Genomic DNA, 81,138 nt, shown 5'->3' on the forward strand with positions numbered 1-81,138 from the left:
TCGAGCAGGATCAGCCCGCCCGCGCCGACCGCGTCGCCGGTGCGCAGGATCGTGCCGAGATTGCCGGGATCGCGCAGCCGCTCGGCAACTAGCCAGATCGGCGAGGAGCTGCGGTCGAGCGCGGCGAGATCGACTGCGAATTCGGGATAGACGCCGACGACCGCGCCCGGATTGTCCTTGCCGGACAGTTTGGAGAGGATGTCGACATTGGTCTCGATCGCTTCGCCGCCCCGCGCCTCGGTGGCCTCGACCAGCGCCTCGACGAGCGGGTGGCGCCCGCCTTCGGCGGTGTAGAACAGATAGTCGGGGATGCGGCCCGCTTCGCGGGCTTCGGTGAGGATGCGAAGCCCCTCGGCGAGGAAAAGCCCTTCCTCGCGGCGATGGCGCTTGTCGCGTAGGTTGCGAATCCGTTTGACGAGCGGATTTGAGAAGGCGGTTATCTCGCGTGGCATCGGATGCCCATAGGGCCGAACGATCGCCGCGTCACTCTTCCCCGAACCGCGCCTCGACCAGCGCGACGAGCGCCTCGACGGCGGCCTCGGCACCGTCGCCTTCGGCGCTGATCGTGATCGAATCGCCCTTGGCCGCGCCGAGCATCATCAGATCGAGGATCGACGTGCCCGCGGCGGTGTTGCCGTCCTTCTCAACGGTGAGTTCGACCGGCTGGCTGCTCGCCAGCGTGACGAAAGCCATGCTGGCGCGGGCGTGCAGGCCACGGCGATTGATGATGGTGACGTTCCGGCTCGTACGGCTCACGCGGCGGCCTCTCCCAAAACCTCCGAGGCGATGGTGATATATTTGCGGCCGGCATCGCGCGCCGCGGCCACCGCCTCCGTCACCTTCATCGCCTTGCGTGCGCTGCCGAGGCGGATCAGCATCGGCAGGTTGATGCCCGCAATCACCTCGACCCGGCCCGCTTCCATCAGCGAAATCGCGAGATTGGACGGCGTGCCGCCGAACAGATCGCTCAGCACGATCACGCCTTCGCCCGAATCGACGTTGCCGATCGCGGCGGCGATATCGGCGCGCCGGCTTTCCATGTCATCTTCCGGGCCGATGCAGATCGCCGCGACCTGCGGCTGCTCCCCGACCACATGCTCCATCGCGACGACGAACTCTTCGGCGAGCCGTCCGTGCGTCACGAGTACCAACCCGATCATGTTATACTCCGCCCCCTTTTGTGGTCACCGGCGACCCCTCCAGCGAGTCCTGTGGCGCGGTCTGTAAATCGCGATGGCTTACCGTGGGCGAAAAACCCGCCTCGCGCAACCGGACCGCCATCCGCTCGGCGACGTGGACCGAACGGTGCCGCCCGCCTGTACAGCCGAAGGCAACCGTAACATAGGCCTTTCCTTCCGCGCGATAGCGCGGAAGCAACAGCAGCAGCAGCGATTCGATCTGCGCCATCGCCTGATCATAGGCCGGATCGGCGGCGATATAGGCCGACACATCGGCGTCCAGTCCCGTTCCGGGACGAAGCTGCGAATCCCAATGCGGGTTCCTGAGAAAGCGCATGTCGAGCACGAGATCGGCGTCGCGGGGCAGGCCGCGCGAGAAGCCGAACGAGACGATCGTGTAGGTCGTCTTGCCTTCGCCATCGGTGGAGAAGGTGGACCGGATCGCCTGGGCAAGCTGATTCGAGGTCAGATCGGTAGTGTCGATCAACCGGTTCGACCAGCGGCGCAGCGGGCCCAGCAGCTCGCGTTCGCGGGCGATGCCGTCCGCAGCCGGTCGATCCTGCGCAAGCGGATGGCGCCGGCGCGTTTCGGAATAGCGCCGCTCCAGCTCGGCGCCCGAGCATTCGAGGAACAACGTCCCGATATCGTGGCCGTTTTCCTGGCGCAGCTTCTTGATGCGCTGGACGATGCTTTCGGCATCGAAGCCGCGCGTTTGCGTGCCGATGCCGAGCGCGAGCGGCCGCTGATCCTCGCCGCCGCCTTCGCCGGGCGCAGTATCGAGCAGGCGATTGAGCAGCAGCAGCGGCAAATTATCGACCACTTCCCAGCCGAGATCCTCCAACGTGCGCAGCACGGTGGACTTGCCCGCGCCAGACATGCCGGTGACGAGAAGGATCTGCTTGGGGCGTGCCCGGGTCATGCGTCGGCCCGGCGCAGCGCCCGCTCGACCCGGATCGGCGCGGCCGGGCCGATCGCGGTCAGCGCGACCAAGGGCACGTCGATGCCGGCGATTCGGCGGCTGCGCAGGATTTCCGGGAAGCGCGGATCGGGCTCGGCAATCGTAACGATCAGCGCGACCGGCACGCGCTGACGCCGTTCGACCGCCACCTGGCCCAGACCGGCGACGTGCCATTCGCCCTGGCCCGTATCGGGCGCACTTGCGAGAAGGGCGGGCCCCTGGCGCTGGCAGATGGTATGGCCGCCCGACACGAGCGCGGCGCCGCGATCGACTAGGCAAAGCGCGAGGTCGTCGCGCGGCTCGGCGGCGCGGCATTCGATCAGCACGGCCTGACCACCGATCGCGACGCAGGCGACGGCCAGCGTCTCCGCCGACACTTCGGGTGTGCGATTGTCCGCCATCAGTCGCGCACCGCCAATGGCAGCCGCACCACGAACCGTGCTCCGCTCATTCGATCCTCCCGCGATTCCACGACGATGCTCCCCTGATGGCCTTCAACGATGGTGCGGGCGATGGCAAGCCCGAGCCCCGAATGCTGGCCGAATGCCTCGCTGGACGGGCGAACCGAGTGGAAGCGACGGAAGATCGCCTCGCGCGCTTCCTCGGGCACGCCGGGGCCTTCGTCCTCGATGCGGACGACGAGCATGCCGCCCTGCGTACCGGCGCCGATTGTGACGAGGCCGCCGCGCGGCGAGAAGGAGATCGCGTTTTCGATCAGATTGTCGAACACCCGCTCCAGCCGGGCCGGTTCGCCGATCAGCCGGAGCGACAGCCCGGCCGGGCGATCGAAGCGGATTCGCACCTCGCGCGGGTCGGGCCGGGCGTCGCGCTGGGCGATCAGCGCCTCGATCAAGGCACCCAGGTCAAACGGCTCGAACGTCGCGCGGCTGAGCTGGGCGTCGAGCCGCGAGGCATCGGAAATGTCGGTGATCAACCGGTCCAGCCGGTGGATGTCGTCACGCACGATCGCGAGCAACTGGTCACGCAGCGCGGGATCCTTGACGGTCGAAAGCCCCTCGACTGCGGAGCGAAGGGAGGCGAGGGGGTTTTTCAGCTCATGCGTCACATCGGCGGCGAAGCTTTCGGTCGCGTCGATGCGGGCACGCAGCGCCTGGCTCATGTCCGACAGCGCGCGGGCGAGCATGCCGATCTCGTCGCGCCGATCGGGCAGGCGAGGCACCACCACCTCGCGCGCGCGGCCGAGCCGCACCCGGATCGCGGCCCGCGCAAGGCGCCGGAGCGGCCGGACGATGGTGCGCGCGAGGAAGAGCGATAACAGCACCGAAACTAGCGAGACGACGCCGAGCACGACGCCGAGCCGGTAGCGTTCGATGCGCACCGTCTGGGTGATGTCGCGGGCGTTGAACGCGGCCATGACGACGCCGAGGCCGGTGATCGGTGCGGCGGCGGTGATCACGGGCGTTCGGTCCGGCGCGCGCCAGACGGTGGCGGCGGCGGCATGCGTTTCGCTCGCGGTGCGCACGTCGGGCCAGTCGAGGCCGCTGTCGCGTGCGCGTTCGCGATAGAGCGGCACGCGATCGGCGCCTGCCACCCGGTCGATCACCGCATCGAGGAAGCGGGCCGCCGTCTGGCCCCACGGATCCTTGTCGGGATCGCGCAGCACCATGTTGCGCAAGCCGAGCGCGCGGCTGTCGGCGATCATCGCGCCGTCGGGGCCATAGAGGCGGATGCGCGTGCCCATGTCGCGCGCGAGGCTGAGGACGAGCAGGTCGCGGCGCTCGTCGGTTGCGGAGGCCAGTGCCTGCGCGATCAGCCTTACCTCGCGGGTCGCCTGCTCGACGCGGCTGTCGACGATGCGGCTGCGATAGGAATCTAGATAGAAGAAGCCGCCGCAGAGCAGCGCCAGCGCGAAGATGTTGACCGCGAGAATCCGGGGCGTGAGGCTGACCCGGCCGGACCAGCGCAGCGCCAGATCGCGCTCGTCATTCGTCCGAGAACCGGTATCCCGCGCCATAAAGCGTCTCAATCGCATCGAACTCGGGATCCACCTGCCTGAACTTGCGGCGGACACGCTTGATGTGGCTGTCGATGGTCCGGTCATCGACATAGATGTCGTCCTGGTAAGCGGCATCCATCAGCTGGTTGCGCGTCTTGACGATGCCCGGCCGCTGCGCGAGCGTTTCGAGGATCAGGAATTCGGTGACGGTGAGCGTGACGCTGAGCCCGTTCCACGTCACCTTGTGACGCGCCGGGTCCATCGTCAGGCGGCCGCGCTCCAGCGCTTCGGCAACCACCGGCGCGGCGCCCTCGGCGCTGGGCTGCGCGGCTTCGGTGCGGCGCAGGATCGCGCGGATCCGGGCGATCAGCAGGCGCTGCGAGAATGGCTTGGCGATATAATCGTCGGCGCCCATCGCCAGCCCGAGCGCCTCGTCCAACTCGTCGTCCTTGCTGGTGAGGAAGATCACGGGAATGCCGCTCTTCTCGCGCAGGCGGCGCAGCAGTTCCAGCCCGTCCATCTTCGGCATCTTGATGTCGAGCACCGCCAGATCGGGCGGATTGTCGATCAGGGCCTTGAGCGCGCTTTCGCCGTCCGAATAGACGCGCGTGTGGAACCCCTCGGTCTGGAGGGCGATCGACACCGAGGTGAGGATATTGCGGTCGTCGTCGACCAACGCGATCGTGGGCGTCATCCGGCGACCCGAAGCTGGCTCAGAAGCATCATGGCGTTCGTTAGACCAACTTTGGGCCCGCCTCAACCGACTGACAACGTTAACCCGGATTGACCGCGACAATCGGGGCATGCGACGGATCGCGACATAATATTTCAAAGCATGCAACGACATGCACGGCCCGCATCACGGCGGGCCAGGCTTGGGAGAGCAGGGTGACTGATCGTATTTCGCGCCACGGCCTTGCCGTGCAGGGCATCCATAGCGATGCGACGCTTCACTGGAACCTGATCGCGGCGCCGCTGGTCGAGCATGCACTGCGCCGCGGCGAGGGGCAGCTGGCGGCGGACGGCCCGCTGGTCGTCGCGACCGGCAAGCACACCGGGCGATCGGCCAGGGACAAGTTCATCGTCCGCGACGCCGAAACCGAAGACAGCGTGTGGTGGGGCAAGACCAACCAGCCGATGAGCCCCGCGCATTTCTCCGCGCTCCAAGCCGATTTCCTCGCCGAGCTGGGCCGGCGCGACGAGCTGTTCGTGCAGGATCTTTATGGCGGTTCGCAGCCCGAGCACCGCGTGCAGGTGCGCGTCATCAACGAACTGGCGTGGCACAGCCTGTTCATCCGCACGATGCTGGTGCGGCCCGACGCGGCAGCGCTCGCCGATTTCGTGCCCGACTATACGATCATCGATCTGCCGAGCTTTCGCGCCGATCCCGCGCGCCACGGCACGCATGGCGAGACGGTGATCGCGGTGAGCTTTACCGACCGGATGATCCTGATCGGCGGCACCGCCTATGCCGGCGAGATGAAGAAGGGCGTGTTCGGCCTGCTCAACTATCTGTTGCCCGAGCAGGGGATCATGCCGATGCACTGTTCGGCCAATATCGGCCCGGATGGCGACACCGCGATCTTCTTCGGCCTGTCGGGCACCGGCAAGACGACGCTTTCCGCCGATGCCAGCCGCACGCTGATCGGCGATGACGAACATGGCTGGTCCGACACCGCCGTCTTCAATTTCGAGGGCGGCTGCTACGCCAAGATGATCCGCCTTTCGCCCGAAGCCGAGCCCGAGATTTTCGCCACCACCAAACGTTTCGGCACGGTGCTGGAAAATGTGGTGATGGACCGGGTGACGCGGCGGCTCGACCTCGACGACGCCAGCCTGGCGGAGAACAGCCGCGGTTCCTATCCGATCGACTTCATTCCCAATGCCTCGGTCGACAATCTGGGGCCGGTGCCGAAGAACATGATCTTCCTCACCGCCGATGCCTATGGCGTGCTGCCGCCGATTGCTCGGCTGACGCCCGAACAGGCGATGTACCATTTTCTGTCCGGCTATACCGCGCGGGTCGCGGGAACGGAGATCGGCGTCACCGAGCCCGAGGCGACCTTTTCCACCTGTTTCGGCGCGCCGTTCATGCCGCGCCACCCCTCGGTCTATGGCAACCTGCTGAAGAGGCGGATCGCCGAGGGCAACGTGGCGTGCTGGCTGGTCAATACCGGCTGGACCGGCGGCAAATATGGCGTGGGCCACCGCATGCCGATCAAGGCGACGCGCGCGCTGCTGGGTGCCGCGCTCGACGGCAGCCTGAACGATGCCGATTTCCGCACCGACCCCAATTTCGGTTTCGAGGTGCCGGTGGCGGTGCCCGGTGTCGACAGCTTCATTCTCGATCCGCGCGAAACCTGGCCGGACAAGGCGGCCTATGACGCGACCGCCGAGCGGCTGGTCGACCAGTTCGTCGAGAATTTCGCGCAGTTCGAGGCGCATGTCGAACCCGCGGTTCGCGCCGCTGCGCCGAAAACCAACGCGCTCGCCTGAGCGGGGCCGCCGCCTGACCCTGCGGCAGGGCGCGTTTAACCGCGCCCGGGCGAACGCCAGGGTCGGGGAAGGGCCGCTTGCCCGCGGCACTCCCCGACCCGATCGCGCCGTTGCAAGGCCGCGCCGGGGCGTTCAGGCGGTTGTGTTCGTACCCTTTCGCGCCGCGACGTGCCGGTTGATGACATGGCCGAGCACGGTCATCGGCACGTTGCCGCCGAGCACCAGCGCATCGTTGAATGCCCGGAACTCGAAGTGATCGCCGAGATTGGCCTTGGCGCGGGTGCGCAGGCGATTGATCTCGCTATGCCCCACCTTGTAGCCGCAGGCCTGGCCTGGCCAGGCACAATAGCGGTCGACCTCCCCCTGCACCTCGTCCTCCGACGAGCCATTGTTTTCGACGAACCAGCGGATCGCCTGTTCGCGGGGCCAGCGCTTCGCATGCAGCCCTGTGTCGACGACGAGGCGGCAGGCGCGGAACCCGAGCGACTGGAGATAGCCGAGCTTTGCCGCCGGATTGGCGGCATAGACGCCGAGTTCGTCTGCCAGTTGCTCGGCATAGAGCGCCCAGCCTTCGGAATAGGCGTTGAACTGGAGCAGCGAGCGGATCAGCGGCATGCGAAAGGTATATTCGCCCTGCCAGGCATGGCCGGGAATTGCCTCGTGATAGGCGAGATCGGGCAGGCTGTAGCGCGTCCAGATCCCGGTCGAGCGCAGGTTGATCCAGAGGCGGCCCGGCACCTTGCCGTCGATCGTCCCCGGCCCGCCATAGGCGCCGGCAGCGCCGGGTTCCTCGGCCGGCGGCAGGCGCTTCACCTCAACATTTCCGCGCACGAGCGTGTTGAACGCTTGTGGCATGCGGGCGCGCATGTCGTCGATGCTGCGCTGGAGGATCTGGATGATCTCGGCGCGGCCGGCGTCGTCGTCCGGGAAGGCGAAGCGGGGATCGCTGGCGAGCGCGGTCATGCGAGCGCCGACGGTCCCTTGCGAATAGCCCTCGGCCTTCAGGATGACGTCCATCTCGGCCTGGATCTCGCGCAGCTGATCGATGCCCATGCGGTGAACCTCGTCCGGGCTCATCGTCGTGGTGGTGCCGGCGCGCAGTGCCCAGGCGTAATAGGCGTCGCCGTCCGGGAATTTCCACACGCCGGCGTCGGAGGTGGCGAGCGCGCGGTGACGCTCCAGCTCGGTGATCTGCCGTTCGAGCGCCGGTGTGACGCGCGTGGTCGCCAGTTCCCAGGCGCGCTGGCCGTAATCGCCCTTCATGCGTGCGGTGCGGTTGGCGACCGAGGTGACAATGCCCCAGCCGGCCGGATCGCCGCTGCGCGCGAGGCGGATCTGCTTCAGGCATTTGTCGAGCAGGAAATCGGGGGCGACGACACCCAGCGAGGCGGCGGTGCGCAGCCGTTCGGTCTCGCCTTCGAGCTGGTCGGCATAGGAATCGAGACGGTCGATATAGGCTTCGGCATCGTCCTGCGTCGCGATCTGATGCTCGCTGTCGAGCAGGCGCGGCACGTCCAGAAAGGCGCCGACATTCTGCGCCACCACATAGGGTGCGTTGCGCCAGCCGCCGACCGCGACGTCGCCATAGGGAAATGACAGCCCGTCCAGCGCATTGGCATAGGCGGTTCGCACGACATCGATGTGGACACCCATGTCCGGCGACAGCGTGGCGGGATCGATCCGGCCGGTCTCGGCGAGTGTTTCCCGAAGATGGGCGGCCATCTTGGCGCGCCCGAGCGGCGAGCGATCGGTCAGCCGGTGCTTGAGCGGCGCGCGCGCATCCTTGTCGATGCCAAGCCCCGTTGCCGCTTCGGGGTTGAGTGCGAGCAGCGCGTCCGCGGTCCGGTCGATCAGCGCCTGCGCGCGCGTGTCCGCGGCTCCGGCGGGGTTGCCGGCCATCGCGAGGCCGGGGAAGGCGAAAAGCGAGCTCGAACCGAGCAGCAGCTCGCGGCGGGTGGGACGCATGGGTACCTCTGATGTCGATTATTGCGGGGGAAGGGCGGGGGCGGCTTCGACGATCAGCGTAGCACCGCGCGCGCCGGTGATGCGAACGCGCGCGCCGGCTGGCGCCTCGACGCCCTCGGCAGGCCATTCGCCGTCGCCGACGCGCACGCGGCCGGGCCCGTCACCGATCGGCTCGACGACGAGCACGGTTTCGCCGACCAGGCGGGCGATGCGATCGTTGAGCATCGGATCAGCGCTTTCGACGGGGAAGTCGCGGTACCAGCGCCGCCCGATCAGCACCGCCGCGACCGACCATCCGGCAAAGCCGAGCAACTGGCCGCCGAGCGACAGTTCGGGGAACAACAATGCCACCGCGCCGGTGAGCGCCGCGGCGGCGGCGAAGAAGATCATGTAGACGCCGGGCAGCACGATCTCGGCGATCGCGAGCGTGATCGCGCCGATCAGCCAGAGCACGGCGGCGTGCTGGAGCGAGTCCACCCGGCGTCAGTCCAGTCGTTCGAACGGGCCGCTGCGGCGCGGCGGGGGCGGCGCCGCCGTCGGCTTGGCTGCGCTGTCGCCCAGCACGTCCTTGGCCAGCTCGCCGATGCCGCCCAGCGTGCCGATCAGCTGGGTCGCCTCGACCGGGAACAGGATCGTCTTGGCGTTGGGCGAAGTCGCGAACTTGCCGACCGCCTCGACATATTTCTGGGCGATGAAGTAGTTGAGCGACTGGCTCGACCCCGCCTCGATCGCATCGGAGACGAGACGGGTCGCCTCCGCCTCCGCCTGAGCGGCGCGCTCGCGTGCCTCGGCGTCGCGAAAGGCGGATTCGCGGCGCCCTTCGGCCTCGAGGATGCGGGCCTGCTTCTGCCCCTCGGCGCGCAGGATTTCGGACTGGCGGGCGCCCTCCGCCTCGAGAATGTTCGCGCGCTTTTCACGCTCGGCCTTCATCTGACGACCCATCGCGTTGACGATATCGGCCGGTGGGCGGATGTCCTTGATTTCGACTCGGGTGATCTTGACGCCCCACGGCGTGGTCGCATGATCGACGACGGAAAGCAGCCGGGCGTTGATCTCGTCGCGCTTCGACAGCGTTTCGTCGAGGTCCATCGAACCCATCACGGTGCGCAGATTGGTGGTCGTGAGGTTCAGCAGCGCGACGTACAGATCGGACACCTCATAAGCCGCCTTGGCCGCATCGAGCACCTGGAAGAAGACGACGCCGTCGGTGGAGATGATGGCATTGTCCTTGGTGATGATCTCCTGCCCTGGAATATCGATCACCTGCTCCATCATGTTCACCTTGCGGCCGACGCGATAGAAGAACGCCGGATAGAAGTTGAAGCCCGGTGTCGCCACCGCGGTGAAGCGGCCGAAATGCTCGACGGTGAAATGATAGCCCTGGGTGACGATCTTGATGCTCGATAGGACGTAGACGAAGATCAGCACCGCCAGCGCCACCAGAAAAACGGAAATCACATCCATCTGCCCCGAGTCCTCTCGCAATTCCCACCCTTGCTAGCATAGAGAGGCGGCATGACCACAGCCAGACTGGCGCCGCGAACCGCGCTTTTCCTGCCCGCATCGAACCCCCGTGCGATCGCCAAGGCTCGTACGCTCGACGTCGACATGGTGATCCTGGATCTTGAGGATGCCGTTCGGCCCGACGCGAAGGACGCGGCGCGCGATGCGGCCGTCGAGGCGGTGGCGGCCGGCTTCGGCGATCGCATCGTCGCGATCCGCGTCAACGCAGCCGATACGGCCGAGCATCAGATTGACTTTGCGGCGGTGGCCGGCTCGGCATGCGACATGATCGTGGTACCGAAGGTGGAGAGCGCCGGGACCGCAGCAGCCGTTGCAGCGGCGGGCAAGCCCATTCTCGCGATGATCGAAACCCCGGCGGGCGTATTGGCGGCGGCGGCGATCGCGGCGGTGCCGGGTGTCGCCGGCCTGATCGCAGGCACCAACGACCTGAAGGCGACGCTGGGCATTCCGGCGGCCGCGGGCCGCGGCGGCCTTTCGCTGGCGCTTCAGGCGGTCGTGCTGGCCGCCCGGGCCGGTAGTGGCTGGGCGCTCGACGGCGTGTACAACGCACTCGACGATGCGGATGGGCTGGCGGCGGAGTGCCGCGAGGGGCGGGCCATCGGCTTTGACGGCAAGACGCTGATCCATCCCGCGCAGGTCGAGATTGCCCGAGCTGCCTTCTCGCCGACCGACGGGGAGATTGCCGAGGCAGAGGCGCTGGTGGCGGCGGCACGAGGTGGTGCCGAGCGATTTGCGGATCGCATGATCGAGGCGATGCATGTCGATCAGGCCCGCGCGCTGCTTGCCCGCACTGACCGGCATCATGGATGAGCAAATAATTCGTCGTTCCGTTTCCGTCGGGGCACGCGACGCCTCTATGTCTATTGCATGGGGGATTTGGAGTCACTCGACAGTCAGCTGCTCCAGGCGATCGGCGCGATCGAAACGCTGATGGCGCGCGATACCTGCGACGTCGCGACGCTGTCGCAGCTTCGGTACAAGACCGCGCAGGTGATCGCTGCGCGCCGGCCGGCAATCGATGCCCTTTTCAACGCGGCGATGGCGGCGGGCGGCGAACGGCGCGAGGCGGCGCTCGCGCTTCGATCGGGCAATCTCGACGTGCGGATGCAGTATAGCGATCATGTCGGCGCCTGGCCGATCGGGCGGGCGGCGCGCGATCTGCCCGGCTATCTTGCCGCGGCCAACCAGTTGAGCGCGGCGATCCGCGCGCAGATGGATGCCGAGCGTTCAGCGCTCTATCCGAACCTGGCACGGGCGCTTTCGTCCACCCCCTAGCGCTTTGCCACCCTCACGGTTACATGGGCCGCCAACCTTCGACTCAAAGGATCTGGCGCCTCCCATGGACATCCCTCTCGGCCTGACTTTCGACGACGTCCTTCTCTATCCGGGCGAATCGGAGATCGTTCCGAGCATGGCCGACACGCGAACCCGCGTGACGCGCGAACTCTCGCTAAACATCCCGGTGCTGTCATCGGCGATGGACACTGTGACCGAGGGCGACATGGCAATCGTGATGGCACAGCTGGGCGGCATCGGCGTGCTTCACCGCAATCTGGAGGTGCATGAGCAGGTCGAAGCGGTGCGCGCCGTCAAGCGGTTCGAAAGCGGGATGGTGGTCAATCCGATCACCATGGCGCCCACCGGCACGCTGGCCGATGCCCAGGCGCTGATGGCGCGTCACCGGATCAGCGGCATTCCGATCGTGGAGGCTGGTGGCCGGCTGGTCGGCATCCTCACGCACCGCGACGTCCGCTTCGCCGAAAATCCCGGCCAGCCGGTTTCGGAGTTGATGACGCACCAGAATCTTGCCACGGTGAAGCTGGGGGTGGGCCAGGACGAGGCCCGCCGGTTGCTGCACCAGCGCCGGATCGAAAAGCTGCTGGTGGTCGACGACGACTATCGCTGCGTCGGTCTGATCACGGTCAAGGACATCGAAAAGGCGGTGACCTATCCGCACGCCACCAAGGATGTCAGCGGGCGGCTATGCGTCGCCGCCGCGACGACGGTGGGTGACAAGGGCTTTGCCCGCACCGAGGCGCTGGTCGACGCCGAAGTCGATCTGATCGTGATCGACACCGCGCATGGCCACAACAAGGATGTCGGCCGCGCCGTCGAGCGCGTCAAGAAACTGTCCAACCGCGTGCAGGTGATCGCCGGCAACATCGCCACCGCCGAGGCGGCGCGCGCGTTGATCGATGCGGGTGCCGACGGCATCAAGGTGGGCATCGGACCGGGTTCGATCTGCACCACGCGCGTCGTGGCCGGCGTCGGCGTTCCCCAGCTCACCGCCGTCATGGATGCGGCGGCCGAAGCGGCGAAGTCGAACGTGCCGGTGATCGCCGATGGCGGCATCCGCACCTCCGGCGATGTTGCCAAGGCGATCGCGGCGGGCGCGGGCGCCGTGATGATCGGGTCGCTCCTCGCGGGTACCGAAGAGGCACCGGGTGAAACGTTCCTCTATCAGGGGCGGGCCTATAAGTCCTATCGCGGCATGGGCTCGGTGGGCGCGATGGCGAAGGGCTCTGCCGACCGCTATTTCCAGCAGGACATCAAGGATCAGCTGAAGCTGGTGCCCGAAGGCATCGAGGGCCAGGTGCCGTACAAGGGCCCGGCGCGCGACGTGATCCACCAGCTTGTCGGCGGCGTGAAGGCGTCGATGGGCTATGTCGGCGCCGCGACGATCCCCGAATTCCAGCAAAAGGCGCGGTTCGTCCGCATCACCAATGCGGGGCTTCGCGAAAGCCACGTCCATGACGTGACGATCACGCGCGAGGCCCCCAATTATCCGACGCGCTGATCGCGCTCAGCGACGCATCTGGGCATTGGACGGCAGCGCGAGCACGCTGCCGTCCTCGGCCTGCCAGTGGACACGGTCGCGGCCCGCATGCTTGGCGGCGTACAGACCGCGATCGGCGATGCGGTAGAGCGACTGGAAATCGGCCGCGCCGCGTGTTTCGGCGACGCCGATGCTGACCGTCACCTTCTGCCCCGCGATGCTCTCGTCATGATCCAGCGCAGCGATTTCCTGGCGAACCTGATCGGCGAAGCGAATCAGCGGCAGGCCCGTCAGCCCGACGATCATCATCGCGAACTCTTCGCCGCCCATGCGCGCGGCCGCGCATGCTGGGCCCTCCCAGCGCCGGAGACGCTCGGAAATTCTGGCGAGCACATGATCGCCGGCCTCGTGCCCATAGGCGTCATTGATCGACTTGAAGCGATCGACGTCCATCAACAGCAGCGACACCGGCGCGTCTTCGCGATGCGCCCGTTGCAGCAGCGGATCGATCGCAGCGAGCAGCCCGCGGCGATTGTAGAGGCCGGTCAGCGGATCACGCCCGGCGAGATCGCTGGCGCGGGCTTCGGCGGCTCTCGCGCTATCCCGTTCCGATCGCATCGCCGCCAGCCGCCGGCTTGCCGCGACCGACAGCCAGATCGTTTGCCAAGCAGCCGCGAACAGGACGGCGATCTGCGCGCCACCGCCCCAGAGGGCGCTGCCGAAATCGACGAGTTGGGTAAGCGCGAGCGCGAACATCGGCACGGCCCAGGCGCCGGAAAGATCGCGCGCCTCGGTGCTGCCGCGTCGCCAGCCGATCGTCAGGCACGCTGCGACCGCGACAAGCACCGCCAGCACCGCAACGCCCAGCGCCATGCCGATCGGGCCGATCGCCGCACTCCGAACGAGGGTGGCCGGGATGCCGATCACGCTGACCGCGATGCCCAGCGCCAACGTTGAACGGCGCAGCCAGACCGGCACGGCGCCGTCGAGCGACGTCACGGCGCCGATCGCTGCGAGCGTAACCGCGAGCGAGGCCAACAGGGTGCTGAGCTGTGCCGCGACCAGCCCGGCGATCGACGGCACCACCAGCAGCGCGAACTGCGACCAGACCGCACCCCATAGCAGCATGCAGGCGGACCATGCGCCCTGCCATGCAAGATATTGACGGCGGATGGCGAGCGCCAGCGACAGATTGTAGATCGCGCCCACCAGCAGCAACGTCAGCGCCGCGCCGACTAGCGCGGCCAGAACGCCCGACTGAACCTCTGCGGCGCCCGCCGGCACCATGCGGATTCGCAAGAGATCGTGACTGGCCAGCCGATCGATCCGCAGCACGATGCCGGTCAGCGCCGCACGATCGTCGCTGGCGGTAAAGCCGATCTGGCCGCCGGGGCGCCAGTGCGTGCCGAAGGCGCCGCTTCGCACCGACTCCCATTCGGTGGAACCATCGGCAAAGCGAAAGCCGACGGCCAGCCTGTCGAATCTCGTCTGGTGGATCAGTATCGCGGGCGCAGGCGAGCCGGATGCTACGTTCAGCCTAAGCCACAGGCTGCGATCCTGGTAGCCGGTTGGCGGCTGACCGCAATCGAAGGCGAGTTCGGGCAGGGCACGATCCGGCGTGTCGAGCGGCGTTATGGCGTGGCAATCGGTAATGCCCGCTGCGGCCGCGTTCCCATGCGCGGCGGGTGCCGCCAGCAACAGCAGGGGCAACAGCAAGGCGAGCCATGCACGCAATCTCTGTGCAGCACATACGTGTAGCATGTTCAATGCATCGCATTTTTTTGATGTATATGATATTACCAGTCGTACGGGGCCGGCGATTTCCTGTCCAAGGCCAACTACGTCTTTTCACGCGGCGCGCGATCTGCTTAGCGCTGACGCGATGAAACCCGCCGCCCGCGTTCAGATGGCGATCGACATCCTCGATCAGGTCGTAACCGCCGCTCGTCATCAGGGGCCCGCCGCCGACACCATCCTCGCACGCTGGTTTGCCGAGCGGCGCTTTGCCGGCTCCAAGGATCGGCGGGCCGTACGCGACCTGGTCTATGACGCCATCCGCCTGTGCGGCGAGGTGCCGGCGAACGGGCGCGCGGCGATCCTCGCACTTGCCGAGGTGAGCCCGGACCTGCTGCCGATGTTCGACGGCTCCGACTATGGGCCGGCCCCGATTGCACCGGGTGAGGTGGCGGCGGCGATCGGTGTTGCGCCCCGCTGGCTGGAAGAAGCCTTGGCGGAGTCCGGCCTGGACGAGTCCGAACGCCGTGCGCTGCTCGATCGGGCGCCGCTCGACATCCGGGTCAACCGCCTGAAAGCGTCGCCGGCGGATGTGGCGGGCATCCTGCCGGAGGCTGCCCCGCTCGCGTTTCTGCCCGATGCGCTGCGCCTTTCGGAGGCGAGCGGAGTCGACAAGCTGCAGGCTTATGCCGATGGCTGGTTCGAAGTGCAGGATGCCGGCAGTCAGCTGGTCGGCCTGCTTGCCGATGCCCGCGCGGGCGATCGCGTGATCGATCTGTGTGCGGGCGGCGGCGGCAAGACGCTGGCGCTTGCCGCGACGATGGCGAATCGCGGCACGATTCTCGCGTGCGACGTCGATCGGCCGCGCCTGTCGCGACTGGCGCCTCGCGCGGCCCGCGCCGGTGTCACCATCGCGGAGACGCGGCTGCTCGATCCTGGTCGCGAGGTCGAGCAGATGGATGACCAGCGCGAACGGGCGGATCTGGTTCTGGTCGATGCGCCTTGCTCGGGCACGGGAACCTGGCGCCGCAACCCGGAAGCGCGGTGGCGGCTGACGCCGGCGATGCTCGAGCGCTATGTCGCCACCCAGGCGCATCTGCTCGACGTTGCCGCAGCGCTTGTGCGTCCGGGGGGCAGCTTGGTCCATATCGTCTGTTCGCTGCTCGACGCCGAGGGGGCGGGGCAGGCTCAGGCGTTTCTCGATCGCCATCCAGGCTGGTCGGCTGTCCCGCTCTCAGCGCCGATCGGGCGACCGCGCGGCCCGGGCATGCGGCTGACGCCGCTGGGGGACTCGACCGATGGCTTTTTTGTCGCGAAGATGGTGCGGCAATGATAGCCAGACGCGCTTCACTTTCGGAGATTTCGATGCGGATCACGACGATCTCGGCGGCGGCGGCGCTGCTTGCCCTGACGGTTTCGACCAGCCTCAATGCGCAGCGGCCGGACAACCAGATCGATCCGCGATCGGTGGCGTTGGTGGCGCAGGCGCGCTCGGCGCAGGCGAGCGGCAATCTGTCGCGCGCCAACGACTTGCTGGAAAGCGCGCTGGCAGTCGATCCGCGCAATCGCGAGGCGTTCGTCGTGCTGGCCGATATCGCGCGCGCGCAGAGCCTGCCCGGCAAGGCGATCCGGTTTTATGGCGAGGCGCTGAAACTGGAGCCGAACGATCTTGCCGCACTGCGCGGCCAGGGCGAGGCGATGGTCGCCAAGGGCGCAATCCAGCGCGCGAAGGACAATCTCGTCAAGATCAAGACGATCTGCAAATCGGCGTGCGCCGACGCGACGGCGCTTGCTGCTGCGATCACCAAGGGCCCGCCGCCGACGCCGGTCGCCGCCAATGACGAGCCGAAGAAGGTGGAAGCGCAGCCCTGACGTCGTAGCGAGTCAGGTCGAAGCGGTCATCTGGCGGGCGATTGAGCCGAATTCGGCGACCGTGACCGTCTCGGCGCGCCGGCTGGTGTCGATGCCAAGCGCATCCAGCGCGGCCAGCGCGCCCGGCACACCCTTCAGGCTCTGGCGCAGCATCTTTCGACGCTGCCCGAACGCCGCGGCCGTCAGCTGCTCCAGCGTTTTGAGCTGGATGCCCTCCGGCTGGTCGTCGGGCGTGATGTGCACGACGGCGGACATCACCTTTGGCGGCGGCGTGAATGCCGAACGATGGACGTTCATCGCGATCCGCGGCGTCGAACGCCATTGGGCAAGGACGGCGAGCCGGCCATAATGATCGCTTGCCGCGGGCGCGACGACGCGTTCGGCCACTTCCTTCTGGAACATCAGCGTCAGGCTTGCCCACCAGGGCTGCCATTCCGCCGACAGCCAGCCGACCAGCAGCGCGGTGCCGACATTATAGGGAAGATTGGCGACGATGTGCGGGCGGCCGTCGAACAGCGAGGGCGCATCGATCTCCAGCGCATCGGCTTCGATCACGCGAAGCTGGCCGGGAAAGAAGCTGCCGAGTTCCTCGAGCGCGGGGATGCAGCGCCGATCGCGCTCGACCGCCGTTACCCTGGCGCCCGCCTGAAGCAGCGCGCGGGTGAGACCGCCGGGGCCGGGGCCAACCTCGAACACCTCGTCGCCGGCGAGCGCGCCGGGCACCTTGGCGATGCGCGCGAGCAGTTGGCCGTCGAACAGGAAGTTCTGACCCAGTGCCTTGCTGGCGCTCAACCCATAGCGGGCGATGACGTCGCGGAGCGGCGGAAGATCGGGGGTCACGCGGCGAGTTCGGCCCTGCGTCGGGCCGCGTCAGCGGCCATGCGGATCGCGGCGATCATCGCGCCGGGATGCGCCTGATCGGCACCAGCGATGCCGAAGGCGGTGCCGTGATCGGGCGAGGTTCGCACGATCGGCAGGCCAAGGGTGATGTTCACGCCCTCGTCGAAATGCAGCGTCTTGATCGGAATCAGCGCCTGATCGTGGAACGGGCAGAGCGCAGCGTCGAACAGCGCACGGGCGCGCGGGTGGAACATGGTGTCGCCCGCGAACGGGCCGGTCGCATCGATGCCCTCGCTGCGCAGCCGTTCGATCGCGGGGGCGATGATCTCGATCTCCTCCCGGCCGAGCGCGCCGTTTTCGCCGCCATGCGGGTTCAGGCCCGCAAAGGCCAGGCGCGGACGCTCGATCCCGAAATTGCGCTGGAGACCACGCGCCGTAACGCGCCCCTTGGCGACGATCAGCTCGGACGTCAGCAGTCCGGGAACCTGGGCAAGCGGGACGTGGACCGTGATCGGCACCACCCGGAGCGTGGGTCCGGCGAGCATCATCACCGCGTTTTCCGGCGAGACGCCACAACGTTCAGCGACGAATTCGGTCTGGCCGGGATAGCTGAACCCGACCGAATAGAGCTGCGACTTGGCGACCGGCCCGGTGACGAGCGCGCCTGCCGCGCCGGCACTCGCCAAGCCCACGGCGACTTCGAGCGACTGGAGCGCGATACGGGCGGTGCCAAGCGTCGGCGCGCCCGGCGTCACGCCGCTGCCGTCGCTGACCGCCAGCACAGGCAGGGCGTCTTCGAAATGAGCCGACGCGGCGGCGGGTTCGCCGATCTCGTGGATCGGGCCATCCCAGACCGCGCGAATGGCGTTCACGTCGCCGATCGCGAAGAACGGTGCCAGCGAATGCAGCTGACGCGCGGTCCATGCCTTGGCGACGATTTCCGGGCCGATGCCGGCCGAATCGCCCATCGCGATGGCGATGGGGCGGATCGTCTCGCCAGCCGCCGTCACGTCAGCGATATTCGACGAGCGCGTCGCGACGCAGATCGCGCAGCATGCGTTCGGCGCGGAGATTGACGCGTTGGTCCTCAAGCTGCTCCTGCACCTGTTCGACCGAAGGCAGGTTGGCCGCCACCGGATCGTCGCGGCCACAGATCACCAGCACGCGCACGCCATCCTCGATCGATCCGAACGGCTGGGTGGACTGGCCGATCTGAAGCGGCAGGATCAGGTTCTGCAGCGCCGGCGGCAGATCGCGGATGACGATGTTGTCACGATCGACGACATCGGCCTTTTCCGCCGCCGCCACCTTGTTCACATCGCCGCAGCCGCGGATCGCCTGGGTCGCGGTGGCGAATTGCGCCGCCCGGGCGCTGGCCTGTTCGGCCGTGGTGCCCTTGGGGAAGTTGATCGACAATTGCCGCAGGCTCAGCTTGGCATCGCGCGGATCGGGCATGCCGACCTGATGCTTCTCGGCGAGATAGATGATCGAGAAACCGGCGGAAAGCTGGATCGGCCCGGCGACCTGCCCCGGCGACATTTCCTGCACCGCCTTTGCCATCGCGTCGGGCAGCATCGCCGGCTGGACCCAGCCGAGATCGCCGCCACGGGCGCGCGTCGAGCTCTGCGAATAGGTGCGCGCAAGGTAATCGAAGGGGGTGCCCTGGCGCATCTGTTCGATCATGCGCTGCATGTTCGCGACTTCTTCAGGCGCGGTATCGGGCGTGGTGTTCCGATAGATTTCGTAAACGTGATATTCGTCGGCGCCCTTCTGCGCGGTCAGGCGATCGATCATCGCCTTCACCTCGGCCTCGCCGACATTGACGTTGACCCGGCGCCGCAGCAGCCGGCTCCAGGCGAGTTCGGCCTCGATCTGGCGCTTGATCGAACGTTCCGACGAGCCGATCTCGCGCAGCCAGCTGCGCATCTGATCGGGTGTGCGCTGGAACCGCGTCGCCACCCGCGCGAAGCTCTGTTCGACTTCCTTGGGATCGACGGTGATCTCGTTGGCCTTGGCCTCCTGGATCTCCAGCGTCTCGTCGATCAGCTGGCGGAGCATCGCGAGGCGAAGCTGCTCCTTCTCCTCGGGCTTCAGCGTCAGCTTCTGCATGCCGACCACCAGCGCGACGCGGTGATCCACCTCGGTGCCGGTGATCACATAATCGTTGACGATCGCGGTGGGCTTGCGAATGTTGGGATCGGCCTTGCCGAAGATCTCCATCGTGCTCGGCAGATCCAGACCGGTCTGCGGGAGCGACTGCGCATCCTGATCGGGCACCGTCTGTGCGATCGCCGCCGTTGCCATTGCCGCAACCGCTGCGCCTGCAAACCATTTGGCGCCCGCACCGACCACCTTGCCGAAACCGATATTCACGTGAGAACGACCCTCATCCCAATATAGTGCGGAACGTTTAATGGCGAAATGTGCCTGAACCAAGGCTTAGCGGGCCCCGCATCCCGCTCCGCAGCGTCAGCGGCCCAGATTCTTGAACGCGAACGTCAGCAGGAAGGAATTGCCCGCCTGCGCATCGCCCGTCGTCGAATAATAGCGCTGCCACGTCAAGCCGAGACGCAGGCAATCATCTTCATAGAGAATGCCTAGACGATGGCGAAGCGGCTCGAACCCGTCGGATTCGGAAAGCGGGTCTTCGTGCCGGTCGGTCAGGTCGATCAGCGTCGATCCCGAAATCGCCCAGAAACGCGCAAACTTCATCCGTGCGCCGAGCCGCAGTTCCTCGCGATCCTGCAGATCCTCGAGCGCGGTGTCGATGTTCCGGTTGAGCCGCAGATAGCCAACCTGGACGTACGTAGCACGCGAGCCAAGCGCCATGTCGATTTCGTTGCGGCGAACCGCGAGCCCGTCCTTGTCCAGCCGGTAGCGGTGCGTGAAGCTCACGAAGTCGTGAAAACGCACCACCGTCCGCCCGACAATGTCCGACAGCCGGTCGTTCAGCCCGGTGCCGTCCGGTAGCAGCGTCGGTCGCGACGTCAGCCGATAGCTCTGGCCCACATTGGCATCGATGCTGATGCCCGGCAGGTTCAGCGCGTAATCGAGACCATAGGTGAAGCGGGTCGAATCCTCGAACCGGTCATAGCCCGGGAAGCGATTGAGCGCGAACAGGTTGGAATCTTCCAGATCGACCGCGCGCGCGTCTTCGTTGGGCACTTCCATGTTGGCGATCTTGGGAGCGGCGACGACCTGCACGCGCGGCGTCAGCTGTTGCGTGCCGCCAAGGAACCCGCCGATGAACGGCCATTTGACGTCGACCGCCGCCGCCGCGATGCCGCGCGTGTGGAAGCCCTCTTCGCCGCGATAGCTTACGATCGAGGTCGCGAGCGTGTCGTTCGTGTTGTAGATGTCGCCTCGGGTATAGGCGGTAAAGGTCACCTCCTGGCCCCAATCGGTCAGGCGGCGCAGGCTCCATTGCGCGCTCGCAAACGCACGCTGCGTGTCCTGCCCGCCGGTTCGGGTGAGGGCGAGCGTGTTCAGCTGAAACTCCAGCTGGCCGCCCAGCAGCCCGTCGTCCATCCGCCGGCGATAGTCGATTTCGGGCAGTGCGATCGGCTGAAGCCCCTGGCGATCGCCGACGCGCAGCGTCTGGACCGCCCAGGCATTGACCGCGAAATAGCTGTCCGCGTCGATCCGCTCGACGCGCCCATTGCTGCGCAGCCGGTCATCGCGCGAGATGTCGTAGCGGCGCAGGAACGTGCGATCGGACGCGACCCGCACCGACGTGCTCACGCCCCAATTCTCGTCGAGCTGATAATTGCCCAGCACATCGATATAGCCGCGAAAGTCGTTCTTCGACGTGCTCGGCGTCACCGGCACGGTCAGATCGTCGGCGCGTCGACTGTAGGTCGCATAGCCGGTGACGCTGAACGCGCCGAGGCTGTTGAGCTCGCGATAGTCGGCCTGAACCATCGGCTGCGTGTCGGTGTAGACGCGTGGCGTGACGGTCAGGTCGCGATTGGGGGCGAGGCTGAAGAAATAGGGCAGGGCCAACTGAAAGCCGTTCGCGCGATCATAGCGCGCATCGGGGGTCAGCAGGCCATTGGCGCTTTCGCCACCCGCCGGGTGCGAAAAGGCCGGCAGTGGCAGCGTGATGACATCGAACAGCGAAATCCGTGCGCCGCGATAGCGCAGCCGCTGGCGATCGGGGTCATAGGTTACGCGCGCGGCGGTGATCTTCCACGACGGGTCCTTCGGGCACCCCGCGCTGCTGGTGACGTCGCAGGGGGTATAGGCTGCGTTCTCGACGGTGATGACGCCGCCGTCGTTGCGCGATCCGCGCCGCGCGGCGATCCTGCCGCCGGCATCGAGCACGACCAGCATGTTATCGACAACGCCGTCCTTCAGCGTGTCGGTGAGTTCGATGCGGTCGCCATAGGCGGCGTCGCCCTGCGGGTTGACCACGGCAATATTGCCTTCGGCGATCACCTGGCCGGTGCGGCGATCCCAGATGACCTTGTCCGCGCGTAACCGGTTGCTCTGGCGATACATCCGAACGTCGCCGCTTGCGGTCACCACGTCGGCGTTCATGTCGTAATCGATCGCGTCGGCGGTGAACTGCACCTGATCGGGATCGTCGGGGAGGGGCGTTTCCGGTGGCGGCGCCGGCTCGACCGGCCGGTCCTGAAGGTCCGGTTCGCGCGCTTCGACGGCCGGCGCATCCTGCGCGGCAGGCGAGGCGACGGAGCCGGGTTGCTGCTGGGCGTGCGCCTGCGCGGCCAGGCAGAGGCCGAGCGCGGCTGATACCAGCATCGCCTTGCGCGTCACGTAAACTGCCACCGCTTCAACCACTCCCCAGAACGCAGAACTGCCGCCCTATCGTAGCGACTGCGGCACCGCAACGGCGCGTGCATTGGCGTCGGCGCATTGCCACGCTAACGCGGGCGCGATGCAGGTTGATTTCTATCATCTAACGCGAGCGCCGCTCGATCGCGTGCTCCCGCAACTCGCCGAAAAGGTGTTGGGCAATGGCGGGCGGCTGCTCGTGGTCGCGGCCGATCCGGTGCTGCGCGCCAGGATCGATCAACTGCTGTGGACCTATGCGCCCGGCAGCTTCCTGCCGCATGCCGAGGCGGGCGGCGAGCACGACTCCGATCAGCCGGTGCTGATTGCCGATGCCGCAACGCCCGTGAACAGCGCCGGCACAATCGCGATCGTCGACGGAACGTGGCGGGACGAAGCGCTGGCATTCGGCCGGGCGCTCCATCTTTTCGACGATTCCGCAATCGACGCAGCGCGCGCTGCCTGGCGCGGCCTGGGTGCGCAGGAGGGCATCGAGCGGCGATTTTGGAAGCAGGACGAGGACGGCCGCTGGGTCAAGATCACCTGAGCTTGCATTGATGCGGGCAGCCGACTAGGGAGCCGGCCATTCTCCACCCTTTCTATGACAGGAGCCGCACGGCCATGGCCGCGACCCGGACCTTTTCGATCATCAAGCCCGATGCCACCCGCCGCAACCTGACCGGCGCCGTCACCAAGATGCTGGAAGAAGCGGGCCTTCGCGTCGTCGCTTCCAAGCGCATCCAGATGACCCGCGAGCAGGCCGAGGGCTTCTACGCGGTTCACAAGGAACGCCCGTTCTTCAACGATCTAGTCGAGTTCATGATCTCCGGCCCGGTGGTCGTGCAGGTGCTGGAAGGCGAGAATGCCGTGCAGCGCAACCGCGACATCATGGGCGCCACCAATCCTGCCAACGCCGAGCCGGGCACGATCCGCAAGGAACTGGCCGAATCGATCGAAGCGAATTCGGTCCATGGTTCGGACTCGGAAGAAAATGCGGCGATCGAGATCGCCTATTTCTTCAAGCCGGAAGAAATCGTCGGCTGATCCTTTCGCCGGCAAGCCAATCAAAGGCCCCTCTCCGCCAGCGCGGGGTGGGGCTTTTTCGTTGGGAGCAATACCGCGTCAGCGCGGCAGGACGATACGGGCGGCAAGACCGCCCTCGCTGCGATTCTCCAGCGAGATCTGGCCACCGGCATCGAGCACGATCGCCCGCGCCAGCGCCAGGCCCAGGCCGATCCCCCCCGTGTCGCGATTGCGCGACTGTTCGAGCCGGGTGAACGGATTGAATACGGTCTCCAGCTTGTCGGCTGGAATGCCTGGGCCGCGATCGGCGACCTCGATGACGACATGGTCGGGATCGGGCAGCAGTTGCACCTCGGCGCCACCACCATATTTGACGGCATTTTCGATCAGGTTGCGCACCGCGCGGCGCATCAGCGTCGGCCGGAGGCGCATGGCGAGACGCGGCGCCTCCGCAAACGCGACATCGTGGCCGAGATCGCGGAAATCTTCGACCACGGCATCGACCAGTGCCGCAAGATCGACATCGGTGATCGGCTCGCTCGGGCGGCCCAGCCGGGCGAGGGAGAGAATGTCGTCGAGCGTGCGGCTCATCTCGTCGATCGTGTCCGCCATGCGTGCGCGGTCGTCCTCGTCCTCGACCGATTCGATGCGAACGCGCAGCGCCTGCAACGGCGTGCGCAGATCATGGCCGATCGCGCCGAGCATCCGGTCCTTTTCGTCGAGCATCGCGGTCACGCGGCGGCCGAGCGCGTTATAGGCGCCGATCAGTGCACGAACGTCGCTGGGGCCGCGTTCCTCCTGCGGCGCGGCGCCGTCGCCGGGGCGAAAGGCGCGGGCGGCGGCGGTGAGCGTGCGGAGCGGCTGGGCGATGCGCCGGCCGGCAAGCAGGACCGGCACGAGCACGACGATATACAGGATCAGCGTCTGGGCGATCAGTTGCCATATCAGCGCAAGGTCGCTGCGCGGCCATGCCGTCTGGAGCGTGAGCCAACCCTTGCCCGGCAGCTCGACCGCGACGAGGAGTTCGGCGCCGTACCGTCGTAGCCGCTCCGCCCGAATCGCGCCGATCTGGCGCGGATGAATCCTGCTGGGGTCGACCGGGCGGACCGCTGCGATGATGTCGCCCATTTCGAGCCCGCCCTCGGCCAGGCCGCGACGCAGATCGGCCTCGATGTCCGGGCGTCGGCCAAGCGCCCCCGGTATCGGGTTGGTCGGATGGAGTTGAACGCGGGTGCGCGGATCCGAAATGAAGCGCCCCGTCGGGACTGCCGGGGCGCCAGGCGCCTGGCCCTGGCGCACGATGACGAGCCGGTCGGCGGCGTCGGCGAGCCGTGTCACCGCGGGCACGATGACCTGTGCAAAGCGGGCGAGCTGGCGTTCGCGGAGCAGCATCGTGAAATTGATCGCCTGGGCGGCGAACAGCGCGACCGCCACCAGCAGCACGATCTGTCCGATCAGGCTGGTCGGATAAAGGCGCCTCAAAGCCGGGTGACCTCGGCGGCGAGCGTGTAGCCGCCGCCCCACACCGTCTTGATGATCGATGGGTTGCGCACGTCCGGCTCGATTTTCTTGCGAAGGCGACTGACCTGATTGTCGATCGCGCGATCGAATGCCGCGGCCTCGCGCCCTTGGGTAAGATCGAGCAACTGGTCGCGCGTCAGCACCTGGCGCGGGCGAGTCACGAGTGCATGAAGCAGATTATATTCGCCGGTCGAAAGCGGCACCGAGACCCCGTCGCGATCGATCAGTGTACGCTCGCCGGTGCGCAGCACCCAGCCGGCAAAGGCATAGGATCCGGTCTCCGGCGCGTACTGCTTTGCGCCGCCACCCGACCAGCGACGCAGCACAACCTTGATGCGCGCGGAAAGTTCGCGCGGGCTGAACGGCTTCACGACATAGTCGTCGGCGCCCATTTCGAGGCCGACGATGCGATCGGTTTCCTCGCTGCGCGCGGTGAGCAGGATCACCGGAACCTCGCTCGTTTCGCGGATATGCCGGCACAGGCTGAGCCCATCCTCGCCGGGCATCATGATGTCGAGGATGACGAGATCGATCGCATAGGCGTTGAGCCGCGCGCGCGCGCTTTCGGCTTCGGCCGCCTGGGTGACGCGGAAGCCCTGCCTGGTCAGATATTGGGCGAGCGGCTCGCGGATCGAGCGCTCGTCATCGACGAGCAGCAGATGGGGGACTTCGGACATGGGCGACGACTAGCAACTCGAGCAGCAGGATGGAACGTGCCGGGAAGCCCCGGGGGGTCCGATCGTATCGAGGCGGGCGCACAGGGGGAGAAGCGCCTGCTGATCCCGACGGGGGCACGGGATCGTCCGATGCAATCGCCGGGGCGGCCCCGGCACGTTCCGGCTCAGGTCACTCGCCGTCGGGCGGCGGAGGACCATCGGCAGGCGGCGGCGGACCTTGCCGGCCGCCGGGGCCGCGCATCGCCATCTTCTGCCGCGCCGCAGCGCGTTCGGCGGTATCGATCTTGCCGTCGTGATTGGTGTCGATCATGTCGAACAGCCGGTTGGCACGGGCATGTTCCTGATCGAGGGTCAGTTCGCGGTCGCGCGGCATGCGCTTTGCCATCCGGGCGCGCATCGCGTCGTGAAATGCGGCGCGCTCCTCCGGCGTGACCTTGCCGTCGTGATTGGCATCCATTTCCTTGAAGCGGGCATCGACGTCCGCAAGCATTTCGGCACGAGTGACCACGCCGTCCTTATTGGCGTCGGCCTTTGTCATGGGATCGGGGCCGGGGCCTTGCGGTCCGCGGTCCTGCACGGCTGCGTGCCCCGCCCCCGCCAGCAACGTCGCGCCGAGTGCCGCGATCGTGAATTGTCTCAACATCGTCAATCTCCTGAACTGCGTGCCGGGGGAGGGGGCGGCCCCCGGCACAGCGCCTTTCTGGGGGCCAACTGTCTCAGCCTTTTGTCAGCGCGCCAGTAAAGTGTCGCAATTTGTCGCGGCATATCGGTGCGGGAGCAGGGCGTTGTGAAGGGCCGTCGGGGGCTGCGATCCATTGTCTCTTTTGCGCAACAGCGCCGATCCAGTCGTATTTTGCAACTTTAGTTCTGCTTGACGTCTCTGTGTTCAGGCGCTGTATTCGAGGATAGGGTATGGAGCCGCCAAGTGCTCCAGCCACGTGGAGAGGACTAATCATATGCGGCTACGCCTTTTGTCGGCTTGTGCAGCGTCGGCTCTCGTCATGGGGCTGGCGACGCCTGCCCATGCCCAGCAGAGTGAGACGGACGAAACCGCAGCAACGACCGCCGGCGAGGACCAGGTCGATGCCGGTGCTGCGAACGAGATCATCGTGACGGCGCAGGGACGCGCGCAGGTGCTGGCGGACGTGCCGCTGGCGGTGTCGGCGATCAGTTCGGAGGCGCTTTTGCAGACCGGCGCCAACGATATCCGCGCGCTGAACCAGATCGCGCCATCGCTGCTCGTCTCGTCGACGGGATCGGAAGCCAATGGCTCGGCGCGTATCCGCGGCATCGGCACGGTCGGCGACAATCCCGGCCTTGAAAGTTCGGTCGCGGTGTTCATCGACGGCGTCTATCGCTCGCGCTCCGGCATCGGCCTCAACGAACTGGGCGATCTCGAACGGATCGAGGTGCTGCGCGGTCCGCAGGGCACGCTGTTCGGCCGCAACGCCTCTGCCGGTATCATCAACATCGTGTCGAAGTCGCCCGAGCCGACCTTCTCGGCGGGCGGCGAGGCGACCTATGGCAATTACAACCAGATTCGCCTGCAGGGGTTCGTCAACGCGCCGCTGACGCAGAGCCTGTCCGGGCGGATCGATGGCGTCTATTCGAAGCGTGACGGCTTTTACCAGGATGTCACCAACGATCGCGACGTGAACAACCGCGATCGCTTCTTCCTGCGTGGCCAGTTGTTGTTCGAACCGTCGAGCGACCTGCGCGTCCGGCTGATCGGTGACTATACCAAGCGGACCGAGGATTGCTGCGGCGCCGTCTATGTCGACCAGTCGATCAACCCGTCGGTCGGCCAGCTCAATTCGCCCACCAGCAACAACATCGTCCGCGTACTCCGCGATCTTGGCCAGCCGATGGCGGCGTTCCAGAACCCCTATAGCCGCGATCTCTATATCTCCCCGGGCCGCAGCTATGGCGGCAGGACCGAGGACTGGGGCGCATCGGTGCAGGTCGACTGGACGCTGGGCAATGCGACGCTGACCTCGATCACCGCCTATCGCAGCTATTTCGCCAGCCAGGGTGCCGATACCGACTATAGCTATGTCGACATCCTCTATCGCGCGCCCAACGACGACTCGTCGCGCGGCTTCAAGACGTGGAGCCAGGAACTGCGGTTGCAGGGGACGGCGTTCAACGAACGGCTCGACTGGCTGGTCGGCGGCTATTTCGCCGACGAAGACCTGACCGTCGTCGACAATCTTCGTTTCGGCAGCCAATATGGACGCTTCGCCACCTGTCGCATCGTTTCGGGCAGCGCGCTGGCGGCGCTCTATTCGCCGACCTCGGCCGGCTGTCTCGCCGCGCGCCCGGCTGCGTTCGGCGCAGCCTCGCCGTTGATTTACGCGGCGTTCGACCGGCTCGACGGCATCAACGATCGCGGCACGACGCGTGACCATTATCTACAGAACAGCCGCAACTGGGCGCTGTTCACGCACAACATCGTCCACCTGACCAACCGGCTCGATTTCACCCTGGGCCTTCGTTACACCAATGAGCGCAAGCGGCTGACCGCGACCTTCGGCAACGACAACACCGCGTGTACCGCGAACCAGGCTTCACTGCTGCCGCTTCGTTCGGTCGCGTCGCTGACAGGCGTCGTCGATGCGCTGATCGGGCTTTCGTGCCAGGGAAACTCCACCGCCGAGCTCGACGGCGTGTCGATCCATGACGAGCGCAACGAGGATGAATTCACCGGCACCGCGATCCTCTCGTACAAGCCCACTGACGACCTGCTGCTCTATGGCAGCTATTCGCGCGGCTATAAGGCAGGTGGCTTCAACCTTGATCGCTCCGCGCTCAAGGCGCCGATCGCCACCTTTGCGTCGGTTGGTGGGGCGCAGGCGCTGGTCGGCAATCTCCAGTTCGCGCCGGAAATCAACAACGCCTATGAAATCGGCCTGAAATATTCGACGCGGGCGTTCAGCCTGAACATCTCGGCATTCCGCCAGGAGTTCAAGAACTTCCAGCTCAACACGTTCAACGGCACGGTCTTCCTCGTCCAGAACATCAATGGTTGTACGAGCGACCTGAATGGCGGCGATCGTGACCAGAGCAAGTTCAGCGCGGCGAACAATTACAACGCATCGGCAAGCACGACGGGCGTGTGCCCCTCGGGCGACGTCAGCTACGGCGTGCTGTCGCAGGGCGTCGAGCTTGAAGCGTCGCTGGTGCCGGCACGCGACTTCCGGGTCGGGCTGGGCCTGACCTATGCCAAGACCGAATATCGCGATCAGCTCGTTGGCAGCGACAGCGGTGCGCCGCTCGACCAGGCGCTGCGCGAGTTGCCGGGCAAAAATCTGTCGAACGCGCCGGAAGTGGTTGCGACCGCATCGGTGGCGTGGACGCCGCCGATCGGCAATTCGGGGCTGAGTGGCCTCGTCTATTTCGACACGCGCCTGACCAGCGACTACAACACCGGATCGGACCTGTTCCCGCAGAAGATGCAGGATGGCTATCCGCTGGTGAACGGCCGCATCGGCATTCGCGGCAAAGACGAACGCTGGGCGATCGAGCTCTGGGCGCAGAACCTGTTCGATCAGAACTTCACCCAGGTCATCTTCAACTCGCCGTTCCAGGAGGGTGCGTCCTCCGCTCCCTTCATCGATCCGCAGTTCCCGGGCGGGCGGCAGATTTTCTCCGCCTATCTGGCCGAGCCGCGGACTTATGGTCTGACGGTGCGCACGCGCTTCTGAGTCGTCACGGCAGGGGTGCGGGCCGGGAGGAGACTCCCGGCCCGTTTTTTATGCCGGCGAGGCCCCGAGCACGCGATCGTCGAACAAGCCGAACGCAAGCGTCGAGGCATAGAAGGCGACGGCCTGCTCGCGCGGCATGGTGCTCGCCCATTTGCGCATGTCGAACGCCGCATTCTGGATCGCCATCAATGCCTGGCTGGCGACGAGCGGGTCGATCGGTCGGATCGTGCCTTCTGCGATCCCATCGGACAGCATGCCGGCGAAGCGGCGGGCGATCCGGTTCGACCGATCGAGCATCGTGTCGCGCACGGAAAGCGGCAGTCCCGACAGCGCCGTGGTGCGCAGCAATGGCCCGCGTTCGGAAAATTGATAATCGAGCAGCGCGGCGATCGTGCTTTCCAGCCGCTCCCAATGGGTGCTGCCGTGGCGCTCCCCCAGGCGTTGCGCATCGGCAAGAATGTCGAAACTGCGCTGGTAGCAGGCGATCACCAGATCGTCCTTCGCGTCGAGATGGTGGTAGAAGCTGCCCTTGGTGACGTTGAGTTCGGACGCGATGCGCTGCACCGAGGCACCGCGATAGCCGAGTTCGTTGATCAGGCGGGTGGCGGCCAGCAGGAACGCCTCGCGCCCTGGTTCGGGTTCTTCATGGATCAGTTCGAACGGGTGAGGCTGCCAACGCTGACCAGGTGCCGCGATGCCGTGGCGAAACACGTCCATCAGTCGCTGCTCGACACGCGGATATTCATCGACCTCGTAGCGCGTCATCCAGGCGTTGAGCCAGAAGCTGTTTTCCAGCAGCACATGCGCGCGCGCGCCGCGCAGCACGGTTTGGGCGCGCGTGCCGTCGCTGCCCCACAGGCTGCGCGTCTTGCGGAAAACGTTGCGCCATCCGGTGAGCAGCTGCCCTTTCAGAGGCTCTTCCATTGCGCGAAGGTCGGAAAGAATTGCGACCGCCCGTTCCTCATCGCGCGCGATGCGGGCCAGCCTCTCCATGTTGATGTTGAGGAAGCGGGCGACCCGTGCCTCGGGCGTGGATTCGAGCAGCGCCTGATCGAGTATGGCGTCGAGCCAAGCCAGCGTCTGTTCGAACGCCGCAGCGGCGAGATCCTCCTTGCGCTTGAAATAATAGGTGACGGACGTGGTGTTGAGGCCCACCCTGCGCGCGACATCGGCAAAGGTCATGCCCTTGGCGCTTTGTTCGTTGATTGCATCGGCGGCGGCGGCCAGGATGGCGTCGCGCTTCGCCTGGAATCGCTTGGTGCTGGTGGCGCTTGCAGCTTCGGTCTTGACGGGATCAGGCATCAGTCCAGCTTAGCCGCTTCGTGTGGCCGCCGGAATTGTTTTTTGAAGATCGCGCTTGTCGTTTTTCGAGGCGCATGCCCCTTTACCGAATATCGGGTACGTTATAAGCCGATCAAATAGATCGGGAGAGCGATGCGATGGACTTCACGCCGAGTGAGCGCGAGACGCGTTACCGCGATCGGGTGAAGGCCTTTATCGACGCCGAAGTGCGGCCGCGCGATGCGGAGTATCGCGCGGCCGCCGCGGCGGGCGATCGCTGGGCCGTCAACCCGGTGCTCGAACAGGTGAAGGCGCGGGCAAAGGCGGCCGGGCTCTGGAACCTTTTCATGCCGCCGCATTCCGGGCAGCAGCATGTCGACGAGCAATTCGCGTTCGAGGGTGAGCAACTCACCAACCTCGAATATGCCCTTTGCGCCGAGGAGATGGGTCGGGTCGACTGGGCCTCGGAGGTGTTCAATTGCTCTGCGCCCGACACCGGCAACATGGAAGTCCTGCACCGCTATGGCACGCTGGCGCAGAAGGAGGCGTGGCTGCGCCCGCTGATGCACGGCGAAATCCGCTCCGCCTTTCTGATGACCGAGCCGGCCGTGGCATCATCGGACGCGACCAATATCGAGACGCGGATCGAGCGCGATGGTGATCATTATGTGATCAACGGCCGGAAATGGTGGTCGTCGGGCACGGGCGACCCGCGCTGCAAGATCGCGATCGTGATGGGCAAGACCGATTTCAGCGCTGCCCGGCACGCCCAGCAGAGCATGATCCTGGTGCCGATGGACACCCACGGCGTGACGATCGAGCGGATGCTTTCGGTTTTCGGGTATGATCACGCGCCGCACGGTCACGGCGAAGTCCTGCTTCGGGACGTGCGCGTGCCGGTGGACAATCTGCTGCTCGGCGAGGGGCGCGGGTTCGAGATTGCGCAGGGCCGGCTCGGGCCGGGGCGGATCCACCATTGCATGCGGACCATCGGCGTCGCCGAAGCAGCGATCGACGCGATGGCGAAGCGGCTGGTGAGCCGCATCGCCTTTGGCAAGCGCATCGCCGATCATTCGATCTGGGAACAGCGCGTCGCGCGCGCGCGCATCGATATCGAGATGACCCGGCTGCTCTGCCTGAAGGCCGCCGACATGATGGACAAGGCGGGCAACAAGGCCGCGCAGCTCGAGATCGCGATGATCAAGGTGCAGGCGCCGATGATGGCGCTCCAGATCCTGGACGATGCGATCCAGGCGCATGGCGGGGCGGGCGTTTCGGGCGACTTCGATCTCGCGCATCATTGGGGCAGCGTGCGCACGCTGCGGCTGGCGGACGGACCGGACGAGGTTCATGCGCGGGCGATCGCGCGCGCCGAGTTTGGCAAGCACGCGCCCGCCGCTCGCGATCGGGTTTCGTCAGGTGAGCTGGGGGTCAGCCGATGAGCACGCCATGCGAATGAAGGCCGCCGTACTGTTCGAGGCGGGACAGCCGCTCTCGATCGAGGAGGTCGCGGTGTCCGCGCCCGGCCCTCGCGAAGTATTGATCCGCACGGCTGCCGTCGGCGTCTGTCGATCCGATCTGCATTTCGTCGACGGCGCCTTTCCCCATCCGGTACCGACCATTCCCGGCCATGAGGCGGCCGGGGTGGTGGAGGCGGTGGGCAGCGACGTCACGCGGCTGCGACCGGGTGACCATGTCGTCACCTTCCTCACCGCCTTTTGCGGATCGTGCGAGCTTTGCATCAGCGGCAGGCCGTCGCTTTGCGTCGATCCGTCGACGCGGCGGCCGTCCGACGCCGAGCCGCGACTGCGGCTGTCGGGCGGGGAGGCGCTGGCGCCGTTCCTCAACCTTTCCGCCTTCGCCGAGGCGATGCTGGTCCACGAAAATGCCTGTGTGGCGATCGACCCGGCCATGCCGCTTGATCGCGCCGCGCTGCTCGGTTGTGCGGTGATTACCGGCGCCGGTGCGGTCTTCAACGAAAGCCGGGTGCGGCCGGGCGAGGCGGTCGCGGTGATCGGCGCGGGCGGCATCGGGCTGGCGGCGGTCAATGCCGCAAAGATTGCGTCGGCGGGCCAGATCATCGTGATCGATCCGGTGGAGGACAAGCGCGGGCTTGCGATGCGGATGGGGGCGACGCACGCTTTCGATCCCGGCGCGCCCGATCTCGTCAAACAGGTGATGGCGCTGACCGGCGGCGGCGTTCACTATGCGATCGAAGCCGTGGGGCGACCCGCTACGGCCGAACTCGCCTGGCAATTGCTCCGGCGCGGTGGCACCGCCACGATCCTCGGCATGATCGCCCCGGGCCAGAGCGTAAGCCTGCCCGGGCCGAGCTTCCTGAGCGGCAAGAAAATTCAGGGCTCGTTGCTCGGCGGCACGCGATTCCCGATCGACCTGCCACGGCTGGTGCGGCTTTATCTCGACGGCGTGCTCGACCTCGAGACGATTGTCGCCGAGCGCATCCGGCTGCCGCAGGTCAACGACGCGCTCGAGAAGCTGCGTCAGGGCAACAGCGCGCGATCGGTGATCGAATTTCCATGAGCGATCTGGATGAAGCCCGACTGAGCGCGTGGCTGGCGGCAAATGTCGCCGGTTTCGAGGCGCCGTTCGCGGTGACGAAATTCCCCGGCGGACAGAGCAACCCGACCTATCGGATCGATGCCGCTAGCGGCGCCTATGTGCTGCGGCGGAAGCCGTTCGGGCCGATCCTGCCATCGGCGCACGCGGTGGACCGTGAGCACCGGCTGATCGCCGCGCTCCATCCCACGGGCTTTCCCGTGCCGGCGCCGCTCGGCCTTTGCGACGATGAAGCCGTGATCGGCGCGCCCTTCTACGTGATGGCGATGGTGCAGGGGCGGACATTCTGGGACGGCGCGCTGCCGGGCATGTCCCGCGGCGATCGCGCGGCAATCTATGCAGCGATGACCGACACGTTGGCGGCGCTCCACAATGTCGACGTCGCGACAGTGGGTCTTGGCTATTACGGGCGGCCCGGCAATTATTTCGCGCGGCAGGTGGAGCGCTGGACGCGGCAATATCGCGCTAGTCAGACCGACGAGATTCCCGAAATCGAGCGGCTGATCGCGTTCCTGCCGGCGACGGTGCCGCCGCAGAGCCGCACCGGCATCGTTCATGGCGACTATCGCATCGACAACATGATCTTCGCAGCCGATGCCCCGCGCGTCCTCGCCGTGCTCGACTGGGAGCTGTCCACGCTTGGCGATCCGCTTGCCGATTTTTCCTATTATCTGATGAGCTGGGTGATGCCGCCCGAGGCGCGCGCGGGCGTGATGGGCCTGGCAGGCGCGGAGACCGGCATCCCGACGATCGAAGCGGTCGTCGCGCGATATTGTGCGGCGACGGGCAGGGACGGGCTGCCCGATCTCGACTGGTATTTCGCCTATAACTTCTTTCGCCTCGCCGGCATCGTCCAGGGGATCAAGAAGCGCATGATCGACGGAAATGCATCGAGCAGCGAGGCGGCAGCCACCGTCACACGATTGCCTGGCCTTGCCAGCGCGGCTTGGCAGTTCGCCGAGAAAGCAGGGGCATGACCCGGCCATCGTTCGATCTGGGCGGCAAAGTGGCGGTGGTCACGGGTGCGGCGTCCGGTATTGGCCGCGCGACCGTGTGGGCATTTGCAGCGGCGGGCGCCGCGGTCGTCGCGGCCGATCGCGCGGCCTCGGTTCATGACACGATTGCCGGCCTGACCGACGCTGTGGCAGTGGAGATGGACGCCGGCGACGAGGCCGATGTCGAACGGCTGGTGGCAACGGCGTGCGAACATTTCGGCGGGATCGACATATTCTACGCGAATGCTGGCATCTCGGGCGGCGTCGCGGGGATATTCGACGCCGATGTCGCACTTTGGGCGGAGGTATTGCGCGTCAACCTGATCGGCCCGGCGCTGGCGATCAAGCATGCGGCGCCGCGCATCGTCGATCGCGGTGGTGGTGCGATCCTGTGTACCGCAAGCGTCGCCGGATTGCGCTCTGGCGCGGGGGGCACGCCCTATTCTGCGTCGAAAGCCGGCGTCATCAACCTCGTCCAGACCGCCGCGCAGCAACTGGTCGGCACCGGCGTGCGCGTCAACGCCATCTGCCCGGGGCTGATCGAAACGGGGATGACGCAGCGCGCGTTCGATTATGCGCGCGAGCACGGCAAGGCCGATCGGCTCGGCCAGTTGAATCCGCTCCGCCGCGCTGGCGCACCGGAGGAGATTGCGCAGGTCGCGCTGTTCCTCGCGTCCGATGCCGCCAGCTATGTGAACGGGCAGGCGATCGCCGTGGACGGCGGCTTGAGCAGCAGCCATCCGGTCACGCGCCAGACGTTCGGGCGGCCGGCCGTCTGATCGCCGTGACGGCCGGGCCCGCCGTGGCGCGCCCGGCCGTTGCCGCGTGGCTTTTTCAGCGGACGCCGGTTTCCGCAAGTGCGGCCAGCAGGGCAGATGCGGCGGCTTCGGACGATGCCGGGTTCTGGCCGGTGATGAGGTTACCGTCGGTGAGCACGAACGAAGCCCAGTCATCGCCGTGCTGATAGTCGCCGCCCGCCGCCTTCAGCATGTCTTCGACGAGGAACGGGACGACATCGGTGAGTTCGACCGCCGCCTCTTCGCTACTGGTAAAGCCGGTGACGCGGCGGCCCTTGACCAGCGGCTCACCGTCCGCGCCCTTGACGTGGCGCAGGACTCCGGGGGCGTGGCAGACGAACGCGCTGGGCGTGCCGGCCGCAAGCGCCTTTTCGATGAGCGCGATCGAACGCGGGTCTTCAGCCAGATCCCACAACGGGCCATGTCCGCCCGGATAGAAGACCGCATCGAAGTCGGCGGGGTCGACCTCGCCGAGCGTCACGGTGTTGGCGAGCGCGTGCTGCGCTTCCTTGTCTGCCTTGAACCGATCGGTTGCGGCGGTCTGCGCATCGGGCGCGTCGCTTTTCGGGTCGAGCGGCGGCTGGCCGCCCTTCGGGCTGGCGAGCGTGATCGTCGCCCCCGCGTCGCGGAACACATAATAGGGCGCGGCAAATTCCTCTAGCCAGAAGCCGGTCTTCTTGCCGGTGTCGCCGAGCTGGTCGTGCGAGGTGAGGACCATCAGGATCTTCATGGTGGGATTTCTCTTTTGAGCTGGGTTTCAGATGGGGTGCCGCAAGTGAAGTTGCACGGGCGCGAAGGTCTAACGTCCGCGGACGCGCCTGGTTCGATCGCTACTCGCACTCGATATGCTTTTTGGCTTTCAACGCTCAGGTGACTTTGTTAGCGCTACCTGAAATCGGGCCGCGGCATCGCCGCAACGGACAAGAAAAAGGGGGAGAGAGCGATGCATCCACGAATCCTGATCGGTGTAGCCGCCGCTGCGCTCGCGCTGACGAACCCGATGGTTGCGGCCGCCCAGGCGATCCCCGCGCGGACGGTGCGCATCGATGTCTCCAGTCCCAAGGGACCGGTCGACCGCTTCTTCGATCTCTCGATCGGCTCCGACTATCCCGGCACGCTGATCCGGCCGGACAGCCAGGCCCAGCTGGCGCTTGCGGTACCCGAGCTCGGCTTCCGCTACATCCGCTTTCACGCGATCTTCCATGATGTGCTGAAAACCGTGCAGCAGCGCGAGGGCAAGATCGTCTATGACTGGTCGGGGATCGACAAGCTCTACGACGATCTGCTCGCCAAGAAGATCAAGCCTTTCGTCGAACTCGGCTTCACGCCCGAGGCGCTCAAGACGTCGGACAACAGCATCTTCTATTGGAAGGGCAACACGTCGCACCCCCGGCTCGACGGCTGGCGTGATCTGATCGATGCGTTCACGCGCCATCTGATCGATCGCTATGGCGCGGAAGAGGTGCGTAGCTGGTTTTTCGAGGTCTGGAACGAGCCCAATCTCGACGGCTTTTGGGAAAAGGCCGATCAGAAGGCCTATTTCGATCTGTACGACGTGACCGCGCGCGCGATCAAGGCGGTCGATCCGGCGCTGCGGGTCGGTGGTCCCTCCACGGCGGGCGCCGCCTGGGTGCCCGAATTCCTGTCCCACGTCGCCGCTGCTGGCGTGCCGGTCGATTTCGTGACTACCCATACGTACGGCGTCGATGGCGGCTTCCTGGACGAGGAGGGGAAGGGGGATACGAAGTTGTCGCCTTCGCAGGATGCGATCATCGGTGACGTTCGCAAGGTTCGCCAGGAGATCGCCGCATCGGCTTTCCCCGATCTGCCGATGTATTTCACCGAATGGAGCACCAGCTACACGCCGCGCGACCCGGTCCACGACAGCTATGTCAGCGCACCCTATATCCTCACCAAGCTCAAGGGCGTGCAGGGCATGGTACAGGGCATGAGCTACTGGACTTATACCGACCTGTTCGAGGAGCCCGGCCCGCCGACCGCGCCGTTCCAGGGCGGTTTCGGCCTGATGAACCCCGAAGGAATCCGCAAGCCGGCCTGGTTCGCGTATAAATATCTGAACGCGCTGCGCGGCGATGCGATCGAGACCGGCGACCGTTATAGCTGGGCGGCGAACGATCAGGGCCATGTCAGCGCGGTCGTGTGGGACTGGCACCAGCCCGAGCAGAAGCTGAGCAACCGGCCCTTCTACACGCGCCTCGTGCCCGCGAAGCCCGAAGCGCCGGCCTTGGTCGATTTTGCCGGTCTGAAGCGCGGTGCGTATCGGCTGCGCGTCTATCGCACCGGCTTTCGCCATAACGATGCCTATTCGGCCTATATCGACATGGGGCTGCCGAAATCGCTGACATCGGCGCAGGTCGATGCGCTTCAGGCGCTGACCCGTGACACGCCGGAGGTCGACAAGACTGTCACGATCGGCGCATCGGGCGCATTGCAGTATCGCCTGCCGCTCGCCACCAACGATATCGCGCTGGTGACGCTCGATCCGGCCAAGTAGGGGCTGCGGCTCGCCAAAGGTCGACGAAAAGACTTGCCTCGTCGGCCGCAGGTCGACACGACGAGCGGTGGGGGAGTAGCAGGTGAGCGAGGGTATCTGGTCGAGCGTTACACGGGCGTTCGGCGACATGCTGGGCGCGCATGGGCCAGCAACGTCCGCAACTGCGACCAGCTTCGCGCCCGGCGACTACAGCATCCATTTCTTCCTTCAGCTCGCGGTGATCCTGATCGCGTGCCGGGTTGTGGGGTGGCTGGCGCAGCGCTTTCTCGCGCAGCCGCAGGTGGTGGGCGAGATGATCGCCGGCGTGGTGCTGGGGCCGTCGCTGCTCGGCCTGTTCCTGCCCGATGTGCAGGCGGCGATCTTCCCCCCAGAGACGCGCAACGTGCTCTATGTCGGTGCGCAATTCGGCGTCGGGCTCTACATGTTCCTGGTCGGCACGACGCTGGAGATCGATCATTTTCGCGCCAAGGTGCGCAGTGCGATGGCGGTCTCCGCCGCCGGCATCGTCGTACCGTTCCTGCTCGCGATCGTCGTCGCGCCGCTGCTGATGCGCGTGCCGGGGCTGTTCGCGGCGGACATCAGCCGCTTTAATGCCATGTTGTTCCTCGGCGCGTGCATCGCCCTCACGGCATTTCCGATGCTCGCCCGCATCATCAACGAGCGCGGGCTCGCCAAATCGCCGCTGGGCACGCTGTCGCTCACCGCCGGCGCGTTCGACGATGCGTGTTCGTGGTGCGTGCTGGCGATCGTGCTGGCGACCTTCGGCGCCGGGCCGGGCATCGCGATCCTGGCGATCGGCGGTGGGCTTGCCTATGCCGTGCTGCTGATGCTCGCGGGTCGAAGGCTGCTCGCGCCACTGGGGGCGGTCGTCGAACGGGCCGGCGAGATGAGCATGGGTGTGCTGGCTATCACGATGGCGCTGTTCTGCGCATCCGCGTTCTTCATGGACGCGATCGGCATCCACGCGATCTTCGGCGGCTTCATCCTCGGCGCCGTGATGCCGCGCGGCCGCTTTGCCGCCGAGCTGAAGCGCAAGATCGAGCCGCTGACCGTGGTCGTGCTGCTGCCGATGTTCTTCACCTATTCGGGCCTCAACACGCGGATGGACATGGTCAATTCGTTGCCGTTGCTGGCGATCGCGCTTGGCATCCTGCTGGTTTCGATCCTCGCCAAGTTCGGCGCCTGCTGGGCGGCGGCGCGGCTGTCGGGCGAGGACAATCGCACCGCGCTGGGCATCGGCGCGCTGATGAATTCGCGCGGGCTGATGGAGCTGATCATCATCAATATCGGCCTGCAAAAGGGGATCATCGGGCCGACATTGTTCGCGATGCTCGTTTTGATGGCGATCGTGACGACGGTGATGGCAACGCCGCTGTTCGAGCTGGTCTATGGCCGCGCGGCGCGGCGGCGGGGCGAGATCGGCGCGGTCGTCCGCAGCGACGACGCCGAACTCGCCTGAGGCTCAGCCGCCGAGCAGCGCCGCAAGGTCGATCAGCGCGCGCGGCGCCGATACGCCGGGCGAGGTGCCGATATAGCGCGGCACCCAATCGGGGGCGAACTTCGCCTTGAACGCGCGCAGCCCCGAAAAGCCGTAGAGCCGTTCGCCATGCCCATAGACCGCAGCCCCCAGCCGCGACCATATGGGCGCCAGCGGGCCGGGCTTCAGCCCCGATAGCGGCGCCATGCCCAGATTGAACCGCTCAAAGCCCTGCGCCGCGCCATATTGCATCAGTCGCACGAACAGCAGGTCCATCGCGCCATAGGGCGTGTCGGGCAGGTGGCGCATCAGATCGACTGACAGTTCCTCGCGGTTCGGCGTCGCCCAGAGGTTGGCGAAGGCGACGATCGCGCCGTCGAGCCGCAGCACCGCGCAGTCGAAGCGGGTGATGTAGTCGGTCTCGAAACGCCCGAGGCTGAACGACTTCTCCGCGCCGACCTTGCCGCGGAGCCACGCATCCGAGACGCGGCGCAGATCGGGCAGCATCGCCAGCACTTCGGCCGCGGGAATCACGTCGAAGGCCAGCCCGGCGGCACTTGCCTTGTTGGTCGAATGGCGCAGCGACTTGTACGTCGCGCCTTTCAGATCATAGCCTTGGCGCAGATCGATCAGCGCTTCCTCGCCATATTTCATCGGCTGGAGCCCCAGTTCGACCACCAGCGGCAGCATCGCCACGCTCACTTGGTAGAGGCACAGCCGGCCATGGGCAGCGTCGCATCGGCGGCGAAGCTCCCACAGCAGCTCGGACCATGCCGCCTCCGGCCCGACCGGATCGCCCATCACCACCCAGGTGCGCCCCTGAATCCGATACATCAGGAACGCATCGGCAGAGGCGGAGATCAGGAAATCCTTGTCGCCGGTGAAGGCTAGCATTGAATCGGCGCGGTTGGTTGCACCGATCGCGCGCTTTGCGACCGCGTCGGGCAATTGCTGGCGCTCCTGCGGACGCGGTGGCACCGACATCAGTCGCCAGAATGCCCAGCCGACCAGCAGCATTGTCGCGCCGAGCGTCGCGCGCAGGAAGCGCGGGGCATTGCCGCGCCACGCAAAGTCCCACCACAGATCATCGCTATAGGCGACATGCTTGTACGCGAAGAACCCCGCCCAGGCGCTGAGTGCCAGCGCGATCAGCGCCGCCGCCCACCACCAGCGTGCGACCGGCGCGGACCCGATCCCGGCGCTGCGATAAAAGCCGGGCCGGGCATATTGCATCAGCGCGGCGACGATGAGGAGGATGATCGCTTCCTCATAGTCCACGCCCTTGGTCAGCGAGAAGATCGCGCCCGCGATCAGCAGCGCGCGGGCGGCATGGAAACCGCTCTTCAGCCGCGCCTGCACCGCCGGCGCGATCAGCAGCAGCGCGGTACCAACGAGGCTGGCGGCGAAGTGCGACCCCTCGACGAACGGCAGCGGCAGCAGTTCGTGCAGCGGGTGCATGCGCCCATGCGCCGGCGGCAGCGCGCCCGAGACGAGCAGCACCAGCCCGCCGCCGAACACCAGCAGCGCCAGCAATGGCGGCGCGAGCGCCTGGCCGATCCGGTCCGCCACGCTGAGGCCGGCCGCGATCGGCCGACGCAGCCGCTTGCCCTCCAGTGCGACCATGATGATCCCGGCGACGAGCAACGGCAGCAGATAATAGACGAGGCGATAGATCAGCAGCGCCGCAAACAGGTCGCTGCGGCCGATCGGCACCAGCGCGAGCATCGTCGCTTCGAACACGCCGATGCCACCGGGCACATGGGTGACGAGCGCAAGAATGATCGCCACTGCATAGGCGAGGAAGAAGCTGCCGATCAGCGTCGGATCGGCATGGGGAACCAGCACGAACAGCGCGCCGGACGCGCAGGCGAGATCGAACGCCGCGACCGCGATCTGCGCCGCCATCAGCCGGGGCGCGGGCACCGGCAGCGTCGCCGAACCGATACGCAGCATGTCGCGGCCGCGCCAGCGCAGCACGAACAGCGCGGCGATCGCGGCGACGATCAGCCCGCCGGCGAAATGCTGCCACATGGGCGCGAACGAATAGCCGCCCAGCGCCAGCGGCCGTTCGCCGGCGAGCAGCGCCACCGCCGTCACCGCCAGCACGCCGCCCCAAAAGGTCGCCGAGGCGATCAGCGTCACCCGCGCGACATCGGCAACGTCCAGGCCGGCGGCCGCATAGGCGCGCAGCCGTGCGCTGCCGCCGGTCAGCAGCGACAGGCCGAGATTATGACTGACCGTATAGCTGGTGAACGACGCGAGCGCGGCCGTGCGCCAAGGCAGCGAGCGGCCGATCGTCCGCACCGCGAACCAGTCATACAGCGTGAGCGACAGATAGGAGGCGATGGTGAACGCCAGCGCGAGTGCGATCCGGCCGCCATCGATCGCCTGAAACGCCGCGCGAACGTCGGCAAGCCGAACCTCGGCCAGGATCGCGCGGATCGCCTCGAACCCCAGCCCGGCGATCGCAAGCGCGATCACCGCCAGCAGCGGGCGACGATATCGCAGCAACCATTCGCGCCAGCGCGGCGCTGCCGCCGGCGCCGCCTCTACAGGCGCGTCCATTCCTGGGACTTGCATATCCACCCCCCGAGGATGCAACCGGAAATCCGCAGCCGTGTCTGTGAGACGACGACGATGTGCGAATAGAAGCTCTTGCCCATGTCCGGCACATAGACCGTTCCGGTCCAGCGCGTATCGTTGTCCTTTCGATAGGCGCGCAGCAATTCGGTGCCGATCAGGTTGGGCACGCCCGAATCGCGAGCATCCTGAAGCGCTTCCGCCGTCGCCGCGACGATCCTGCCGCAAAGCTGCTCGCCGCACATCTCGGTACGAACCGCGATCGAGCGATGCGGGTTCTGCCAGGTGCCGAGCACCGCCTCGGCAGCCGGCGGCGGCAGGGGTTCCTGAAATGCGGGGACCGTCGCGGTGATCAGCGACAGCGACAGGGCGAGGATGTTCATCGCGTGGTGGCTTTCGAATGGCCCGTAAGCACCGGGCCGAGTTCGGAAAGGACGGTGCGAACCAGCAGGTCATGGTCCGCGCGTAGATAATGGCCACCGGGCAGCGTGATCCGGCGGACATTTGGCATGGTGAGATGCGGGCACAGGCTGTCCGGTTCCTTCGCGCCGCGGATGCACGTCACCGGCAGCCAGTCGAGCGCTTTGGCTTCGGCCGCGTCGGCATCGGGTTTGCCGGTATAGGCGAAGCCGAGCGGATCGGCGCGGAAATAGGCGGTGGCGCCGGGCACCACCAGCACCAGCGCCGGGACGTGCGGGCGAAGCGCGGCGGGAAGCGAGGTCATGCCCACGCGGACCATGTCGGCGCCGAACGACTGGCCGATCACGATCACCTTGTCGGCGCCGGTGCGCGCCATCGCCTGCCGGATCGCGTCTGCGAGCATCGCATCGACGTCGGCACGGCTGCGATGGTGGACGAACGCCGTCGAGCTGGCGATCGCATAGACGGGCACGCCCGAGCCGGCGAGCGCCTTGGCGACATAGGCGCCCATGCCGTATCGCATCCCCATGTCGCCCGACATGAACACGGCGGCGACGCGCGCGCGGACACCAGGCGGCATGCCATAGAGGTGCACCGGATCGCGATCGAAGAAACCGGCGGTCCAATAGACGCCGCCGGCCGCAGCGACGAGCAGCGCGGCGAGGGTGGCCAGTGCGCGGCGCCAGTGCTGGGCAATGTTTCGCAAGCGATTCGGCATTTGCGGCCCCTGCGCCTGGATAGCTGAAGCTAACATGAAGCAATCGACGTCGTGCAACTCCGGTTGTCCAGACCGGGACAGATTTTGTCACCGGAAACCTGAACGGCCCGGTTCGTTGATCGGGCGGACACAAGGTTCGGGAGGTAATGATCGTCTGGAAACTGGTAGCATCGACATTGTGCATGGCGTGTCTCGGCACGCCGGCGGCACAGGCGCAGATGGTCGCCGATACGCGCGACTCCGCCGAAGCGGCCGGCATCGATTTCAACATCCTTCATGCGCAGGTGATCCTCGATCATCTCGGCTTCTCGCCCGGCATTCTCGACGGCCGTGCCGGCGCGTCGCTCACGGCCGCGCTCAAGGGGTTTCAGACGGCGCGCAACCTGGCGGTTACCGGCGTGATCGATCGCGCGACGCTGGCCGCGCTGCATCGCCATCGCGCGTGGCGACCCGTCGTTAAGCTGGCGGTGTCGAAGGAAGCGATGACGGGGCCGTTCGTCCGCGACATGCCCGATTCGATGGAAGCGAAGTCCAAGCTCGAAACGCTCGGCTATCGCCGGCCGCTCGAGAAGCTGGCGGAGATGTTTCACACCACGCCCGACGTGCTGGTCGCGCTCAATCCCGGTGGCGGGACGATCCGGCAGGGGGCGGTGTTCCGCTTCCCCAACGCGCTGCCCGAATCGCGCGACTATCCGGCCGATGCCAGTCCGGCGTGGCGCCGCACGCTCGCGGCGCTGAACGTCGACGCCAACCAGCCCAAGGCCGACCATATCGTCGTCGACAAGTCGGACGGCGTGCTGCGCGTCTATGGAACCGGCGACCGGCTGGTTGCCCAGTTCGGTGCGACGATGGGAAGCGAGCATGATCCGCTGCCGATCGGGCGGTGGAAGATCAACGGCGTCGATACCAATCCGAAGTTTCACTATAATCCAGACCTGTTCTGGGATGCGAAGGACAGTGACGACGCAGCGATGCTGCCGCCGGGGCCGAACGGGCCGGTGGGCGTCGTGTGGATCGACCTTTCCAAGGAGCATTACGGCATCCACGGCACGCCCGAGCCGCAGACCATCGGCCGTACCGAAAGCCACGGCTGCATCCGGCTGACCAACTGGGATGCGGTACGGCTGGCGCTGATGGTGTCGCCGGGGACGCCCGCCTTGTTTCAGGAATAGCGGGCGATGCAGCGTGGCCGACTGATCATGGTGCTGGTGGCAGCGGCGCTGATCGCGCTGATCGTCTCGCGCATCCGCATCGTCGATGGTAGCGCGCCGCCTTCGAGGCAGCCGTCCGCGGTTGCATCGCCGGCGAGGCCTGCCGCGCTGCTGGTCCCGGTGCGCGGCGTGCCTCGAACGGCGCTGCGCAGCAATTGGGGCGAGCCGCGCGATGCGGGGGCGCGGCCGCATCACGGGATCGACATCCTTGCGCCGCGCGGCACGCCGGTGCTGGCGGCGGCTGCCGGCACGATCGAGAAGCGCTTCGAGAGCGAGGATGGCGGCCACACGCTGTATATCCGCCGGCGCGATCCGAGCCGGATCGACTATTATGCCCATCTCGACCGCATCGACGTGGCCGAGGGCCAGCAGGTCAATGCCGGCGATCCGATCGCGACGGTCGGCACCAGCGGCAATGCCGAGGGCGGCCCGCCGCACCTTCATTTCGAAGTCAAGGCAATGGCGCCGGGCGAGGGCTGGTGGCAGGGGCGCAACATCGATCCCTATCGCCTGCTTGCAGCAAACCGCGCCGGAAGCTAAAGGGCCGCGCTCAGCTCTTTCTCAGACAGGCACGACCCATGAAGATCAGCGGCGTGGACATTCGTCCCGGCAACATCATTGAATATGAGGGCGGCATCTGGCGCGCCGTGAAGATCCAGCATACCCAGCCCGGCAAGGGTGGCGCCTATATGCAGGTCGAACTCAAGAACCTGCGCGACGGCCGCAAGAACAATGTCCGCTTCCGCTCGGCCGAGACGGTGGAGCGCGTGCGCCTCGACACGAAGGATTTCCAGTTCCTCTATCCGGAAGGCGACATGCTCGTTTTCATGGACAAGGAAACCTATGAGCAGACCACGCTGCCGCGCGACCTGCTCGGCGACGCAGCCGCCTTCCTTCAGGACGGGATGGACGTGCTGATGGAGCTTTACGACGAGGAAGCAATCAGCGTGCAGCTGCCCGACACGATCGAAGCGACGATCGTCGAGGCCGACGCGGTGGTGAAGGGCCAGACGGCCTCGTCCTCGTACAAGCCGGCGGTGCTGGACAATGGCGTGCGCATCATGGTGCCGCCGCATATCGCATCGGGCACGCGCATCGTCGTCGACGTGTACGAGCAGACTTACGTCCGCCGCGCCGACTGATCGACGCGGCGCCCCGATGCGGGCGCGTTCAGGCGAGGGGGCGGCAGGCCTGCGTCCCCTTTGCCATCTGGTTCAGGCCCAGCAACCCCGTTCGCCGTTCGCGCGGGGGAGAGATTGATATGGCATCGCTTTCCGGCCTCCTCACCGTCATGGACCGCGCCGCGCGCAAGGCCGCGCCGCGCCTGCGCCGCGACTTCAACGAGGTCCAGCACCTCCAGGTGAGCCGCAAGGGGCCGGCCGATTTCGTCAGCATGGCCGACAAGCGCGCCGAGGAAACGGTGATCGAGGAACTGCGCAAGGCACGGCCCGACTGGCGCATCCTCGCCGAAGAAGGCGGCGAACTGCCCGGCGATCCCGACAAGCCCCGCTGGATCATCGATCCGCTCGACGGCACCAGCAACTTCCTGCACGGCATTCCGCATTTCGCGATCTCGATCGCGGTCGAGGATCCGCGGGGTGCGCAGGGCAAGCCCGAGGTGACGCACGGCCTGGTCTATCAGCCGCTCACCGACGAAAGCTTCTGGGCGGAAAAGGGCCGTGGCGCCTGGCTGCAGGACCAGCGGCTGCGCGTTTCGGCACGCCGCGACCTGACCGAGGCGCTGATCGCCACCGGCATTCCGTTCATGGGGCATGGCAATTTCGCCGAGTGGAGCCGCATCTTCGGCGCCGTCGCGCCTGAAGTCGCCGGCATTCGCCGGCTCGGCTCGGCCGCACTCGACCTCGCCTGGGTCGCCGCGGGCCGCTTCGACGGCTATTGGGAATCGGACCTGAAGCCGTGGGACGTGGCAGCCGGCGTGCTGATGGTGAAGGAGGCCGGCGGCTTCGTCACCGATTATCGCGGGCAGGATCTCTATCAGCAGCGCAACCAGTATCTTGCCGCGACCGATGGCCTTCATTCGAAGCTACACAAGCTCGTCGCGAGCTCGCTGCGCTGATGCGGGCTCCGTACTCTTACGGATCAATTAGTTAAGGGGCTTTCTCCGCCGTCGGGCGCACCGCCGTCCTATAAAGCCGTCAAGGCCACCTCGGCTCCCGGGGCGGTACGGCACGGGACGACAGACGCATGAACATGGAAGCGACGGGCCTTGGCAATGGCTCGCGGCGTGACGACGGGGAGGATGATTTCTGCTGCGCGGCGGGGGCGGTTTTGGACCGCCTCTACGCCGTGGCCGAATTCAGCCCCGATGGCATTCTCACGCGCGCCAACCAGCTCTTCCTCGATGCGATGGGCTGCGTTCTTGCGACCGTCATCGGTGAGCATCACCGCTTCTTCTGTGACAGCGACTATGCCGAGAGCGAGGCCTATGCCCGCTTCTGGCAACGCTTGCGTGCGGGCGAGACGATCGAGGAAACCGCGCGGCGCAAGGGCTGCGAGGAAAAGGATGCCTGGCTTGCCGGCCACTATGCGCCCGTTTCCGATTCCAAGGGCCAAGTGCAGAGCATCGTCTTCATCGCCCGAGACGTGCGCGGGGCACAGATCGAATCCGCGCTGAACCGTAGCGTGCTCAACGCCTTCAGCCGCGCGACGGCGATGATCGAGTTCGATCTCTCCGGCCGGGTGCTCAGCGCGAACGAGAATTTCTGCAACCTGCTCGGCTACAAGGTCGAGGAGATCGTCGGCCAGCATCATCGCATCTTCTGCACGCCGGACTATGCGCGGTCGGCCGCCTATCGCCAGTTCTGGGAGCGGCTAGGCCACGGCGAATTCGACGGCGGGCTGTACAAACGACAGGCCAAGGACGGGACCGAGCGCTGGATTCAGGCGACCTACAACCCGATCCTCGATCATCAGGGCCTGCCCGTGAAGATCGTCAAGTTCGCGATGGACGTGACGAAGCAGCAGACCGAAAGCGCCGAAGCCGCCGGCAAGCTCGCCGCGCTGGACCGTTCGACGGCGGTCGTCGAATTCGATACCAACGGCTATGTCATCGCCGCGAACGACATGTTCCTGAAGACGATGGGCTATGAGCGGAGCGACCTGATCGGCAAGCATCATCGCACCTGCTGCGATCCCGATTATGTGAAGACCGAGGACTACAACAATTTCTGGCGGGCGCTGGCGGCGGGCGAGTACCATGCCGGCGTTTTCCCTCGCCTCGCGAAGGGCGACCGCAGGGTGTGGATCCGCGCCACCTACAACCCGATTGTGGATAGCGAAGGCAAGCTGGTCAAGGTCGTCAAATACGCCCATGACATCACCGAAGACCGGATGAAGGCGGCCGATGCCGAGGGCAAGGTCGCCGCGATCAGCCGCGCCCAGGCGGTCATCGAATTCACGCCGGAGGGCTTCATCCTCGATGCCAACGACAATTTCCTGACCAGCACCGGCTATCGCCGGGAGGATGTGATCGGCAAGCATCACAAGATGTTCTGCGACGCCGATCTGGTCAATTCGCAGGAATATGCGCGTTTCTGGGTCGATCTGGCGCATGGCGAATATATCGCGGGCGATTTCCGGCGGCGGAACAAGGCGGGCGAGGAGATCTGGCTCAACGCGACCTATAATCCGATCTTCGACGGCCTCGGCAATGTCGTCAAAGTGGTGAAGTTCGCCCACGACATCACCGAGCGGAAGACCGCCGCGATTGAGGGCAGGAGCCGCGCCCAGGCGGTCGACCGCAGCCTGGCGACGATCGAGTTCAGCCTCGACGGCGAAATCCTGACCGCGAACGACAATTTCCTGTCGACGATGGGCTATTCGCTGCGCGAGATCCAGGGGCGGCATCATTCGATGTTCGTCGATCCCGCGCACCTGAAGTCGAAGGAATATGGCGATTTCTGGCGGTCGTTGAACAAGGGTGAGGGGCACTCCGGCCGCTTCCACCGCATCGGCAAATATGATCGCGACGTGTTCATCCAGGCGAGCTATTCGCCGGTGTTCGACCTTCAGGGCAATCCATCGCGCGTGATCAAATATGCCTATGACGTCACCGAACAGGTGATGCTGGAGCGCAAGATCGCCGCCAAGACGGAGGAGATGCAGGTCGTCGTCGGCCAGCTGTCGGAGGCGATCAAGGCGATCGGCGAGGGTGCGTGCAGCGCAACCGAACTGGCCACTTCCACCGAATCGGCGGCCGTCCGTGGTACGGGCGCGATCGAGAGCACGATCGAATCGATCGAATTGTTGACCGCATCGTCGAAGAAGATCTCGACCATCGTCGAGGTGATCGGCGACCTGGCCGGTCAGACGAACCTGCTCGCCTTCAACGCCGCGATCGAGGCGGCGCGCGCCGGTGAGCACGGCGTGGGCTTCTCGATCGTCGCCGAGGAGGTTCGCAAGCTCGCCGAGCGCAGCGCCTCCGCCGCTGAAGAGATTACCCGCCTGATCGGGGAATCGGGCGAGCGCGTCGCGCAGGGCACCGAACGCTCGCGCCTTGCACGTTGTGCGTTCGAGGAAATCGCCACCTGCGTCGAACAAACGGCGCAGGCGATCACCGGCATTGCCGAGTCGGTGACGGCGCAGCGTGAAACCTCCCGCCGCGTGGTGACGATGATCGGCGAACTCGCAGCGTCCACGCACGGCCACGCCTGACGATGGCGACGCTTGTCGATGAGGAGGGCGCCGCGGCCGGGCTCGGCCGCCGGACGCTCGATCTCGGCCTGCTGCGCCTTTGCGGGGTCGAACTCGCCGTCCCCGTCGACTGGGTGCGAGAGGTTGTGCCGTGTCCGGCCGAACTCGGCCCGGCATTCGGCAATCATCCGGCGCTGATCGGTTCGATCGGCGTTCGCGGCGAGGTGATTCCCGTCATCGACGTCAGCGTTCCGCTCGGCTTCGGCGATCGGCCGGGCCGGGGCGGGACGGTCGCGGTCCTGCGCCAGAACGATGCGCTGCTCGGCTTGCGGGTCGATTCGGTATCCGGCCTGCAACGCGTGAATCTTTCGTCGGTGCGCGAGCTGTTCGATTCGGCCGGTGCGGTCCGTCTCGTCGATCGCGCCTTTGTTCGCGATCAGCAACTGATCGGCGTGCTCGATCCCGCCGCGCTGTTCGCAATGCCCGGGCTGCCGCTGGTGCGGACTGCGACGCGCGTCGATGACGCGGCGCTTCTCGGCCGCGCGCGCGCCTTCGTGCTGGTGACGGTGGCGGGGGTGCAGATCGCGATCGACAGCGAGTTGGTCGAAAGCACGGCGCCGGCATCGGCGCTGGAGCGATGCCAGGTGCCGACCGCCGGCTGGACCCGCATGATCCGTTATCTCGGCCGCGACGTGCGCGTATTCGATCAACTCGCCACGCTCGGCCTCGATGGTGCGACGCCAGAGGATTCGAGCGGCCCGGTGATCGTGCTGCGCATTGCCCCGGAAAAGTTCGTCGGCTGGCACGTCGAGGCGGTTCGCAGCGTGGCGCGCATCGCCGCCGATCGGCTCGGCCCGCTGCCAGCGGGGCTGGCGGGTCGCGGCAGCCTGTTCGCCGGCGTCGCGGCTGACCCGGCAAGCGGCCAGAATCTCGTGATCGAGGCAGATGCCGTACGCAAAGACGCGGCGATCGCGGCAATGGCCGCGTTGTGCCGGCCGTCGCAGAACGGCGGCGGCAAGCCGGCCTTCCTTACACGCGGCGCGGCGACGGGCGGACGGCCCTTCCTCGTGTTCGAAACCGGCGAGCGTCTGTTGGCGGCGCCGCTGGAATCGATCCGGGAGGTGGTTCATTTCAACGGCCTATCCTCGTCCGTCACCGATGCGGAGGGGCTGTGTGGCCTCAGCGACTATCGGGGCACGACGATCTCGGTCTATGCGGTCGATCCCGGCGCGCTGGCGCCCGATACGGCGAACCTGCTGATCATCGCCCGGGACTCGGAAGGAAAGGGCGCCCGCGGATTCCTTGCCCAGCGGCTCGCCACCATCGTCAACGCCGAAGCGCGACCTGTCCCTGGGGGAAGGGCTGGCGAGGACTTCATTCCGGCGATGGTCGAAGGTAAACAGCATTCGATCCGAATTCAGTCGCTTGCCTGATATGGCTGCACCGCCGCAGCGGGCAAGCTCATCATTCTGCGAATGATTCTCACTGGTTCCAGGCCTTGCCGCACCGATGTCATCGGCCTAGAAGCCGCCCCGAGAATTCCGCAGTCGCGAGAAGAGAAGGCCATTGGTCGACCTGTCACAATATCTGCCGATCCTGTTGTTCCTCGGGGTCGCCCTGTTGCTCTCGGGCACGTTCGTGTTCCTGCCGATGCTGGTGTCGCGCCTCACCGGCACGAACAAGCCGACGCCGGAGAAGCTCACCGAATATGAGTGCGGCTTCCCCGCGTTCGAGGATTCGCGCAGCCAGTTCGACGTGCGCTTCTACCTCGTCGCGATCCTGTTCATCGTGTTCGATCTCGAAGCGGCCTTCCTCTATCCCTGGGCGGTGAGCGTCTTCACCCTGGGCTGGGCCGCCTGGATCTCGATGATGATCTTTGTCGCCGAGCTTGCGCTTGGCCTTGTCTATGCCTGGAAGAAGGGAGCCCTGGAATGGGAGTAGAGCTTTCGGCGCCGCCCCCGCCGGGAACCCTCCCGGACGTCGGCTTCCTGAACGACATCAATGCCGAGATTTCGGACAAGGGTTTCCTGGTCACCTCCACTGAGGAGCTGTTCCAGTGGGCCCGTACCGGCTCGCTCTGGTGGATGACCTTCGGCCTGGCGTGCTGCGCGGTGGAGATGATCCACGTCAACATGCCGCGCTACGACATGGAACGCTTCGGCGCCGCCCCGCGCGCGTCGCCGCGCCAGTCCGACGTGATGATCGTCGCGGGCACGCTGTGCAACAAGATGGCCCCGGCGCTGCGCCGGGTCTACGACCAAATGTCGGAACCGAAATACGTGATTTCGATGGGCAGCTGCGCCAATGGCGGCGGCTATTACCACTATAGCTACAGCGTCGTGCGCGGCTGCGATCGCGTGGTGCCCGTGGACATCTACGTCCCCGGCTGCCCGCCGACCGCCGAGGCGCTGCTCTACGGCGTGATGCAGCTGCAGCGGAAGATCCGCCGCATCGGGAGCCTGGACCGGTGAGGGCGCCGGCTCCCCGCTATGCCGCAAACGACGGCGTGATCGAGGCGGCCAAGGCCGCGCTCGGCGAGATGCTGGTCGAGGCGAAGGACGCCGTAGGCGAGGTGTCGCTCACCGTCGTCCGCGAGAAGCTGTGCGACGCGATGATCGCGCTGCGCGACACGCCGGGCCTGGAATATCAGCAGCTCAGCGAGATCGCCGGTGTCGACTATCCGCAGCGCGCGGAGCGTTTCGACGTCGTCTACCAGCTGCTCTCGTTCACCCGGAACCACCGTATCCGCGTCCGCGTCACCACCGACGAGGAAAAGCCGGTGCCGAGCGTGACCGACATCTGGCCGGTCGCCGGCTGGCTCGAGCGCGAGACGTACGACATGTACGGCGTGCTGTTCGAGGGCAACACCGATCTCCGCCGCATCCTGACCGATTACGGTTTTCAGGGGCATCCGCTGCGCAAGGATTTCCCGATGACCGGGTATGTCGAGGTGCGCTACTCGGAAGAGGCGAAGCGCGTGGTCTATGAGCCGGTCAGCCTGGCGCAGGACTTCCGCAACTTCGACTTCATGAGCCCGTGGGAAGGTGCCAAGTATGTTCTCCCCGGCGACGAGAAGGCGCCCGGGCCCGGTCCGGCAGATACGCCGCAGGCCAAGCCGGTGACGCCGCCGGCGGGCAATCCGCCTGCCGTTCCCGAAGCGAAGGGCGCGCCGACTCCGGCGACTGCGGACGAGATCGTCAAGGCTGGTGCCAAGGCGAACAAGGATGTGTCGCCGCACGCCAAGGATGCGAAGACCGTCGACGGTCCGTCGCAGACCGGCGCTGGCCAACCGCATCCGGGCAACCAGCCCGGCGAAAAGCCCAAGGATCCGGACGTGAACCCCACCAAGGGTGAGGGGCAGAACCAATGACCGATACCGTCGAGAAGATCATGGATCGTGGCGTCGACCCGGCGACGGGCGATACCTCGATCGCGAACTACACGATCAACTTCGGCCCGCAGCATCCCGCGGCGCACGGCGTGCTCCGTCTCGTCACCGAACTGGACGGCGAGATCATCGAGCGCATCGATCCGCATGTCGGCCTGCTCCACCGCGGCACCGAAAAACTGATCGAGTACAAGACCTATACCCAGGCGCTGCCGTATTTCGATCGCTTCGATTACTGCTCGCCGCTGGCGATGGAGCACAGCTATGTGCTCGCGGTCGAGAAGCTGCTCGATCTCGAGGTGCCGCTGCGCGGCCAGTATCTGCGCGTGCTGTTCGCCGAGCTGACCCGCATCTGCAACCACATGCTGAACCTGGGCAGCCACGTGATGGACGTCGGCGCGATGACGCCGAACCTGTGGATGTTCGAGATCCGCGAGGACTGCCTGAACTTCTTCGAGCGGGCTTCGGGTGCGCGCATGCACTCGAACTATTACCGCGTCGGCGGGGTTCGCCAGGACGTTCCGGTCAAGCTGCTGAACGATATCGCGGAATGGCTCGACACGCGCCTGCCGCGGCTGTTCGGCGACGCGATCAGCCTGGTCGCCGAGAACCGCATCTTCAAGCAGCGCAACGTCGATATCGCGACGGTGAGCCGCGAGGACGCGATCAAGTGGGGCTTCTCCGGCCCGATGATCCGCGCCGCCGGCATCCCCTGGGATATCCGCCGTTCGCAGCCCTATGACGTGTACGACCGCGTCGACTTCGAGATTCCCGTCGGCACCCGCGGCGATTGCTATGATCGCTTCATGGTCCGCGTCGAGGAAGTCTACCAGTCGGCCCGCATCATCAAGCAGTGCATCCAGGACATGCCGGAAGGCCCGGTCCTGACGCTCGACCGCAAGGTCGGTGCGCCGAAGCGCGGCGAGATGAAGCAGTCGATGGAAGCGCTGATCCATCACTTCAAGCTCTTCACCGAAGGCTATCACGTGCCGGCGGGCGAAGTGTATGTCGCGACCGAGAGCCCCAAGGGCGAATTCGGCGTGTATCTGGTGTCCGACGGCACCAACAAACCCTATCGCTGCAAGGTGCGCCCGACCGCGTTCAGCCACCTGCAGGCGATGGACTTCATGTCCAAGGGGCACATGCTGGCGGACATCACCGCCATCCTTGGCGCGATGGATATCGTGTTCGGGGAGTGCGACCGTTGAGCACGGATCGTATCGCCACGACCCATGCAATGATCGCGCGCTACAACGCGCAGGATGCCGACGGTTATGTCGAACTGATGACCGACGGCGCCTGCGAGGCGACCTATCGCGGCGCCGTGCTGCGCGAGGGCCGCGAAGGCGTGCGTTCGGGGCTGAAGGCGATGTTCGCCGAGTTCCCGCACAACCGCGCCGACATCCTGGCTTCGTACGCGCTCGGCGAGACCGTCGTGCTGCATGAGAAGGTGTCGCGGTCGCCCGAGGCCGAGCCCTTCGAGGTGATGTCCATTTATACGTTCTCCGACGACAAGGTCGATCGGGTGGAGTTTATCCGCTGATGGCTGACGCACCCCAACTCCCTGACGAAGCGGAAGTCCGCGCACGCTGGGGCAATTTCGCCTGGACGCCGGCCAATGCCGAGAAGGCGCGCGAGATCATGGGCCGCTATCCGGCGGGCCGCCAGATGTCGTGCACCATCCCGTTCCTCGATCTGGCGCAGCGCCAGGTGGGCGCGGAGACAAACACGCAGGGCTGGCTGCCGGTTCCGGTGATCGAGTTCGTCGCGCGCGAACTGGACATGCCCTATATCCGCGTGTTCGAGGTCGCGACCTTCTACACCATGTTCAACCTGGTGCCGGTCGGCCGCTACCATGTGCAGGTCTGCGGCACGACGCCGTGCATGCTGCGCGGGTCGGACGACGTGATGGCCGCGTGCAAGTCGCGCGGGCTGAAGAAGGGCCACACCACCGCGGACGGGCTGTTCACGCTCACCGAGGTCGAGTGCATGGGCAATTGTTCGTCGGCGCCGATGGTGCAGATCAACGACGACAATTTCGAAGACCTCGATTACGATCGCACGCTCGCCATTCTCGACGCGCTGGCCAAGGGCGAGAGCCCCAAGACCGGCACGCAGGAGCCGGGCCGCCACACCGTCGAGCCGCTCGGCGGACCGACGACGCTCACCGCGATGGTCAGCGAGAACCATGACTATCGGGGCGAATGGTGATGCGGGGCAACAGCCTCATCGTCACCATCCTGGCCATCATCGGCGGCATCGTCGTGCTGGGCTGGGTGCTCAAGCTTGCATTCAATTTGATCGGGACGCTGGTCCTGATCGGTCTGGCCGTAGTCTTCTATCTGTTCGTACAGAAGCTGGTCGGGAAGGGACGCTAAGGTGCTTCAGGACAAGGATCGCATCTTCACCAATCTCTACGGCTATCAGTCGTGGCACCTCGACGCCGCCCGCGCGCGCGGCGCGTGGGACAACACGAAGGCGCTGCTGGAGCTGGGTCCGGATACCATCATCGACCGCATCAAGGCCTCGGGCCTGCGCGGGCGTGGCGGCGCCGGCTTCCCGACGGGCATGAAGTGGAGCTTCATGCCGAAGAACCCGACGCCTGAGCGTCCGAGCTTCCTCGTCATCAACGCCGACGAGTCCGAGCCGGGTTCGTGCAAGGACCGCGAGATCATCCGCCACGATCCGCACCTGCTGATCGAAGGCGCGCTGGTCGCGGGCTTCGCGATGCGCGCGCGCGCGGCCTATATCTACATCCGCGGCGAATATATCCGCGAGGCCGAGACGCTGTTCGCAGCCGTCGCCGAGGCTTATGCTGCGGGCCTGCTGGGCAAGAATGCCTGCGGTTCGGGCTATGACTTCGACGTCTTCGTCCATCGCGGCGCTGGCGCGTACATCTGCGGCGAAGAGACCGCGATGATCGAAAGCCTGGAAGGCAAGAAGGGCCAGCCGCGCCTCAAGCCGCCGTTCCCGGCGGGTGCGGGCCTCTATGGCTGCCCGACCACGGTCAACAACGTCGAGTCGATCGCGGTTGCGCCGACGATCCTGCGGCGTGGTCCCGAATGGTTCGCCAGCTTCGGCAACGAGAACAACAAGGGCACCAAGCTCTTCCAGATCTCGGGCCATGTGAACAAGCCGTGCGTGGTCGAGGAGGCCATGTCGATCCCGTTCCGCGAGCTGATCGAGAAGCATTGCGGCGGCATTCGCGGCGGTTGGGACAATCTGCTCGCGGTGATCCCGGGCGGTTCGTCGGTGCCGCTGGTGCCGGCAGCCCAGATCATGGACTGCCCGATGGACTTTGACGGCCTGCGCGCGCTCGGCTCGGGCCTCGGCACCGCCGCCGTGATCGTGATGGACAAGTCGACCGATATCGTCCGCGCGATCAGCCGGCTCTCCTACTTCTACAAGCATGAGAGCTGCGGCCAGTGCACGCCGTGCCGCGAAGGCACCGGCTGGATGTGGCGCGTGATGGAGCGGCTGCGCACCGGCGACGCCGACATCAGCGAGATCGACACGCTGCAGCAGGTGACCAAGCAGGTCGAAGGCCACACCATCTGCGCCCTGGGCGACGCGGCCGCTTGGCCGATCCAGGGCCTGATCCGCCATTTCCGCCCCGAGATCGAGCGCCGGATCACCGAGCGCAAGTCGGGCGGCATCGAAACCATGCAAGAGGCGGCAGAGTAATGCCCAAGCTCAAGGTTGACGGAATCGAAGTCGAGGTGCCGCAGGGCGCCACCGTGCTCCAGGCCTGCGAGGCCGCGGGCAAGGAGATTCCGCGTTTCTGCTATCATGAACGGCTGAGCATCGCTGGCAACTGCCGCATGTGCCTGGTCGAGGTGAAGCCCGGACCGCCCAAGCCCCAGGCTTCGTGTGCGCTGCCGGCCGCCGACAATCAGGAAGTCCGCACCGACAGCCCGATGGTGAAGGCCGCGCGCGAAGGCGTGATGGAATTCCTGCTGATCAACCACCCGCTCGATTGCCCGATCTGCGATCAGGGCGGCGAGTGCGATCTGCAGGATCAGTCGGTCGCTTATGGCCGCGGTCAGTCTCGCTATGGCGAGAACAAGCGCGCGGTGACCGAGAAATATATGGGCCCCATCATCAAGACGGTGATGACCCGCTGCATCCAGTGCACCCGCTGCGTTCGCTTCGGCGAGGAAGTGGCCGGCGTGGAGGATATCGGCGCGATCTATCGCGGCGAGAACATGCAGATTACGACCTATCTCGAAAAGGCGTTCAAGAGCGAGCTTTCGGGCAATGTCGCGGACCTGTGCCCGGTCGGCGCGCTGACCCACAAGCCGGTCGCGTTCGAATATCGCCCCTGGGAGCTCAAGCGGAACCTGTCGATCGACGTGATGGACGCGGTCGGCACCAACATCCGCCTCGACAGCCGCGGCCGCCAGGTGATGCGCGTCCTGCCGCGCATCAACGAGGACGTGAACGAGGAGTGGGCGCACGACAAGACCCGCTACCATGTCGACGCGCTGGTCCGCCGCCGTCTCGACCGCCCGTTCGTCCGTAAGGACGGCAAGCTGGTCCCGGCGACGTGGGAAGAAGCGTTCGACGCGATCGCGGGCGTTGCCGCAACGGCGGGTTCGAGCGTCGCGGCGATCGCCGGCGACCTGCTCGATGCCGAGACCATGTATGCCGCCAAGGCGCTGGTGAAGGCGTTCGGTTCCGACCTGCTCGAAGGCCGCCAGACCGGCATGGCCTATGACACGTCGAGCCTGTCTGCGGTGGCGTTCAACACCACCATCGCGGCGCTCGAAGAAGCCGATGCGATCCTGCTGGTCGGCACCAATCTGCGATGGGAAGCGCCGCTGGTGAACACCCGCGTGCGCAAGGCGATCAAGTGCGGCGCCAAGGTGTTCGCGATCGGCCCGCAGGTGGATCTCACCTATAAGGTCGAGTGGCTGGGCGACGATCTGGGGCTGCTCCACAGCCTGCCGGAAAACCTCGCCCAGGCGATCGACAATGCCAAGAAGCCGGCGCTGATCCTCGGCCCCGGCGCGCTCAAGAACGGCCATGGCGCCGCGCTCGCGATCGCCGGTGCCTTCCAGCGCGCCGCGACCGAGACCGAGGCGGCCTGGAACGGCTTCAACGTCGTCCACACCGCGGCGGCGCGGATGGCCGGCCTGATGCTCGGCTATGCGCAGAAGGGCGGCATCGCCGACATCGTCGCGGCCGCGCCGAAGCTCGCCTTCTTCCTGGGCGCCGACGAGGTGGACTTCTCCAAGTTCGCCGGAAGCTTCAAGGTCTATATCGGCCATCATGGCGACCAGGGCGCGCATCATGCCGATGTGATCCTGCCGGGCGCCACCTATGCCGAGAAGCCGGGCACCTATGTGAACCTGGAAGGTCGCGTGCAGCGCGCCGATCGCGCGGTGTTCGCACCGGGCGAGGCGCGGGAGGACTGGACGATCCTGCGCGCGCTCTCCGAAAAGCTCGGTCGCACGCTGCCGTTCGACAGCTTCGACGAACTGCGCGCCGCGATGGCGGGCGAGGTTCCGGCGCTCGGCCAGGAAGGTCTGGCCGCGTTCGCGTGGAACCCGCCGTCGCTGCCCAGCCAGGCGTCGGGTCCGGTGACCTATCCGATCGCTGACTTCTATCTCACCAACGCCATCTGCCGTGCGTCGCCGACGATGCAGCGCTGCTCGGCTGAACTGCTCCATGGCGAAGACTTCGCAGAGGCCGCAGAATGACCTCCTGGTTTACCGCTCTCGGCCTGCCGTACGGCTGGTCCTGGTTCATCGCCACGATCATCGACATTCTGGTGATCGCGCTGCCGGTGATGCTGGCCGTCGCCATGATCATCTATGCCGATCGCAAGATTTGGGCGGCGATGGCACTGCGCCGCGGCCCGAACGTCGTCGGTCCGCTCGGCCTGCTCCAGTCCTTCGCCGACGGTCTGAAGGTGTTCCTGCAGGAAACCATCATCCCGTCGGGTGCGAACAAGGGCCTGTTTCTGCTCGCGCCGATCATCACCTTCACGGTTGCGCTGATCGTGTGGGCGGTGGTGCCGTTCCAGGCGGGCGTGGCGCTGTCGAACATCAATGTCGGCCTGCTCTACGTGCTCGCGGCCTCGTCGCTGGGGGTGTACGGCATCATTCTGGCCGGCTGGTCGTCCAACTCCAAGTATCCGTTCTACTCGGCGATCCGCGCTGCTGCGCAGATGGTGAGCTATGAAGTTTCGATCGGCTTCGTGCTGATCTCGGTCGTGCTCTGGGCAGGCACGTTCAACCTCGGCGCGATCGTCGAGGCGCAGAAGGGCTATTACGGCCTCGTCAACGGCAACTTCGTCAACCCGCTGCTCTTCCCGATGGCGATCGTGTTCTTCATCTCGTCGCTCGCCGAGACGCAGCGCGCGCCATTCGACCTGACCGAAGCGGAGTCCGAGCTGGTCGCGGGCTATCAGACCGAATATTCGTCGATGGCATTCGCGCTCTACTGGCTGGGCGAATACGCCAACGTCATCCTGATGTGCGCGCTCAACGCGACGCTGTTCTGGGGTGGCTATCTCCCGCCGTTCGACATTCCGGTGCTCTACATGGTGCCGGGCATTCTCTGGCTCTTCGCCAAGATGCTGTTCTTCTTCTTCTGCTTCAGCTGGGTGAAGGCCACCGTCCCGCGCTATCGCTATGACCAGCTGATGCGCCTGGGCTGGAAGATCTTCCTGCCGCTGTCGCTTCTCTTCGTCTTCCTCGTTTCCGGGTTTCTCATGCTGACCCGGGTTGGAGTGCCCGCATGAGCGTCGCAAGTTTCGTCCGCACCTGGACTCTGTGGGAGTTCGTGAAGGCGCATGCCCTGACCTTGAAGTATTTCTTCAAGCCCAAGGCGACGATCAACTATCCGTACGAAAAGAACCCGCTCTCGCCGCGCTTCCGCGGCGAGCATGCGCTGCGCCGCTATCCCAACGGCGAAGAGCGCTGCATCGCGTGCAAGCTGTGCGAGGCGGTGTGCCCGGCGCTGGCGATCACGATCGAGGCCGAGCCGCGCGACGACGGCAGCCGCCGCACGACGCGCTACGACATCGACATGACCAAGTGCATCTATTGCGGCCTGTGCCAGGAAGCGTGCCCGGTCGATGCGATCGTCGAGGGGCCGAATTTCGAATTTTCCACCGAAACGCGTGAAGAGCTGATTTATCAAAAGGATAAGCTGCTCGCGAACGGCGATCGCTGGGAACGTGCGATTGCGGCGAACCTTGCCGCCGACGCGCCGTACCGTTAAGCGCCGCACCATTCAAAGGGGCCATCCGATTCCGTGATCCAGCTTCTCGCCTTTTACCTGTTCGCGATCATCGTGTGCGTCTCCGGCGCCTGCACGATCCTGTCGCGTAACCCGGTACATTCCGTCCTCTGGCTCATCCTGGCGTTCTTCAACGCCGCGGGCCTGATGGTGCTCGTGGGCGCCGAATTCATCGCCATGCTTCTGGTGATCGTCTATGTCGGCGCGGTCGCGGTGCTCTTCCTGTTCGTCGTCATGATGCTCGACATCGACTTTGCCGAGCTGCGCGCGGGCGTGATGAAATATGCCGCGGTCGGGGCGCTGCTCGCGCTGGCGTTGGTCGCCGAGATCATCGTCGCGGTGGGTGCCTGGAGCGCCGGCACGCTGGCGCTCGGTCGCCGCGTCGCTCCGGTGCAGGACGGCGTTCCCAATATCGAGGCGATCGGCCAGCTGCTCTACACGCGCTATTTGTTCGTGTTCGAAGGCGCCGGCCTGGTGCTGCTCGTCGCAATGATCGGTGCGATCGTGCTGACCTATCGCCAGCGCAGCGACGTGCGGCCGCAGAACATTGCGCGCCAGAACGCCCGCCGCGCCAAGGACGCCACCCGTAACATGAACCCGGCGGTCGGGCAGGGGATGGAGCTGTGATCTCGCTAACCCATTATCTGGTCGTCTCGGCCATCCTGTTCACCATGGGGGTGCTCGGCATCTTCATGAACCGGAAGAACCTGATTGTCATCCTGATGGCGATCGAGCTGATCCTTCTGGCGGTGAACCTCAATCTCGTCGCCTTCTCGTCGTTCCTCGGCGACCTGGTCGGCCAGGTGTTCGCGATGTTCGTGCTGACTGTCGCCGCCGGTGAGGCCGCGATCGGCCTTGCGATCCTGGTCATCTATTTCCGCGGTCGCGGCACGATTTCGGTCGACGACGTCAATCGGATGAAGGGCTGATGTCGTCCATTCTGATCATCGTATTCCTGCCGCTCCTCGCGGCAGCCGTTGCGGGGCTCGTGAACAAGTCGTTCGGGGCGGCGCTCCCGAAGGTTGTCACCACGGGCTCGCTGTTCGTCGCCTGTGCGCTGTCGTGGCCGATCTTCCTCTCCTACCTCAACGGCTCGGCCGCGCCGAGCGTCACCCCGGTGCTGCACTGGATGACCTCGGGCACGATGAGCTTCGCCTGGGAACTGCGCGTCGACGCGCTGACCGCGGTGATGCTGGTGGTGGTCACCAGCGTCTCGGCGCTCGTCCACCTCTATAGCTGGGGCTATATGAGCGAGGAGCCGGACCAGCCGCGCTTCTTCGCCTACCTCTCGCTGTTCACCTTCGCGATGCTGATGCTCGTGACGGCGAACAACCTGGTGCAGATGTTCTTCGGCTGGGAAGGCGTGGGTCTCGCGTCCTACCTGCTGATCGGCTTCTGGTTCCGCAAGCCCAGCGCCAATGCCGCCGCGATCAAGGCCTTCGTGGTCAACCGCGTCGGCGACCTCGGCTTCATGCTCGGCATCTTCGGCACCTTCCTGGTGTTCGGCACCGTCGACATCCCGACGATCCTGGCTGCCGCGCCGGCGCAGGCGGGCTCGACGATCGGCTTCCTCGGCCATCGCTTCGATACGATGACCGTGCTCTGCCTGCTGCTGTTCGTCGGTGCGATGGGCAAGTCGGCGCAGCTCGGCCTGCACACCTGGTTGCCGGACGCGATGGAAGGCCCGACCCCGGTGTCGGCGCTGATCCACGCCGCGACGATGGTGACCGCGGGCGTGTTCATGGTCTGCCGCATGTCGCCGATGTTCGAGCAGAGCCATGTCGCGATGGGCGTGGTCGCCACGATCGGCGCCGCAACCTGCTTCTTCGCCGCCACCGTCGGCATGACGCAGACCGACATCAAGCGCGTGATCGCCTATTCGACCTGTTCGCAGCTCGGCTACATGTTCTTCGCGGCAGGCGTCGGCGCATACGGCGCGGCGATGTTCCACCTGTTCACGCACGCCTTCTTCAAGGCGCTGCTGTTCCTGGGCGCCGGATCGGTGATCCATGCGATGCACCACGAGCAGGACATGCGCTATTATGGCGGCCTCCGGAAGCACATCCCCATCACCTATTGGGCGATGATGATGGGCACGCTCGCCATCACCGGCGTCGGCATCCCCGCGCTGTTCGGCAACCCGGTGGCGTTCGGCTTCGCCGGCTTCCACTCGAAGGACGCGATCATCGAGGCGAGCTTTGCCGCCGGCAATGTCGGCGTGTTCTGGGTCGGCGTGATCGTGGCGCTGCTCACCAGCTTCTATTCGTGGCGCCTGGTGTTCCTGACCTTCCACGGCAAGCCGCGCTGGGCCGCTTCGGAGCACATCCAGCACGCGGTGCACGACGCGCACGGCCATGGTGACCATCATCATGACGCGCACGACACGCACGGCCATGGCAGCGAGCAGGCCAATGCCCCGGCGCAGGAAGATTCGGGCCACACCCCGCACGGTGCCCATGCGCTCCACGAGCACGAGACCGAGGGTACGGCGGGCTATCACCCGCACGAGAGCCCGTTGGTCATGCTGATCCCGCTGATCCTGCTGTCGATCGGCGCGGTGCTGGCCGGCTTCGTCTTCCACGGCGCGTTCATCGAGCCAACCGCGGGCGAAACCTACTGGCACGGCGCGCTCGCCTTCAACGAGCACCTGATGCACGCGATGCACGAGGTGCCGGTGTGGGTGAAGCTCTCGGCCACGGTGGCGATGCTGCTGGGCCTGGGCACCGCGATCTACGCGTACATCGTTTCGCCGGGCTTCCCGGCGGCCTTCGCCGAGCAGGTGCGTCCGCTGTATCTGTTCCTGCTCAACAAGTGGTATTTCGACGAGCTCTACAATCTGCTCTTCGTGCGTCCCGCATTCGCCATCGGGCGGCTGTTCTGGAAGCGCGGCGACGAGCAGACGATCGACCGGTTCGGCCCCAATGGCGCGGCGCGCCTGGTGCAGATCGGCAGCGTAGGCGCCGTCAAGCTGCAATCGGGGTATCTCTACACCTATGCCTTCGTCATGCTGATCGGGCTCACGGCCGCGCTCACCTGGGTCATTGCGGGGTGATGGAAAAATGACCGGCTTTCCGATCCTTTCCGTCCTGCTCGCCGTGCCTGCCATCGCGGCGGTGCTGTGCCTGTTCCTCAGCGCGCAGGCTGCCCGCTGGACGGCGCTCTTCGCGACGCTCGTCAATCTGGCGCTCGGCGTGTTTCTCTGGATGCATTTCCAGGTGGGCGACGGTGCCCCGCAGTGGCAGTTCGTCGAGCATGTCACGCTGTTCAAGATGGGCGGCGTCGAGTTCTCCTGGGCGCTCGGCATCGACGGCTTCGCCTTCCTGCTGATCGAGCTGTCGCTGTTCCTGATGCCGATCTGCATCGGCGCCAGCTGGCTTTCGGTCACCAAGCGCGTGCCCGAGTACATGGCAGCGTTCCTCGCCACCGAAGTGCTGATGATCGGCACCTTCGCCGCGCAGGACCTGTTCCTGTTCTACATCTTCTTCGAAGGTGGCCTGATCCCGATGTACCTGATCATCGGCATCTGGGGCGGCGTGAACCGCATCTACGCGTCGTACAAGTTCTTCCTGTACACGCTGCTCGGCTCGCTGCTGATGCTCATCGCGATGATCGCGATGGTGCTGAACACCGGCACCACCTCGATCCCGGTGCTGATGGCGCATGACTTCCCGGCCAACTGGCAGACCTGGCTGTGGCTGGCCTTCTTCGCCTCGTTCGCGGTGAAGATGCCGATGTGGCCGGTCCATACCTGGCTGCCCGACGCGCACGTGCAGGCGCCGACCGCCGGTTCGGTGATCCTGGCGGGCGTGCTGCTGAAGCTCGGCGGCTATGGCTTTCTGCGCTTCTCGCTGCCGATGTTCCCGGTCGCCTCGGTCCAGTTCATGTGGCTGGTGTTCGCGCTGTCCTGCGTGGCGGTGGTCTACACCTCGCTCGTGGCCCTGGTGCAAAGCGACATGAAGAAGCTGATCGCCTATTCGTCGGTCGCGCACATGGCGATCGTCACCATGGGCCTGTTCGCCTTCAACGCGAACGGCATCGACGGTGCGATGATGGTGATGCTGGGCCACGGCGTGGTCTCGGGCGCGCTCTTCCTGTGCGTCGGCATCATCTATGATCGCCTGCACACCCGCGAGATCGACCGGTACGGCGGCCTGGCGATCAACATGCCGCGCTATGCCGTGCTGTTCCTGCTGTTCACCATGGCCTCGATCGGCCTGCCGGGCACCAGCAACTTCGTTGGCGAATTCTTCAGCCTCGCCGGCGTCTACCAGGTTTCGACCTGGACCGCGCTGATCGGCACCACCGGCATCATCCTGGGCGCCGCCTATATGCTCTACCTGTTCCGTCGGGTGGTGTGGGGCGACCTGACCAAGGACGATGTGAAGGCGATGCCGGACCTCGACGGCCGCGAAGTGGCGATGCTCGTGGCGCTGGCCGCCGTGGTGCTGTGGATGGGCGTGTACCCGAACAGCTTCACCGAACCGATGCGCGCCGACGTCGCGCGGCTGACGCAGCGCCTCGACAGCGCCGCGCACACCGCTGCGATCAGCGACTCCAAACCCACGCCGGGTTCGCCGCAGGCGGCCCCCGCGCATGAAGCCTCCGCGCACGGGGAGGCGCACTGATGGCCTATTCGATGCAACTCCTGATGACGCTGCCCGAGCTGGTACTCGCGGTAGGCTCGATCGTCCTGATGATGGTGGCCGCCTGGGGTGGCCAGGCATCGACCAAGCTGGTGAGCTGGGCCTCGGTGGCGTTGCTCGCCGGCGCCGGCATCGCGCTGACGGGGCCGTCCTCGACGGGTGGGATCGCGTTCGGCGGTCTTTACCGCGCCGACGCCTTCGCCACGTTCGCCAAGGTTGTGATCTATGTTGCTGCGGCGGTATCGATCCTGATTGCGCCGAAGTTCTTCCAGCGCACCTCGGGCGAGGATCTGCGGCCGGAATATCCGGTGCTGATCCTGCTCTCCACGGTGGGCATGGGCATGATGGTGTCGGCGGGCGACCTGCTGACGCTCTATGTCGGCCTCGAGCTGCAGAGCCTCTCGGCGTACATCCTCGCCAGCTTCATGCGGCGGGACACGCGCTCGGCCGAAGCGGGCCTGAAATATTTCGTGCTGGGTGCGCTGGCCTCGGGCATCCTGCTCTACGGCATCAGCCTGGTATACGGCTTTGCCGGCACCACGCTGTTCGAGGGCATCGAGGGCGCCTATCATGCCGGCCTCGCCGGTGCGCAGCACACCGGCCTGCTGTTCGGCCTGGTGTTCGTGTTCGCGGGTCTCGCCTTCAAGATCTCGGCCGTGCCGTTCCACATGTGGACGCCGGACGTGTATGAAGGCGCGCCCACTCCGGTCACCGCCTATTTCGCCTCGGCGCCCAAGATGGCGGCGGTGGCGATGGCGGTCCGCGTCGCGGTCGACGCGATGGGCCCGGCGATCTTCGAATGGCGCCAGATCGTGATCTTCGCCTCGCTCGCCTCGATCATCTTCGGTGCGGTGGCGGCGATCGGCCAGAGCAACATCAAGCGCCTGCTCGCCTATTCGTCGATCAACAATGTCGGCTTCGCCCTTGTTGGTCTCGCTGCGGGCGGTGAGCAGGGCGTGGCGAGCGTGCTCGTCTACATGGCGATCTACGTGGTCATGACCATCGGCAGCTTCCTCGTGGTGCTGCAGATGCGCGGGCAGGACGGTGAGCAGATCGAGACGATCGCGAGCCTCTCCGGCATGTCGCGGACCCGTCCGGGGCTGGCGGCGGCGCTGGCGATCTTCATGTTCAGCCTAGCCGGCATCCCGCCGCTGCTCGGTTTCTTCGCCAAGCTGGGCGTGTTCATGGCAGCGTGGCATTCCGACCTTCGTGTTTTCGCGGTCGTCGCTGCGGCGGCTTCAACGATCGGTGCCTTCTATTACCTCAAGGTCATCAAGACGATGTACTTCGACGAGCCGGCGCCTGCCTTCTCGGGTAAGACCGATCTGGTTGAGGGCGGGCTGATCGCGATCAGCGCGGTCGTCATCTCGCCGATCGGCTGGCTGGTGTTCGGCGCGCTCGGCACCTGGTCGCTGGTGGCGGCGAAGGCGCTGTTCTGATCCCAGTGATCCGTACCGTCGCCGAGACGGGATCGACCAATGCCGACATCCTTTCCCTGGCACTTTCGGGCGCCGGGGAAGGGCTGTGGCTCCGGGCCGAACGCCAGACCGCCGGCAAGGGCCGGCAGGGGCGCGCCTGGGTTTCGCCCGCGGGCAATCTCTATATCTCCACGCTGGTTCGGGTGCGCCCGACCGATCCCTCGCCGGCGACTTTGGCTCTGCTGTCCGCCGTGGCGCTGGAAGAGGCGGTGCGCGCGTTTGGCGTGCAGCCGATGCTCAAATGGCCCAACGACCTGCTGGTCGGGGGCGCCAAGCTCTCGGGTATCCTGCTCGAGCGGGCAGGGGATGCGATCGCGGTCGGCATCGGCGTCAACCTCGCGGCGGCGCCCGAGGGGCTCGACCGCGCCGCGACAAGCCTTGCCGCGCAGGGCGTTACCGTCGCCCCCGATATTTTCGCCGAAGTGCTCGCCGAGAGTTTCGGCCGCTGGCTGGAGTGCTGGCGGGGCGAGGGCATGTGGCGGGTGCGCGAGCGCTGGCTCGCAAAGGCGCATCCCGAGGGCACGGCGCTCACCGCGCGGCTCTCCGACGGGACCAGCCATGACGGCCTGTTCGGCGGGCTGGATTCGAGTGGCGCGCTGATCCTGCGCTTGGCCGACGGCACGACCCGTGCCATTCACGCGGGCGACGTGTTCCTGCTGTAACGAGAAAGAGGGAAGGGCGATGCTGCTCGCGATCGACGCCGGCAATACCAATGTCGTGTTCGCGCTGGTGGACGGCGGCGAGATCCGCGCCCGCTGGCGCATCGCCACCGACCCGCGCCGCACCGCCGACGAATATGCCGTGTGGCTCAGCCAGCTGCTGGCGCTGGAAGGCTTTGACCGCGGCGCAGTGACCGGCGTGATCGTCGGCACGGTGGTTCCGCGAGCGCTCCACAATCTTCAGGTGCTCGCCACCAAATATTTCAACACCGAAGCGGTAATCGCCGGCAAGGGCAGCGCCGAATGGGGCTTCGCACTCGACGTCGACGAGCCGCAGAACCTCGGCGCCGATCGTGCGCTCAACGTGCTGGCCGGCCACGCGCGGCACGCAGGCGACCTGATCATCATCGATTTCGGCACCGCGACCACCTTCGACGTGGTCGATTATCGCGGCGCCTATAAGGGCGGGATCATCGCTCCGGGCATCAACCTGTCGCTCGATGCGCTGGTCACCGCTGCCGCCAAGCTGCCCCGCATCGCCATTTCCGCGCCGGAGACGACCAGCGTGGTCGGCCGCAACACCGTCGATCAGATGCATATCGGCATTTATTGGGGCTATATCGCGATGATCGAGGGGCTGGTCGCGCGGCTCAAGGCCGAGGTGGGGCGTCCGTCCAAGGTTATTGCGACGGGTGGGCTGGCCATTCTGTTCGAAACGCATACATCGGTGTTCGATACGATCGAGCCCGATCTCACCATCCAGGGCTTGGCCATGCTGTGGGAACGCAGCCAGCAAGGAAATTAAGTGACACCAGGTAAAGAACTGCTCTTCCTCGCCCTTGGCGGCTCGGGCGAGATCGGCATGAACGTCAATCTTTATGGCTGCCAGGGCAAGTGGCTGATGGTCGATTGCGGCATCACCTTCGGCGATGCCAGCTATCCGGGCATCGACGTGATTCTGCCCGACCTCCAGTTCATCGAGGAGCGGTTGGACGACCTGCTCGGCATCGTGCTGACGCACGGGCATGAGGATCATATCGGTGCGCTGCCCTATCTCGCCGCCGATCTGGGCGTGCCGCTCTATGCGACGCCGTTCACCGCCGGCCTGATCCACGGCAAGCTGGCCGAGGAAGGCATTGAAGACCGCGTCGAGCTCAACGTGGTCAAGGAAGAGGGGCCGTTTGACATCGGCCCGTTCAGGATCACCTATACCCCGCTCGCCCACTCGATCCCCGAGGGCAATGCGGTGCTGGTCGAGACGCCCTACGGCAACGTCTTCCACACCGGCGACTGGAAGCTGGACGACGCCCCCTCGCTGGGCGGCGCCTCCACCGCCGAGGAACTGACCGCGATCGGCGATAAGGGTGTGCTCGCGCTGGTGTGCGACTCGACCAACGTGTTCAACCCTGAAGCGTCGGGTTCCGAGGCCGAGGTGCGCAAGGGCCTGGACGAGGTGATCGCCGGCGCCAAGGGCCGGGTGCTCGTCACCACCTTCGCCTCGAACGCCGCGCGGCTGCAGACGCTGGGCGAAGTCGCCCGCGACACCGGCCGCGAACTGTGCGTCGCCGGGCGCTCGCTCGACCGGATCATCCGCGTCGCCAAGGCGACCGGCTATCTGCGCGATTTCCCGGAGACGGTGGACTTTGAGACGGCGATGACGCTGCCGCCCTCGCGCGTGCTGATTGTCGCCACCGGCGGCCAGGGTGAGCCGCGCGCCGCGCTCAACCGTATCGCCGAGGGCAGCCATGTGCTCAAGCTGCACGAGGGCGACCTCGTCGTCTTCTCCTCGCGTCAGATCCCCGGCAACGAGATCGCGATCGGCAAGATCATGAACACGCTTGCCGACAAGGGCGTTGACATCATCACCGACCGTCAGGCCTTTGTGCACGTCTCCGGCCATCCGGGGCGGCCCGAACTCGCCGAGATGTACAAGTGGATCCGCCCGGAGATCATCGTGCCGGTGCATGGCGAGATTCGCCACATGCACGAACAGGCCCGCTTCGCGCTCGAACAGGGCGTGCCCAAGGCGGTGACGCAGGTGAATGGCGAGATCGTCCGGCTGGCCCCCGGCAAGCCGGAAAAGATCGGCTTCGCGCCGGCCGGGCGCCTGGTGCTCGACGGCGATGTGATCCTGCCGGCGGACGGCGCGACGATGGGCGAACGCCGGCGGCTGGCGCTGTATGGCCAGATGTCGGTTGCCGTCGCGATCAACCGCAAGGGCGGGCTGATCGGTCATCCGCAGGTTCGCGTCCAAGGCGTGCCGGTGGAGGAGGATCGCGACGATATGATCGCCGCCGCCGCCGATGCCGCTGCCGCCGCAGTCGGCAAGGCGAGCCGCGACCGGGAGGCGCTGCGCGAGGCGTTGAGGCTGGCGGTGCGCCGCGTCGCCACGCGCTTCACCGGCAAGAAGCCGGTTGTGGACGTGCTGCTGATCGAGGGCTAGGCTGTCGCCATGAAATGGCAGTCGATGCTCGCGATCTATTTCCTGTTCTGGGCGATGTCGGTGTTTTTCGTCCTGCCGTTCGGCGTGCGCACCAGCGAGGAAGTCGGTGCGCCGCTTGTGCCGGGCCAGTCCCCCAGCGCGCCGCATGAATTCAACTTCCTGCGCATCGCGGCGCGCACAACGATCGTCGCGACAATCCTGTTCGCGCTATTCTATCTCAATTACGTCAATGGCTGGGTGACTGCCGAGACGCTCGACTGGGCACACTGATCCGCGGCAGGCCTCACGCCCGCGCGGCGGGCAGCCAGTCGGCGATCCGTTCGATTGCTGCGTCGAGGACCGCGTCTTCCTTGACGAAGCAGAAGCGGACGACGTTGGTGACCGGATCATCGGCATAAAAGGCCGATACCGGGATGGTCGCCACGCGCGCTTCCTCGACCAGCCGGTTGGCAAAGGTCACGTCGTCGATCGACAGGCCGGAGGCGGTGAGATCGACGGACAGGAAATAGGTCGCGGCACTGGGCAGCACGGCCAGCCCCGCCCCGGTCAGGCCATCGGCCAGCCGGTCCCTGCCGCGCTCGAACTGCCGGCACGCGGCCTGAACCCAGCCATCCTGCGTCGCCAGGCCTTCCGCCACCGCCCATTGCAGGTTTGGCGGTGTCGTGAAGGTGAGGAATTGATGCGCCCTGGCGAGCACGCGCGCGATCGGGGGCGCCGCGCACATCCAACCGACCTTGAACCCCGTCAGCGCGAAGATCTTGCCCGCGCTGCCGATCTTGACGGTGCGCTCGCGCATTCCCGGAAAGCCGATCAGCGGCAGGTGACGCGCGCCATCGAAGGTCACATGCTCCCACACCTCGTCACAGATCGCGATCAGATCGTGCGCGACGCAGCAATCCGCCAGCATCGCCAGTTCCTCGGCGCTTGCCATCGTCGCGGCGGGGTTGAGCGGATTGTTGAGCAGGATCAGGCGGGTCTTCGCCGTGATCGCCGCCTCGATCGCTGCACGTTCGATCCGCCATGACGGCGGGCTGAGCCTGACGAATTTCGGCACCCCGCCGGCCCGGAGGATCAGCGGCACATAGGCATCGTAGAGCGGCTGGAAGCAAACCACTTCGTCACCCGGCTCGATCAGCGCCAGCAGTGTGGCGGCCAGTGCCTCGGTCGCGCCGGAGGTGATGATGACCTCGTCGGGCTGGAGGTTCAGGCCCTGATGCCGGGCATAATGTTCGGCGACGGCGCTGCGCAGCTCCGGCAGGCCGGCCATCGGCGGATACTGGTTCGAACGATCGAGCAGCGCGCGCGCGGCGGCATCCAGAACTGCGTCCGGCCCACGCCCGTCGGCAAACCCCTGGCCCAGATTGATCGCGCCCGTTGCCCGCGCCCTGGCGGACATCGCTTCGAAGATGGTGGTGCCCATCCGGGAATAAATCGGGTTCATCGCAGCCAGCTATTGCGGGCGGTGCCCGTCGGTTGCAAGTGGAGGCGAAACCGCCGCATGAATCGGTGCGTTGTGGATCGGCGTAGGACGAAGGATGACCATGACCAAAAAGCCCCCCGTGCCCGAAGAAGCCAAGTCGCCCTATCCGATCGAAGAGGCGCCGCACGACGAGGATAGCGCTGGCGGCGAGGCGATCGCGGCAGCCAAGGAAATGGCAGAGGCCAAGCGTCGCCGGATGCCGAGCAATCGCCAGATCGGCATGGGCGCTGCGATCGGCGTCGGGTCTGCCGCGATCGTCGCTGGGCTGCTGTACTGGCGCGGGGGCCGCAAGGACCGCAAATAGCGACCCGACCGTTCAGGCCCGTCGCGGCAGCATGCGCAGTCGCAGGCCGCCGCGCTCGGGCCGGGGCAACATCAGTCCCTGAAAAGAAGCGGCGCGAGTTCGTGCAGGCTGCGCCGCCACGTCTGGAATTCGTGACCTGTGTTCGGTGAGACGTAGAAGGCGCTCGGGATACCCGCCGCCTTCAGTGCCGCCGCATTGGCGCGCGGATCGACCCGCGGCCCTCCCGGCGGGCCGGCGCGACCGCCTTCGAGTTCGCGGCTACCGAAGCTCACGAAACTCAGCTTCACCTTGTCGCGATAGCCGGGTGTCCCGTTGACATCGTCGAGCGAGATCGTGCCGCCGCTCAACAGCCCGATATAGCCGAAGCGATCGACGTTCTTGAGCGCGATCAACTTCGTCTCGAAACCACCCATCGACAGCCCCGCCATCGCGCGGTGCGGCTGATCGGCCAGCGTCCGATAATGGCTGTCGATATAAGGGATCAGTTCGTCGAGCAGCACCGTCTGGAACGGCTTGATGTCGAAACTGCCAAGGCCGCCCGGCCGCACTTCATTCGTCATGCCATAGGTCATGACGATCAGGAACGGCCGCGCCTTCCCTGCGGCGATCAGGTTGTCGAGGATCAGGTTCGCATGGCCCTGATTGGCCCAGGCGGTTTCGTCCTCGCCCCAGCCATGCTGGAGATAGAGCACGGGATAGCGCGTGCCGTCATTCTTCTCATAGCCCGGTGGCGTGTAGACAAAGGCGCGGCGCTGGGTGCCGGTGCTGGGCGACGGAAACAGGATCTGTTCGACGCGGCCGTGGGGCACATCCTTCAGCGCGTAGAAATCGGCGTCGTGCGCCGGAATCTCGATGCCGCTTTCCCAGCGCGTCGAACCATAGAAGTTGCGCGCGCCCGGATCGTTGAACGTGCCGCCGTCGACGGTGAGGTGATAATAATGAAAGCCCTCGTCCAGCGGGCCTTCGGTGGTGCCGGTCCAGCTGCCGTCCGGCGCTTTGGTGAGCGTCGTGCCGCCGCGGCCGCCGAGTCCCAGGCTGACCTTCACGCTGCTTGCCTCGGGCGCGACGATGCGGAAACGGGCATAGCCTTGCGAATTGACCTGCGGATATTGTTGCCCCGGCTGGTTGAGCGCAGACGGCTTGAAGTCCTCGGCGATCGGGGCGGGCGCGGTTTGCGCCACCGCTGGTTGCATGGTGAGCATGGTCGCGGCCACGGCGACGAAAGCGGTCTTCACGGCGTTCCTCCCCCTGAGTGCCGTCAGCGCCCAGCCGACGGTCCTGGATGCGTTCTTCTAGCGCAATTAATACGACAGTTTAGTCCGAGAAAATCAAGCACTATCAGTGCATTTAGAAGATCTGCACGCGCCATCGTAAATATATGATATAGCGCGATAAAAGGCTGATTTCGGTGACTCTGTCGCGCTGCTTCTTGTTTCAGCAGTTGACGGCGCAGTGCGTCTCACCCTAGCCATGCTGTTACCGATAACAACGGCGACCGCACGAGTCGCTGGGGGAGAGGAGACAGAGGCGATGGGCAAAGCCCGTTTGGCGGCATGCGCGTGCATGGCCGTATCGGCATTGACCTTGCTCGCACCAGGCGAGCTTCATGCGCAGACGGCCGGCATGGTCGAGGAAAAGCTGCCGCCGCCGACCGGGCTCGCTCCCTATTTCACGCCCGCCGGTGCCACGCCGACCACGCCCGATGCGGATGGCTTCATCCGCCGCTGGCTGCTGCTCGAACCGGTGGTGAAGCCCAATCGCACCAACACCGGCTTCACTCCCAGCTATGTTCGCGAGGCGCTGGCGCCCGGCACCTTTCCCGGCGCGTTCGACGCGGTGCCGCGCGATGGCCAGCAGGCCGGATCGCTGCGCTGGCATGCGCTCGATTCCAGCCTGTTCGACGTCAAGCTGTTCTACCTTGCTCAAGGGCTCGGCAAGCCGACCTATGGCGTGATCTTCTGGGCGGTGACGGTGATCGATGCCCCGCGCGAGATGCGCGGCGTGCGGCTGGCGATGGGGTCCAATTCTGCGTCGCGCTGGTGGCTCAACGGCAGCGAAGTCGCCGGTCTCTTCGGTGATCGCCGCATGGTGATGGACGATGTGCTGTCACGGCCGATCACACTGAAAAAGGGACGCAACGTCCTGCGCGGCGCGGTGATCAACGGGCCGGGCCTGAGCGACTTCTGCGCGCGCTTTGTCGACGAGAACGGCAAGCCGATCCGCGACCTCAAGATCGACGTGAAGTGAGGAGCCCGATGAAGTTCGCCCTGTCTCTAAGCGCGCTGTTCCTGCTCGCGCAGTCGCCCACCGCCTTTGCCCAACTGGCCGGCGAGCCGTTCATCCACGATCCCTCGACCATCACCTATTCGGACGGCCGCTGGTGGACGTTCGGCACGCGCGGCGGCGGGCTGGTGTCCGAGGATGGCTGGGAATGGCGCAGCGGCGGCGAGCGGCCGGGCGGCGGCGTCGCGCCCGACGTCATCAAGATTGGCGACCGCTATTATGTGAGCTATGCGGTCGGCGGCGGCGGCATGAACGGCGGCCATGCCAGCAACGTGAAGGTAATGTGGACGCGCTCGCTCGATCCCAAGTCGCCCGAGTTCGGCTATCACGACGTCGGCACGGTCGCCTCGACCAACGGGTTGGAGCCTGCCGATGCGATCGATCCCGCCTTCCTCTATGTCGATGGGCGGCTCTGGCTGAGTTACGGCACCTATTTCGGCTATATCCGCATGATCGAACTCGATCCGAAGACCGGCGCGCGGCTGGCGGGCAACGAGCCGGTCGATATCGCGATCGACATGGAAGCGACGGCGCTGCTCCACCGCGACGGCTGGTATTATCTGCTCGGCACCCACGGCACCTGCTGCGACGGGCCGAATTCGTCCTACAACATCCGTGTCGGCCGTTCGCGCAGTCCCACCGGGCCGTATGTCGACAATATGGGCGTGCCGTTGCTCAAGGGGGGCGGCAAGCTGGTCGTGGCGGGGCGCGGGCGGCAATATGGGCCGGGCCATTTCGGCCTGCTAGATCTTGGCCAGGGCGTCGAGAAATTCTCGATGCACTATGAGGCCGATCTCGATCGCGGCGGGCGCAGCGTGCTCGGCATCATGCCGCTGCTGTGGAAGGATGGCTGGCCTGTCGCGGGCGAGAACCTGCCTGCCGGCACCTATGAAATCCAGTCCGAGCGCAGCGGCGGCGCGCTGGAACTCGCGGTCGACTTCGTGCGGATGCCGTTCGATGCGCGGCGCAGTTTCTTCGCCAGCCCGGGCGACCCCACCGGTCCGATCGCCAATCAGACGCTGGCGGAAAACCGTGTGAGCTGGCCGGCGGGCGCAATCGAGGTCGATCTGGGCGACTATATGATCCGCGCGCATCAGCAATGGGCGATCTCACCAGCGGAAGGCGCGGGTGGTGCGTTCGGTGCGCCATACTACAAGATACTGATCGCCGGCACCGAACGCGCGCTGGCGGTTGGGCCGGAAGGCAGCGTGCAGGCGGTTCCCACCTTCACCGGCGCGCCGGAGCAGCTTTGGCGGATCGATCAGCTGACCGACGGCACCTATCGCATCCAGCCCAAAGCTCAATCTGATGAGAAGCAGCCAAAGGCGCTCGTCGCGATCGGCCGGAGTACGCCTGCGCTAATGCCGTTCGATCCGGCGAGCGATTCCGGGCGCTGGACCTTCCGGCGACCCTGACGATCGGGGCCGGTCAACCGGTGAGTTCGGTTGCCGTGGCTTCGGCCTTGTTCGTCAGTACCGGCATGCAATGCTCTAGAAAAAGGTCGAGCGAGCCGAGCGCATCGGCGCGCGGCATCGCGCCGAAATCGACATTCCACAAAATCTGGTCGACGCCGAACAGATCGGCAAGGCGCTCGGCCCGGTCGCACACGCGGGCGGGATCGCCGAAAGCAAGGCTGCCGTTGTCGAACAGGTCTTCGGGGGAAAAGGCGCTCAGCTGGCGGTCCAAATCGGTATAGCCGGGATAGGCACTTGATTGGCGACCCCGCCAGGCGGTCGATGCCCGCTCCCATGTCGCGTGATACCGACGAAGATAGGAAAAGCCCTTGCGCCGCGCGGCGGCATCGTCGCGATCGACGAACAGCGGAACCAGCATCGTCACCTTGCCCGGCCCTGCATGGCCTGCATCGGCGCGACTGTCGCGATAGACGGCGATCTGTTCGCGCAGATGCTCCTTCGACTGAATTGTGAATGCGGTCAGGAGGTTGAACCCGTTTTCACCGATGCGGGCAAAGCTGCTGCGCGATCGTGCCGCGGCGCCCCAGAAGGGCGGGTGCGGGCGCTGCACGGGGGGCGGCAACAACGCCACCTCGCGATAGGCGAAGTAGGGTGTGTCTGCGCTGGCGCTGCCCTGATCGAACAGCTGCGCGACGGCTCGGGTGACGGCCTCGAACCGGGCCGGACTCTCGTCGAGATCGATCCCCAGGCAGTCGAATTCGCTGGGCAGGAACGCACGGGCAAAGCCCACGTCCAGCCGCCCGCCTGTCAGAACGTCGGCCAGCGCGATGCGGCTGGCGAGCTGCACGGGATGGTGGAACACCGGCAGGATGCATCCTGTCATCACGCGGATGCGACGCGTTGTCTGTGCAACCGCGACCAGAAACATCAGCGGATCGGGACAATAGCCGCCATAGGGGTGGCCGTAATGTTCGGTCATCTTCACCGTGTGCATGCCACCGTCATCGGCCATCGCGCTCATGGCCATCGCATCGCGATAATAATCGACCGGCGATTTCTCGCCGGGGGCCGCATCGGGCAGCAGCGAGAGTCCGAATTTCATCAGGCGGCCTCCATCCGGGTGGTTGCGCCGGCCAGGCTCGGGCCGGTCGTGGTGGCGGCGAGGAAGAACAGCAGGTGGATGATGATCAGCATCGACAGCGGCGCGCCTTCGATCGCAAGCGCGCAATGGACCGGCCCCATTACCGCTGCGCCGGCCAGCGGAAACAGCGCATGACGCACGGATGGCATGCCGGCGCATTGGGCGACGAGGAACAGGAGCGTCGACGCGACGACCGCGCCCGGCGTTCCCCATCCTTTGAATGCGTCGAGCGCCACGGCACGAAACAGGAACTCCTCGGCCCCGATATAGACGATTAGCACCGCTCCCGCGGCGATCCGCCAGCGGCCTCGGCCGGCACGCAGGAAGGATCGCAGCCACCCGGCATTCATCATCGCACGCCAGTCGCCACCCTTTCCCTTTGGAAGCGCCGCCAGTGCAACGCTCGCCAGCATCGACGCTGCTGACAATTCGGCAACGGCGAGCGCCGGCGTGATCGCGAACAATTCGACGGTCCATCCCCGCCACAGGAGCGTCGTTGCTGGCACGGCGAACAAGACGCTTAGTCCGATCACGAGCGCCAGCTGGAAGGTTGCAGCTACGCTGATGTCCACGATCGCCATCATGTCGCTCACATTGGCGTCGCCCGGTGCGCGATGGCGCCGCAAAATCAGCCGTAGTACCGCACGGTCGGCGAACCGGGCCAGCACGCCATAATAAAGCGCGATCGCCGCCACGAAGATCAGGGGCTCGGATAACGCGATCATCGGAACCGTCACACGATTGCTGCCGTGCGGTGACGCTCGGCCACCGCGCGGTTGAACAGTGCATGGGCCAGCGCAGCCGGGATCGGGCCGCCCGTCAGCAGCAGCGCGGTCGCACCGGCCGATAGCGGCAGTTTGCGGAAAAACTCGCTCGGTTCAAAACGCGCGTGCAGCGCCGCGAACCAGATGCCGATGCACGCCGCTGTCAACACGTTGGGAATGTTTGGCCAAAGCGTGGCAATGACGATGATTGGCAGCGCTCGGACCGCAATTTCCTCCAATATGCCGATGCCGACCAGCAGGCGTCGATCGGCGCCGGCGATGTCTGTCAGGCCAGGTTCGGTGGTGCCCGCGCGCGGCATTGCCGCCTGTTGGGGCGGCAGCGCTTGCCAGGGGGAATGACGCGCGATCCGTGCCCGGCGCTGTGCGGGGGCGGCGACGGGAATCGCGCGCCGTCTCCGTCGCCGGCCCAGGGCCAGGTCCATCGCGAACGCGGTCCGCCCGATCAGCGGGGCCGCGACCAATGCGAGTGCGGTGGCATAGGGCGCGCCGTGATCGTCGATCCAACCGCTCCACAGTAGAGGCAGGCCGAATGTGCCGATTCCGACAAGTGCGAGTGTCATCAGCAGGGCCGCATAATTGCTCAGGCCATCCGCTGCGATTTGCGCGGTGCGGTGGGGCAGCAAGGTGCCGGCAAGTGCGCGCGTATAGGCGGCGGTTGCGGGCGCCGCCGCCGCGGCGAGCAATAAGGCCAGCATGGCCGCAAGACGGGCCGGGTCAGGGATAGGGATGCACCCCCGCATCGAAGCGTGCGCCGCCATAGGCATTCAGGCGTGGGTGCCCCATAGCGGGCACGCTCGGCAGCGAAAGGCTGATCGTATCCGGTGACCAGACCCGGATCGCATAGAACCCCACGCTTCGCAGGTCGGGCGTGGTCAGATCGTAATAGAGCAGTTCCTTGCCGGTGCGACGATAATCCTCGATCAGCGTTGCGATGTCGGCGCCGGCCGGCTCGGGCGAGTCCGCCGGGAGTTGCGACGCAGAGATGGTGGGGCCTTCTTGAAAGCGCTCGCGCAGCCGCTCGCCATTGCGCGACTGCGCATAGAAGACGACATTGAGATCCAGGTCATAGATGCCGTCCGTATCGATCTCGATCGGCGCGCCGCCGCTTGCCTCCTGCTCCTGCAGCAGGATCAGCTTGGCGAGCTGATAGATGCCCGATGACTCAGAGAATGCCTTGTACATCGCCTCTTCCAGGCGCGTGTCGGATCCCAGGCCAACGACGGCGGCAGGCGTCCCTGTCCGATCGGACATCAGGCAAGCGACGGTGAATCCGCTCAGATCGGCATTCGGCAAAAAATAGAATTGGGGATGGGCGGTCGCGAACCGTCCCGTCAGCCGGGCCACCGTCTTGTCGATCCGTCGGGTGCGTGCATCGGATCCGATACGGATCGCCGGCTTGTTGCCGTACCAATGGCCCATCGCGCAATCGAGCTGGGTAAGCTCCAGCATTGCGTTCCGAAGGGCGGGCAGGGGCGCGATATGCACGGCGGTGCCGGTGGTTACCGCCGGGGCAATCCACGGCTCGCCCTGCTGGGTTTGTGGCGTGTAGCCGAGGAACAGCAATTGGCTCGGCGCGTGCACGCGGTTTCCCGACACCAGCGACAAGCCTTGGGTCCAGTGCAACGGGTCGTCCGGGCCGGGGTGCCGAAACGGGTGGCGTTCATTGCGCTGCTGGTCATCGGTGAAATAGCGGAAACCATCCGGGGCGATCGCATCCATTCCATCGTCCGCCATTGCTTGCCAGCTTGCGAACCGGCTCGATCGTGCGGGCCGCATGCCTGCGTGGAGCTGCGCATAGCGTTCCAGCGCCTCGGCAAGCGCCGGCAGCATCGCTTCCGAAGGCGTGGCGCCGCACCCGCCGATATGCATCGATCGGCTGGGGGGATTGCGCCCCTGGATCACGTGCATTCCGGTCAGTTCAGCGCCGGCGACGACGAAACGAGGTTCTTCCCTGTTGCCAAGGAAGACGCCAACGCTGCGCGTCACGCCAGTCAGCGGGCTCATCGTCCGTTGGGCAAGGCTGCGGATCTGGGGCGTGAGGCGCGCCAGGTCCGTGCTCTCGCAGATCATCGGCTGCCTCCCGCTTCTTCCGAGAGAACGGCGCGCATGTCGAAATAGAGTTCGGGCTCGTCGACATAGGGCTCTGGTCCGCAGGCGGGGCAGCCGGGCAGGCGCAGGATGTCGTGGAAGCAGAATTCCATGGTGGGGAGGTACAGCGACAGCGTCTTGCCGATCGTGAACGCGGAACCGGTCGTCAGGAAGTTGACGGCTTCCAGCGCCAAGTGCCCGGCCAGGATGTGCTGTAGCGCGGCCTCGATCGCGAACGGCGCCTGTTGTGCCGCCCCTGCCGCAAGGGCCGCCTTGTATCGCTGGTAGGATGCCGTTTCGCGCAGGTTCATCGTCACGCGGGTTTCGCAGCATTGAAAACACGACGCCGCCCGGGGGACCGTCAGCGGGCCGACAAAGCACGTCGGACCGTCCATCGCTCCCCACAGCCAGGGCGTTTCGAGTGCGAGTGCAAGGCGATTGAGCACCAATGCCAAATGGGGATTGATCGGCAGTTGCGGCGCGACGATCAGCCGGCCCGACAGCGCCTGGAATCGCTCGGGGATGGTCGCTGCATCAAGCGCTCGCTCGAAACTGGCGAGCGTCAAACCGTTGAGCGCTTCGACAATGGGATGCCCGTCATCCAGAATCTCGATCTCGGCGTCTGGCAGCAATCCTCGGACGGCGTTGGCGATCATGTCGCCGATCGCGTCCTGGGCAAGGATCGCCAGCGGCATGCGCGCGGTGATTGCACTATCGCGTGTGCGCATTGCGGGTGCGATACGCTCGAAATAGGCGTCGATCGCGCTGTTGGGGCCGGTCTCTATTGCGCCGAGCTGATAGAGGTGATCGACGGCGTCTTCGATTGCCGTCCGCGATGCGCCGGTCGTGCGTACGACCTCGCGGATCGGCCGGCCGTCCAATGCAGCGACGATCCTGGCGAGGGTTCCCGATTTCCCGTCATCGGTCAGGAAATGTGAAACAGCGTTGAAGCAGCCGGATCTCAGTTCGACGTGGTCGGCGTCGTGCACGACGACGCTGAAGTAAACCTTGATGCGCGGGCCGGATTCGGAACCCGGTCGCTCGGCGGTATCGGCGCCAGCCGTGACATTGTACATCATCCCCCCAGCACCATGACGTGAATGGTTGTGCGATTGAGCCCGTCGAAGTCGAAGACGCGGTCGATCTCATCGTCGAAAAAGCCGCCATAGTCGCAGCTCGGCGTGCCCAGCGCGGTGGCGGCCAGATGGACGTTCTCGGCGATGTAGCCGACCTCCATCAGCGCGAAGCGAAGGCCGCGCTGGCCGTATTTGCGCATGCTGCGCCAGGGCGTCATCGAGAATATCAGGAATGCCGAAGCCAGCCGTACGTCGACAAAGTCGCCGGGCAACGCTGCGACGATCGTCTCTACGGCTGCCGCGCCGTCCTCGCAGGGAAGACGGACCAGGGCATTCTCGAGCGGCAGGAAGTCGTACAGTCCCGGCGCCAGGCCGGGCAGCGACTGCACCGCCAAGTGCAGGTCGATCGGATACAGGCCGCCACCGCTCGGAGCGGCGCGCAGCGGCAGGCTGCAGTCGCGCCCGTCGGTCAACTGCGTCGTCGCGGTCGCCGTGATTCCGCCGGCGGATTGCAGGATCGTCGCGAGCTGATCGATCTTCAACGGCTCGCCCGAAAGCTCGCGCAGGCTGCGGCGTGATGCGATCACCTCATCAAGAGCCACCGGCAACCCCAACGGCTCACCCAATCGCAGTATTTCTGCTGTTCCGCGCGATCGTCGACCGACCTGTGAAAGCATCACCAGAGCTTCGTCGTCGAAGTAGGAACGCACAGATAGCTCGAATTGACGATCGCCCCGTCTGAAGCGGGTACTTTCAATGAAGTCGAGGGCAGCGTCTCGCTGCTCCGGAGGCCCGCCGGTGTATACCAGCTGCGCTGTCCGCATCCCCGTTGATTTGATATGCGTCGCAAGATTTTTGAAGGAATTAAGATAGGAGGCTGCCGCAAGAGGAAGTATGTTCCCACTCTCCGCTGCATTACTGCGTTTCAACATGGTTCTTCCTGACAGATCGGGGATGCGGGCCGCGCAACGACGTCAGCTCAGATTGTTTCAGCCGGTTTCCAAGGCTTCGAGCCGGGCGGCGTGCTCAAGAGAAGCGCGCTGTTCGGCTATTTCGATCTTGGAAATTTCGCCATGTTCAAACAGCCTGGCTGCCCAAGGTTCGAGCTCGACTATCCCAAACCGATTCCCTTGGGGATCGCAGCAGATCTGGAAAGATCCCAGGGTAGGGGTCACATCTTCACGGCGGCCGAACTTGAATTGTTCGAACTTTTCTTGGTAATTTTCGACAAATTCGCTGTGATATTCCAGCGATATCGGGTCTGTCATGATCTTGCCGCCTGCTTTGGCTACCTTCTCTCGAAAAGTGGCAAGCGAAGGGACTGCCAGATGGAGCATCGTGGTTTCGCTGTCATGATAGCGTTCGCCGATATTGACCTTCACGCCCGCCGATATCCATGTCTGATAAGCGGCGTTCGAGTCCTTGATCGTGCGACCGAACCCGAGTGCGAAGACACTGTCGTAAAACTCGGCAAGCTGTTTTGATCCGCCGCCGCCATTCGCGGGCATTGTCACGGTGATCAGGCGAGGTGATTGGACAGACATCTTAGTCCTTTCATCATTTGGAGACGGAGGCAGCGACATCAGGCGCGCGCTGGTTCGATGGTCAGGACGCCGCACGTGCAGGTGCTGCAGCAGGATGCGAAGCACGAGGTGGTGCCCCCGGGAACGATCATTGCTGGCGTCGCTCCACTTCGCGCCCCGAACAAGTTCTGCCCGGTGATCGTCACATGTTCTGCACGGGATTTGGTGATAAGGCGCATTACACCCTCCTCATTAGATTACAAAGAAATCGTGCTCAACATCATCAGAAAACAAACGATTCGTTTTCTTGATCAACGTATCAATAATGGAACAAGATCATAAAAGGAGATGCAGCCGTTGTGGCGGATTACGTAGTTATAATTGGAGTGTCATCGCCTGAGGCCGGGGGCGCGGTAATTTCATTTTATCCAATCAAATCGTAGGGCGCGCACGATTTTACGAATGCTGCCGCTCATTATGGAAACCACGTGCCAGGCTCCGCCACTCGATGGTTGTTTGTCCGAATTGGATGCGATGAGGAATGGTATCTCGGTCGCGCCGTTGTCGCAGCTACACTATGCGGCTTACCGAGCCGCAGAGTTGACCAGGAATCTCTTTCAGCGACAGCGAGCATACCTATTCGCTGAGCGCATGACGGAACGTGCCGCGTGCCTGCTCTACATGCTCGGAAATTGACGCCACTAGACAATCTTGGGCGGACCCCAGAATGTAGCCGATCACCGTTCACCTGAAGCGACAGATGATCGAACTGCGTGCGCCATTTCGTTCGCTGATAATCTGGAAGGAAGCGCAGCGACCACAAGGCTTGCAACAACGCAGCGGTCGCTTCCCGTGCGTCGCACGGCTGCCTCGCACCGGGGACGCGCGTCGGTAAGAATGGTGTCCAGGCAAGTCCCGAGGACCAGCATCTCCTGTTTGCCGCC

77 protein-coding genes (1 of these 77 only partly in view) are annotated in these 81,138 nt (G+C 65.7%); 45 read left to right on the top strand and 32 right to left on the bottom strand.

Annotated features, from left to right (window positions below; all coding sequences use genetic code 11):
* The 7 genes in view from ACX40Y_RS13575 to ACX40Y_RS13605 are tightly spaced (at most 31 nt apart) and all read right to left on the bottom strand, a layout consistent with a single transcriptional unit that may run on beyond the window.
* On the bottom strand, positions 1–452 hold the 5' portion of the coding sequence (locus tag ACX40Y_RS13575; protein WP_459120101.1) for a TrmH family RNA methyltransferase. The gene continues 352 nt to the left of window position 1, outside the view; only the first 452 of its 804 coding nucleotides appear in the window; its start codon is at positions 450–452; its stop codon lies beyond the left edge, outside the window.
* A 31-nt stretch (positions 453–483) separates the two neighbouring features.
* A complete protein-coding gene (locus ACX40Y_RS13580; protein WP_459120102.1) occupies positions 484–756 on the bottom strand; it encodes an HPr family phosphocarrier protein in 273 nt (90 codons plus the stop codon).
* Positions 753–1,160 (bottom strand): PTS sugar transporter subunit IIA, encoded by a 408-nt coding sequence (locus tag ACX40Y_RS13585; protein WP_459120103.1) that lies wholly within the window; start codon positions 1,158–1,160, stop codon positions 753–755. Before ACX40Y_RS13585 ends, ACX40Y_RS13580 begins: the two co-directional genes overlap by 4 nt.
* Position 1,161: 1 nt before the next feature.
* Positions 1,162–2,097: an RNase adapter RapZ gene (gene rapZ / locus ACX40Y_RS13590; RefSeq protein ID WP_459120104.1), complete on the bottom strand. Its 936-nt coding sequence runs from the start codon at positions 2,095–2,097 to the stop codon at positions 1,162–1,164.
* The gene (locus ACX40Y_RS13595) at positions 2,094–2,537 is read right to left on the bottom strand and encodes an aldolase (RefSeq protein ID WP_459120105.1); all 444 of its coding nucleotides are present in this window, start codon (positions 2,535–2,537) and stop codon (positions 2,094–2,096) included. Before ACX40Y_RS13595 ends, rapZ begins: the two co-directional genes overlap by 4 nt.
* A complete protein-coding gene (locus ACX40Y_RS13600; RefSeq protein WP_459120106.1) occupies positions 2,537–4,111 on the bottom strand; it encodes a sensor histidine kinase in 1,575 nt (524 codons plus the stop codon). Before ACX40Y_RS13600 ends, ACX40Y_RS13595 begins: the two co-directional genes overlap by 1 nt.
* Positions 4,080–4,787, bottom strand: a complete 708-nt coding sequence (locus tag ACX40Y_RS13605) for a response regulator (protein WP_459120107.1) — start codon at positions 4,785–4,787, stop codon at positions 4,080–4,082. Before ACX40Y_RS13605 ends, ACX40Y_RS13600 begins: the two co-directional genes overlap by 32 nt.
* A 194-nt stretch (positions 4,788–4,981) precedes the next feature.
* Here ACX40Y_RS13605 and ACX40Y_RS13610 point away from each other — a divergent pair, with 194 nt between their 5' ends.
* The gene (locus tag ACX40Y_RS13610; protein ID WP_459120108.1) at positions 4,982–6,589 is read left to right on the top strand and encodes a phosphoenolpyruvate carboxykinase; all 1,608 of its coding nucleotides are present in this window, start codon (positions 4,982–4,984) and stop codon (positions 6,587–6,589) included.
* A gap of 132 nt (positions 6,590–6,721) precedes the next feature.
* Here ACX40Y_RS13610 and ACX40Y_RS13615 read toward each other — a convergent pair whose 3' ends face one another.
* From ACX40Y_RS13615 to ACX40Y_RS13625, 3 genes are read right to left on the bottom strand one after another with little or no spacing between them, the layout of a single operon-like run.
* Positions 6,722–8,554 (bottom strand): DUF885 domain-containing protein, encoded by a 1,833-nt coding sequence (locus tag ACX40Y_RS13615; protein ID WP_459120109.1) that lies wholly within the window; start codon positions 8,552–8,554, stop codon positions 6,722–6,724.
* An 18-nt stretch (positions 8,555–8,572) separates the two neighbouring features.
* Positions 8,573–9,031, bottom strand: a complete 459-nt coding sequence (locus ACX40Y_RS13620; protein ID WP_459120110.1) for an NfeD family protein — start codon at positions 9,029–9,031, stop codon at positions 8,573–8,575.
* A gap of 6 nt (positions 9,032–9,037) precedes the next feature.
* Positions 9,038–10,018: an SPFH domain-containing protein gene (locus ACX40Y_RS13625; RefSeq protein WP_459120111.1), complete on the bottom strand. Its 981-nt coding sequence runs from the start codon at positions 10,016–10,018 to the stop codon at positions 9,038–9,040.
* Between the two features lie 51 nt (positions 10,019–10,069).
* Here ACX40Y_RS13625 and ACX40Y_RS13630 point away from each other — a divergent pair, with 51 nt between their 5' ends.
* The 3 genes from ACX40Y_RS13630 to guaB all read left to right on the top strand — a co-directional run bounded on the left by ACX40Y_RS13630 (position 10,070) and on the right by guaB (position 12,875).
* Entirely contained in the window at positions 10,070–10,888 is an 819-nt protein-coding gene (locus ACX40Y_RS13630; RefSeq protein ID WP_459120112.1) for an HpcH/HpaI aldolase/citrate lyase family protein, read from the top strand.
* A 57-nt stretch (positions 10,889–10,945) separates the two neighbouring features.
* On the top strand, positions 10,946–11,353 hold the full coding sequence (locus tag ACX40Y_RS13635) for a hypothetical protein (RefSeq protein WP_459120113.1): 408 nt from the start codon (positions 10,946–10,948) through the stop codon (positions 11,351–11,353).
* A 64-nt stretch (positions 11,354–11,417) separates the two neighbouring features.
* Positions 11,418–12,875, top strand: coding sequence for an IMP dehydrogenase (gene guaB / locus ACX40Y_RS13640; protein ID WP_459120114.1), 1,458 nt, complete (start codon positions 11,418–11,420; stop codon positions 12,873–12,875).
* 6 nt (positions 12,876–12,881) lie between these two features.
* On the opposite strand, the gene ACX40Y_RS13645 is transcribed toward guaB, so the two are convergent.
* The gene (locus tag ACX40Y_RS13645) at positions 12,882–14,570 is read right to left on the bottom strand and encodes a GGDEF domain-containing protein (RefSeq protein WP_459120115.1); all 1,689 of its coding nucleotides are present in this window, start codon (positions 14,568–14,570) and stop codon (positions 12,882–12,884) included.
* A 166-nt stretch (positions 14,571–14,736) separates the two neighbouring features.
* Between ACX40Y_RS13645 and ACX40Y_RS13650 the strand changes: the two genes are divergently transcribed.
* On the top strand, positions 14,737–15,921 hold the full coding sequence (locus ACX40Y_RS13650; protein WP_459120116.1) for an RsmB/NOP family class I SAM-dependent RNA methyltransferase: 1,185 nt from the start codon (positions 14,737–14,739) through the stop codon (positions 15,919–15,921).
* Positions 15,922–15,953: 32 nt separating this feature from the next.
* Positions 15,954–16,460 (top strand): tetratricopeptide repeat protein, encoded by a 507-nt coding sequence (locus ACX40Y_RS13655; RefSeq protein ID WP_459120117.1) that lies wholly within the window; start codon positions 15,954–15,956, stop codon positions 16,458–16,460.
* A 12-nt stretch (positions 16,461–16,472) separates the two neighbouring features.
* Here the strand turns inward: ACX40Y_RS13655 and rsmA are convergent, their stop codons facing one another.
* The 4 genes from rsmA to ACX40Y_RS13675 all read right to left on the bottom strand — a co-directional run bounded on the left by rsmA (position 16,473) and on the right by ACX40Y_RS13675 (position 22,061).
* Entirely contained in the window at positions 16,473–17,300 is an 828-nt protein-coding gene (rsmA, locus tag ACX40Y_RS13660) for a 16S rRNA (adenine(1518)-N(6)/adenine(1519)-N(6))-dimethyltransferase RsmA (RefSeq protein ID WP_459120118.1), read from the bottom strand.
* Positions 17,297–18,310, bottom strand: a complete 1,014-nt coding sequence (gene pdxA, locus ACX40Y_RS13665) for a 4-hydroxythreonine-4-phosphate dehydrogenase PdxA (protein ID WP_459120119.1) — start codon at positions 18,308–18,310, stop codon at positions 17,297–17,299. The genes rsmA and pdxA overlap by 4 nt, the downstream gene beginning before the upstream one ends.
* A 1-nt stretch (position 18,311) precedes the next feature.
* Positions 18,312–19,604, bottom strand: a complete 1,293-nt coding sequence (locus tag ACX40Y_RS13670) for a peptidylprolyl isomerase (RefSeq protein WP_459120173.1) — start codon at positions 19,602–19,604, stop codon at positions 18,312–18,314.
* 165 nt (positions 19,605–19,769) lie between these two features.
* Positions 19,770–22,061, bottom strand: a complete 2,292-nt coding sequence (locus ACX40Y_RS13675; protein ID WP_459120174.1) for an LPS-assembly protein LptD — start codon at positions 22,059–22,061, stop codon at positions 19,770–19,772.
* A 136-nt stretch (positions 22,062–22,197) separates the two neighbouring features.
* Between ACX40Y_RS13675 and ACX40Y_RS13680 the strand changes: the two genes are divergently transcribed.
* The gene (locus ACX40Y_RS13680; protein ID WP_459120120.1) at positions 22,198–22,638 is read left to right on the top strand and encodes a DNA polymerase III subunit chi; all 441 of its coding nucleotides are present in this window, start codon (positions 22,198–22,200) and stop codon (positions 22,636–22,638) included.
* A gap of 74 nt (positions 22,639–22,712) precedes the next feature.
* Positions 22,713–23,135: a nucleoside-diphosphate kinase gene (gene ndk, locus ACX40Y_RS13685; protein WP_459120121.1), complete on the top strand. Its 423-nt coding sequence runs from the start codon at positions 22,713–22,715 to the stop codon at positions 23,133–23,135.
* A gap of 78 nt (positions 23,136–23,213) precedes the next feature.
* Here the strand turns inward: ndk and ACX40Y_RS13690 are convergent, their stop codons facing one another.
* The 3 genes from ACX40Y_RS13690 to ACX40Y_RS13700 form a co-directional block, all read right to left on the bottom strand.
* A complete protein-coding gene (locus ACX40Y_RS13690; RefSeq protein WP_459120122.1) occupies positions 23,214–24,596 on the bottom strand; it encodes a sensor histidine kinase in 1,383 nt (460 codons plus the stop codon).
* Positions 24,593–25,312: a response regulator gene (locus ACX40Y_RS13695; RefSeq protein WP_459120123.1), complete on the bottom strand. Its 720-nt coding sequence runs from the start codon at positions 25,310–25,312 to the stop codon at positions 24,593–24,595. Before ACX40Y_RS13695 ends, ACX40Y_RS13690 begins: the two co-directional genes overlap by 4 nt.
* A 169-nt stretch (positions 25,313–25,481) precedes the next feature.
* Positions 25,482–25,955 (bottom strand): EF-hand domain-containing protein, encoded by a 474-nt coding sequence (locus tag ACX40Y_RS13700; RefSeq protein WP_459120124.1) that lies wholly within the window; start codon positions 25,953–25,955, stop codon positions 25,482–25,484.
* A gap of 313 nt (positions 25,956–26,268) precedes the next feature.
* On the opposite strand from ACX40Y_RS13700, the gene ACX40Y_RS13705 reads away from it, so the two are divergent.
* Positions 26,269–29,016 (top strand): TonB-dependent receptor, encoded by a 2,748-nt coding sequence (locus ACX40Y_RS13705; protein ID WP_459120125.1) that lies wholly within the window; start codon positions 26,269–26,271, stop codon positions 29,014–29,016.
* 48 nt (positions 29,017–29,064) lie between these two features.
* Here the strand turns inward: ACX40Y_RS13705 and ACX40Y_RS13710 are convergent, their stop codons facing one another.
* Positions 29,065–30,318, bottom strand: coding sequence for a TetR/AcrR family transcriptional regulator (locus tag ACX40Y_RS13710; protein ID WP_459120126.1), 1,254 nt, complete (start codon positions 30,316–30,318; stop codon positions 29,065–29,067).
* Between the two features lie 137 nt (positions 30,319–30,455).
* On the opposite strand from ACX40Y_RS13710, the gene ACX40Y_RS13715 reads away from it, so the two are divergent.
* From ACX40Y_RS13715 to ACX40Y_RS13730, 4 genes are read left to right on the top strand one after another with little or no spacing between them, the layout of a single operon-like run.
* A complete protein-coding gene (locus ACX40Y_RS13715) occupies positions 30,456–31,739 on the top strand; it encodes an acyl-CoA dehydrogenase family protein (protein WP_459120127.1) in 1,284 nt (427 codons plus the stop codon).
* Positions 31,740–31,752: 13 nt separating this feature from the next.
* A complete protein-coding gene (locus tag ACX40Y_RS13720) occupies positions 31,753–32,838 on the top strand; it encodes a Zn-dependent alcohol dehydrogenase (protein ID WP_459120175.1) in 1,086 nt (361 codons plus the stop codon).
* Entirely contained in the window at positions 32,835–33,851 is a 1,017-nt protein-coding gene (locus tag ACX40Y_RS13725) for a phosphotransferase family protein (protein WP_459120128.1), read from the top strand. The genes ACX40Y_RS13720 and ACX40Y_RS13725 overlap by 4 nt, the downstream gene beginning before the upstream one ends.
* Complete coding sequence (locus ACX40Y_RS13730; protein ID WP_459120129.1) at positions 33,848–34,648, top strand: SDR family NAD(P)-dependent oxidoreductase; 801 nt, start codon at positions 33,848–33,850, stop codon at positions 34,646–34,648. Before ACX40Y_RS13725 ends, ACX40Y_RS13730 begins: the two co-directional genes overlap by 4 nt.
* Positions 34,649–34,703: 55 nt before the next feature.
* Here ACX40Y_RS13730 and ACX40Y_RS13735 read toward each other — a convergent pair whose 3' ends face one another.
* Positions 34,704–35,396 carry a type 1 glutamine amidotransferase domain-containing protein gene (locus ACX40Y_RS13735; protein WP_459120130.1) on the bottom strand — a complete coding sequence of 231 codons (693 nt, stop codon included), beginning with the start codon at positions 35,394–35,396 and terminating at the stop codon, positions 34,704–34,706.
* Between the two features lie 213 nt (positions 35,397–35,609).
* On the opposite strand from ACX40Y_RS13735, the gene ACX40Y_RS13740 reads away from it, so the two are divergent.
* Both ACX40Y_RS13740 and ACX40Y_RS13745 read left to right on the top strand, forming a co-directional pair.
* Positions 35,610–37,181, top strand: a complete 1,572-nt coding sequence (locus ACX40Y_RS13740; protein WP_459120131.1) for a GH39 family glycosyl hydrolase — start codon at positions 35,610–35,612, stop codon at positions 37,179–37,181.
* Positions 37,182–37,308: 127 nt separating this feature from the next.
* Positions 37,309–38,640 (top strand): cation:proton antiporter, encoded by a 1,332-nt coding sequence (locus ACX40Y_RS13745; RefSeq protein WP_459120176.1) that lies wholly within the window; start codon positions 37,309–37,311, stop codon positions 38,638–38,640.
* 3 nt (positions 38,641–38,643) lie between these two features.
* Here the strand turns inward: ACX40Y_RS13745 and mprF are convergent, their stop codons facing one another.
* Genes mprF through ACX40Y_RS13760 form a run of 3 tightly spaced genes read right to left on the bottom strand, consistent with a single transcriptional unit; the run spans position 38,644 to position 42,376 of the window.
* Entirely contained in the window at positions 38,644–41,223 is a 2,580-nt protein-coding gene (mprF, locus tag ACX40Y_RS13750) for a bifunctional lysylphosphatidylglycerol flippase/synthetase MprF (protein WP_459120132.1), read from the bottom strand.
* A complete protein-coding gene (locus ACX40Y_RS13755; RefSeq protein WP_459120133.1) occupies positions 41,208–41,621 on the bottom strand; it encodes a DUF2147 domain-containing protein in 414 nt (137 codons plus the stop codon). Before ACX40Y_RS13755 ends, mprF begins: the two co-directional genes overlap by 16 nt.
* On the bottom strand, positions 41,618–42,376 hold the full coding sequence (locus ACX40Y_RS13760) for an AcvB/VirJ family lysyl-phosphatidylglycerol hydrolase (protein ID WP_459120134.1): 759 nt from the start codon (positions 42,374–42,376) through the stop codon (positions 41,618–41,620). The genes ACX40Y_RS13755 and ACX40Y_RS13760 overlap by 4 nt, the downstream gene beginning before the upstream one ends.
* Before the next feature lie 146 nt (positions 42,377–42,522).
* Between ACX40Y_RS13760 and ACX40Y_RS13765 the strand changes: the two genes are divergently transcribed.
* The 26 genes from ACX40Y_RS13765 (at position 42,523) to ACX40Y_RS13890 (ending at position 68,369) form a co-directional block, all read left to right on the top strand.
* Complete coding sequence (locus ACX40Y_RS13765) at positions 42,523–43,548, top strand: L,D-transpeptidase family protein (protein WP_459120135.1); 1,026 nt, start codon at positions 42,523–42,525, stop codon at positions 43,546–43,548.
* 6 nt (positions 43,549–43,554) lie between these two features.
* Positions 43,555–44,127, top strand: a complete 573-nt coding sequence (locus ACX40Y_RS13770) for a M23 family metallopeptidase (RefSeq protein ID WP_459120136.1) — start codon at positions 43,555–43,557, stop codon at positions 44,125–44,127.
* A gap of 38 nt (positions 44,128–44,165) precedes the next feature.
* Positions 44,166–44,729, top strand: a complete 564-nt coding sequence (efp, locus tag ACX40Y_RS13775; RefSeq protein WP_459120137.1) for an elongation factor P — start codon at positions 44,166–44,168, stop codon at positions 44,727–44,729.
* Positions 44,730–44,848: 119 nt separating this feature from the next.
* Positions 44,849–45,664: an inositol monophosphatase family protein gene (locus ACX40Y_RS13780; protein ID WP_459120138.1), complete on the top strand. Its 816-nt coding sequence runs from the start codon at positions 44,849–44,851 to the stop codon at positions 45,662–45,664.
* A 128-nt stretch (positions 45,665–45,792) separates the two neighbouring features.
* Positions 45,793–48,261 (top strand): methyl-accepting chemotaxis protein, encoded by a 2,469-nt coding sequence (locus tag ACX40Y_RS13785; RefSeq protein WP_459120139.1) that lies wholly within the window; start codon positions 45,793–45,795, stop codon positions 48,259–48,261.
* 2 nt (positions 48,262–48,263) lie between these two features.
* The gene (locus tag ACX40Y_RS13790) at positions 48,264–49,673 is read left to right on the top strand and encodes a chemotaxis protein CheW (protein WP_459120140.1); all 1,410 of its coding nucleotides are present in this window, start codon (positions 48,264–48,266) and stop codon (positions 49,671–49,673) included.
* Between the two features lie 133 nt (positions 49,674–49,806).
* Entirely contained in the window at positions 49,807–50,181 is a 375-nt protein-coding gene (gene ndhC / locus ACX40Y_RS13795; protein ID WP_459120141.1) for an NADH-quinone oxidoreductase subunit A, read from the top strand.
* The gene (locus ACX40Y_RS13800; protein WP_019367962.1) at positions 50,172–50,711 is read left to right on the top strand and encodes a NuoB/complex I 20 kDa subunit family protein; all 540 of its coding nucleotides are present in this window, start codon (positions 50,172–50,174) and stop codon (positions 50,709–50,711) included. The genes ndhC and ACX40Y_RS13800 overlap by 10 nt, the downstream gene beginning before the upstream one ends.
* A complete protein-coding gene (locus ACX40Y_RS13805) occupies positions 50,708–51,610 on the top strand; it encodes an NADH-quinone oxidoreductase subunit C (RefSeq protein ID WP_459120142.1) in 903 nt (300 codons plus the stop codon). The genes ACX40Y_RS13800 and ACX40Y_RS13805 overlap by 4 nt, the downstream gene beginning before the upstream one ends.
* The gene (locus ACX40Y_RS13810) at positions 51,607–52,836 is read left to right on the top strand and encodes an NADH-quinone oxidoreductase subunit D (RefSeq protein ID WP_459120143.1); all 1,230 of its coding nucleotides are present in this window, start codon (positions 51,607–51,609) and stop codon (positions 52,834–52,836) included. The genes ACX40Y_RS13805 and ACX40Y_RS13810 overlap by 4 nt, the downstream gene beginning before the upstream one ends.
* Before the next feature lie 29 nt (positions 52,837–52,865).
* Positions 52,866–53,171 (top strand): nuclear transport factor 2 family protein, encoded by a 306-nt coding sequence (locus ACX40Y_RS13815; RefSeq protein WP_459120144.1) that lies wholly within the window; start codon positions 52,866–52,868, stop codon positions 53,169–53,171.
* The gene (locus ACX40Y_RS13820; RefSeq protein ID WP_459120145.1) at positions 53,171–53,839 is read left to right on the top strand and encodes a complex I 24 kDa subunit family protein; all 669 of its coding nucleotides are present in this window, start codon (positions 53,171–53,173) and stop codon (positions 53,837–53,839) included. Before ACX40Y_RS13815 ends, ACX40Y_RS13820 begins: the two co-directional genes overlap by 1 nt.
* Complete coding sequence (locus ACX40Y_RS13825; RefSeq protein WP_157084547.1) at positions 53,839–54,006, top strand: hypothetical protein; 168 nt, start codon at positions 53,839–53,841, stop codon at positions 54,004–54,006. Before ACX40Y_RS13820 ends, ACX40Y_RS13825 begins: the two co-directional genes overlap by 1 nt.
* A gap of 1 nt (position 54,007) precedes the next feature.
* The gene (gene nuoF, locus ACX40Y_RS13830; protein ID WP_125977026.1) at positions 54,008–55,312 is read left to right on the top strand and encodes an NADH-quinone oxidoreductase subunit NuoF; all 1,305 of its coding nucleotides are present in this window, start codon (positions 54,008–54,010) and stop codon (positions 55,310–55,312) included.
* Positions 55,312–57,330 carry an NADH-quinone oxidoreductase subunit NuoG gene (nuoG, locus tag ACX40Y_RS13835; protein ID WP_459120146.1) on the top strand — a complete coding sequence of 673 codons (2,019 nt, stop codon included), beginning with the start codon at positions 55,312–55,314 and terminating at the stop codon, positions 57,328–57,330. Before nuoF ends, nuoG begins: the two co-directional genes overlap by 1 nt.
* Positions 57,327–58,376, top strand: a complete 1,050-nt coding sequence (gene nuoH, locus ACX40Y_RS13840; RefSeq protein ID WP_459120147.1) for an NADH-quinone oxidoreductase subunit NuoH — start codon at positions 57,327–57,329, stop codon at positions 58,374–58,376. Before nuoG ends, nuoH begins: the two co-directional genes overlap by 4 nt.
* A complete protein-coding gene (nuoI, locus tag ACX40Y_RS13845; RefSeq protein WP_010545143.1) occupies positions 58,373–58,858 on the top strand; it encodes an NADH-quinone oxidoreductase subunit NuoI in 486 nt (161 codons plus the stop codon). Before nuoH ends, nuoI begins: the two co-directional genes overlap by 4 nt.
* 33 nt (positions 58,859–58,891) lie before the next feature.
* Positions 58,892–59,503: an NADH-quinone oxidoreductase subunit J gene (locus tag ACX40Y_RS13850; protein ID WP_459120148.1), complete on the top strand. Its 612-nt coding sequence runs from the start codon at positions 58,892–58,894 to the stop codon at positions 59,501–59,503.
* A complete protein-coding gene (gene nuoK, locus ACX40Y_RS13855; protein ID WP_084580737.1) occupies positions 59,500–59,805 on the top strand; it encodes an NADH-quinone oxidoreductase subunit NuoK in 306 nt (101 codons plus the stop codon). The genes ACX40Y_RS13850 and nuoK overlap by 4 nt, the downstream gene beginning before the upstream one ends.
* Entirely contained in the window at positions 59,805–61,928 is a 2,124-nt protein-coding gene (gene nuoL, locus ACX40Y_RS13860; RefSeq protein ID WP_459120149.1) for an NADH-quinone oxidoreductase subunit L, read from the top strand. Before nuoK ends, nuoL begins: the two co-directional genes overlap by 1 nt.
* A 7-nt stretch (positions 61,929–61,935) precedes the next feature.
* The gene (locus tag ACX40Y_RS13865; protein ID WP_459120150.1) at positions 61,936–63,501 is read left to right on the top strand and encodes an NADH-quinone oxidoreductase subunit M; all 1,566 of its coding nucleotides are present in this window, start codon (positions 61,936–61,938) and stop codon (positions 63,499–63,501) included.
* Positions 63,501–64,958: an NADH-quinone oxidoreductase subunit NuoN gene (nuoN, locus tag ACX40Y_RS13870; protein WP_459120151.1), complete on the top strand. Its 1,458-nt coding sequence runs from the start codon at positions 63,501–63,503 to the stop codon at positions 64,956–64,958. Before ACX40Y_RS13865 ends, nuoN begins: the two co-directional genes overlap by 1 nt.
* 5 nt (positions 64,959–64,963) lie before the next feature.
* Entirely contained in the window at positions 64,964–65,659 is a 696-nt protein-coding gene (locus ACX40Y_RS13875; protein WP_459120152.1) for a biotin--[acetyl-CoA-carboxylase] ligase, read from the top strand.
* 19 nt (positions 65,660–65,678) lie between these two features.
* Positions 65,679–66,461, top strand: coding sequence for a type III pantothenate kinase (locus tag ACX40Y_RS13880; protein ID WP_459120153.1), 783 nt, complete (start codon positions 65,679–65,681; stop codon positions 66,459–66,461).
* Positions 66,462–68,099: a ribonuclease J gene (locus ACX40Y_RS13885; RefSeq protein ID WP_459120154.1), complete on the top strand. Its 1,638-nt coding sequence runs from the start codon at positions 66,462–66,464 to the stop codon at positions 68,097–68,099.
* Between the two features lie 9 nt (positions 68,100–68,108).
* Positions 68,109–68,369, top strand: coding sequence for a DUF1467 family protein (locus tag ACX40Y_RS13890; RefSeq protein ID WP_459120155.1), 261 nt, complete (start codon positions 68,109–68,111; stop codon positions 68,367–68,369).
* 13 nt (positions 68,370–68,382) lie between these two features.
* On the opposite strand, the gene ACX40Y_RS13895 is transcribed toward ACX40Y_RS13890, so the two are convergent.
* Complete coding sequence (locus ACX40Y_RS13895) at positions 68,383–69,540, bottom strand: aminotransferase (protein ID WP_459120156.1); 1,158 nt, start codon at positions 69,538–69,540, stop codon at positions 68,383–68,385.
* A 100-nt stretch (positions 69,541–69,640) separates the two neighbouring features.
* On the opposite strand from ACX40Y_RS13895, the gene ACX40Y_RS13900 reads away from it, so the two are divergent.
* Positions 69,641–69,883, top strand: coding sequence for a hypothetical protein (locus tag ACX40Y_RS13900; RefSeq protein ID WP_459120157.1), 243 nt, complete (start codon positions 69,641–69,643; stop codon positions 69,881–69,883).
* Between the two features lie 71 nt (positions 69,884–69,954).
* Here ACX40Y_RS13900 and ACX40Y_RS13905 read toward each other — a convergent pair whose 3' ends face one another.
* Positions 69,955–71,118 carry an alpha/beta hydrolase gene (locus tag ACX40Y_RS13905; RefSeq protein ID WP_459120158.1) on the bottom strand — a complete coding sequence of 388 codons (1,164 nt, stop codon included), beginning with the start codon at positions 71,116–71,118 and terminating at the stop codon, positions 69,955–69,957.
* Between the two features lie 295 nt (positions 71,119–71,413).
* Between ACX40Y_RS13905 and ACX40Y_RS13910 the strand changes: the two genes are divergently transcribed.
* On the top strand, positions 71,414–72,130 hold the full coding sequence (locus ACX40Y_RS13910) for an acetylxylan esterase (RefSeq protein WP_459120159.1): 717 nt from the start codon (positions 71,414–71,416) through the stop codon (positions 72,128–72,130).
* An 8-nt stretch (positions 72,131–72,138) separates the two neighbouring features.
* A complete protein-coding gene (locus ACX40Y_RS13915) occupies positions 72,139–73,581 on the top strand; it encodes a family 43 glycosylhydrolase (protein WP_459120160.1) in 1,443 nt (480 codons plus the stop codon).
* 13 nt (positions 73,582–73,594) lie between these two features.
* Here ACX40Y_RS13915 and ACX40Y_RS13920 read toward each other — a convergent pair whose 3' ends face one another.
* Genes ACX40Y_RS13920 through ACX40Y_RS13950 form a run of 7 tightly spaced genes read right to left on the bottom strand, consistent with a single transcriptional unit; the run spans position 73,595 to position 80,215 of the window.
* Positions 73,595–74,683, bottom strand: a complete 1,089-nt coding sequence (locus tag ACX40Y_RS13920; protein ID WP_459120161.1) for an LLM class flavin-dependent oxidoreductase — start codon at positions 74,681–74,683, stop codon at positions 73,595–73,597.
* On the bottom strand, positions 74,683–75,447 hold the full coding sequence (locus ACX40Y_RS13925; protein WP_459120162.1) for a CPBP family glutamic-type intramembrane protease: 765 nt from the start codon (positions 75,445–75,447) through the stop codon (positions 74,683–74,685). Before ACX40Y_RS13925 ends, ACX40Y_RS13920 begins: the two co-directional genes overlap by 1 nt.
* Positions 75,448–75,455: 8 nt before the next feature.
* Positions 75,456–76,265 (bottom strand): hypothetical protein, encoded by an 810-nt coding sequence (locus ACX40Y_RS13930; protein ID WP_459120163.1) that lies wholly within the window; start codon positions 76,263–76,265, stop codon positions 75,456–75,458.
* Positions 76,222–77,577, bottom strand: a complete 1,356-nt coding sequence (locus ACX40Y_RS13935; RefSeq protein ID WP_459120164.1) for a YcaO-like family protein — start codon at positions 77,575–77,577, stop codon at positions 76,222–76,224. Before ACX40Y_RS13935 ends, ACX40Y_RS13930 begins: the two co-directional genes overlap by 44 nt.
* Positions 77,574–78,671, bottom strand: a complete 1,098-nt coding sequence (locus tag ACX40Y_RS13940) for a TOMM precursor leader peptide-binding protein (RefSeq protein ID WP_459120165.1) — start codon at positions 78,669–78,671, stop codon at positions 77,574–77,576. Before ACX40Y_RS13940 ends, ACX40Y_RS13935 begins: the two co-directional genes overlap by 4 nt.
* The gene (locus ACX40Y_RS13945) at positions 78,671–79,603 is read right to left on the bottom strand and encodes a SagB/ThcOx family dehydrogenase (RefSeq protein ID WP_459120166.1); all 933 of its coding nucleotides are present in this window, start codon (positions 79,601–79,603) and stop codon (positions 78,671–78,673) included. The genes ACX40Y_RS13940 and ACX40Y_RS13945 overlap by 1 nt, the downstream gene beginning before the upstream one ends.
* A gap of 57 nt (positions 79,604–79,660) precedes the next feature.
* Complete coding sequence (locus tag ACX40Y_RS13950) at positions 79,661–80,215, bottom strand: VOC family protein (protein ID WP_459120167.1); 555 nt, start codon at positions 80,213–80,215, stop codon at positions 79,661–79,663.
* A gap of 75 nt (positions 80,216–80,290) precedes the next feature.
* Between ACX40Y_RS13950 and ACX40Y_RS13955 the strand changes: the two genes are divergently transcribed.
* Entirely contained in the window at positions 80,291–80,536 is a 246-nt protein-coding gene (locus ACX40Y_RS13955; RefSeq protein WP_459120168.1) for a hypothetical protein, read from the top strand.
* Positions 80,537–81,138 lie beyond the last annotated feature (602 nt).

The sequence above is a fragment of the Sphingomonas sp. RS6 genome, assembly GCF_054489705.1.

What these genes read in the sequence shown, in the direction of transcription:
- ACX40Y_RS13780 (WP_459120138.1), top strand. Translation starts at nt 44,849, where the DNA reads ATGGCATCGCTTTCCGGCCTCCTCACCGTCATGGACCGCGCCGCGCGC.
- ACX40Y_RS13935 (WP_459120164.1), bottom strand. Translation starts at nt 77,577, where the DNA reads ATGATCTGCGAGAGCACGGACCTGGCGCGCCTCACGCCCCAGATCCGC.
- ACX40Y_RS13785 (WP_459120139.1), top strand. Translation starts at nt 45,793, where the DNA reads ATGAACATGGAAGCGACGGGCCTTGGCAATGGCTCGCGGCGTGACGAC.
- ACX40Y_RS13675 (WP_459120174.1), bottom strand. Translation starts at nt 22,061, where the DNA reads ATGCTGGTATCAGCCGCGCTCGGCCTCTGCCTGGCCGCGCAGGCGCAC.
- ACX40Y_RS13625 (WP_459120111.1), bottom strand. Translation starts at nt 10,018, where the DNA reads ATGGATGTGATTTCCGTTTTTCTGGTGGCGCTGGCGGTGCTGATCTTC.
- ACX40Y_RS13765 (WP_459120135.1), top strand. Translation starts at nt 42,523, where the DNA reads ATGATCGTCTGGAAACTGGTAGCATCGACATTGTGCATGGCGTGTCTC.
- ACX40Y_RS13920 (WP_459120161.1), bottom strand. Translation starts at nt 74,683, where the DNA reads ATGAAATTCGGACTCTCGCTGCTGCCCGATGCGGCCCCCGGCGAGAAA.
- ACX40Y_RS13925 (WP_459120162.1), bottom strand. Translation starts at nt 75,447, where the DNA reads ATGATCGCGTTATCCGAGCCCCTGATCTTCGTGGCGGCGATCGCGCTT.
- nuoL (WP_459120149.1), top strand. Translation starts at nt 59,805, where the DNA reads ATGTCGTCCATTCTGATCATCGTATTCCTGCCGCTCCTCGCGGCAGCC.
- ACX40Y_RS13735 (WP_459120130.1), bottom strand. Translation starts at nt 35,396, where the DNA reads ATGAAGATCCTGATGGTCCTCACCTCGCACGACCAGCTCGGCGACACC.
- ACX40Y_RS13865 (WP_459120150.1), top strand. Translation starts at nt 61,936, where the DNA reads ATGACCGGCTTTCCGATCCTTTCCGTCCTGCTCGCCGTGCCTGCCATC.
- ACX40Y_RS13695 (WP_459120123.1), bottom strand. Translation starts at nt 25,312, where the DNA reads ATGTCCGAAGTCCCCCATCTGCTGCTCGTCGATGACGAGCGCTCGATC.
- ACX40Y_RS13700 (WP_459120124.1), bottom strand. Translation starts at nt 25,955, where the DNA reads ATGTTGAGACAATTCACGATCGCGGCACTCGGCGCGACGTTGCTGGCG.
- ACX40Y_RS13670 (WP_459120173.1), bottom strand. Translation starts at nt 19,604, where the DNA reads ATGGCAACGGCGGCGATCGCACAGACGGTGCCCGATCAGGATGCGCAG.
- ACX40Y_RS13630 (WP_459120112.1), top strand. Translation starts at nt 10,070, where the DNA reads ATGACCACAGCCAGACTGGCGCCGCGAACCGCGCTTTTCCTGCCCGCA.
- ACX40Y_RS13890 (WP_459120155.1), top strand. Translation starts at nt 68,109, where the DNA reads ATGAAATGGCAGTCGATGCTCGCGATCTATTTCCTGTTCTGGGCGATG.
- ACX40Y_RS13770 (WP_459120136.1), top strand. Translation starts at nt 43,555, where the DNA reads ATGCAGCGTGGCCGACTGATCATGGTGCTGGTGGCAGCGGCGCTGATC.
- ACX40Y_RS13680 (WP_459120120.1), top strand. Translation starts at nt 22,198, where the DNA reads ATGCAGGTTGATTTCTATCATCTAACGCGAGCGCCGCTCGATCGCGTG.
- ACX40Y_RS13945 (WP_459120166.1), bottom strand. Translation starts at nt 79,603, where the DNA reads ATGTTGAAACGCAGTAATGCAGCGGAGAGTGGGAACATACTTCCTCTT.
- ACX40Y_RS13820 (WP_459120145.1), top strand. Translation starts at nt 53,171, where the DNA reads ATGGCTGACGCACCCCAACTCCCTGACGAAGCGGAAGTCCGCGCACGC.
- ACX40Y_RS13740 (WP_459120131.1), top strand. Translation starts at nt 35,610, where the DNA reads ATGCATCCACGAATCCTGATCGGTGTAGCCGCCGCTGCGCTCGCGCTG.
- ACX40Y_RS13815 (WP_459120144.1), top strand. Translation starts at nt 52,866, where the DNA reads ATGATCGCGCGCTACAACGCGCAGGATGCCGACGGTTATGTCGAACTG.
- ACX40Y_RS13910 (WP_459120159.1), top strand. Translation starts at nt 71,414, where the DNA reads ATGGGCAAAGCCCGTTTGGCGGCATGCGCGTGCATGGCCGTATCGGCA.
- ndk (WP_459120121.1), top strand. Translation starts at nt 22,713, where the DNA reads ATGGCCGCGACCCGGACCTTTTCGATCATCAAGCCCGATGCCACCCGC.
- ACX40Y_RS13940 (WP_459120165.1), bottom strand. Translation starts at nt 78,671, where the DNA reads ATGTACAATGTCACGGCTGGCGCCGATACCGCCGAGCGACCGGGTTCC.
- ACX40Y_RS13950 (WP_459120167.1), bottom strand. Translation starts at nt 80,215, where the DNA reads ATGTCTGTCCAATCACCTCGCCTGATCACCGTGACAATGCCCGCGAAT.
- ACX40Y_RS13605 (WP_459120107.1), bottom strand. Translation starts at nt 4,787, where the DNA reads ATGACGCCCACGATCGCGTTGGTCGACGACGACCGCAATATCCTCACC.
- ACX40Y_RS13705 (WP_459120125.1), top strand. Translation starts at nt 26,269, where the DNA reads ATGCGGCTACGCCTTTTGTCGGCTTGTGCAGCGTCGGCTCTCGTCATG.
- ACX40Y_RS13760 (WP_459120134.1), bottom strand. Translation starts at nt 42,376, where the DNA reads ATGCCGAATCGCTTGCGAAACATTGCCCAGCACTGGCGCCGCGCACTG.
- ACX40Y_RS13915 (WP_459120160.1), top strand. Translation starts at nt 72,139, where the DNA reads ATGAAGTTCGCCCTGTCTCTAAGCGCGCTGTTCCTGCTCGCGCAGTCG.
- rapZ (WP_459120104.1), bottom strand. Translation starts at nt 2,097, where the DNA reads ATGACCCGGGCACGCCCCAAGCAGATCCTTCTCGTCACCGGCATGTCT.
- nuoN (WP_459120151.1), top strand. Translation starts at nt 63,501, where the DNA reads ATGGCCTATTCGATGCAACTCCTGATGACGCTGCCCGAGCTGGTACTC.
- ACX40Y_RS13790 (WP_459120140.1), top strand. Translation starts at nt 48,264, where the DNA reads ATGGCGACGCTTGTCGATGAGGAGGGCGCCGCGGCCGGGCTCGGCCGC.
- ACX40Y_RS13745 (WP_459120176.1), top strand. Translation starts at nt 37,309, where the DNA reads ATGCTGGGCGCGCATGGGCCAGCAACGTCCGCAACTGCGACCAGCTTC.
- ACX40Y_RS13635 (WP_459120113.1), top strand. Translation starts at nt 10,946, where the DNA reads ATGGGGGATTTGGAGTCACTCGACAGTCAGCTGCTCCAGGCGATCGGC.
- ACX40Y_RS13755 (WP_459120133.1), bottom strand. Translation starts at nt 41,621, where the DNA reads ATGAACATCCTCGCCCTGTCGCTGTCGCTGATCACCGCGACGGTCCCC.
- ACX40Y_RS13800 (WP_019367962.1), top strand. Translation starts at nt 50,172, where the DNA reads ATGGGAGTAGAGCTTTCGGCGCCGCCCCCGCCGGGAACCCTCCCGGAC.
- ACX40Y_RS13725 (WP_459120128.1), top strand. Translation starts at nt 32,835, where the DNA reads ATGAGCGATCTGGATGAAGCCCGACTGAGCGCGTGGCTGGCGGCAAAT.
- ACX40Y_RS13600 (WP_459120106.1), bottom strand. Translation starts at nt 4,111, where the DNA reads ATGGCGCGGGATACCGGTTCTCGGACGAATGACGAGCGCGATCTGGCG.
- nuoH (WP_459120147.1), top strand. Translation starts at nt 57,327, where the DNA reads ATGACCTCCTGGTTTACCGCTCTCGGCCTGCCGTACGGCTGGTCCTGG.
- ACX40Y_RS13655 (WP_459120117.1), top strand. Translation starts at nt 15,954, where the DNA reads ATGCGGATCACGACGATCTCGGCGGCGGCGGCGCTGCTTGCCCTGACG.
- guaB (WP_459120114.1), top strand. Translation starts at nt 11,418, where the DNA reads ATGGACATCCCTCTCGGCCTGACTTTCGACGACGTCCTTCTCTATCCG.
- ACX40Y_RS13650 (WP_459120116.1), top strand. Translation starts at nt 14,737, where the DNA reads ATGAAACCCGCCGCCCGCGTTCAGATGGCGATCGACATCCTCGATCAG.
- ACX40Y_RS13710 (WP_459120126.1), bottom strand. Translation starts at nt 30,318, where the DNA reads ATGCCTGATCCCGTCAAGACCGAAGCTGCAAGCGCCACCAGCACCAAG.
- ACX40Y_RS13595 (WP_459120105.1), bottom strand. Translation starts at nt 2,537, where the DNA reads ATGGCGGACAATCGCACACCCGAAGTGTCGGCGGAGACGCTGGCCGTC.
- ACX40Y_RS13810 (WP_459120143.1), top strand. Translation starts at nt 51,607, where the DNA reads ATGACCGATACCGTCGAGAAGATCATGGATCGTGGCGTCGACCCGGCG.
- efp (WP_459120137.1), top strand. Translation starts at nt 44,166, where the DNA reads ATGAAGATCAGCGGCGTGGACATTCGTCCCGGCAACATCATTGAATAT.
- ACX40Y_RS13930 (WP_459120163.1), bottom strand. Translation starts at nt 76,265, where the DNA reads ATGGCGGCGCACGCTTCGATGCGGGGGTGCATCCCTATCCCTGACCCG.
- ACX40Y_RS13720 (WP_459120175.1), top strand. Translation starts at nt 31,753, where the DNA reads ATGAAGGCCGCCGTACTGTTCGAGGCGGGACAGCCGCTCTCGATCGAG.
- ACX40Y_RS13880 (WP_459120153.1), top strand. Translation starts at nt 65,679, where the DNA reads ATGCTGCTCGCGATCGACGCCGGCAATACCAATGTCGTGTTCGCGCTG.
- nuoI (WP_010545143.1), top strand. Translation starts at nt 58,373, where the DNA reads ATGAGCGTCGCAAGTTTCGTCCGCACCTGGACTCTGTGGGAGTTCGTG.
- ACX40Y_RS13730 (WP_459120129.1), top strand. Translation starts at nt 33,848, where the DNA reads ATGACCCGGCCATCGTTCGATCTGGGCGGCAAAGTGGCGGTGGTCACG.
- ACX40Y_RS13715 (WP_459120127.1), top strand. Translation starts at nt 30,456, where the DNA reads ATGGACTTCACGCCGAGTGAGCGCGAGACGCGTTACCGCGATCGGGTG.
- ACX40Y_RS13825 (WP_157084547.1), top strand. Translation starts at nt 53,839, where the DNA reads ATGCGGGGCAACAGCCTCATCGTCACCATCCTGGCCATCATCGGCGGC.
- ACX40Y_RS13900 (WP_459120157.1), top strand. Translation starts at nt 69,641, where the DNA reads ATGACCAAAAAGCCCCCCGTGCCCGAAGAAGCCAAGTCGCCCTATCCG.
- ACX40Y_RS13895 (WP_459120156.1), bottom strand. Translation starts at nt 69,540, where the DNA reads ATGAACCCGATTTATTCCCGGATGGGCACCACCATCTTCGAAGCGATG.
- ACX40Y_RS13615 (WP_459120109.1), bottom strand. Translation starts at nt 8,554, where the DNA reads ATGCGTCCCACCCGCCGCGAGCTGCTGCTCGGTTCGAGCTCGCTTTTC.
- nuoG (WP_459120146.1), top strand. Translation starts at nt 55,312, where the DNA reads ATGCCCAAGCTCAAGGTTGACGGAATCGAAGTCGAGGTGCCGCAGGGC.
- mprF (WP_459120132.1), bottom strand. Translation starts at nt 41,223, where the DNA reads ATGGACGCGCCTGTAGAGGCGGCGCCGGCGGCAGCGCCGCGCTGGCGC.
- ACX40Y_RS13585 (WP_459120103.1), bottom strand. Translation starts at nt 1,160, where the DNA reads ATGATCGGGTTGGTACTCGTGACGCACGGACGGCTCGCCGAAGAGTTC.